The organism is Gemmatimonadota bacterium, assembly GCA_016719105.1.
In the GTDB taxonomy this organism is placed as follows: domain Bacteria; phylum Gemmatimonadota; class Gemmatimonadetes; order Gemmatimonadales; family Gemmatimonadaceae; genus SCN-70-22.
On record JADKAQ010000023.1, the window covers coordinates 57,672 to 150,782 of the forward strand.

At 69.5% G+C, this 93,111-nt stretch carries 78 protein-coding genes, 1 tRNA gene and 2 pseudogenes; 30 read left to right on the forward strand and 51 right to left on the reverse strand.

The window, feature by feature from the left end; genetic code table 11:
* Window positions 1–27: 27 nt before the first annotated feature.
* Both IPN47_20710 and IPN47_20715 read right to left on the reverse strand, forming a co-directional pair.
* Complete coding sequence (locus tag IPN47_20710) at window positions 28–483, reverse strand: hypothetical protein (protein ID MBK9410419.1); 456 nt, start codon at window positions 481–483, stop codon at window positions 28–30.
* 240 nt (window positions 484–723) lie between these two features.
* Complete coding sequence (locus IPN47_20715; protein MBK9410420.1) at window positions 724–1,644, reverse strand: MBL fold metallo-hydrolase; 921 nt, start codon at window positions 1,642–1,644, stop codon at window positions 724–726.
* Window positions 1,645–1,972: 328 nt separating this feature from the next.
* Here IPN47_20715 and IPN47_20720 point away from each other — a divergent pair, with 328 nt between their 5' ends.
* Window positions 1,973–2,251, forward strand: a complete 279-nt coding sequence (locus tag IPN47_20720; protein MBK9410421.1) for an oxidative damage protection protein — start codon at window positions 1,973–1,975, stop codon at window positions 2,249–2,251.
* Here IPN47_20720 and IPN47_20725 read toward each other — a convergent pair.
* Window positions 2,241–2,414 (reverse strand): hypothetical protein, encoded by a 174-nt coding sequence (locus IPN47_20725; GenBank protein MBK9410422.1) that lies wholly within the window; start codon window positions 2,412–2,414, stop codon window positions 2,241–2,243. The two genes, IPN47_20720 and IPN47_20725, sit on opposite strands and share 11 nt — an antisense overlap.
* Window positions 2,415–2,570: 156 nt before the next feature.
* On the opposite strand from IPN47_20725, the gene IPN47_20730 reads away from it, so the two are divergent.
* The 3 genes from IPN47_20730 (at window position 2,571) to IPN47_20740 (ending at window position 5,877) form a co-directional block, all read left to right on the forward strand.
* Complete coding sequence (locus tag IPN47_20730; GenBank protein MBK9410423.1) at window positions 2,571–4,214, forward strand: hypothetical protein; 1,644 nt, start codon at window positions 2,571–2,573, stop codon at window positions 4,212–4,214.
* Window positions 4,215–4,716: 502 nt separating this feature from the next.
* Window positions 4,717–5,313, forward strand: a complete 597-nt coding sequence (locus tag IPN47_20735; GenBank protein MBK9410424.1) for a DNA mismatch repair protein MutT — start codon at window positions 4,717–4,719, stop codon at window positions 5,311–5,313.
* A 237-nt stretch (window positions 5,314–5,550) separates the two neighbouring features.
* Entirely contained in the window at window positions 5,551–5,877 is a 327-nt protein-coding gene (locus tag IPN47_20740; protein MBK9410425.1) for a hypothetical protein, read from the forward strand.
* Between the two features lie 90 nt (window positions 5,878–5,967).
* Here the strand turns inward: IPN47_20740 and IPN47_20745 are convergent, their stop codons facing one another.
* The 5 genes from IPN47_20745 to IPN47_20765 all read right to left on the reverse strand — a co-directional run bounded on the left by IPN47_20745 (window position 5,968) and on the right by IPN47_20765 (window position 9,741).
* On the reverse strand, window positions 5,968–6,252 hold the full coding sequence (locus IPN47_20745) for a hypothetical protein (protein ID MBK9410426.1): 285 nt from the start codon (window positions 6,250–6,252) through the stop codon (window positions 5,968–5,970).
* A 201-nt stretch (window positions 6,253–6,453) separates the two neighbouring features.
* Window positions 6,454–6,660, reverse strand: coding sequence for a cold-shock protein (locus IPN47_20750; GenBank protein ID MBK9410427.1), 207 nt, complete (start codon window positions 6,658–6,660; stop codon window positions 6,454–6,456).
* A 784-nt stretch (window positions 6,661–7,444) separates the two neighbouring features.
* Window positions 7,445–8,428, reverse strand: a complete 984-nt coding sequence (locus IPN47_20755; protein ID MBK9410428.1) for an HD domain-containing protein — start codon at window positions 8,426–8,428, stop codon at window positions 7,445–7,447.
* A gap of 20 nt (window positions 8,429–8,448) precedes the next feature.
* Window positions 8,449–8,673, reverse strand: coding sequence for a hypothetical protein (locus IPN47_20760; protein ID MBK9410429.1), 225 nt, complete (start codon window positions 8,671–8,673; stop codon window positions 8,449–8,451).
* A 9-nt stretch (window positions 8,674–8,682) separates the two neighbouring features.
* On the reverse strand, window positions 8,683–9,741 hold the full coding sequence (locus IPN47_20765; protein MBK9410430.1) for an SPFH/Band 7/PHB domain protein: 1,059 nt from the start codon (window positions 9,739–9,741) through the stop codon (window positions 8,683–8,685).
* Between the two features lie 322 nt (window positions 9,742–10,063).
* Between IPN47_20765 and IPN47_20770 the strand changes: the two genes are divergently transcribed.
* Window positions 10,064–10,234: a hypothetical protein gene (locus IPN47_20770; protein ID MBK9410431.1), complete on the forward strand. Its 171-nt coding sequence runs from the start codon at window positions 10,064–10,066 to the stop codon at window positions 10,232–10,234.
* Between the two features lie 70 nt (window positions 10,235–10,304).
* Here IPN47_20770 and IPN47_20775 read toward each other — a convergent pair whose 3' ends face one another.
* The 11 genes from IPN47_20775 to IPN47_20825 form a co-directional block, all read right to left on the reverse strand.
* On the reverse strand, window positions 10,305–11,420 hold the full coding sequence (locus tag IPN47_20775) for a PD40 domain-containing protein (GenBank protein ID MBK9410432.1): 1,116 nt from the start codon (window positions 11,418–11,420) through the stop codon (window positions 10,305–10,307).
* Window positions 11,421–11,489: 69 nt separating this feature from the next.
* Window positions 11,490–13,073, reverse strand: coding sequence for a S41 family peptidase (locus IPN47_20780; protein ID MBK9410433.1), 1,584 nt, complete (start codon window positions 13,071–13,073; stop codon window positions 11,490–11,492).
* A 231-nt stretch (window positions 13,074–13,304) separates the two neighbouring features.
* On the reverse strand, window positions 13,305–14,186 hold the full coding sequence (locus tag IPN47_20785; GenBank protein ID MBK9410434.1) for a replication initiator protein A: 882 nt from the start codon (window positions 14,184–14,186) through the stop codon (window positions 13,305–13,307).
* 24 nt (window positions 14,187–14,210) lie between these two features.
* Window positions 14,211–14,951, reverse strand: a complete 741-nt coding sequence (locus IPN47_20790) for an SDR family oxidoreductase (protein ID MBK9410435.1) — start codon at window positions 14,949–14,951, stop codon at window positions 14,211–14,213.
* Window positions 14,948–15,388 (reverse strand): hypothetical protein, encoded by a 441-nt coding sequence (locus IPN47_20795; protein ID MBK9410436.1) that lies wholly within the window; start codon window positions 15,386–15,388, stop codon window positions 14,948–14,950. Before IPN47_20795 ends, IPN47_20790 begins: the two co-directional genes overlap by 4 nt.
* A gap of 308 nt (window positions 15,389–15,696) precedes the next feature.
* Complete coding sequence (locus IPN47_20800; GenBank protein ID MBK9410437.1) at window positions 15,697–16,125, reverse strand: response regulator; 429 nt, start codon at window positions 16,123–16,125, stop codon at window positions 15,697–15,699.
* Window positions 16,126–16,233: 108 nt separating this feature from the next.
* Entirely contained in the window at window positions 16,234–17,730 is a 1,497-nt protein-coding gene (locus tag IPN47_20805; protein ID MBK9410438.1) for a PAS domain-containing protein, read from the reverse strand.
* A gap of 93 nt (window positions 17,731–17,823) precedes the next feature.
* The gene (locus IPN47_20810) at window positions 17,824–18,660 is read right to left on the reverse strand and encodes a hypothetical protein (protein ID MBK9410439.1); all 837 of its coding nucleotides are present in this window, start codon (window positions 18,658–18,660) and stop codon (window positions 17,824–17,826) included.
* Between the two features lie 218 nt (window positions 18,661–18,878).
* Entirely contained in the window at window positions 18,879–19,973 is a 1,095-nt protein-coding gene (locus tag IPN47_20815) for a response regulator (protein MBK9410440.1), read from the reverse strand.
* Window positions 19,970–23,581, reverse strand: coding sequence for a GAF domain-containing protein (locus tag IPN47_20820; GenBank protein ID MBK9410441.1), 3,612 nt, complete (start codon window positions 23,579–23,581; stop codon window positions 19,970–19,972). The genes IPN47_20815 and IPN47_20820 overlap by 4 nt, the downstream gene beginning before the upstream one ends.
* 174 nt (window positions 23,582–23,755) lie before the next feature.
* Entirely contained in the window at window positions 23,756–24,604 is an 849-nt protein-coding gene (locus IPN47_20825; protein MBK9410442.1) for a zinc ribbon domain-containing protein, read from the reverse strand.
* Between the two features lie 182 nt (window positions 24,605–24,786).
* Between IPN47_20825 and glnA the strand changes: the two genes are divergently transcribed.
* From glnA to IPN47_20850, 5 genes are all read left to right on the forward strand, one after another.
* Window positions 24,787–26,130: a type I glutamate--ammonia ligase gene (gene glnA / locus IPN47_20830; protein MBK9410443.1), complete on the forward strand. Its 1,344-nt coding sequence runs from the start codon at window positions 24,787–24,789 to the stop codon at window positions 26,128–26,130.
* Between the two features lie 168 nt (window positions 26,131–26,298).
* On the forward strand, window positions 26,299–26,505 hold the full coding sequence (locus tag IPN47_20835; protein MBK9410444.1) for a DUF2892 domain-containing protein: 207 nt from the start codon (window positions 26,299–26,301) through the stop codon (window positions 26,503–26,505).
* Entirely contained in the window at window positions 26,502–27,134 is a 633-nt protein-coding gene (locus IPN47_20840; protein MBK9410445.1) for an RNA polymerase sigma factor, read from the forward strand. Before IPN47_20835 ends, IPN47_20840 begins: the two co-directional genes overlap by 4 nt.
* Window positions 27,121–27,387 carry a zf-HC2 domain-containing protein gene (locus IPN47_20845; protein MBK9410446.1) on the forward strand — a complete coding sequence of 89 codons (267 nt, stop codon included), beginning with the start codon at window positions 27,121–27,123 and terminating at the stop codon, window positions 27,385–27,387. Before IPN47_20840 ends, IPN47_20845 begins: the two co-directional genes overlap by 14 nt.
* A 305-nt stretch (window positions 27,388–27,692) precedes the next feature.
* Window positions 27,693–27,899, forward strand: a complete 207-nt coding sequence (locus tag IPN47_20850; GenBank protein MBK9410447.1) for a DUF2892 domain-containing protein — start codon at window positions 27,693–27,695, stop codon at window positions 27,897–27,899.
* Window positions 27,900–27,971: 72 nt separating this feature from the next.
* On the opposite strand, the gene IPN47_20855 is transcribed toward IPN47_20850, so the two are convergent.
* The 3 genes from IPN47_20855 to IPN47_20865 all read right to left on the reverse strand — a co-directional run bounded on the left by IPN47_20855 (window position 27,972) and on the right by IPN47_20865 (window position 32,061).
* Window positions 27,972–29,699, reverse strand: a complete 1,728-nt coding sequence (locus IPN47_20855) for a hypothetical protein (protein ID MBK9410448.1) — start codon at window positions 29,697–29,699, stop codon at window positions 27,972–27,974.
* 1 nt (window position 29,700) lies between these two features.
* A complete protein-coding gene (locus IPN47_20860; GenBank protein MBK9410449.1) occupies window positions 29,701–30,498 on the reverse strand; it encodes an ATP-binding cassette domain-containing protein in 798 nt (265 codons plus the stop codon).
* A 93-nt stretch (window positions 30,499–30,591) separates the two neighbouring features.
* Window positions 30,592–32,061, reverse strand: a complete 1,470-nt coding sequence (locus IPN47_20865) for a L,D-transpeptidase family protein (protein ID MBK9410450.1) — start codon at window positions 32,059–32,061, stop codon at window positions 30,592–30,594.
* A gap of 79 nt (window positions 32,062–32,140) precedes the next feature.
* Between IPN47_20865 and IPN47_20870 the strand changes: the two genes are divergently transcribed.
* The gene (locus tag IPN47_20870) at window positions 32,141–33,121 is read left to right on the forward strand and encodes a threonine/serine dehydratase (GenBank protein MBK9410451.1); all 981 of its coding nucleotides are present in this window, start codon (window positions 32,141–32,143) and stop codon (window positions 33,119–33,121) included.
* 135 nt (window positions 33,122–33,256) lie between these two features.
* Here the strand turns inward: IPN47_20870 and IPN47_20875 are convergent, their stop codons facing one another.
* The 3 genes from IPN47_20875 to IPN47_20885 all read right to left on the reverse strand — a co-directional run bounded on the left by IPN47_20875 (window position 33,257) and on the right by IPN47_20885 (window position 40,150).
* A complete protein-coding gene (locus IPN47_20875) occupies window positions 33,257–35,788 on the reverse strand; it encodes a hypothetical protein (GenBank protein ID MBK9410452.1) in 2,532 nt (843 codons plus the stop codon).
* Between the two features lie 427 nt (window positions 35,789–36,215).
* Complete coding sequence (locus tag IPN47_20880) at window positions 36,216–38,435, reverse strand: glutamine synthetase III (GenBank protein ID MBK9410453.1); 2,220 nt, start codon at window positions 38,433–38,435, stop codon at window positions 36,216–36,218.
* Between the two features lie 230 nt (window positions 38,436–38,665).
* On the reverse strand, window positions 38,666–40,150 hold the full coding sequence (locus tag IPN47_20885) for a response regulator (GenBank protein MBK9410454.1): 1,485 nt from the start codon (window positions 40,148–40,150) through the stop codon (window positions 38,666–38,668).
* Between the two features lie 176 nt (window positions 40,151–40,326).
* On the opposite strand from IPN47_20885, the gene IPN47_20890 reads away from it, so the two are divergent.
* The 5 genes from IPN47_20890 (at window position 40,327) to IPN47_20910 (ending at window position 45,775) form a co-directional block, all read left to right on the forward strand.
* Window positions 40,327–41,343 (forward strand): hypothetical protein, encoded by a 1,017-nt coding sequence (locus IPN47_20890; protein MBK9410455.1) that lies wholly within the window; start codon window positions 40,327–40,329, stop codon window positions 41,341–41,343.
* A gap of 242 nt (window positions 41,344–41,585) precedes the next feature.
* A complete protein-coding gene (locus IPN47_20895) occupies window positions 41,586–42,929 on the forward strand; it encodes an amidohydrolase family protein (GenBank protein ID MBK9410456.1) in 1,344 nt (447 codons plus the stop codon).
* Window positions 42,930–42,948: 19 nt separating this feature from the next.
* On the forward strand, window positions 42,949–43,716 hold the full coding sequence (locus tag IPN47_20900) for a (Fe-S)-binding protein (protein ID MBK9410457.1): 768 nt from the start codon (window positions 42,949–42,951) through the stop codon (window positions 43,714–43,716).
* Window positions 43,713–45,140 carry a lactate utilization protein gene (locus IPN47_20905; GenBank protein ID MBK9410458.1) on the forward strand — a complete coding sequence of 476 codons (1,428 nt, stop codon included), beginning with the start codon at window positions 43,713–43,715 and terminating at the stop codon, window positions 45,138–45,140. Before IPN47_20900 ends, IPN47_20905 begins: the two co-directional genes overlap by 4 nt.
* Window positions 45,137–45,775, forward strand: coding sequence for an LUD domain-containing protein (locus IPN47_20910; protein ID MBK9410459.1), 639 nt, complete (start codon window positions 45,137–45,139; stop codon window positions 45,773–45,775). The genes IPN47_20905 and IPN47_20910 overlap by 4 nt, the downstream gene beginning before the upstream one ends.
* 113 nt (window positions 45,776–45,888) lie before the next feature.
* Here IPN47_20910 and IPN47_20915 read toward each other — a convergent pair whose 3' ends face one another.
* On the reverse strand, window positions 45,889–46,878 hold the full coding sequence (locus tag IPN47_20915; protein ID MBK9410460.1) for a threonine/serine dehydratase: 990 nt from the start codon (window positions 46,876–46,878) through the stop codon (window positions 45,889–45,891).
* A gap of 406 nt (window positions 46,879–47,284) precedes the next feature.
* Here IPN47_20915 and IPN47_20920 point away from each other — a divergent pair.
* Window positions 47,285–47,356, forward strand: a tRNA-Cys gene (locus IPN47_20920).
* Window positions 47,357–47,517: 161 nt separating this feature from the next.
* On the forward strand, window positions 47,518–48,582 hold the full coding sequence (locus IPN47_20925; GenBank protein ID MBK9410461.1) for a patatin-like phospholipase family protein: 1,065 nt from the start codon (window positions 47,518–47,520) through the stop codon (window positions 48,580–48,582).
* An 81-nt stretch (window positions 48,583–48,663) separates the two neighbouring features.
* Here IPN47_20925 and IPN47_20930 read toward each other — a convergent pair whose 3' ends face one another.
* The 3 genes from IPN47_20930 to IPN47_20940 all read right to left on the reverse strand — a co-directional run bounded on the left by IPN47_20930 (window position 48,664) and on the right by IPN47_20940 (window position 52,564).
* Entirely contained in the window at window positions 48,664–49,884 is a 1,221-nt protein-coding gene (locus IPN47_20930; protein MBK9410462.1) for a M20/M25/M40 family metallo-hydrolase, read from the reverse strand.
* 182 nt (window positions 49,885–50,066) lie between these two features.
* Complete coding sequence (locus tag IPN47_20935; GenBank protein ID MBK9410463.1) at window positions 50,067–50,465, reverse strand: hypothetical protein; 399 nt, start codon at window positions 50,463–50,465, stop codon at window positions 50,067–50,069.
* A 140-nt stretch (window positions 50,466–50,605) separates the two neighbouring features.
* The gene (locus tag IPN47_20940) at window positions 50,606–52,564 is read right to left on the reverse strand and encodes a hypothetical protein (GenBank protein MBK9410464.1); all 1,959 of its coding nucleotides are present in this window, start codon (window positions 52,562–52,564) and stop codon (window positions 50,606–50,608) included.
* Between the two features lie 410 nt (window positions 52,565–52,974).
* Here IPN47_20940 and IPN47_20945 point away from each other — a divergent pair, with 410 nt between their 5' ends.
* The gene (locus tag IPN47_20945; protein ID MBK9410465.1) at window positions 52,975–55,791 is read left to right on the forward strand and encodes a CHAT domain-containing protein; all 2,817 of its coding nucleotides are present in this window, start codon (window positions 52,975–52,977) and stop codon (window positions 55,789–55,791) included.
* Here IPN47_20945 and IPN47_20950 read toward each other — a convergent pair.
* The 5 genes from IPN47_20950 to IPN47_20970 all read right to left on the reverse strand — a co-directional run bounded on the left by IPN47_20950 (window position 55,760) and on the right by IPN47_20970 (window position 59,044).
* Complete coding sequence (locus IPN47_20950; protein ID MBK9410466.1) at window positions 55,760–56,503, reverse strand: hypothetical protein; 744 nt, start codon at window positions 56,501–56,503, stop codon at window positions 55,760–55,762. The genes IPN47_20945 and IPN47_20950 overlap by 32 nt on opposite strands.
* The gene (locus IPN47_20955) at window positions 56,500–57,039 is read right to left on the reverse strand and encodes a sigma-70 family RNA polymerase sigma factor (GenBank protein MBK9410467.1); all 540 of its coding nucleotides are present in this window, start codon (window positions 57,037–57,039) and stop codon (window positions 56,500–56,502) included. The genes IPN47_20950 and IPN47_20955 overlap by 4 nt, the downstream gene beginning before the upstream one ends.
* A 78-nt stretch (window positions 57,040–57,117) precedes the next feature.
* Window positions 57,118–57,915, reverse strand: coding sequence for a class I SAM-dependent methyltransferase (locus tag IPN47_20960; GenBank protein MBK9410468.1), 798 nt, complete (start codon window positions 57,913–57,915; stop codon window positions 57,118–57,120).
* A 5-nt stretch (window positions 57,916–57,920) separates the two neighbouring features.
* Complete coding sequence (locus IPN47_20965; protein ID MBK9410469.1) at window positions 57,921–58,463, reverse strand: DinB family protein; 543 nt, start codon at window positions 58,461–58,463, stop codon at window positions 57,921–57,923.
* Window positions 58,460–59,044, reverse strand: coding sequence for a TetR/AcrR family transcriptional regulator (locus tag IPN47_20970; GenBank protein MBK9410470.1), 585 nt, complete (start codon window positions 59,042–59,044; stop codon window positions 58,460–58,462). Before IPN47_20970 ends, IPN47_20965 begins: the two co-directional genes overlap by 4 nt.
* A gap of 9 nt (window positions 59,045–59,053) precedes the next feature.
* Here IPN47_20970 and IPN47_20975 point away from each other — a divergent pair, with 9 nt between their 5' ends.
* On the forward strand, window positions 59,054–59,506 hold the full coding sequence (locus tag IPN47_20975; protein MBK9410471.1) for a hypothetical protein: 453 nt from the start codon (window positions 59,054–59,056) through the stop codon (window positions 59,504–59,506).
* Window positions 59,507–59,630: 124 nt separating this feature from the next.
* Here IPN47_20975 and IPN47_20980 read toward each other — a convergent pair whose 3' ends face one another.
* Complete coding sequence (locus IPN47_20980) at window positions 59,631–60,125, reverse strand: DUF1572 family protein (protein ID MBK9410472.1); 495 nt, start codon at window positions 60,123–60,125, stop codon at window positions 59,631–59,633.
* 314 nt (window positions 60,126–60,439) lie between these two features.
* Window positions 60,440–61,204: pseudogene (locus IPN47_20985) on the reverse strand (DUF1080 domain-containing protein).
* Window positions 61,205–61,409: 205 nt separating this feature from the next.
* On the opposite strand from IPN47_20985, the gene IPN47_20990 reads away from it, so the two are divergent.
* Window positions 61,410–62,660, forward strand: a complete 1,251-nt coding sequence (locus IPN47_20990; protein ID MBK9410473.1) for an aminotransferase class V-fold PLP-dependent enzyme — start codon at window positions 61,410–61,412, stop codon at window positions 62,658–62,660.
* 68 nt (window positions 62,661–62,728) lie between these two features.
* The gene (locus IPN47_20995) at window positions 62,729–63,649 is read left to right on the forward strand and encodes a branched-chain amino acid transaminase (GenBank protein MBK9410474.1); all 921 of its coding nucleotides are present in this window, start codon (window positions 62,729–62,731) and stop codon (window positions 63,647–63,649) included.
* A 15-nt stretch (window positions 63,650–63,664) separates the two neighbouring features.
* Here the strand turns inward: IPN47_20995 and IPN47_21000 are convergent, their stop codons facing one another.
* A complete protein-coding gene (locus IPN47_21000) occupies window positions 63,665–64,153 on the reverse strand; it encodes a vitamin K epoxide reductase family protein (protein ID MBK9410475.1) in 489 nt (162 codons plus the stop codon).
* A 148-nt stretch (window positions 64,154–64,301) separates the two neighbouring features.
* Between IPN47_21000 and IPN47_21005 the strand changes: the two genes are divergently transcribed.
* The 4 genes from IPN47_21005 to IPN47_21020 all read left to right on the forward strand — a co-directional run bounded on the left by IPN47_21005 (window position 64,302) and on the right by IPN47_21020 (window position 70,112).
* Window positions 64,302–64,787, forward strand: coding sequence for a hypothetical protein (locus IPN47_21005; protein ID MBK9410476.1), 486 nt, complete (start codon window positions 64,302–64,304; stop codon window positions 64,785–64,787).
* A gap of 220 nt (window positions 64,788–65,007) precedes the next feature.
* Window positions 65,008–66,978 carry a response regulator gene (locus IPN47_21010; GenBank protein MBK9410477.1) on the forward strand — a complete coding sequence of 657 codons (1,971 nt, stop codon included), beginning with the start codon at window positions 65,008–65,010 and terminating at the stop codon, window positions 66,976–66,978.
* A 111-nt stretch (window positions 66,979–67,089) separates the two neighbouring features.
* Window positions 67,090–67,437, forward strand: coding sequence for a PadR family transcriptional regulator (locus IPN47_21015; protein ID MBK9410478.1), 348 nt, complete (start codon window positions 67,090–67,092; stop codon window positions 67,435–67,437).
* Window positions 67,437–70,112: an ABC transporter permease gene (locus IPN47_21020; GenBank protein MBK9410479.1), complete on the forward strand. Its 2,676-nt coding sequence runs from the start codon at window positions 67,437–67,439 to the stop codon at window positions 70,110–70,112. The genes IPN47_21015 and IPN47_21020 overlap by 1 nt, the downstream gene beginning before the upstream one ends.
* Before the next feature lie 105 nt (window positions 70,113–70,217).
* On the opposite strand, the gene IPN47_21025 is transcribed toward IPN47_21020, so the two are convergent.
* The 5 genes from IPN47_21025 to IPN47_21045 form a co-directional block, all read right to left on the reverse strand.
* Window positions 70,218–71,198 (reverse strand): calcium/sodium antiporter, encoded by a 981-nt coding sequence (locus tag IPN47_21025; GenBank protein ID MBK9410480.1) that lies wholly within the window; start codon window positions 71,196–71,198, stop codon window positions 70,218–70,220.
* 114 nt (window positions 71,199–71,312) lie between these two features.
* Complete coding sequence (locus tag IPN47_21030) at window positions 71,313–73,568, reverse strand: S9 family peptidase (protein MBK9410481.1); 2,256 nt, start codon at window positions 73,566–73,568, stop codon at window positions 71,313–71,315.
* 201 nt (window positions 73,569–73,769) lie between these two features.
* On the reverse strand, window positions 73,770–74,345 hold the full coding sequence (locus IPN47_21035) for a hypothetical protein (GenBank protein MBK9410482.1): 576 nt from the start codon (window positions 74,343–74,345) through the stop codon (window positions 73,770–73,772).
* A 316-nt stretch (window positions 74,346–74,661) separates the two neighbouring features.
* Entirely contained in the window at window positions 74,662–76,035 is a 1,374-nt protein-coding gene (locus IPN47_21040; protein MBK9410483.1) for a hypothetical protein, read from the reverse strand.
* Between the two features lie 22 nt (window positions 76,036–76,057).
* Entirely contained in the window at window positions 76,058–79,138 is a 3,081-nt protein-coding gene (locus IPN47_21045) for a SusC/RagA family TonB-linked outer membrane protein (GenBank protein MBK9410484.1), read from the reverse strand.
* Between the two features lie 434 nt (window positions 79,139–79,572).
* Here IPN47_21045 and IPN47_21050 point away from each other — a divergent pair, with 434 nt between their 5' ends.
* The 3 genes from IPN47_21050 (at window position 79,573) to IPN47_21060 (ending at window position 84,701) form a co-directional block, all read left to right on the forward strand.
* Window positions 79,573–79,941 (forward strand): hypothetical protein, encoded by a 369-nt coding sequence (locus tag IPN47_21050; protein ID MBK9410485.1) that lies wholly within the window; start codon window positions 79,573–79,575, stop codon window positions 79,939–79,941.
* A gap of 205 nt (window positions 79,942–80,146) precedes the next feature.
* Complete coding sequence (locus tag IPN47_21055; GenBank protein ID MBK9410486.1) at window positions 80,147–81,736, forward strand: amidohydrolase family protein; 1,590 nt, start codon at window positions 80,147–80,149, stop codon at window positions 81,734–81,736.
* Between the two features lies 1 nt (window position 81,737).
* Window positions 81,738–84,701: a PD40 domain-containing protein gene (locus IPN47_21060; GenBank protein MBK9410487.1), complete on the forward strand. Its 2,964-nt coding sequence runs from the start codon at window positions 81,738–81,740 to the stop codon at window positions 84,699–84,701.
* 19 nt (window positions 84,702–84,720) lie between these two features.
* On the opposite strand, the gene IPN47_21065 is transcribed toward IPN47_21060, so the two are convergent.
* Window positions 84,721–85,755 carry a galactose mutarotase gene (locus IPN47_21065; GenBank protein ID MBK9410488.1) on the reverse strand — a complete coding sequence of 345 codons (1,035 nt, stop codon included), beginning with the start codon at window positions 85,753–85,755 and terminating at the stop codon, window positions 84,721–84,723.
* A gap of 274 nt (window positions 85,756–86,029) precedes the next feature.
* Between IPN47_21065 and IPN47_21070 the strand changes: the two genes are divergently transcribed.
* On the forward strand, window positions 86,030–86,647 hold the full coding sequence (locus IPN47_21070; GenBank protein MBK9410489.1) for a class I SAM-dependent methyltransferase: 618 nt from the start codon (window positions 86,030–86,032) through the stop codon (window positions 86,645–86,647).
* 94 nt (window positions 86,648–86,741) lie between these two features.
* Here IPN47_21070 and IPN47_21075 read toward each other — a convergent pair whose 3' ends face one another.
* The 8 genes and pseudogenes from IPN47_21075 to IPN47_21110 form a co-directional block, all read right to left on the reverse strand.
* Window positions 86,742–87,482 (reverse strand): tetratricopeptide repeat protein, encoded by a 741-nt coding sequence (locus IPN47_21075; protein MBK9410490.1) that lies wholly within the window; start codon window positions 87,480–87,482, stop codon window positions 86,742–86,744.
* Window positions 87,483–87,634: 152 nt separating this feature from the next.
* A complete protein-coding gene (locus IPN47_21080) occupies window positions 87,635–87,847 on the reverse strand; it encodes a hypothetical protein (GenBank protein ID MBK9410491.1) in 213 nt (70 codons plus the stop codon).
* Between the two features lie 30 nt (window positions 87,848–87,877).
* Complete coding sequence (locus tag IPN47_21085; protein ID MBK9410492.1) at window positions 87,878–88,675, reverse strand: glycosyltransferase; 798 nt, start codon at window positions 88,673–88,675, stop codon at window positions 87,878–87,880.
* 137 nt (window positions 88,676–88,812) lie between these two features.
* Window positions 88,813–89,475, reverse strand: a complete 663-nt coding sequence (locus tag IPN47_21090) for an HAD hydrolase family protein (GenBank protein ID MBK9410493.1) — start codon at window positions 89,473–89,475, stop codon at window positions 88,813–88,815.
* The gene (locus IPN47_21095) at window positions 89,450–89,947 is read right to left on the reverse strand and encodes a family 1 glycosylhydrolase (GenBank protein MBK9410494.1); all 498 of its coding nucleotides are present in this window, start codon (window positions 89,945–89,947) and stop codon (window positions 89,450–89,452) included. The genes IPN47_21090 and IPN47_21095 overlap by 26 nt, the downstream gene beginning before the upstream one ends.
* Window positions 89,948–90,120: 173 nt before the next feature.
* A pseudogene (locus IPN47_21100) lies at window positions 90,121–90,954 on the reverse strand (family 1 glycosylhydrolase).
* Between the two features lie 177 nt (window positions 90,955–91,131).
* On the reverse strand, window positions 91,132–91,710 hold the full coding sequence (locus IPN47_21105; GenBank protein ID MBK9410495.1) for a hypothetical protein: 579 nt from the start codon (window positions 91,708–91,710) through the stop codon (window positions 91,132–91,134).
* The gene (locus IPN47_21110; GenBank protein ID MBK9410496.1) at window positions 91,683–92,081 is read right to left on the reverse strand and encodes an amino acid permease; all 399 of its coding nucleotides are present in this window, start codon (window positions 92,079–92,081) and stop codon (window positions 91,683–91,685) included. The genes IPN47_21105 and IPN47_21110 overlap by 28 nt, the downstream gene beginning before the upstream one ends.
* Window positions 92,082–93,111 lie beyond the last annotated feature (1,030 nt).

Genomic DNA, 93,111 nt, shown 5'->3' on the forward strand with positions numbered 1-93,111 from the left:
GCGACGGGGTGGGGCGCCACGGAGCGCCTAACGCGGCGGGATGACGATCTCGCCGGGCAGGTCCACTTCCGCGAGAGCTACGTCGCGCGGCACGAGCCGGAATCGTACGCGCCATGTCCCGCCCGGCAGCGTACCTCCACCGGGGGCCAGCGCGCGGACGCGCATCGTGTTCCCGGGCGCGACGCGCCCCCACTCCGCTCCGAGCGGATCGAGCGACCCGTCGGACGCACGGACATAGAGTGCGGCGCCCGGCGCGGGCGCGTGCTCCAGCCTGACCTCGATGCGGTCGACGTCGAACGGCGCGCCCGGGATCTGGATCGACGCATCAACCACCGAGTCGCTGCGGCGAACGGCCGCGGTGCCAGCGCGCAGGTGTGCCGGCGCAGTGACCGTGAGGGAAATGCTCGCCGAATTCGAGCGCAGCCCCTGCCCCCAGGCAAGGCGCGGCAGGATGAGGGCGAGGGCGAGTGTCCCCAACGCCACGAGCCACCACCGGCGTCCCCCTTCCCACTGCGCGGCGCGCGGCGCTCCTCGACCGCGCGGCCTCACGCGAGGCGGGACGCGACGAGCGCGACCGCCTCCCCCGTGACCAGGGCCCCCGGCGCCCGGTGTTCCGCTCCACGACGAGTGTCTGTCCATGGTCCCGAGTCTCGGCTCCGATGGGGGAGGAACTTGACTCGTGACAGCCGTCACGTCGAGCGATGAGACCGCCGGCAACCCCGCTCAGGCGCGGCGCGTTTCTCCGTGCGCGAGATGCCAGTACGCGCGCTCGAGCAGCGCTGCCGCCGCCCAGGCGGCGCGCGCACGCCGTGGCGGTTCGTCCATCGGTTCGTCGGTCAGCTTGAAGGTCCCCCAGTGCATGGGGACCATCGCCGTGCGATTCGCGCTCTCGTGTGGTGCGCAGAGGTCGAGGTAGGCCTGCACCCCTTCCTCCGCGTTCATGTGGACGTCCTGCATGAACCATCGGGGGTCGTACGCCCCGATGGGCAGCAGGGCCACGTCGAAGGGGCCGTGGCGTTCGCCGATGCGCGTGAACTCCGGGTGATAGGCCGAATCCCCGCCGAAGTACACGCGTCGCGATGGGCCGAGGATGCTCCACGAGCACCAGAGCGTGGCGCCCCGGTCGCGAATGCCCCTGGCGCTGAAGTGGCGCGCCGGCGCGCAGGCGATGCGCATGGCGCCTAACGATGCCTCGTCCCACCAGTCCATCTCATGCACGCGCGCCGCCCCGCGCGCGCCGAGGAACCGGGCCACGCCTAACGGGACGAACCAGGCGGCGTCGGGATAGCGACGCGCCAGGCGACGCACGGTGCGGTCGTCGAGGTGATCGTAGTGATTGTGCGAGATGAGGACCGCATCGATGGGCGGGAGCGCCTCGAACGGTACCCCGGGGGGCACCCAGCGCCGTGGGCCGAGGATAGGGAGGGGCGATGCCCGATCGCTCCACATCGGATCGGTGAGGAGGTTCACCCCATCCAGCTGCACGAGGAAGCTCGCGTGCCCGACCCAGGTCACCGCCACCTGCGGTGACACGACGCGCGCCGGGTGCGCGGGGAGTGCGCGCGGGAAGACCTCCGGCGACGGATCGCGCGGGCGTGGGCGCGTCAGTCGCTCCCACACCATCCAGCGCAACAGGTCGCGCATGCTTCGCGCCCCGTCGCCCCCGGGCCACGGATTGCGAAATCCGCCGCCGGGGCGGTGATGCCTGGGAAGCGACATGAAGCGGTGGCGGGGATGGACAGGGGGACGTCTCGCCGGCGCACGCGCCGCGCCGTCGCTGAATCCTCGCACCGTGCTGGCGCCGCCTCAACTCCCGCCCCGCACGAGGCACGAACCCGCGACCGCTCCTGCGTTGGTTGGCGGGGGTCCCGTCGCTCCTTACATTCCGCGGTCCCACCGGCGGATCTCCCCTTCCGGAGCCGCGCGCCCGCGCCGCGCCGTCGTGGGTGACGCGATCCCCACCGAGGTTGCCATGCCCGACATCTCCTGCTCCCGCTGTGGCCAGACCCGCGCCGGCTTCGAACGCGCGCCCTTTCCCGGCGCCATCGGCACCCGCATCGTGGCCGAGGTCTGCCAGGCTTGCTGGGGTGATTGGCTCAAGCAGCAGACGATGCTGATCAATCACTACGGGCTCAACGTGATGGACCCGCAGGCCCGCAGCTTCCTCACCAAGAACATGCAGGCCTTCCTCTTCAAGGCCGGGGATGGCGAGGACGTCGACACGACCAAGAAGGGCACGATCACGTGGTGAGCGGGCGCCACGTCGTCGCTGGCGCCTTGCTGCTGACGGCGTGCGGCGGCGGGCTTTCCCCCGCGCCGACCCCTGCGCCAGTGGCCACGCCGGCGCCAGTCGCCGCGCCGGCGCCAGTGGCCACGCCGGCGCCAGTCGCCGCGCCGGCGCCAGTCAGCGCCACGGTCCCTGACCGTCCCCCCGCGACCGTCCCCCCGCTCAGGGGGCGCCGCCCCCCACCGCCGCGCCATCGGGACTCGCCGAGCTCTCCCCGCCGCAGCGCCCGGCGGCCGAGCAGAGCGATCTGGCCTGGGCCGATTCAGTCCTGCTCACCCTGCCGGTGCGTGACAAGGTCGCGCAACTGGTCTGGCCATGGATCCTCGGCGACTACGTCGCGACGTCGAGCGCGGAGTGGACGCGCGTGGCGAAGCTGGTGACCGAGCAGCATGTCGGCGGCATCATCATTTCGGTCGGGTCACCGACCGACGTGGCGGTAAAGCTCAACGCGCTGCAGCGCCTGAGTGCGCTCCCGCTCCTCGCGAGTGCCGATCTCGAGACCGGCGCCGGCTTCCGATTCCGCGGCGGCTACTTCCTTCCGAATGCCATCGACCTCGGGGGGGCGACGAGCTTTCCGTGGCAGATGGCGCTCGGGGCCATTGGCGACACCACCCTCGCCTACGAGTACGGACGCATCACCGCGGAGGAATCGCGGGCGTTAGGCGTCCACATCGCGTACGGCCCGGTGCTCGACGTCAACAACAACCCGGCCAACCCGGTCATCGGGGCGCGCTCGTTCTCCGAGGACCCGGCGCTCACCGCGCGCCTCGGGATCGCCGTGACGCGCGGCATTCAGGACCATGGGATGCTGGCCACCGGGAAGCACTTTCCCGGGCATGGTGACACCGAGACCAACTCGCACCTCGCCCTCGCCACGGTCACCGCCACGCGCGCGCGACTCGATTCCGTCGAACTGGTGCCGTTCAAGGCGGTGATCGGTGCGGGAATCGGCGGCATCATGACGTTTCACGGCTTCCTGCCGGCGCTCGACTCGGCCCAGGTGCCGGCCACCCTGTCGCCGGCGGTGATGACGTCGCTGCTGCGCGACCAACTGCGCTTCGACGGCCTCCTGATCTCCGACGCGATGGACATGGCCGGCGTGGTGCAACGGTTTGGTGCCGACGAGGCCGCGAAACGCGCCATCGCCGCGGGCAATGACATCCTGCTCATGCCGGCCGACATCCCGGGAACGATCGACGCCGTTCTCGCCGGGATCACCGAGGGACGCTACGACGAGAGCCGCATCGACGCCTCCGCGCGTCGCGTCCTCGCGCTCAAGCATCGCTTCGACCTGCACACGACGCGCGTTGTGGATGTCGAACGCGTGCGCAGCGTCGTGGGGAGCGATGCGAACATCGCCGTCGCGAATACGATTGCCTCGCGTGCCTTCGTGCTGGCGAGGGACTCGTCGTCGCTCGTCCCATTCGCGCGAGACGGACGCCGGCCGCGCGTCCTGTCGGTGTCGTATGCGCGGCGCTCGGATCTTGGCGCCGGCGTCGCATTCAATGCCCAACTTCGCGGTGGCGTGCGCTCGCTGAGTACCGCGTTCGTGAACGCCGATGACGCGGCGCCGAATTACGCGCCCTTGCTCGCCGAGGCGGCGAAAGCGGATGTCGTGGTGGTCGGTTCGTACGTGAACATCACCTCGGAGACGGCGACGGCGACTGCTCCGCGCGCCTTCGTCGAATTCGTCGAGGCACTGCAGAAGCGCCGGGCCAAGGTGATCGTCGTGTCCTACGGCACGCCGTACCTCTTGATGCAGGTGCCGACGGTCGGGACGTATGCGATTGCGTGGGGCGGGAGTCCGGCCTCGCAGCGCGCGGCCGCGCGTGCACTCCTCGGGACGCAACCGATCACCGCGCGACTGCCGATCTCGATTCCGCCCTTGCTGCCGTTTGGCGCCGGCGAGCGTCGTGTCAGGCCGTAACGTGCGTCGCGGCCTCACGTGAGGCGTTGATCGAGGTGGTGCGGTGTTGGCGAACTGTCGCGATGCGTCGCGTATCGTCGCCTACGCCTCGCGTTTGCATGGTCTTCGCATTGCTCCCACGTTCAGATCGCGCGCGTGACATGTGTACTGCCCGCGTGTATCCAATGGCGATGGCGCGCAATGGCGCAATGGCGCGCAATGGCGCGATGTGATGCGCGATGATCGCGCGAGTTGATGCGCGCGAATGTCGAGCGCATGGAGCATGTGTGGCGGTGTTGCACGTGCGTTGACGTCGCGACGGAGTGCCCCTACAATGACCGGAGGCGGCGATCACACGATGGTGTGATCGCCCCTTGACTTTAGTATCGTACCGGCACTAATTCGGCCGGTCATGCGCGACCGGGCACCTTCCCCTCCTCCTCCGTCATCGCGCGCGTCGGGTCGACGCTCTCCGCACTCCATCGACGTCGCCCTCTTCACGCCGCGCGGGCCGCAGCTTGCCGTGTTGTGCGTGCGTGCAGCGGATCCTCGCGCGCGCGAGCGGTGGCAACTCCCCGCCGACTGGGTTCTCGGCGAGGAGACGCTGGATGCGGCTGCGCGGCGCGTGGCGCGCGACGCCGTTGGCGCTGACCCGACCTGGATCGAACAGGTGGGGGCCTTTGCCGATGGGCTCCGCCATCCCGCCGACGCCGAGCTGTCGGTCGCGTTTGCTGCAGTGGTCCCGGCCGAGGCGGTGGAGCGCACCAGCGGGGAGGCGGCGTGGTTCAGTGTCAGCGAGCCGCCCTCCCTCCCGGCACGACATCGCGCCATGCTGGACGCCGCGCTCGAGGCGTTACGTACGCGCGTGGACCACGCGCCGATCGCCTTTCGGCTCCTCCCGGCCCAGTTCACGCTGACCGAGCTCCAGGCGATGTACGAACTCCTGCTGGGGCGACGACTGCACAAGGCGTCCTTCCGCCGCGCATTGCAGGCGACATCCCTCGTCGAGCCCCTGGACGAGTGGCGCAGCGAAGGGAGGGGACGTCCCGCGCAATTCTACCGTTTCGCCGCACGAAAGCGCCGCGCCGCCCAGCGCGCCGTGCGCTTCGACCTGCTCTAGGCTGCGGGCCAGATCGGGCGTCGGGGGTCAGCCCCACCGATCCCACCGACCTCACCGAGTGCACCGCAGCTTCGCGCTGATCCGGTCGATACTAGCAGCGGACGGCCGCAGCGTGCGTACGCCAAGGCGACTCGACGATGCGGTGGATTCCTGACGGCCCGTTACGGGATCGGGACTTGACCGTCCTCCGTATTAGTTGCAAAGTGTCAATTACACACCCCGCGCGGGAGGTTGTCCGTGCTCGCCTATCTGGAAGCTCTGTGCGCCGCACTGAAAGCCCGGAACGTGCTCACCATAGGTGAGCTGCTCCGGCATCCGCTGGCCTCCGCACTTCCGGCGCAGGTCGTGGACGAGGCCCAACGGATTGCTGCGACGCCGCTGGGAACCGAGCACATCGCGCCGTTGCACACCTTCCGGCTGTACCACCAGACCGCCCACCTGCTGGGAGCCTGCACCGACCCGGCGTCGCGTCGCCGCCCCCAGGCTACCGCGACGACTCGGCAACCGGGTGAGCTCACGCGGCAGATCGAGCTCGAGCTCCCTTTCCGCGCTGCGGTCGCCTAGTCACGGCACACCGAGACGAAGACGGGCCCCCGCGATGTCGCGGGGGCCCGTGCGCTTTTGTCCCGACCGCTGTGCGCGGTGGCGACGCGACTAGAACTTCGCCGTTCCGTCGCCGCGCAGTCGAAGCAGCGCCTTGGCGATGGCCACGTTGTCCTGCGCGATTCGAAAGAGCTCGCCAAAGACGCTCTGAGGGCTTCGCCCCTCCGCGCGGGCGATGACGGGTGGCTCGTGTCCGTCCCGACGCGTAGGGTCGGTGCGACGTTCCACGGTGACGTGGGCGCGATGAGTCTCCGTGTCCTGCAGCGACTCCTCTTCCACGTGGACGTAGCCGCCCCCGGGGAGTTCGCGCTGGTAGACGATCTTGGATTCGGTCATGCGTCGACGCTGCCTCCACGACGGCGGCCTTACGAACGATCGGAGAGATCGCTCCATAGATGAGGGACGATCAATCGAGACGTCACGTCACCTCGCCGCAAACTTGGCGCCGCTTGGCGCGAATCGCTGAGACGTGGATCGCAAACAAAAGGGGCCCCGAGGCGCAAGCGCGCCCCGGGGCCCGGTGTTCCGCGTTCGAACTCAGGCCTTCAGGACGTCGGCTGCCTGCGGCCCCTTCTGCCCCTGGACGATCTCGAACTCGACCTTGTCTCCCTCCGCAAGGGACTTGAAGCCGGGCTGGTTGATCGCGCTGAAGTGAACGAACACGTCAGGACCGCCCTCGCGCGAAATGAAGCCGAAGCCCTTCGCGTCATTGAACCACTTCACTGTGCCAGTAATGCGTGCCATGGAACCGTTCCTCTTCCCCTGCGGGGCAAAACTGTGGAGCTGACCGGCAGGAACAACGCCCTCGCGTTCACTCCTCCCGATCGGGATGCGGGAGCTGGCGCCCGTGCCAAACCCTCCGCGAAAAAAACTCGCGCATTCGGCGACGACCGAATGCGCGAGCGCCTACGATCGAACCGCGAATGAGAATCCCGACTAAGCTGCTCCCGCAATATAGCGGGCCGTGCGTCCGCACGCAGTACATGTCAATGTCACATGTGAACGCGGGGGCGGGGGAAAGTGGTCGGGCGACCGTTCAATCGAGCCACTGCACGACGGACAACTCAGGGGTTCGCCGGTACGATCGCTCGCAATGAGATGCAGCGCCTGCGCCGGATTGTAGGTCGCCGGCCGTGGCTTTCTCATGAGACCTCCTAGACAGGAACGATTCACGCGCGGTGTCGGCAAAGCCGCGCTACTGAGGAAGGTAACCGGCAAAGGCCGCAAATCCAAATATGGCAGCGATTTGCATGGCCATACCGCGTCGACTTCCTCAGAAACAACCTCGCGGCAACCCGACTGGACGACCACACCCAGCTCACACGGTGCCCCACAGAGGCACCCATCGACCGGTTAGCGGTTCGTCGTAGAACGCGCGCGGGCTCGCAAGTGTTGTACGGGAAAGCAGGAATTCGGTTCCACCTAATCTCCTCCCAGACACGGCCAACTGACGACCCTGCTTTCTGGAGTCACGCTTCGGTTGTCAGGCGAACGAGAAGGCCTGGGGGGCTTCGAGGAGGAGGGAGCCCTATTCCCAGGCGTGGGGGCGGCGCCAGATCCGTCGACCGACGCGCCACGGACGTCGATCGCTCACCTCTCCGCCACCAAAGTGCTCGTCCTCTGCCAGCGATTCGGCCATGTCGTTCGCCTTCGCGGAGCTTTCGTCGGCCCAATGGAGCAACTCTGCCTCAACCGTCATCGGCGGAACGGGGCTCCCGAACTCGAGCGATCCGTGATGCGAGAGAATCATGTGCTGCAGTTCGAGACGCTGCGAATCCGATAGCAGGCTGCGGGGAACGTCCTGTAGTCGCTCGTGCAACATCATCGTTCCCAGCACGACATGACCGATGAGGGAACCGGACGTCGTGTGCGCGAAGCCCGTAGGCGACAGGGCGTAGGCCTGCACCTTTCCGATGTCGTGCAGCAGCGCGCCGACGACGACGAGGTCGGCGTTGGCCTTCATGACGCGCGCGGCGTTTCGGGCGATGGTGGCGACCTCGGTGACATGCAGGAGGAGCCCGCCCACGGCCGCGTGATGACCCGCGACGGACGCGGGTGACTTCTCGAAGTCCACGCGAAAGGCGTCGTCGGCGAAGAACAGATCGACGGCCCGCCGCAGTGCATGCGACTTGAGCTCACCTCGCGCGCGATCGATCCAGTCCCACAGCGTGTCGGTGGCGACGGTGATGCGCGGGAGAAAGTGCTCGGGACGCACGAGGGCATCCGGGAGGACGCGCAGGGGCGCCGTGAGGCGAAGCTGCCGCTTGCCATGAAACGCGGCCACCTCGCCGATGACCTGGACGACCCTCCCCTTCTCCGCGCCGGCGGCCCAGTCGAGCTGGGCCGTCCACAACGGTGCCGTTCCCAGTCGACCCGTGGCGTTGCCTAACGTCAGGAGCAGGAACGGGTCGCCGTTGGCGAGCCGCTTCTCCTCGCGTTCGAGCACGAGGAACTCGTGCTGAACCCGATCGCCGACGATGGCGCGGGCTATGTCGAATGTTGCGGATGCCATACCAACGTGACGCGTGAGGATCAGCCCAGGAAGACGACGTCGCCGTCGGCGTCGAGTCCCAATTCCGACTCGAGGCCGCACACGCCGCAAACGCGGCGCACGACCCACGCGGCCTGCAGTTCCTTCATGTGGGAATCGGGGGCAGGCTTGACCGCAAGCTTCTTGAAATTCCGCTCCTGGCAGTGCTCACAGGCCAGCGCACGGGCGATGAACTCGGCACGCTCGCGCGAGATGATCTGGTCCAAGACGCGTACTCAGGTGCCGGATGGATCGATGGGGCCACTGCCGAGGGCACGTGGCGCGGCACTCGAGGTGCCAGGCTTCCGGCTCCCCTCGCCGGCGTCGCCGCCCTGCGCGCGCAGCATCTCGCGCAGGCCGCCTAACGCACCGAGCATCCCGGTCGCCTCGGCGGGGAGGAAGATCGTGGTCCCCTTGCCCTGCGAGATGGCCGGGAGCGCATCGAGGTACTTCTGCCCCAGCAGGTAGGTCGAGGCCTGGCCCTCGGGGAGCGATGCAGAGATGAGGCGAATGGCCTCGGCTTCGGCGTTGGCCATCGCGAGGCGCGCATCGGCGAGCCCTTGGGCGCGCAGCACCGAGGCGTCACGTTCACCCTCCGCGCGAAGCACCTGCGATTCGCGCACCCCTTCGGCTTCGAGGATCGCCGCGCGCTTGGTTGCCTCGGCGTTGGTGACGGCCGCGCGCCGTTCGCGCTCGGCGCGCATCTGGAGTTCCATCGATTGCTGGATGTCGCGCGGCGGCTCGATCGACTGGAGCTCGACGCGGGTGACATCGACGCCCCATCCGATCGACGCGTCTTCGATGACTTCGCGCATGCGCTTGTTGATGACGTCGCGTGACGTAAGCGTGGCGTCGAGCTCCATTTCGCCAACGATGTTTCGCAGCGTCGTCTTGGTAAGCGTCTCGAGTGCGTACGGGAGATTCTGCACCGAGTACGTGGCCTTCTGCGGATCGGCGACGCGATAGTAGATCACCGCGTCGATATCGATCGTCACGTTGTCCTTCGTGATGACCGGCTGGCTGGGGAAGTTGAGCACCTGCTCGCGCAGGTCGATTCGCGTGGTCGACCCGACGGTGATCTTCTTGAGCCCGCCGACGTCGCTCTCGAGGTATCGAACGTCGAGCGATTTGGGGCGCTCGATGACCGGGATGAGGATGTTCAGCCCGGAGCGGGCCACGCGATGGAAGCGCCCGAGCCGCTCGATGACCATGACCTCGGCTTGGCCGATGATCTTCACCGACTTGAAGAGGAGCCAGGCGGCCGCGGCGGCGATAATCAGGGGGAGAAACTGCATTGCTGTCGCTCCAGGGCGTCGATAGGCGTGCGGGGGTCGTTGGATGTTAGAGGGGCGGGGGAGGAGAGTCGAGGGGCGCGAGTCCCGCACCCGGTCTTGGCTGAGGTGCCGACTCCGGCGAGGGAAGGGAGGGGGGACGGGCGAGGCGATAGATGCGCATGGGGTATCTCGGTCCCGGGACTTCGGAGAACGGGACAAAGCCAAGGCATCGCAACATGCGGTCGGAGGCGGTGTTCGGGACGTCGGTCACGCCGGCCAATTCGGCGACCTCCAGCGACTCGAAGGCGTACGACACGAGCGCCGCGCAGCCGATCGGCATCGGATGCGACGCGTCGTCCGGGGTGGCCTCGCCTGCCGCGGGACGCTCGGCCACCCAGAGTCCCATGCCTTGTGGCGCAAGGGCGAGGAGGTCCTCGACGACCTGCGCGGCTTCGGCCTGCAGAATCTCTCGGTGGGGAGCGTGGGGAGCATGCCCGGAACGGGAACGGGGTGACGGCGCATCAACGATGCACCGTCACCCCGCCTGTCGCCAGCCTGTGCGGCTGCGCGCCGCTAGGGTTGGGCTACCAGGTCCAGTCGGCGACGAACAGGTTGGTCTCGGTAGGGAGCTTCGAGTGCCGGTTCGACGCCCACAGGAGCTTCTTGCCATCGGGCGAGAACATCGGGAAGCCGTCGAAGACCGGCGTGAAGGTGACCTGCTCGACCTGGTCGCGCCCCGCCTTGCTGGCCGAGGCATCGACGAGGTAGAGGTCGAAGTTCCCGCTGCGTGGCGCGACGTGATTCGTGGCGAAGATGATCTTCTTGCCGTCGGGGGTCCACGACGGGCCGAAGTTCGCGCCGCCTAACGCGGTAATCTGGCGCTGGTCGCTCCCGTCGGCGTTCATCGTGTAGAGCTCGACGCGGCTCGGACGGATCATCTTGCGCGCCAGGAGGGCGCGGTAGTCGGCGAGCTGCGCGGAATCGGCCGGGTGATGGGCGCGGTACACGATCTTCTTCCCGTCCGGAGACCACCACGGGCCGCCATCGTAGCCGGGGGTGGTCGTGAGGCGGCGCACGTCGGTCCCGTCGACGTTCATCGTGTAGATGTCGAGATCGCCGTCCTTGAGCGACGTGAAGACGATGCGCTTGCCGTCAGGGGAGAGGACGCCCTCGGCCGTGTACGCGTTGTAGTTGGTGAGGCGCTTGAGTCCCGTGCCGTCGCGATTGACCGTGTAGATGTCGAACTGGTCGAGCGGCCACACGTAGCCGGCCGACGGATCGGGCTTGGGCGGACACGTCGAGTCGTGCGCGTGCGAGCTGCCGAAGAACAGGCGCTTGCCGTCGGGGAGGAACCAGCCGCAGGTGACCTTTCCGAGCCCGTTCGAGACGCGACGGACGTCGGACCCATCGGCGCGCATGACGAACTGCTGGTCGCAGGTGCGTCCGTCACGCGTCGACTGGAAGGTGATCCACTCGCCGTCGCGGCTGAAGTACGCTTCGGCGTTCTCGCCCCCGTCGGTGAGCTGGTGGAGGTTCGAGAGGTGCTTCTCGCCAGCGGCGGCAGGGACGGTGGTCGTCGGTGCTGGGGTACGGGCGGTGGCCGGCTGGCCGGGCGTCCCGTTCGTGATGCTGGTGCCCCGGGAGCAAGCAATCGCCGCCACGAGGGTCGTGGCGGCGAGAAGAGTCTGGAGGGATTTCATGCGAGGCGAATGTATGGACGGGCAGGCCAAGCGTCGACAGCCATTGCCTGACGACGCTCGGCGCCGACCCTACTTGCGTGAGAACTGAGGCGCGAGGGCGAAGAGGTCCTTCTGGCTCTGCCCCCGCTTGAGGATCTCCAGCGCCTTCTGCAGCTGGACGTCGTCATCGAGCGAGCGACGGCGCGCGGTGGAATCGCCGAAGGCGAGGCGGGCGACGCGCTGTTCGAGCATGCGATCGATCTGCGCCTGCGCGCCGTCGAAGAGCTTGCGATCCAGGGTGACGCCCTTCTTGGCAAGGCGCGTGTAGAGCTCATCGCGCCAGGTGGGTGCGACGGCGAAGTTGGGATTCCCCTTCACCTGGTCCTTGAGCTCCATCGCGTAGTCGTAGGTCGCGACGTAGATGTCCTGCGACTTGGGAGCCGTGGCCTTGAGGAAGGCCAGTTCGGCGCTCGTGAAGGTGTCGGGACGCACGATCACGTCCGGGGTGATGGCACCGCCACCGTAGACCACGCGACCAGCGTCGGACTTGTACGTCGGACGCGCCTTGCGCGCGGAGTCGCTCTCCATCGAGTCGGGGTGCACCTCGACGAACTGGCCATCGGGGAGCAGCTTGCGCTCCTTCTGGATGGTACGGCCGCTCGGGGTGAACCACTTGCCGGTGGTGATCTTGAGGGCGTAGCCGCCATCCAGATTGAACAGGGTCTGCACGAGCCCCTTTCCAAACGACGTGGTGCCGAGAATGAGGGCGCGATCGTGGTCCTGCAGCGCGCCGGCGACGATTTCCGACGCCGAGGCGGTGTACTGGTCGGTGAGGATCACCATGGGGACGTCGGGCGCGATGGGCTTCTCGCGCGCCGTGTACGTCTGGTTCTCCTGGTTGCGTCCTCGCACCGAGGCCAGCTCCGTCCCCTGCGGGAGGAAGAGGTTGGAGATGGCGAGCGACTGATCGAGGAAGCCGCCGCCGTTGCCGCGCAGGTCGAGCACGAGCGCCTTGGCGCCGTCCTGCGTCACCAGCTTGCGCACCGCCGCGGCCACTTCCTGCGTGGAGGTCTCGTTGAAGCCCTGCAGCGGGATGTAGCCGATCTTGTCGAAGGTGATGGCGTACGGCACGGCCGGAATGCGAATCACGGCGCGCGTGAAGAGCGACTTGATCGGTTCGTTGACGCTGGGGCGTGCGAAGGAGACCGACACCTTGGAACCGGGGACGCCGCGCAGCGAGTCGGCGACGCGCGCCGAGGACCAGCCTCGCGTGGTGATCGTGTCGATGGCGATGAAGACGTCGCCTTCGCGCACGCCAGCGGCTTCGGCGGGGGTGTGCGGGAAGACCTTGGAGACGACCACGCCCTTGCCGGGCTGCTCCTCGATCTGCATCCCGAGCCCGCCGTAACGTCCTGCGGTGGTGGTGTTGAACTGGGTGAGCTGCCGGGGCGAGAAGAGCTCCGAGTACGGATCCTGGAGCTGCGTGACGAGCCCGCGCGCCGCCTTCTCGTAGAGCATGGCAGTGTCGACCGAGTCGACGTAGCGGCTCTCGACCAGATCGAGGACCTGTCCGAAGAGACGGCCGCCGTCGAGCGTCGCGCGCTCCTGCACCACAAACGCTCCAGCCACGAGCGGGACGAGCACAGCGCCGGCGATGGCGAGCTTCCGATTCATGAGAAGACGGGAAAATGCGAACGAAGACGAGAAGACGAGAACACGAGCGAACGGCTCTCTCTATCTACCAACAACTGGCCCGGTTGGGTTCCTGCCGGGGACGTTCACACCCCGTTCCCGCGCGGAACGCGTCAGGGGCGGATCCACGAACGGCTCCGAGGACCCTCTACGGACGGGTCCAACCTATACGCGTCACTGGTCCCGCTCGCTCGACCTGCGATGAGGGGCACCTCAGCTGGGACGAACCGCGAGGACGTAGTCCACGAACCACTGCTTCCGGATCTGGTGGACCTTGGCGTCGCGCACGATGCCGGCGGTCTGCAGCATCTCGTGCGCCGGCTGGAGCACGCGCTGCAGGTGCGACGGATAACGTTGTACGAGCGGCACCTGTTCTGCCAGCGCCTCGAGCTCGATGCGCCAGGTGACGGTGTCGTCGGCACGCGCGACCTCGAGCAGGCGGTAGAGGCGGCGTGCGACGGGCGATGAGAGCCCTTGATAGAGTTGCGGCGAGACGGTGGTGGTGTGCCCACCGCCGATGTTGGCGCGCAGCAGGGGCGAGAGGGTGACGCGGGCGTCGCCGGGTTCCGAGGCGGTGAAGGTCGGGAAGAGGGCGAGCTGCTCGCGATCGGCGGTGCGCCGCCGGTCGATGGAGACGGCCGACAGGACGGAGAACCGTCCCTCGAGCGCGGCGCCGGTTGTCGCGCTCCAGTAGGCACCATAGGACTCGAGTGAGGTGCGTTCGAGTCGGTTGAGGGCGGCGCGGAGCTGCTCGTAGGTCCGGCCGTCGGCCCGGCGACCGATGGAGCGCAGGAAGGCGTGCAGCGTGAACGAGACCGCGCCGTCGGCGGGGGAGCCGGCGTCCATGTATCGGCGGCAGATCTCGACGTAGACGTCCTGATCGAAGGTGCCGGGGAGGCGGTCGCCGGGGGCGGGGAGGACGCGCCAGCGTCCGCCGGCGGGCGGCGTGTACAGAATGGTCGTCTCTTCGGCCGAGTCGCTGAGGCGAAAGAGGGGGAGCGCCTCGAGCGCGCGATCGAGGAAGATGGCGCGACCAGGGGGGCGTCGCGGATGCGACGGGCGCGGGTTGTGGTGGAAGGCGGGGTCCCCTGGCACGGCGATCCTAACGAGTGGCGGTGGTCATCCGAGCTGGACGAGTTGCCCGGAGACCGGGCCGCTCACGGGAGAGCAGAGAAAGGTCACCCATTCGGCCACCGTCTCCCGCTCGACGTATGTGGCGGTCGCACCCATGGCGGCCACGTTGGTGTCGGTGCGAATGGCGGTGGGGGCGAGGGCGTTGGCGCGCACGCCGTTCGGGCGTTCCTCGGCGGCGACGGCGTGCATGAGGGCGACCACGCCGGCCTTGGCGGCGGCGTAAGCGGCGATTCCCTCGCCGGTACCGCCTGGCATGACGGCGGCGGAGGCGAAGTAGACGATGCTCCCGCGCGCGGTGCGCAGGGCAGGGAGAAAGGCGCGCGTGGTGGCGTAGGCGGTGGCCAGGTTGATCGCCAGCATCCGGTCCCAGCCCTCGGGGATGCTCTCCCTCACGGGGCCGAGCGCGGCGAAGCCTCCGGCCAGGCAGACCAGGGCGTCCGCGCCGGCGGGGTGACGCGCGGCGACCTGCGCGGCCACCGCACCTAACGAGGCATGGTCGGTGAGGTCGCAGGGCCACGCCGTGGCGTCGATCCCCGCGTCGCGCAGCTCGGCCGCACGGGCCCCGGCCTCGGTGCCGTCGCGATCGAGGAGGGCGAGCGTGGCGCCGCGTTCGCCGAGGGCCCGCGCCACGGCCTCGCCGACCTGCCCACGGCGCGCGACCCCCGTGAGGATGGCCAGGCGGCCATCCCACCGGTCGTCGCGTCGCGCGGGGCGCGGCGGGGTCACCGGGCCTCCACCCTGCCTAACGCAGTGCGCACCGCCTCGCGCAGGGCGACGATCGACTCCTCGCGCGCGAGCGACGAATCGTCGCGCAGGTGCAACTCCACGCCGTCGGCGACCGGGACTCGCCGCCAGCTGACGATGGGGTCGGCGTCATGGCGCACCGCCTGGTGGACGCCGGCCATGAGGACGGTGGCCAGCGATTGTGCCACACGGCGCTCGAGGGCATCGCCGGTGACCTCGCGCATGTCCTTGCGGATGGTGTCGAGCGACATCCCCTCGCGCTGGCGCATCTTGATGGCCAGCAGCTGCAAGAAGTGGCGGTAGTTGTACGTGGCCGACGTCCCGAGCCCCTCGGGGCGATCCATCAGCTTGTTGGCCACGTAGAACCGCACCGCGCGCGCCGACGGTGCCGCGCGCGCGGAGGCATTGGTGGGACGCACGCCAGCTGCATCGACGAGTGATGCGACGTGCGATGCAAGGCCGCGTGCATTCCACGGGGCATGACGCGCGTGAGCGCGCAGTAACGCGACAGGAGACTCCGCCATGGCCGAAGATTACCCCGCGTCCGGGCGTCGGCGCCAGCACGACGACACTTGTTGCCTGCGATCACGAGTGCGCTGGTGACGCACGTCCAGGGAGCGGATCGCGTCCCTTGGCGCCTCTACGACGAAGGCTCGCGCCGAGAGGGCGCGAGCCGTGGGGTGCAATGCGTGCGGAGGCGCCGACGTGCCGCGGGCGGGACGTCAGGTCAAGCGGTGCCGTTGGTCGTCTCGTCCGCGGCGGCGACGGCTGCGTGCGGGAAGAGCGACGACGGGACGCCGTGTTTGGCGGCGACCGAGGCGATGGTCTCGAGGCCCACCGGCTTTTCCAGGAAGTACGTCGCGCCGAGTCGCTTGGAGGCGAGGCGGTTGTCCTGGTCGGGGAAGGCAGTGAGGGCGATGACGACCGCTTCGGGGGAGAGCAGTCCGGCGGCGGCCATGACCTGCAGGCCGCCGTCGCGTTTTCCGCCGAGGCGGATGTCGCTGAGGATCAGCTGGTACGGCTCGGCCGCGAGCGCCTTCTTGGCCTCGTCGAGCGTCGCCACCCGTGTCACACGCGTCCCGTCGACCTCGAAGAGTTCGGCGAGCGTGTCGCGAATGGAGAGCTCATCTTCGACGATCAGGACGTTGCAGGACATTCGAGAGAAGACGAGAGGACGAAAGGGCGGGCTGGCGAGCGGCGCGCTCGCCTTCGGTTAACTGCGGTCGATGGGTGAGGGTTCCGGTCTGGCCCCTCCTTCGACGAGCTAGGCGACCACGCCGGGGAGCGTGATCGTCACCGTCGTGCCGTGCTCCGGGGTCGAGTCCAAGCTAATCTCGCCGTCGTGCTCCTCGACGATGCGCTGGCAGAGGGCGAGTCCGATGCCGGTGCCACCCGGCTTGTTGGAATAGAAGATCTCGAAGACCCGGGCGAGGACGTCGGCGGGGACGGCGGGGCCGGCGTTGGTGAGGCGGAAGCGCCAGGCGCCGTTCGCGACCAGCGACGACTGCATGACCAGGTCGCTTCCCTCTGGCGCATGATCGACCGCGTTGACCAGCACGTTCAGGAAGACCTGGGCGAGCTGTTCCGGGTCGATGCGGCAGGCGACGGCGGGGGCGGGGCGTACGCGGGTGAGCGAGAGCGCCCGCGATTCCAGAAGACCGCGCTGCCCGTCCAGGAGATCGTCCCAGACGGCGTCGGGGTCGCCGGGGGTGAGGACGATGGGCTTGGGGCGTCCGTACTCAAGCAGCGAGGTGACCATCCGGTTGAGGCGTTCGACCTCGCGGAGGATGCGTCCCACGTTCTTCTCGACGACGGGGTCGTCCTTGGCGCGAAAGCGCAGGAGCTGGGCGGCCGACGAGATGCCGAAGAGCGGGTTCCGCAGCTCGTGAGCGACGCCGGTGGCGACTTCCCCGATGGCCTCCAGGCGACGCTTGTGTCCGACGCGCTGCACGAGGCGGGCGCGTTCGATGGCGACCGCGGTCTGCGCGGCGAGGGTGGCGAGGACGCGCTGGGCCTCCTCGATCTCGTGGCGCGTGGGCTCGCCCTCGATCCAGACGGTCATGGCCCCGATGGTACGTTCCCCGCCGGCCATGGGGGCAGCGAGTTCGACGCCGCCGTGGGTGGCGTGCGCGACCACGTCGACCTTCTCGATTGCGGCGTGCGCGAGCGGCGTGAGGCGGAGATCGAGTGCCGGGCCGGTCTCCTCGTACCCCACGCCGTAGCTGCGCTCCAACGCGCCGTCGTGCTCGCGGACCAGGAGGACGGCGAAGGCTTCACCCCTCACGGCGCGCCGCAGTTGATGGCCGACCTCGTAGAACACGCGATCGAGGTCGATGGTGCGTGAGAGGGCGAGTCCGGTGTCGATCAGCGCTTCACGGGACCGATGACTGGGGGTGATGTCGACGGTGGAAAAGACATAGCCGGTCACTCGGTGGCCGACGTCGCGCAGCGGCGTGATCTGCATGAGGAAGACCCGCTCTTCCTCAGGCGAGCTGCACGGAAACTCCCAACTCACACGTGGCGCCTTGCCGGTTCGCAGGAGCTCCATCGCCTGCTGCAATTGGTCGCGATAGGACGCATCGGCGATCGAGCTCCAGAGCGACTGCCCGCAGACGGAGGCTTCGGTGGCGAGTGCAGGGGCGCCGTTATCTCGAGCGAACTGGGACCACGAGCGATTGGCACTCGTGATGCGCCCCTCCAGATCGATGGTGTAGACGGTGAGAGGGAGGGCGTCGAGGACCTGGCGTGCGAAGTCCGGCATGCGATCGATTCGTGTGCTGGGGACAGACGACCCGCGGGGCGCATCGAGGATCGACGCGCCCCGCGGGGACTGGGCTACCGATGGGAACGGCGACTAGCGCTTCTTGGCGCCCTTCTTGGCCACCTTCTTCGGCGCAGACTTCTTGGCGGGCGCCGCCTTCTTGGGTGCCGCCTTCTTGGCCGGCGCCGGCAACTTGGGCGCCGCCTTCTTCACGCTGACCGCCTTCTTGGCGCCCCCCTTCTTGGCGGCGGCCTTGGCGGGGGCGGCCTTCTTGGCCGGTGCCGCCTTCTTCACAACCTTGGTGGCCCTGGCCGGGGCGGCTTTCTTGGCCGGAGCGGCCTTCTTTGGCGGCGTCGCTGCCTTGGCGGGGGCCTTGGCTGCGCTCTTCGCCGGCGCCTTGGCGGGAGCCTTTGCCGGGGCCTTGGCCGGTGCTGCCGCCTTTGCCGGCGCTGGCGCCTTTGCGGGCGCCGCCGCCTTGGCGGGCTTCGCCGGAGCTGGGGCCGCAGCGGGGGCAGCCGGTGCGGCCTTCTTGCGGCTCGCGGCGGCGGGGGCCTCAGCCTTGGCTGGTTCCGGGGCCGGCGGTGGCGGCTCGGCGGCGACCGGGGGCGGGGCCGGGGGCTTGGGCTTCGGCGGGCGGCCGCGACGTGCCGGCGCCCCGAAGACGACCTCCTCCTCCTCCTCGACCTCTACCTCGTCCTCGGCGTCGTCATCGGCGACGATTTCCGTGTCCTCCTCGTCCTCCAGCGCGGCCTCTTCGGGCTCATCCCACAGCCCGCCGTCGCGAGACGACCCGCCGCCCCAGCCATCATCATCATCATCGTCATCATCAAACGACGACGAGCCACCGTATCCGATATCGTCCTCGTCGTCGTCCGAAAACTTCAGCGTCTCGTCCCACGCCTCGCCACGCGGCATGAATGCCTCCTGCATGTAGTGATCGACGGTCCATGTACCTGCTGCGGAGCCGAGCGCGCGTCCCGAGCACACCGGCGCGCCGCGGCCACGGAGCGACCGCCTGCGATCGCTCTTCTGGGGAACTTCCTTTTACAATCGAGGGCTTTCCCCGTCAAGCGGGAAAACAGCGCCCCGCCGACGTGCCCAGCGCACGTTCGCGTCGCCTCGACCGCACGTGGCGACGATTCGCGCGCTCAATCCGCGGTGAGCCCCAGCACCCGACGCTCGCTGACCACCGTCTGCAACGCGGCATAGACCGTGGGGTCGAGCAACCCGCCCGCATGCGCCGCGAGATAGTCGACCGTGTCCTCGAGCGACATGGCGGGGCGGTAGGCCCGCCGCGAAGTCAGGGCGATGAAGGCGTCGGCGCAACAGAGGATGCGCCCACCTAACGAAATCTGCTCGCCCATCACGCCCCGGGGATATCCGGTGCCATCCCAATGCTCGTGGTGGTCGCGCACATACTCCAGCGCCTCCCGCAACTGGATGAGGGGCGACAGGATTTCCAGCCCGATGCGCACGTGGTCCTTCACGTGTTCGTACTCCTCGGGACTGAGCGCGCCCGGCTTGTTCTGCACCGATTCACGCAGCGCGATCTTCCCCACGTCGTGCAGACGCGCGGCGATGGCAACTTGTTCCACCTGCACCTCACCCAGCTGCATGGCCTCGGCGATGGCCCGGCTGAGCGCCGTCACGCGCAACGAGGTCCCGGACAGGAACGGGTCCTTGGCTTCGTGCATCGCCACGAGATGGGCGATCGAATCCACCACGGAGGCCACGACCGCCGACCGTTCGCGCTCCAGATCCGTGGTGCGTCGGGAGACCTCGCTCGCGATCAGTCGTTCGACGTTGCGTTGTTCCACGGCCAGATCGCGCCGATTGGCGACGCGTTCGATCGCGGCCAGGAGGTCCTGCAGGTCGACCGGTTTGGTGAGGTATTCCATCGCCCCCACGGCGATGGACTCCGTGGCGGTGGGGACATCGTTGACCGCGCTCAGCATGATGACGGCGAGGTCGGGGTGGAGCGCGCGCGCCTGCGGCACCAGATCGAGCCCCGACATCCCGGGCATCCGGATGTCGCAGAGCATGAGGGAGTAGTGCCCCTGCCGGAGCAGTTCGAGCGCTGCCTGGCCGGCGTCGGCCATTTCGGCGTCGAAGCCGCGCGAGCGCAGGAACTTGGAGAGCGCGAGGCGAATCGTCTCCTCGTCGTCGACGACGAGGATCCGCTTGGTCTCCGGGCCGCCGATCACCCGGTTACTCAGTGCGCCGCCGCGGGCGGAATCAGTCATGACGAGAGGGAGGAGGGAGCGGGCGCCCCCGATGCCGGGAGATAGATGCGGAAGAGGGAGCCCGACCCGAGTTGGCTCTCCACGGAAATGCTCCCGCCGTGTGCTTGCACGATACCATAGGACACACTGAGGCCAAGGCCCGTCCCTTGTCCAGCCGGCTTGGTGGTGAAGAAGGGTTCAAAGATGCGCTGCCGGGTTTCTTCTGCCATACCCGAACCAGTATCGGCGATTGTCAGGAGAACCCCCTGATCCAGCGGTTCGGTCCGGATGCCGAGCTGCTTGATGCTCGATCGCTGCATGGCGTACTCCGCGTTGACGATCAGGTTCAGCAGCACCTGCTGCAGCCGTTGATCGTCTCCGCGGACACGCGGGAGCCCGGGCGCCAGGTCCACCTGCACCTCCACATCGGCGCTGCGTAACGAGTAGTTGCGGAGGCGTAGGGTCAGCTCGATGATCTCGTTGAGGTCGATGGGCGATCGGGTCGGCCCCGGCTTGCGCGAGAAGATCAGGAGGTCGCGAATGACCCCGACGGCGCGGTCGGCCTCGCGCTTGATGAGCCGCACCGATTCCCGCTGCTCGTCGGTGATCTTCTCCTCCAGGAGCAGCTGGGCAAAGGCCGAGATGCCGGCGAGCGGGTTGTTGAGTTCGTGGGCCACGCCGGCCACCAGTTCGCCTAACGCGGCGAGTTTCTCGCTCTGCCGCAGCTGCTCCTCGATGCGCCGCTCGTCGGTGAGGTTGCGGACGTTCATCACCTGCCCCACCGGGGCCCCGGCATCGTCGCGGATGTAGCTCAGCATGACCGACGCCGGAAACTCCGACCCGTCGCGCCGCCGGTGCACGTGCTCGGCCATCCACACGCTCGACGTCGACAGGTTGCCGTTCCCCAACCGGCGCGCGGGGACGGCCGACGCCACGAGGGTGTCGAAAGTGATCGCGCCGATCTCCTCGCCGCTGTAGCCGTACTCGCGCCCCGCCGCCGCGTTGGCGTACCACACGCGACGGTCGAGACCGAGGATGAACACTGGCTGATCCATCGTGGCCAGCGCGGTGGCGAGCATGCGCTCGCGCTCGCGCCGCTTCCGCTCCTCCTCGCCGAGCAACAGCACGTCGGCCGCCAGCGCCACGTGCGCCGCCAGCCGCCCCAGCGACTCGCCCTGCTCACGCCGCACCCGCGCCCCCGCGACCGGGACGCTCCACAGCACGCCGAGGAGCTGGTCCTTGGCGATGAGCGGGACGACCGACGCCCCGGCCGGCACCACGTCGCGCTCCTGAATAGACGCGAGCACGTCGAGGGGAGGGGTGAGCACGGCGCCACGCGTCCCGACGAGGCGCGCCGCACTCTCGCGCCCCGGGATGACGCGATCCTGCAGTGGGGCGAGTGTCCCGATGGCGCTGACGTAGGTGATGGTCTCGCCGCTGTCCCCCATGAGACCCAACGCCTTGCCGGTCGACGGGACGACCGAGTCGACCGCGGCGAGAATCAGCCGCCCCGACTCCTGCGCCGAGTTGGAGAACAGGGCGGCGCGCGCGATGGAAGCGGCCGCCTCGGCGACCGATCGGGCCTGCCGTTCTGCCTCGAAGAGGCGCGCATTCTCGATCGCGGCGCCAGCCTGCCGGGCGATGAGCGACAGGACCGCGGCGTCGTCGTCGTCGAAGACTCTCGCCTCATCGCCCTGCACCACGAGGACACCGAGAATCTCCTCGCCGTGCAGGATGGGGACCGCGATCTCCGCGTGCACCGGTGGGCGTCCCGAACGGCCGGCGACCGGATCGGACCACGGCCGCGCGGGGGCGTCGCTCATGTGCGTCCCGCCATCGCGCAGCGCGAGCGAGGCACCACAATCGCCCACCGGCACGCTGGGGAGCGCCGAAGCCCCCGTGCTGACCCCGTCGACGACGATGAGTTGCGGGAGGAACTGCGTGTGTTCGGCGTTGGCGAGCAGGAGGGCGAAGACCGAGATGCGCGGGATGGACGAGAGCGCAGCGCGATGGACTTCGCCATACACCTCCCCCAGCTCGGTACGCGAAATGGCCTGCTGCACCTGGGCGACCGCGGCGAGTCGCGTGGCGCGGCGCTCGAGGTCTTCCAGCAGGTCGGCGTTTCGCAGCGCGATGGCAACGTGCGTCGCGAAGTCGGTCAGCAGTTCGTACTCGGCTTCGTCCGCATGACGCGGGTTGAGCCAGCGCATCACGAGGAGCCCGCGCACGACGCCGTCGGCCACCAAGGGGAGAAAGGCGATCGACTTCACCCCTGCCGCGCGCAGTCCGGCGAGCGGCTCCGACAGCTCCTCGTCTTTCAGGTTCTGCAGGTCGGGGAGGATCACGTTCTCGGCGTTCTCCACCGCCCATCCGGGACGCCCCACCCAGAGCTTGGGGGCGATCGACGCGACCTGTTCGGTTCCGAGTCCGCGGGCATGCTGGACCGCGGCAGTGCGCCGCTCGACGTCGATCGAGTAGACGGTGAAGCCGTCGGCGCCCAACAGCTCGGTGGCCACGCGTTCGATTCCGTCAAAGACGCTCTCCGACGACACTGCCGAGGCGAGGGTGCGTCCCGTGGCGGCGAGGATCTCGGCGTGACGGGTGGTGCGCGCCGCGGCGCGATACAGCCGCGCGTTTTCCACGGCCACCGCGGCGTGCGAGGCGAGGGCCTGCAACAGCTCTTCCTCGTGCTCGTTGAAGTCGCGGCGCGGGTTGCCGTAGACGAGCACCGTACCGATGGCCCGGTCGCCCACCAGGAGCGGGGCGGCGACCGCATTGGGGGCGACGTCGTTCAACAGCTCGTCCGACTGTTCCCAGCGGGGAAAGAGGCGCAGGTCGGCGGTGCGCACCGGGCGGCGCCGGCGGAGCGCCTCGCCGCTGAAGACGCCCTCGGTTGGGAGGACTCCGGCAAAGCGTCCGATCGCGTGTCCGGCAGCTCCCACGATGCGCAGCGACTCGCCGTCGACCATCGTCACCGTGGCGCCGGCCCCTTGCAGCAGGTCGGCGGCGTGTTCGGCGATGAGGGTGAAGACGCGCTCCACCTCGAGCGATTGGTTGAGGTGGCGGACGATGTCGGTGAGGGCCCGGGCCTCGCGCGCGCTGCGCCGCTCTCGCTCGAGGAGTCGTGCATTGCGAACGGCCGGTGACCCCAGCTCGGCGACGCGCTGCAGGATGACGGCATCGTCATCGCTGAAGTCGCCCCGCCCGCTGTTGACCGCCAGGAGGACGCCGAATGCCACGCCGCCGGCGATGAGTGGGGCCGACGCCACCTGCCGAATCCCCAACTCGGCGTGGAACGGGGTGTTGATGGCCGCGTCGTCCGTGACGTCGTTGACGACGATGACGCGCGCCTCCTGAAGGGTGCGAAGCGCGAGCGACTCGTCGACCCGGTTGCGTTCCCCGCGAATGGGGGAAAGGCACCCCGCCGCGGCGTCGACACGGAAGTAGCCGTCTTCCAGCGACGAGACCAGACACCCCTCGGCGCTCAGCAGCGTCACGATGCTCTCGGCGAGGATCGAAGCGGCCTCGTCGCTACTCTCCGCAGCTGCCGCCAGGCGGCTCGCGACCGCCAGCAGAGCGGCGGCGTCCTGCGATGGAACGCGGGACTCAGCGCGGAGAGAGTGCGTCACGAGAGTGCGTCACCGACGTGGCGAACGGGGAATGGAACGGCGGGCGCCGCGACCGGTGCGGCGCCCAAGTGAGTCGCGAGCGAACTCCCGTCGAGCGGCTCGACGATGTTTCCCGTGACCTCGTGCGAAATGACGCCTGCGTCGTGCCGGCGTTTCAGGCGGTGGCGCCGGGCGCTACTTGAGGGTTCTGGCTTCCCCGATCGCGGCGTCGATATCGCCCTTGTGGCGCGTGTACTCCTCGACAGCCTTGGCCTGTTCGGTCTTTTCCACCGCCAGCAGCTTCTTGTACATCTTGGCGCGCGTGGCGCTGTCGTTCTTCAGTTCGGCGACGCGAGCGCTGAGAATGAGTCCGAGGAGGTGGTCCGGGTTGTTGGCGAGGATCGCCTCGGCCTCTTTCTGCGCCGTGGCGAGATCGCCGGCCATCTCGGCCATGCGCCCGTGGTCGTACTTGAGATCGTCGTCGAGCGTGCCGAGCAGTTCGTACGCCTGCGACGCCATGGTGGCGAAGAACGAGGCGCTGTCGCCCTTGCCTTCGGAGGCCAGGCGCATGACGCGGTCGTAGAGGCGATCGGCGCGCTCGCGCGGCGACATGGACGAGATGTCGGGGGCGCGGACCCCGGCGCCGCCACCGCCGGCGAAGGGGGCGCCACCACCAGCACCTCCGTCCAAGGGGACGTTGACGCTGGCATCGGCGCTCGGCGCCGCGTCACGCTGCTGGACGGCGACGACGATGACCAGGGCGAGGACGGCGACGATTCCAACGGCCCACGGGAGGATGCTGCGCGATGGTGCGCCGGAAGCGTGCGTGGCGCCGCCGGTCGCCGCGGCCGCGCGCGGAGCGCCGCTGGCAGCGCCTGCCGCGGCGCCGCAATCATGACAGAAGCGGGCGCCCGGGGTCAACGGTGCGTGGCAGTTGGCGCACGAGACGCCCTGAAGGGCGGCGCCGCATTCGGCGCAGAACTTTCCGCGGGAGCTGGTGCCGCACGAGGGGCAGGTCGTCCCAGCATTCGAGGCTTTCGACATGCGGGGAAGATAGGGGGCGGGCGAGCTCCGACGGGAGAGCAGGCGCGCCGGTCCGTCGCTCTGCCCCGCGATGTCGTCGCGAGGCCCCCGGGCCAACTTCCCTGATCTGCTCCGTTGAGCGCGTCGGGGGGACTCCGTAACCTTCGCACTTCGCTTTCCGCCTCACTTCGTCACGCCCCGCCATGCGCAACGCTCTCGTCGGTGCCACCGCCCAGGACATCCTGAAGCTCGCCGCGGAGCACGATGTGCGATTCCTGCGGCTGCAGTTCACCGACATCCTGGGGATCAACAAGAACGTCGAGATTCCACGGTCGCAATTCGAGAAGGCGCTGGCCGGCGACATCCTGTTCGACGGCTCGTCGATCGAGGGGTTCGTGCGCATCGAGGAGTCGGACATGCTCCTCGTCCCCGACCTCTCGACCTTTCTCGTCTTTCCGTGGGGTGAGACGGACAGCAAGGTCGCGCGCCTCATCTGCGACATCCACATGCCCGACGGGACCCCGTTTGCCGGCGACCCGCGCGCGGTGCTCAAGCGACAGATCGCGCGTGCTGCGGAACGCGGCTACGCGATGAACGCGGGGATGGAAGCGGAGTTCTTCATGTTCAAGCCGGGGCAGGAGGGACAGCCGGCCACCGTGACGCATGACGTGGGGAGCTACTTCGACATGGCGCCCGCCGACCTCGGCGAGGATGCACGCCGCGCGATCGTCTCGACGCTCGAACAGATGGGGTTCGAAGTGGAAGCCGCGCACCACGAGGTGGCGCATGGGCAGCACGAGATCGACTTCCGGTACGCCGACGCGCTGACGACGGCCGACAACATTGCCACGTTCCGCTTCGTGGTGAAGTACGTCGCCGGGCGCTTCGGACTCACGGCGTCGTTCATGCCCAAGCCGATCTTCGGGCAGAACGGGAGCGGGATGCACACGCACCAGTCGCTCTTTTCCGCGGGGAAGAACGCGTTCTTCGCGGCCGACGCCAAGTGGCAGTTGAGCGACGTGGCGCTGCACTACATCGGCGGGCTGCTCAAGCACGCGCGCGGCTTCTGCGCCATCACCAACCCGCTGGTGAATTCGTACAAGCGCCTGGTGCCGGGCTATGAGGCGCCGGTGAACGTGGCCTGGTCGATGCGAAACCGCTCGCCGCTCATCCGCGTCCCGGAGCGGCGTGGCACGGGGACGCGCGTCGAGGTGCGCATGCCCGATCCGTCGGCCAATCCCTACCTCGCGCTCGCGGTGATGTTGGCGGCAGGGCTGGATGGCGTCGCGACCAACGCCGATTTCCGCGAGCCGGTGGATACGAACATCTTCGAGATGTCGTACCGCGAGAAGCGCCGGCTGCGCATCGACGACCTGCCGCACGACCTCAACGAGGCGTGCGACGAGCTGGAACAGGACGACGTGATCCTCGATGCGTTAGGCGAACACGTGGCCAAGCACTTCCTCCACGCCAAGCGCGAGGAATGGCGCGAGTACATCACGCAGGTGCACCACTGGGAGCTCGAGCGGTACCTGCTCAAGTACTGAAGGCGGCACGACCCATTGGTGAGTGGGTCGGGGAATCGAGGACGCGCGGGATGGGGATTCCCTGAACTTCCGCGCGACGTGAATCCTTCCGAGGGGAGGGCGGCTCTCTTGGGTCATGCGATGCCGCTCGGCATCCACCGTCGATTCCGTTCACCTGCAGGGTGCCCCATGTCAGCTGCCACCTTCTTCGCCCGCAACGAAGGCACCGTCGACCGCGCGTTGCGTGTCGCCCTCGGCCTCGCCCTTCTCTTCGTCGCCTTCACCGGGCGCGGTGTGTGGGGCTACCTCGGCATCGTGCCGCTGTTGACGGGGCTCATGGGGAGCTGCCCGCTGTACTCGATCCTTGGCGTGAGCACCTGCCCCGTGAAGCGGTGACCGACGCCGGGACGCACGGCGCGTTGCCGCGCGACAGGCTGGCCGCCGCGCCCGGTGACGACCCATCGGGACCCAACGCCACGCGCGACGACGAGCAGCTGTTGCGCCTGACGGCGGCTGGCGATGACCGCGCCTTCGCCGCCTTCGTCGACCGTCATCAGGCCGGGATCTGGCGGCGAGCCCTGGCGCTCACCGGTCAGGGGGCGGACGCCGAGGACCTGATGCAGGAGACCTTCCTGGCGGCGTGGCGCGGCGCGGCCGGGTTCCGTGGCGGTGGTGCACGAGCGTGGCTCCTGACCATCGCGGCACATGCCTGGCAGCGACTCGGTCGCCGAGCGGCGCCGCTGATCGTCCACGACGACCCCGAGTCGCTCGAGCAGTTGGCGTTGCGTGCCGGGTGGGGGCGCGACGAGGGCGAGGACGAGCGCGCCGCCACCGTGCAGGAGGCCTTCGCGCGCCTCGCGGAAGACGATCGTCGCCTGCTGGTGCTGCGCGACATCGAGGAAATGACCGGCGAGGAGGTGGCGACCCTGCTGGGGCTGTCGCTCGCGGCGATGAAGAGCCGGCTCCACCGGGCACGATTGCGCCTGGCGGTAGCCTACGAGGAGGTGCGACGTGGATCCGCTTGATACCGTGGTGGCCGGGCTGTCGTGCCGCGAGGTACTGCATCGGCTGAATGACTTCCTCGATGGCGACCTGTCGCCGTCCGACGTGGGCCGGGTGACCGCACACCTGGCGGGGTGCCATACCTGCGAGCAGTTCGGCGGACGCGTGGGACAGGTGATCGCCAGCCTGCGCGCCACCATGAGCTTTGCGGCTGACGAAGTCCCCGCGGCGGCGGCCGACCGGTTGCGGGCGCGCCTGGCGATGGAACGCCGCTGACCGTGCCTGCGGGCGCCCGACGGCAGCGCCCGGCGATGACGAGAGATGAGACGACCAGTTCCACTCCTTTCCTGAGAGACCGACCCATGAAACGACTTCACCTGGTAGTGATCGCCGCCCTCGCCCTCACGGCGACGGTGGCCGAGGGCCAGCAGCGCGTCGCCAGTGCGGTGCAGCCGGTGGCCGCGCCCGTCGTGGTGCTGCCCCGCGACGCCAGCCGCGCGTCGGCGATGCCTGAGGCGGCGCTGGCCGCCTTGAAGGATGCCCCGGCCGGCGGCTTCGCGAGCAGTGGCTTTGCCCAGTTCATGTCCTCGCCCACGGGGCGCGTGTTACGCGTCGTGGCCGGTGTCGGGATGATTGCCGGCGGCATCTCGATGGACAGCAATGGCGGGACGGTGCTCGCGGCGGTTGGGGCGGTTCCGCTGTCCGCGGGACTCTTCGACATCTGCTGGCTGAGCCCGATCTTCGGCGGTCCGCTCAAGGGGAAGGACATCCGCGCCGCCAAGTCGTAGCGCGCAACGCCGTCGAGTGGGTCCCGGCAGGCGCGCGGCTTCGAGCCGCGCGCCTGTCGTGCGTCTGGCCCGTCAGCGGCTGCCGGCCGCGGCGCCGGCGATGGCGGCCAGCGCCACGCTCGCGACGAGGAGCCAGCCCGACGCGCTGTGCAGCTGACGAAGAGCGCCGGTCGCACGATCGCGCGGTCGCCCTTCGACGCCGCGCACCCACCACACCGACGCCAGCAGCGCGCACGCCGCCGCGACGGCGCTCCAGTACACGACGATCCACGCCATCGTCCCCGCCGCGCCGCCGAATCCGCGGCCAGCAGTCCACGTGTAGGGCGGGAGGCTGGCGAAGCGCGCCAGCGCCGGAAGCGCGAGCGTACGCTCCATCGCGACGGCGACGACCCAGCCGATGATGAGCAGGACGTGCCCCGCCACCTTGTGCTGCACCACGGCATGCACGAGCAGCGAGAGGAGGGTAAGCTGGGCCAGGAACGGATAGACCAACCCGCCGATCCAGGCCAGCGCCAGCGCCAGCGACATCCCCTGGGCGTCACGCACGAAGCCGACGAGCAGCGCGACCAGCAGCAGCGGCGCGACCAGCACCGCCTGCGCCGCCAGGATTCCCCAGATCTTCCCGGCCACGAGCGCCCCGGTCCCTGCCGGGACGACGTCGCGCATGGCATCCGCGCGCACATCCCGCTCGCGCCAGACCAACTCGCCGGCGTAGATGGTGGCCACGAGGATGAGGAAGGGACGCGAGTGCTCCTGCACGGCCGCGAGGATCATCCCGGCATCGGGGTGCGCCCCGCCGGCGCGCCAGGCGTTGGCCAGCGCGTTGAGCGCGCCTAACGCGGCCAGCGTCCGAAAGCCGCGCTCCCGCAGCGTCCAGCGCAGCGTCCACCCGGCTTCGCACCGAAGGATGCGCCAGCGCGTGGCGTGGCGCGCTGGACGAGTGAGGGCGGCGGCGGGCGCGACACTCGCACGGGCCGAGGCGTCCGCGGCGCGCGGCGCGGTGGAGGCCGTGACCTCGAAGCGGAAGCCGCGCGCCAGCCACGCCAGCGCCCCCACGCCAACGGCCAGCCAGAGCGCGCGATTGGCCAGCAACCATCCGCCTAACGGCATGGCACGTCCGGCGCGCTCGGCATCACCCCACCCCGAGGTGACCGCCTCGAGCGCTGCGTTGCCAAAGGGATCGACCAGCGCCCCCCAAGGGGCGCCGTCACGCACGAGCGAGATCCCGGTGCTCCACAACGCCACGAGTCCAACGCCCAGGAGCAGGATAGCCATGAAGCTCCGCCGCATCGCCCCCGCGGCAAAGAAGCACGCGCTCACGAGCAGCACGTTGGGGAGGACGAGCATCAACAGCGGCCGCAGGTACGACGAGAGAGCAAAGGGGTGCAGCACCGCGCGGTCGACCCACGGCATGAGCGTCCCGGCGACGAGTCCCACGGGGATGGCCGCGTACACCACGAACATCGCGGCGAGCGCCCCGGCCCAGCGCCCCAGCAGGTAGTCGCGCCGCGTGAGGCGGGTGGTGAAGAGCAGTTCCTGCTGTCGCGTGGCCACGTCGCGCATCACGGCGGTGGCAGTGATCATCGTCGTGATGACCTGCCCGAACGCGGTCACACCGGCCATCGCCTGCGCCAGCGCCCACGGCGCGTTCTTGGGGAGCGTGCCACGCCCGGTCACCAGCTCCACCGCCCCGGACGAGGTGTAGCCGAACGTCAGGAGGAAGAAGACGGCGAGGTAGACCCAGGTGAGGAACTCGCGCTGCTGCAGCTGGGCCTCGAAGCGTGCGACCTCGCGCCACATCTCAGCCCCCTTCGGCGCGCGCGCCGACGCGCGCGAAGTAGGCGTCCTCGAGCGACGGCTCAGCCTCGAGGCACTGCGCGTCCGGTCGGGCGTCGGCCACCAGGTGAGCCACACGGCGCGCTCCGCGACGTCGCACGGCGATGACCAACCCCGTCCGTCGCAGCGCGGCGAGGTCGTCGTCAGATGCAACGACGCGATGCCAGAGCCGTCCGCGCAACGCCCCGACGAGCGTCTCGGGGGCCCCCTGCGCCACCACGCGCCCCTGGTCGATGATGGCCAGCGCGGGGCAGAGGGCGTGCACGTCCTCCACCAGGTGCGTCGACAGCAGCACGACCGCGCGATCGCCGCAGGCGGCCAGCACATCGTAGAGCCGATGCCGCTCGGCCGGATCGAGGCCGGCCGTCGGTTCGTCGAGGACGAGGAGGCGCGGGTCGCCGCAGAGGGCGATCGCCACGCCCAGTCGCTGGCGCATGCCGCCCGAGAGCGCCCCAGTGACCAGGTCGCGCGCCTCCCACAGGTTCACGCGTCGCAGCAGCGACTCCACCACGGCGCGTCGTTCCGGTGGGTCGCCGTAGCCCTTGAGCGTCGCGAAGTGTGCGAGCGTGTCCTGCACCGGCACGTTGGCGTGAAACCCGAACTCCTGCGGGAGGTAGCCGAGCGAGGCCCGGACGGCACCGGGGTTGGCGAGCACGTCGACGCCGTCGAGCGTGACCTGGCCGGCGTCGGGGCGCTGCAAGGTCACGACGATCCGCATGAGCGTCGACTTGCCCGCGCCGTTAGGCCCCAGGAGGCCGAACATCCCCGGCGGCACGTCGAGCGAGACGCCGTCGAGGGCCCGAACCCCCGAGGCGTAGGTGCACCGGATGTCGCGCAGCTGGAGGGCCACGGAGGCCTAACGAGGATAGGGATACCCACGGGCCAGGAGCGCCAGCAGCCGGCGATCGTGCCCGTAGATGTCGCGGAAAAAGCGGATCTCGCCACTGCGCTCGGCCACGGCGGTTCCGTAGAGGACAAACACCGGGATGCGCTCAGTGAGCGTGACGTCGAGCGGGGTCGAGCGGGACATGGCCGAATCGAGTCGAGCGGCCGTCCACTCGGGGCGATCGCGCAGTACCCACTGCGCCAACAGTACCGGCTCGGAGAGGCGGATGCAGCCGTGGCTCAGGTCGCGACGTTCGAGGTCGAAGACGCTCTGCACCGGCGTGTCGTGCATGTAGACGTTATGCGGATTGGGGAAGATGAACTTCACCCGCCCCAGCGCGTTGTCCTCGCCCGGGCGCTGCCGCACGTTCACGCTGGACCCGATGGCGTCGATGTTGGCCGACGTGGCCGGGACCTCGCTCCCGTTGCGCAGGAGGACATAGTGGTTGCGCGCCAGGTAGCCGGCCGATTGGCGCGCCTTGGGCCGGATCTCCTTGCGCGCGATGCTGGGCGGGACCTCCCAGTACGGCGAGAAAGCGAGGTATTCGAGCTCCCGGGTGAAGACCGGCGTCTTGTGGTCGAACGCCTTTCCGACCACCACGTCCATGCTGAAGAGATCGGTGGAGTCGCCTCGGAGCACGTTGAAGGCGTGCAACCGAAAGCCGGGGATGTTGACCAGGATCACCCGCCCCGGAAAGGCGTGCGGCAACCAGCGCCACCGCTCCAGCGAGAGCTCGAGCTGTTCGATGCGCGTGGCCATACGCTTCTCGGCCGCGCGCGACGTGCTGTCGCGGGCGAGCTCGCGCTGCTGCGCCAGCTCAGCCTTGAGCAGGCGGTAGTGCAGCAGCGACGGTTCGGCGGCGTTGAAGACGCCGACCGGATCGGTCCCCGCGGCCATCGTGCGCACGGCGCCCGCGAGGTCGTAGTCATCGCGCGCGATGCGGAAGCTCTCGTGCGCGTCGCTCGGCTTCACGCGCCCCCACTGAAGCGTGGCGAGCACGCGCGCGACCGCCACGCTCATCAATGCCTCGAAGGATGCAGCGCGCTGCGGCGACGCGCCCGAATCCGCGAGTGAGCGCGCCAGCGACTCGAGCACCGCGGCGTCGTAATCTGCCGGGTGCAACCCGACCCCTTCGACGAGCGAGAGGTACCGCACCACCGAGAGCGCCGCGTTCGTCGGGCGACCGTCGCGCAACCAGAGCGGACGCCACCCCACGCTGTCGTACACCTGCCGCAGCTCCCCCTGCACATCGTTGAGACGCGACCAGCGGGCGCCGCGGAGTTTTCCGCTTGCGAGTGCCTCACGCACGAGGCCCACGTTCACGTCCTCGTCCTGCGCGCCGAGCGACGGCGCCCGCGCGCCCACGGAGGCGAGGGCGACGAGCAGGGAGACGGCGGCGCGCCGGAGCGCGCCTCGATGCGTGCGGAGGGAAAGGATCACACGTGAACCCTAACCTCGGACGCGGAGGAGTGGCAAAGGGGCGGCGTCCTGCCAGATTCCCCGCATGACGACGATCGACATGGCGGTCCTGCCCGAGCAGATTCGCGCGGCGCGCGAGCGGCTGCACGACCACATCCGCCAGACGCCGTTCGACCTCAGCCTCCCGTTGAGCCAGCGGTTGCAGGGCGAGGTGCGGCTCAAGGGTGAGCACCTGCAGCATACCGGCTCGTTCAAGGCCCGTGGGGCGCTGCACAAGGTGCTCTGCCTAACGCCCGATGCGCGGGCCCGGGGGGTGATCTCGGCGTCGTCGGGCAACCACGGCGCCGGCCTGGCGTGGGCGTGCAAGCTGGCGGGGGTGCCGGCGGTCATCTATGTCCCGGAGCACGCCTCGCCGGCCAAGGTCGCGAACATTCGCAGCCATGGCGCCGAGGTGCGGCACTTCGGCATCGACGGGCTCGATACCGAGGAGCACGCGCGCGCCGCGGCTGCGCGCGAGGGACGCACCTACGTCTCGCCGTACAACGACCTCGAGGTGATGTGCGGGCAGGGGACGATCGGGCTGGAGATGGCGGAGCAAGCGGGCGAGCTGGACGCCGTGATCGTGGCGGTGGGAGGTGGTGGGCTGATTGGCGGAATCGCTGCGGCGCTCAAGGAGATTATGCCGAAGGTGCGGGTGATCGGAGCGCTCCCGGCCAACTCGCCGGTGATGGCCGAGTCGGTGGCCGCTGGGGAGATCGTGGTTCGCGAGTCGCTCCCGACGCTGTCGGACGGGACGGCCGGCGGCATCGAAGCCGGGGCGATCACATTCCCGGTGTGCCGGTCGCTGGTGGATGAGTGGGTGCTGGTGACGGAAGACGAGATTGCCGCCGCGATGCGTCGCTTCGTGGAGGAGCACCACCAGCTGATTGAAGGGGCGGCGGGGGTGGCGCTCGCCGCACTCGAGCGGCGCGCCGCGGCGGGTGGGGCGCGCGGGCTCGGTGGCGAGCGGGTTGGCGTGGTCCTGTGCGGGGCCAACATCAGCACCGACGCGCTGGTTGGGGTGCTGACGCGTCCCTCGTGAGGCACGTCCTCGCGCGACGAATGACCGACGCGCGTGTGCGAGGGAATGGCCGGACGCCCGACGCCCGGTGGTCGAGGACCACCGGGCGTCGGCATAACGAGAGCGGCGAGTTCGGGTGTCGCGTGCAAGCCGGGGCTACGGTTGCACCTGTCCCACTCGCCACGCGGTCGAGACGATCGTGCCGTCCGCGCGCGGCGGTGTGGCACCCCCGCCGGTCCATCCCGTCGCCGCGACGTTCCACGAGACGAGCGTTCCGGGCTGCAGCCCCCAGATGTTCTGCCAGCCGGCGAAGGTGGAGAAGATGGGCATCGTGACATCGAGGTCGGTGGCGCTCCCCAGGTAGCCTGCGGACACCGTGAGTGTCACCTGTCGCGGCGCCGCGCCGCCCTGCGAGAAGGTGGCGAGGTACCGATGGTTGTACTCGGCCTGGCGCACCAGCAGGAGCCGCAGTCGCGCGTACGCGGCACCGCTGGCGACCGAGACGTCGGGCGTGCCTAACGCACTCCCGAGCGTGAGGGTCGGGTCCTGCGGGTCGGCGAGCCATGCGGTGACGCTGCGTGACGCGATGGTCGAACCAGCGGACTGCTCCAGCGCGGTCGCCCCCAGGACGTGCAGGTCGCCGTTGCGCCGATTGAAGGTCGGTACCCGTGGATACGGACGCGTCGCAGCCGTGCCGGCCGGGTCGAACGCCAGTTCGGCGAACGAGTTGGCGAGGGTGAAGTAGCCGGTGGTGAGGGTGACGGGCTCGCCGTTGCCGTTGACCACCGTGACGTTGCGCGACTCCGGTTGCACCGTCTCGGGGCCATCGAAGTTGAGGGTGTCGAGCGCGACGCCGTCGGCGAGGTTGAGCCCGCGCCGCAGGATGAGACCCGACGAGGTGCCGGTCGTGGCGTTGAGGCGCGAGGCGACCAGGTCGAGCGCGCCCGCGGGGACGCCCGTGAGGGTGAAGCTCGTGTTGGGTGCCACGACCGAGGTCAGCGCGCCTCCGAACGAGACGGCGCTACGGAAGGCCGGCGCCACGCCCACGACGGTCCCTGGAATGGACTTGGGGGTGCCGCCCACGTTGCAGCTGGCGCCCAGGGCCGTGAGCTCGGCGGCGGTGCCGTAGGTGAGCGTGAGGTCGAAGTCGTTGGCGGCGTTCTGCGTGACGTAGGCGATGCCGCCGATGGTGGCGACACTGAAGGCGTACGTGTCGTTGGCCAGCGAGCCGAGCGTGCGCCACGCCCCGCCACCGTCCTGCGCTGCGACCCACACCGGGCGTTCGCTCGCGTTGCCGCAGAACTGCCACTGCACGTTGCCGCTGGTGACGGGCTTCTGCGTGAGCGTCCAGTTGAGCTGCGCGGTGGCATCGGGGACGTTGGTTCCCGAGGCGGTGATGAGGAGGGCGTACGATCCGATGGCGGTGGTATCGGGGACGGTGAGCGTGACCACGGCGGTGTCACCCGTGGTGGGCGCAGCGCTCGCGGAGGCACCGCCCGGGACCCCCGCCACGGCCACGCGTACCGTGTCGGTGAAGTTGGAGCGGGCGATGATCACGCGGAACGTCGTGTCGCGTCCCTGCTCGGAGCCCATGCTGCCGGGGACGACCGTGATGGCGATGGCGCCGGCGGGCGCGGCCACCACCGTCAGGCGCAACGTATCGACCTTCTCGGCGCGGTTCGGGGTGTTGCCGCGCACGACGACGGGATAGAGGCCCGGGGCGACGGCACCGCCGATGCTGAGGGTGAGCGCGGTGCTGTCGCCGGTCAGCGTGCTCTGGCCTAACGCGGTGGTGATGCCGGCGGGGAGCGAGTCGATGGTGAGGGTGACGGCGGCGGTGAAGCCGCTATCGCGTGCAAGGCGGACCATCCCCTGTCCGTTCTGTCCCTGGACCACGCTGAGCGAGTCCGGCGTGAGCGAGAGGGCGTAGCTGGCGGCCGCCGCGATGGTGACGGCGATGGTATCGGTCCGCGCGGTGAGGCCGGTGGCCGTCCCGGTGACGAGGGCGCTGAAGGTGGCAGGGGCCGCCGTTGGCGCGACGGCAAAGCGGACGGAGGTCGTGTCGCCCGTGAGCGCGGGGGTGCCGACCGTCGCGGTGACGCCGGCGGGGGCCCCGGTGACGTCGAGCGTTACGGTGCCCGTGAAGCCGCCGGCGCGCATCACCGTGAGGAGCGACGTGGCGGTGTCGCCCTGCGTGATGCGGAGCGTCCGCGGGGTGGCGGCGAGCGAGAAGGCGGGGACCTGCGCGGCGGCGACCGTGATGGTGGCGGTGGCGGTTGCGTCGGTGAGGCCGGTGGCCTTGGCGCGTACGGTGACGGGGTAGTCGCCAGGCGCAACGGTGCCGACCACGGACACGGTGACGGCGCTCGTGGTGGCGGCCGCGGGGATCGTGGCAGGAGCGAAGGCGCCGGTAATGCCGGCCTGTGCGCTTTCGAGGGTGAGGTCGACCGGGCCGGCAAACGGGGCCGTGCGGGCGAGGGTGACGGTGAGCGTTCCGGTCTGTCCCTGGGTGATGGGGAGGCTCGCGGGGGCGACGGTGATGGCGACGCTCCCGGTGGGGGGTGGGGGTGCATTGCCGTCGTCGCCGCACGCGGCCACTGCGAGCGTGGCGAGCACGGCGGGGGTGAGCAGGAGTCGCCGCGACAGCGAGCGCGGCGCCAGCGAGCGGATGCGTGGCGTGACGTACATGGACGGTCCTCCCAAAATGCGGATGGCAGCACGACACCGTGCGGCGGGAGGAATAACGTGCCGGGTGGGCTCGCGTCCTGCGGCGTGGATCACACTAACGAAAAAAAGCCACACTTCCTGACGCTGAGGCTGTTGCGACACGCCCGGGCACGCCACGAAGCGTGATGGTGCGCACGTGCGTTCGTGGCGTCTGTGCCGCAGATGCCTAACGACCTCCACCGCTGGAGCCCGTGGTCGTGGTCGCCTAACGACCGTCGTGCCCGCCGGACGCACGGCCGGGGCCGCCCCCTGGTGGTGCGGCTGCCTAACGGCTGTCGAGACCGCCGCGATGCACACGAGCCCGGCGATGCATGGCATCGCCGGGCTCGTGTGCGCCGTGTGACCCCTGTGGCCGATCGCTGGAGCGCGATCGGCCGTCGCCTGTGGCTCAGACCGGGAAGAGCATCTCCCGGTACTTCGGCAGCGGCCAGAACTCGTCGCCGATGATCAGCTCGAGCGCGTCGCTCGCCGCGCGCACCGCGGCCATGGCGTCGGCCCCCTCGCTGGTGAGCAGCGTGGCGCACGGCGCCAGATCCTCGTGCAACGACTCGGCCTTGTCGATCACCTTGGCCAGTGCCTCACGCTTGGCCTTGAGCTGCTTGGCCAGCGCCCCCACCTCGTTGGCGCGCTCCACCTGCGGGATCTCCTTGATCCCCGCCGCCTTGGCCTGCGCGGCATTCGCCGCCAGCGCGCCCTGGTAGGAGTACGCCGCCGGAAGCACGAGCGTGTCGACCATCTCCTTGAGCGTGTGCAGCTCGATGAGGATGTCCTTCACGTAGCGCTCCATGCGCACATGGTAGCGCGACTCGAGCTCTTCCTTGCTCAGGATCCCCAGCGTGGCGAACAGGTCACGCGAACGCCGCGCCGTCAGCTGTCCCAGCGCCTCGGGGGTGCGGCGCAGGTTGAGCAGGCCGCGCTTGGCCGCTTCGACCACCCAGGCGGCCGAGTAGTTGTTCCCCTCGAACCGCACGTGCTTGGTCTCGCGGAACGTCTTGCGTACCACCTTCATCACCGCATCGTCGATCGACTTGGTGAGCTTCTTCTCCTCCTTGATCTCCGCCGTGATGTCGGCGATGGCCTCGGCCACCGCCGCGTTCACGAGCGTCACCGGGAAGGCGATCGACTGCGACCCGCCCACCGCGCGGAACTCGAACTTGTTCCCCGTGAAGGCGAACGGCGACGTGCGGTTGCGGTCGGTGTTGTCCTTCTCGATCTCGGGGAGCTTGTTCACACCTAACGAGATGAGCTGCTGCTCGGCGCTCTTGGCCGCCACCTTGCCGCTGGCGATCTCCTCGATCACGCGGGTGAGCATGTCGCCCATGAAGACCGAGATGATGGCCGGCGGCGCTTCGTTGGCGCCCAGGCGATGTTCGTTGCCCGACGTCGCAATCCCGGCGCGCAGCAGCCCGGCGTGCTTGTGGACGCCCTTGAGCACCGCCGCCAGGAAGACCAGGAAGCGGATGTTCTGGTGCGGCGTCTTCCCCGGCTTGAGCAGGTTGATCCCGTTCAGCTCGTTCTCCGACGTGATCGCCATCGCCCAGTTGCAGTGCTTCCCCGAGCCGTTGACGCCGGCAAAGGGCTTCTCGTGCACGATGGCCTGCAGCCCGTGGCGCAGCGCCACCCGGCGCAGCACGGACATGACGAGCTGGTTGTGGTCGACCGCGAGGTCGGTCTCTTCATAGAAGGGGGCCATCTCGAACTGGCACGGCGCCACCTCGTTGTGCCGCGTCACGATCGGCACGCCCAGCTTGTACAGCTCGTGCTCCACCTCGGCGATGCATGCCTGGATGCGCTCGGGGATGCCACCGAAGTAGTGGTCCTCGAGCTGCTGCCCACGCGGCGGCGGCGCCCCGATGAGGGTGCGGTTGGACATCACCAGGTCGGGACGCAGCGAGAAGTGCGTGCGGTCGATCAGGAAGTACTCCTGCTCGGGGCCTAACGTGGTGTAGACGCGCTGCACCCCCTTGTCGCCCAGCAGGGCGAGCAGGGCGATCGCCTTCTCGGAGAGGACATCCGACGACCGCAGCAGCGGCGTCATCTCGTCCAGCGCTTCGCCGTTGTAGCCGATGAAGACCGACGGGATGCACAGCGTGCGCACGTTCCCGGACTCGATGATGAAGACCGGCGAGGCCGGGTTCCACGCCGTGTAGCCGCGCGCTTCCCACGTCGCGCGCAGCCCGCCCGACGGGAACGACGAGGCGTCCGGCTCCGACTGGATGAGCTGCGACGCCGAGAACTGCTCGATGACCTGCTGGTTCTCGTCGAAGGTCAGGAAGGCATCGTGCTTCTCGGCCGTGAGCCCGGTCTGCGGCTGGAACCAGTGCGTGAAGTGCGTGGCACCACGCGAGACCGCCCAGTCACGAATGGCCTGAGCCACCGTGGGGGCGATGTCGGCGTCGAGCTTCTTCCCGAGACGGACGGAGGCGCTGAGCTTGGCGAAGACGTCCTTCGGCAGCTTGGAGCGCATCTGCTTCACACCAAAGGTGTTGATGCCGAAGAGCTCCGAGACGCTGGCCTTGTCGCCAGACGGCGAGGGCGCCGACTTGGCGCCGCGAGCCGCAATCGCCTGGAGCGCAGAGCGGCGAGCGCTGTGGTTCGAGCTGGACATGAGGGTCGGTCGGGACGGAGGTGGGACGGCGGAACGACGGGATGTACCGATGGCGGCGATCGGGCGAAATCCGTGCCGGTCGGTAAAGATGTAAGGCCAAACGTGCAAATACTGCACGCTTTGTAACGCAGTGTGCTCGAAATTAAGCGTCTGCCGTGGGCTCAATGCAACTTGTCGTGCGAAAAACGCACGAAAGAACGAGCAGCGGCAACCGGGCGAGCTCCCCCGACCTACATCCCGAAAATCGTGCGGACCCGATCTCCCAACGCTTTGGGAGTAAAGGGTTTAGGCAGGAACGCCGCACCACGCGGCAATCGCACGGCCTCGCCGGCAGCCATCGCCGAAGCACCGGACGAGAAGAGCACGCGCGCGTCGGGACGCGCCGCTACGAGGCAGGCAGCCAACTCCACCCCGCTCAGCCCCGGCATCATCACGTCGGTCACCAGGAGGTCGGCGACCGACGGATCGCGCGAGACCAGCATCAGCGCCTCATCGGCATCGGACGCCTCCGATACGCGATACCCCTCGCGGCGCAGCGTTCGCGCGGCGACACGACGAACCGTCTCCTCGTCATCGACCACCAACACGGAACGTGTCGAGGCGGGCGAGTCGATGCGCTGCGCCGGTCTGCTGGACAGCGTCGGGAGGAGAAGGGAGAAGGTGGTGCCGAGGCCGGGTTGGCTCTCGCAGAGGACGTACCCTCCCATCTGCGTGGTCGAGCCGAAGACGTGCGACAGCCCGAGCCCCTCGCGCCCGCGCGTCGAAAAGAGCGGCTCGAAGCAGCGCTCGCGCGTGATCGCGTCCATCCCGACGCCGGAGTCGCGGACCTCGACGCAGGCGTAGCGCCCGGGGCGCACGACGGCGTGCACCGCCCGACGTGGGGTGAGGTACTCCGCGCCGCTGGTGCAGATGCGAAGCTCACCGCCGGCGGGCATGGCATCGCGTGCGTTGCGCGCGAGATGCAGGATCGAGGCTTCGAGTTGCGACAGGTCGATGATGGACTGCCCGGCGTCGGTGGCGAGGTCGAGCACGACGCGCACCTGATCGCCGACAATCCGATGGAGGGTGGCCTCGAGCGCCGCGATCGCACGCGAGAGGTCGGTGCGCTGCGGAGACGTCGTTCGCGCAGTCGACGACCGCGCGAGCTCCCGCGTGAGGACGGCGGCGCGCTCGGCGGCGCGACGAATGGTGTCGATGTCGCCGCGCGCCACGTCGCGCGGGGCGAGCTCGCCGGCGATCAGCTCCGCGGATCCCGAGATGGCGGTGAGCAGTTCGGAAAATTCATGCGACAGGGCGATGGCGACACGGCCGACGCGCTCCAGCGCCCGCGCATCGCGCAGCGACGCCTCGAGCGCACGCCGTGGCGTGAGGTCCTGCAGCTGCGCCCATCGCCACCCGGGAGGGGCACCGGCGTCCATCGATCGAATGGTGATAGAGACCGCCGTCCGTTCGTCGCCGTCCAGCGCTCCCTCCGTCGACCAGCTCCCCCCGCTCCCCACGGCGCCGTCGAGGACGATCCGCTCGCGGGTGGCCGCATCGACGAGGGCGAGGAACTCCCCCCCGTCGCGGGCGACGCCGCTGCGCTCCAGCAAACGAATCGCACTTCGGTTTCCCCACTGCAGTCGCCACCACTCATCAACGACGAAGACGGCGTCCGCGAGCGATTCGGCGATGGCGCGAAAGGCGGTGTCTGTGGGGTAGGAGGATTCGGGCATCTCTGGGCAAACGCGCGGAGGGGGCGTGGCGCAACACGGTGACCTGCAGCGCCTTCCCGGCGTGACCGCGGGTGCGAGGGGACCGTCCAGCGACGGCCGCGACCGAGGGGCCCGCCCCACACGCCATCATCGCTCGTTAGGACGGAACCGCTCGCCACACCCATTACCTTCCTCCCATGTCGCCGGACGTCTCGCCGGGCGCGCCCTCCGCCTCGTGGGGGCGGCGCATCCTCCTGATCGTGGTCGCGCTGCTGGCGCTGGTCGCCGTCGCCAAACTCACGGCGATGGCGCGCGACTTCCTGGCGGGAACGGGGGGCGGGGTGACCGCGGTGGGACCGAACGACCTGCCACCGATCCCGTCGCTCCCCTCGAGCGCCACGGTGACGCTCCCCGATTCGTTCGCTGGGCGAAGCGGTGCACTGCGATTTCGCGTGCTGAGCGCTGCCGAGGCGCTGGCGGTCCCGGGCTTCGTGGCGACCTACGGGGAACGGGCGCTGCACGCCCCTGCGGTGCACATGACCACGCGCCCCGAGGACTCGTCGGCCTTTGCCCTCATCGTGCTCCGTCCGTTCGGGGCCAAGAAAGGCGACATCCTCAATGGCTATCGCTTGGGGCGCTGGCCGGCCGAGCGGTGGATCATGGCGCGCAACTACTTCAATCCCGACGGCTTCGTCGAGGTCACGCCAGCCAACGTGAACTTGCAGCTGTCGGCACACTTCACGCTGGGCGACTTCCTGACGCACGACCAGCGCACCGTCTGGCCCAAGTACGTCGTGCTCGAGGAGAAGCTCATCGACAAGCTGGAGCTGGTGCTGGCCGACCTGGAGGCGCATGGCATTCCGGCGGGGCAGGTGAAGGTGCTCTCGGGGTTCCGGGCGCCGTACTACAACGACCGTGGGGTGGGGGAGGGGATGGCGCGCGCGAGCCGTCACCAGTTCGGCGATGCCGCCGACCTCGTCGTCGATGACGACGGCAACGGACGCATGGACGACCTCAATCGCGATGGCGTCCTGGATGTGCGCGACACCGCCCCCATCTCGGCCGCGATCGCGCGGGTGGAGAAGGCGCACCCCGAACTGGCGGGAGGGCTGGGGACATACCAGGCGACGGGGCCGAGCGGTCCGTTTGCGCACGTGGATGTGCGCGGCACGAGTGCACGCTGGGAAAGCGGGTGGTGGAAGCGTCGTCGGTGAGGCGAGCGGCGCGGGCAACCGCACGCACCGCACGCGAACCGCACGCGAACCGCACGCGAGCCGCACGCGAGCCGCACGTGAGCAGCATTGGAGCCGCATCGGCGCGAGACCCTGAACCGCGGCACGAGCGGCCGATCGCGGCTGGCGCCGCGCGAGCGGTGCGGTAGGATGTAGCCACGCCAGCGTCGTCCGAGATTCGCCCGCCGTGCGGCTGGCCCTCGCCCCACCCTCCTCACGCACTCATGCCTGCCATCACGCTCGCGCTGCAGCTCCTCGCGATCACGCACGTCACGCTGATCGACCCCGATGTCTCGGCCGTGCGCCGCGACATGACGATCGTGGTGCGTGGGTCGCACGTCGAGGCGGTCGGCGCGAGTGCGACGACCGCCGTGCCTGCCGGGGCGCGAGTGATCGAGGGGCGCGGCAAGTACGTGATTCCCGGGATGTGGGACATGCACGTCCACGCCGACGCCAGCGGTGGGCGCGCGCTGCTGCCGCTGTTCGTCGCCGCCGGCGTCACCGGGGTGCGCGACATGAATGGCTCCCTGTCACGGCTGCGTGGGTGGCAGCGCGAGATCGCGGCCGGGACGCTCGTCGGGCCACGCCTGGTCATCTCCGGTCCGTACATCATCGGGCGCGACCTCCCGCCTGCGCTCGGGATGCCGTACCTGCGCGCGAGCGACGAGGCCAGCGCGACGCGGGGCGTCGACTCGCTGGTGGCGTTAGGCGTGGACTTCGTGAAGGTGCACGGCTTCCTCACGCCGACGGCGTACTTCGCCGCCGCCCGCGCGGCGCGACGCAAGGGCATCACCTTTGCCGGACACGTCACGCTGCCGGTGACGCCGCTCCAGGCATCGGACTCGGGGCAGCGCTCGCTCGAGCATCTCTACGCCTTCCTGAATGAGTGCACGCCCGCCGACTCGGCGGTGATCGCCCGCGGGATCGCGTTGCAGCGCTACGTGATGGGGGAGTGCACGTCGGTGTCGCAGCAAGCGATGTACGCCAGGCTGGCGCGCAACCGCACGTGGGTGACGCCCACGCTCACGGTGCAGCGCATGCTGTCGGAGATGCGCGTCCCGATCGTCCCGGGCGACAGCACCGCGCAGTTCTACGGCGACTCGTTGATGCTGCGGTTGGCGATGGAGATGGAGCTGCCGCCCACGCCGCCCCCGGGCTCGGTGGCCGCGGGTGAGGCGTTGTTCGCGCGGCGCATGGCGCTGGTCGGGGCGCTGCATCGCGCCGGCGTCCCGATCCTCGGCGGAACTGACGCACCGCTGGCGGTCGGCGGCCCGGGTGCGGGGATCGTCGGCGAGCTGGAGCTGCTGGTGCAGTCGGGACTCACCCCCCGTGAGGCGTTGCGCACCGTCACCACCGAACCGGCGCGTTACCTCGCCGCCGATTCGCTCGGCACGGTGGCGCGCGGGAAGGTGGCCGACCTGGTCGTGCTCGATGCCGACCCGCTGGTGCAGGTGACGAACCTGCGCCGCATCCACGCGGTCGTGGCCAACGGTCGTGTGTTCGATGCCGCGGCGCGCGAGGCCCTGTTCCAGGCGGCGCGGCGCGCGGCGCGTCCGGCGGGTCGTTGACGGCACGCGCCCGCCGCTGATGCGAGTCGCCCTCTTCGCGCCCTGCTTCGTCGATCAGCTTGTTCCATCCGCGGCGATCGCCGCGGTGCGCGTGCTCGAACGACTCGGCGTGGAGGTCGCACTGCCCGGTGGCGCGGCGTGTTGCGGGCAACCCCCCGCCAACGCGGGGTTCGCCGCCGCCGGCGAGCCGGCGCTCGATCGATTCGTGCAGACGTTCGCACCGTACGATTACGTCGTCGTCCTGTCCGGCAGCTGCACGGTGCACGTGAAGGGCCACGCCGCGGCGCTCGGTCCCGCGGGAGCCCGCGTGGCGGCGCGCACCATCGAGTTCTGCACCTTCCTGCACGACATCGTTGGCCTTGCGGCGGTGCGTGCGCTCGGCGCCAGCTGTCGCGAGCGGGTCGCGGTGCACGTGGGCTGTCACGCGTTGCGCGGGCTCGACCTCGCGACGCCGAGCGAGCTGCAGCGCCCGGCGGTGGACAAGGTGCGCGCCTTGCTCGAGACCGTCGACGGCCTCTCCTTCGCGACGCTGGGCCGCCGCGATGAGTGTTGCGGCTTTGGCGGGAGCTTCAGCGTGAGTGAGCCCGCGGTCTCCACGCGCATGGGGCGAGATCGGCTGCACGACATGCGCACGCACGGCGCGACGGCGATCGTCTCCACGGACGTCTCGTGCGTGTTGCACCTGCAGGGGATCGATCGTGCGTCGGGCGGTGCGCTCCCCATGTGGCACGTGGCGGAGGTGCTGGCCCGCCGTGGGGCGACCGACGACGCCACGACTGCGCCATGACGCCGACCCACACGGAGCATCGCCGGCTCCCCATTTTCGACGCCAACGGCGCCGTGGACCACGCCGCGGGGGCCGCGCTGTTCAACGCCGACGTCGAGCGCACCGGGTGGCACGACGGCGCGCTCTGGTTCGTGCGCGAGAAGCGCGACCGTGCCGCCGCCACCGTCCCCGAGTGGGAGGCGCTGCGCGACCTCGCGTCGGCCATCAAGACGCACACGCTGTCGCGGCTGGACGAGTATCTCGCGCTGTTCGAGCGGCGGGCCACCGCGCGCGGGATCACGGTGCACTGGGCGCGTGACGCCGCCGAGCATAACGAGATCGTGCACGGGATCCTGGCGGCGCGCGGGGCGCGGCGCATGGTCAAGAGCAAGTCCATGCTGACCGAGGAGTGCGGGCTCAACGACTACCTGGCCGCGCGCGGGATCGAGGTCGTCGACACCGACCTGGGCGAGCGCATCGTGCAGCTGCGGCACGAGCCGCCGAGCCACATCGTGATGCCGGCCATCCACCTGAAGAAGGAGGAGATCGGCGAGACCTTCCACGAGCACCTGGGGACGCCGGCGGGGCTCGCCGATCCCGATGTGCTCACCGCGGCGGCCCGCGTGCACCTGCGCGAGCGCTTCCTGGGGGCGGACGCGGCGCTCACCGGGGTGAACTTCGGGATCGCGGAGACCGGTGGGATCGTCGTGATCACGAATGAAGGGAACGCCGACCTCGGAACGGCGCTGGCGCCGGTGCACATCGCCTCGATGGGGATCGAGAAGCTCGTGCCGCGCGCCGCGGACCTCGGCGTCTTCCTGCGATTGCTGGCACGGAGCGCCACCGGGCAGGCGAGCAGCGTGTACGCCTCGCACATGCACGCACCACGGCCCGGGCAGGCGATGCACGTGGTGCTGGTCGACAACGGGCGCAGCACGCAGTTGGGGCGCGCCGACTTCTGGGGATCGCTCAAGTGCATTCGGTGCGCGGCCTGCATCAACACGTGCCCGGTGTACCGGCGTTCCGGCGGGTACAGCTACGGCTCGACCGTTCCCGGTCCCATCGGGTCGGTGCTCACGCCGGGGCTCGACCTCGCGAAGTACGCCGCGCTCCCGTTTGCCAGCACGCTGTGCGGATCGTGCAGTGCGGTCTGCCCGGTCAAGGTCGACCTCGACGCGCAGCTCTATCGGTGGCGCCAGCAGGTGGTGGCGGCCGGGCACGTATCGCCGGCCAAGGGGTGGTTCATGCGACGACTGGGCGGGATGCTCGCCGATCCCGAGCTGTTGCAACTGGCGGGATCGGCCGCGCGCGTGGCGTTGCGTGTGCTGCCGTCGGCCCTAGCGCGTCGCCTGGCCGGGGGGTGGGGGGCGACGCGGGCACTGCCGGAGGCGCCGCGTGGCAGCTTCCGCGAGTGGCGCCGTGCCAACCGCCCCGGCGAGCCATGAGCGCCCGCGACGACATCCTGCGCGCGGTGCGGGCGGCGCGCGGGGCGACCTTCGCCGGGGGCGAGCCGCCGCCGCTCCCCGCGCTGCCCGCTGCCCCGCGCGTGTGGGGGGAGGCGGCCGTGGGGTTGGTGGAGCAGTTCACGGCGGCGGCGTTGGCGGCCGCGTCGAACGTGGTGCGCATCACGCGCGCGGCACTGCCACAGGTGATCGAGGCGACGGCCGGAGTGACACCGTCAGCTGCATCGGGGCGTGTGGGCGATGATCTGCGCGTGCTGTCGATGGTGGCGGCGATCCCGGGGACGGTCGCACTCCCCGACGACCCGCACGCGCTGGCGCAGCTCGACCTCTTCGTTTGCGAAGGGGTGATCGGCGTGGCGGAGAACGGCGCGATCTGGCTGCCCGCCTCACAGCTCGGGGAGCGCGCGGCACTCGTGCTCGCCACCGAGGTGATCGTCGTTCTGGCGCGCTCCGCGATCGTCCCCACCATGCACGCGGCGTACGCCGCGGTCGACGTGAGTGCCGAGGCGTTCGGCGTCTTCCTCGCCGGGCCGTCGAAAACGGCCGACATCGAGCAGTCGTTGGTGATCGGCGCACACGGCGCCAAGGGGCTCACGGTCTGCCTGGTCGACGACTGAGTCGACGACCGAGCGAACGACCGAGCGATCGACCGAGCGAACGACCGAACCAACGACCGAGCTGACGACTGAGCCAACGACGCCGTCGTCCTGCCGGTGGTGTGCGCGGCGCCTTACAACAGGGCCTTGAGCCGATCCAGGTCGACGTTCCCGCCGCAGACAATCGGGACGACCGTTGCATCTGGCGACAGCCGCAGCCGCTCGGTGAGCAGCGGGACGAGGGCGGCGGCGCCTGCCGCTTCGGGGAGGAGCTTGCAGCGCTCCATCAGCACCTTCATGGCGTCGACGATCTCCTCGTCAGGCACCACGAACCATTCGTCGACAAAGGCCTGGCAGTGCGCGAGGTTGCGCGTCCCGGCAAAGGGGGCGGCGAGCCCATCGGCGATCGTGGTGAGCACCGGCAAACGCTGCGGCGAGCCGGCCGCGAGCGAGCGCGTCATGACGTCGCCGCCCGTGGGTTCGACACCAATCACGCGCACGGATGGGCGCAGCTGCTTGATGGCGGCGGCCACGCCGGAGATGAGGCCACCTCCCCCGCAGGCGACGATGACGACGCCCACGTCGGGGACCTGCGCGAGGATCTCGAGCCCCACCGTCCCCTGGCCGGCGATCACGCGCGGGTCGTCGAACGGATGAATGAGCGTGAGTCCGCGCTCGCGTTGCAGCTCAAGGGCGGTCGCCAGGAGGTCGCCCGACGTCTGGATCACGTCGCCGCCGTAGCCCTTGGTCGCCGCCACCTTGGACGGCACCGCGGTTGCCGGCATGACGATGGTCGCGTGCACGCCGAACTGCGCGGCTCCCCACGCCAGGGCCTGCGCGTGGTTCCCGGCCGACAGCGAGATCACGCCGCGCCCTCGCTCGTCAGGCGTGAGCTGCCGCAGCGTGTTGATCACGCCACGCACCTTGAACGATCCGGTCTTCTGGAAGAGTTCGAGCTTGAGCACCACGCGCGCCCCCGCTCGGCTCCCCAGGTAGGTCGACGTCGAGACCGGGGTGAGGTGCACGTAGGGGGCGATGGCCCCTTGAGCCTCGCGAATGGCGTCGAGCGTGACGAGCGACGCGGCCGGTGGGCCCGAGGCGGGGGATGGGGAGGGGGAGGTCATGCCGCGAATCTACGCGGCGCTACGGCCTGAAGAAGACGTCGGCCGTGATGGTCTTGTCGCTCGTCAGGCGCACGCCCACGCCCACGAGCGCGGCGATGGGAATCAGAGGACCAGGAGGGGGAGGGGGAGCGCGTGGCGTACATCTCGGTCACCTGCCGCAAGAGTCAACGCGCGGAAACGTATGTTGTCAGGTGCCTCGGGCCGAGACACGGGTCGGAGGCAGGGGTCCGAGACACCCGTTCGGGCAATGCGCGGCCTCGCGGCTTTCCGCCCCGACGGGTGGAGCGATGGCAGGGCGCGACCAAGTCGGGGGGCGGGCAACGCGCCGCATCCCATGACCTGACGGGAGCTTGCCGCGTCTTCACCTTGAGGACCGGGAGGCGCCCCCCTAGCTTCTCCCCTCCATGGCGCCGTAGCCAAGTGGTAAGGCAGCGGTCTGCAAAACCGCTATTCGCCGGTTCGATTCCGGCCGGCGCCTCTCTCGTTCTCCGCGCGTCTCGTGGCCTCGCCACGGGACGCGCGCTGGTTTGTGGGCGCCGCCGCGCCTCGTCGCCAATGCGGCCACCATGGCCAGCGGGGCGGTCGAGGCGAGCTGCGTGGTCGAGGTGGAGCCGACCCGGACGTCGCTAGCTTCCCCGCATGTCGCACGCCCTTACCCTCCGCGCAGGTCCCGACGCCCTCCGCCTCGTACGAGAGCGCGGATTGCGGGCGCAGGACATCGACATTCTCCCCGGGGCATCCGGGGGGGCCAAGTGGCTCGCCCTGGCGGGGCTCGATCGCTACTTGTTCGGGACGCTGCTGGCCGAACCGCGGACCCGTCCGCTCCACCTGATCGGATCGTCCATCGGCAGCTGGCGCATGGCCTGCCTCGCGCAGCGCGATCCGGTGGCGGCGCTCGCGCGCGGGCATCATGCCTACATCTACGAACAGCGCTACAGTCCCAAGCCGTCGACGGCCGAGGTGACGCGCGTCCTCAACCGGGCGCTCGACCTCATCCTCGGTCCCACTGGGGTCGACGAGATCCTGACGCATCCCTGGGCGCGCGTGCACATCATCACCGCCGAGGGGCGCGGGCTCGCGGCCAGCGAACGGCGCTTGCTGCTGACGGCGGGGATCGCGCTCGCGGCGGCGGGGAACCTCGTCAGCCGCAAGTCGCTGGCGCTGCAGATGCGGCGGTTCATCTTCCACACGGCTGGCGATGCGACCCCCTTTCGCACCCTGTCCGACCTCCCGACGGAGCACCGGGCGCTGACGCGCGAGAACCTGCGCGCCGCGTTGCTCGCGTCCGGGTCGATCCCGCTCCTGATGGATGCCGTGAAGATTCCCGGCACGCCGCGTGGGGTGCACTGGGACGGCGGCGTGCTCGACTACCATCTGGACCTCGACTTTGGTCCGGGCGAGGGGCTCGTGCTCTACCCGCACTTCTACAGCCACGTCGTCCCGGGGTGGTTCGACAAGTCGCTGACGTGGCGACGCGCTCGCGGCGACAACTTTCGCCGCGCCCTGCTCATCGCCCCGTCCGACGACTTCGTGCGCACGCTCCCGCGCGGCAAGATCCCCGACCGGAAGGACTTCTACGCCATGGACGAGGCGACGCGCCTGCGCACGTGGCAGCGCGTGGTGGACGAGAGCGTCCGCCTGGGCGACGAGCTCGCCGAGTTGCAGGTGACGGGCCGCCTCGCCGGTCGACTCGAGCCGTGGTGACCCAGCGGGCGCCACTCCGCGCGATAGGCGAACGGCGCCGTCAGGCGCCGTTCGACCGTCCGCCTGGAGTCTCCCGGCTGCCTAACGCTTGACCTTCACTCCCGCCAGCTGCCCCAGCGCCCCCAACGTGGTCTGCGCGGCGTTGAGTCCCAGCCGGAAGTCCTTGTCGCTGAAGGTGGCATAGGTGTCGGTCGGCTGGTGCCAGTGCGGGTTCCAGCCGTTGCCGGTGTGCGCCCCGCGCTCGTTCTCCCGCAGCGAGATGGCCGGGATGAGGTCCTGGAACGGCCCGGAGTCGGTGTTGGTCATGTGCGGCCCGACGGTGGCCGGGTAGTCGGTCGCGTACTTCTCGTTGGCGGCGTGGAACAGCCAGGCCAGCTCCGCCGACTGCTTCGCCATCTTCGAGTTGGACTGGAACTCGACGTTGACGTCGGCTTCGGGGCGCTGCTCGGGATTGAGCGTGCCGTCGGCGCGCGGCATCCCGTGGTCCCACAGCATCATGTCGTGCTGGATCATCCCCAGCCACTTGGGCTCGGGGTACTTCCCCGAACCCGCCGGCTCCTCCTTCCCCTGCAGCGCCTGACGCTGGGCGACGTACGCGCGCGCCCCGTTGAGCCCCGTCTCCTCGTTGTTCCAGAGGGCGAAGCGAATCGTGCGCTCGGTGGTGACGCCGGGCATGGAGAAGATGCGCGCCAACTCCATCACGAGTGCGGTCCCCGAGCCGTCGTCGTTGGCGGCCTCGCCCCAGCCGATCCCGTCCATGTGCGCGCCCACGATGTACATCTCGTCGGGACGCGTGCTCCCCACCTTGGTGCAGTAGACGTTTTGTCTCGCCCCCGGCGTGCTCGCCTCGGCGTTGAGCGCCCGCAGGCGCGGGTCGGGCTGCGCGAGCGAATCGGTATTGACCCCCGTGCGCGCCCGGTTGCCGCGCAGGCGTGATCCACCCGCCCCCACCCTCGGCGCCCCTCCCGGTCGCTGCCCCGCTCCCGCCACGGCCGGCCGCGGCTGCGCCGGCGGCGGATTGAATTCGTACGTGAGCCGCTCGGGGCTACAGCCGTAGCTCTTGAGCTGGGCCTCGATCCAATCGAGGGCCTGCCGATTGCGCGCGGTCCCCTGGCGCCGGTCGCCGAACGCCGTGAGTCCCTTGATGGTGGCCTTGTAACGCTCGAGATCGAGCTGGCCGACCAGCGTGGCGATGGGATCGGCGGAGTCGGCCGGGGCGGGCTGCTGCGCGGCGACTGGAGTGCTGGAGGCGGAGGCGACGGCGAGCAGCGCCGACGTGGTGACGAAGCGGGCGAGGCGCATCAGGGGGCGGAGCAGGAGGGAGAGCAAGGACCCGGTCGACTACGAGGGAGAGGGGCAGAGCGCTGACGGCGCAGCGACGTGACGGAAGCTGCGCGCGTGAACGTCGCGGCGTGAGCACCGCGCGCCACACCGCGGCTACCCCGCGGCTACCCCGCGGCTACCGCGCGGCTACCCCGCGCGCGTCACCGTCGCGGAAGCGGCGTGTTGCTCCCGAAGCTCGCGTAGGCCAGCAGGAGCCCAGGGACGATGAAGACCGCGTAGAAGGGATTGCCGCCACTGACCGCCATCGCCCCCGCGCCGAAGGCGACGTAGATGACGGCGATGATGCGAAGCGGGGCGAGCGAGTGCGCCTCGCCCTTCGCGACGCGACTCAGCATCCAGAGTGCCGTCGCCCCGAAGGCCAGCATGCAGACGCCGCCGAAGACCCACCCGATCCCCAAGCCGAGCACGAGGTCGGCGGGCGCGTTCGTCTCGGCAAGGCGCCCACGCATGACCGGCCAGCCCAGGACCGAGTGCGCGCCGCTGCTCGCGGTGATGACGATGGCGGCGACGAAGCCGGCGATGATGCGAAGCTTGGTCATGCAGAGGGCACGGGAGGTGGGAGGGGGCGCGCGCGGTGGTGGGGGCCGACGCCAGCGCCGGCACTACGCTACCGCACAACACGGCGAGAGCAAGTCCCCCGCTCGCGCCGTGCCGCGCCCGCCGTCCCGCGGGCCGGTGCCTAACGCACGTTCAGCGTCATCACCACCTGCCGCGTGATCCCGCCGCTCGTCCCCCGCAGAATCAGGACGTGCGGCCCGGGCGTGATATTCGGGCTGGCGTAAACGTCGACCTGCACGCCGTTCCCGGTGGTGCTCGCCGGGGAGAAGTTGACGGCGTAGTTCCCCGGATTGTCGGTGATGGCCGTGAGCGAGACGGCGCCGGTAAAGCCGCCACTGCGCACGATATCGAGCGCGAGAGGGGTGAACACCCCCCGCGTGATCACGAGGTCGCTCGGCGTTGGAGCGAGTGCGAAGTCGGGGGTGGTGGCGGCGACGACATTCACCGTCGCCACGGCGGTGGGCGGCGAGGCGCCCAGGGCGACCGAGACCACCACCGGCCAGTTGCCAACCAATCCCCCCAGTACCTGCAGCGTGGCGGTGTCGCCCGTCGTGAAGTTGGGGGTGATCCACGCCCTGCCCCCCGGTGGGAACGTGGCCACGCGCAACTCGACGCGCGTCCCCACCGCCACGCCGGTCCTCGTCAGGCGCACGGGAATCGCGACCAGGCCGCCCGAGGCGATCGTGACCGTGGGGGTGAGAAGCTGGATCGCGATGCTGCTCGTGGGGGGGGCCGGCACCACCAGCGTGAGCGGCGCGGTTCGCGTGAGCGAGCCCGCGGTGCCGCGCACGGTGAGCGGATAGCTCCCCGGCGACGCGGAGGCGCCGACGGCCAGCGTCACGGTGCTCGTGGAGCCCGTGGCGCTCGCCGGATTGGCTGCGGCCGTCACCCCGGCGGGGAGTCCCACGACGTCGAGCGTCACGGCACCGGGATTCCCCGTTCGTTGCAGGGTGACGGTGGCCTGTCCGCTCGCCCCCGGCGCCACGCTGAGCGAGGCGGGCGCCACCGACATCGAGAAGTCGGCGGGGGTCGCGACGGTGAGCGTGACGGTGGCCTGCCTGACGAGTGCCCCGGCGGTCCCGGTCACCACGATGGGGTAGCTCCCGTCTGGCGTCGACGCGCTGGTCCCGACCGTCAGCTGTGCGGTCGTCCCCGTGACGCTGCTCGGGGTGAAGGTGGCCGTCGCCCCTGCGGGCAGTCCCGACGCGGCGAGTGCAATGTTCCCGAGCCCGGGCGCCGAGCGCGTGAGGGTGAGGTCGAACGAGCTGCTTCCGCCAGGCGCAACCGTCGCAGCGGCCGGCGTGGCCAGCATGCTGAAGTCTGGCGGAACCGGCGCCGCCACCACGTTCAGCACCCAGTTGACCGTGTCGGCGCTCTCGCCGGAGGTGGCCAGGGTGCGCACCAGGTAGCGCCCGGTCGTCGCGTTGGCAGGGACATCGAGCCGCAATAGCGTGCTGGAGGCCGACGTGGTCGAGGGCGTGAAGACGACCCCTGTGCCGGCGGGGACGGTTGCCGCATCGACCGAGAAGGTCACCCCACCAACAAACCCCGTGGCGCGCGTGAGCCCGATCGCGACGTCGCTCCCGCTCCCCACGGTCACGCTCTGCGAGTTGGGGCTCAGGAGCCGAAACGGACGTAGCACTTCGCCGGTGACCGGCGTGCGGCCGACGGCGGCTGCGCTTCCGCCAATTCCGGTGGCCACGACGTCGAAGGTGAAGAGGCCGGGGGCCGCCTTGGGGGTGGCCCCCAGCGTCAGCGTCGAGGTGCCGTTGCCGGTGACCGTCGGGGGATTGAAGTCGGCGAGTACACCGGATGGGAGCGCCCCACCGAGGGAGAGCGCCGCCCCCGCGGGGCCCCCGGCGACGGTGATCGCGATCGTTGCCGTCACGACGGCGCCCGGGAGCACGTCGATCCGGGCGGGCGTGGCCGCCACCGTCACACTCGGCGCGACCGTGATCTGCTGCTCCGTTTTCGCGTCACAGCCACCTGGGGAGAAGATGCAGAAAAGGAAGCAGCCGTTCGACGACAGTGCGATGACGGCGATGGCGGCGCTGCGCGCCACGCGACGAACGAGGGACATGCGAAATGCTCCTGACGGCGACTGGGATATGGCGGGCGTGCCGGCGCCTCGCCGAGGCTCCACCTTCGCTACACGTCGCAAAGGCGGCGGGCGTCTCACTCGTCCGGTGCCGGCGTCACGACTCCGGGGCATCCGGATCGAAGGACTGCGGCGCGCTCGAACGTCTGCGCGACCAGGACTGGCGGCCCCATCGGAGCAGCGGTTGTGTCGACGGGCGACCGCGGTAGCTTGGCCGGATGCAGTGGCGAAACCGGTGGCTCGCGCTGGGTGCGGCGGGGGCGGCGATTCTGGTGTGCGTGGCGGGTCCGGCGTTCGCAGGGACGCAGGATCGCGAGCGGATCGTGTTCCCCGGCCGGACTCCCGGTGCGCCCGTGTCGCTGCGCGCCACGCCTGCGCGCACTGCGCCTACCATGCTCGCGCCGCCCGCCACCGCGCGGCTCGTTGCGGCCGAGGCGCTGCACGCCGCCGAGCGAGGGACGCTCGTGGCGTGGGCCGACGCGTGGCGCACCCGGCTCGTGCGGACCCCGGGCGACCGACTGGCCGTCTTTGCCGTCGCGACCGCCGAGCGGCTCGCCTACGACTTCCGAGGGGCGGACGCGCGCCTCGCGCGCCTCGCCACGGCGGGTGCCGCCGGCGTGGCCGACGAGATCACCCGTCAGGCGCAACTCGCCCGCGCGGCGATGGACGCGGTCCAGGGACGGCACGCAGCGACTGCCCCGCGCCTGCAGGTCATCGAGGGCGGTGCACTGGCGGCGGGGGATACGGCGGGGGCGCTCGACGCCCTCCTCCTCCGCAGCGCCGTGGCCCTGCGACTCGAAGGGGCCACGCCGGCGCAGCTCCTCATGGCACGCGGCGACTCGTTAGGGTGGGACCGCGATCCCGCACTGGCCGCTGCTTCCCGCTGTCGCTGGGCGGCCATTCGCTCGCGCCAGGGGAGGCGCGACGAGGCACGCCGCCTGGCGCGCACGGGGGCGGCGCTCGCGGCCGATGCAGGGCTCCGTCGGCAGGCGGCCGGGTGCCTCTTCATCCTGGCGACCGAGTTCGCGCGCAGCGGCCTCACCGACTCGCTGCGCGCGACGCTCGTCCCAGCCATGGACGCGCAGCGGGCCGCAGGTGACCTGGCCGGACTCGCCGCCTCGAGCCAGTGGGCCGGCTACTACGCCATCACACTCGGCCACTTCAGCGCGGCGCAGCGCTACCTGGCCGACGCATGGGCGCTCGCGGCGCGCGCGCAGGTGGCCGACGTGGCGGCGTGGACCGCACTCAATCGCGCGGCGCTGGCGCTGTCGTTCCACGATGCGGCGGCCACGCGGCAGTGGATGCACCGGGCCGACACGCTCATGCGCCGCCTGGACGACCCGACCGGACGACTGGAGGTCGCGCGCCTCCTGGCCCGTCACGCCGAAGCGGTTGGCGACAGCGCCGCCGCGCGCCTGCGCCTGCAGGAGGCGCAGCGCCTGGCCGACCGTGTGGGCGAGCCCCAGTTGCGGCTGTCGGTGGTGGCGGCGCGACGCGTCCTTGCCATGCGCGGGGGGGAGCTGGACGAGGCCGCGGCGCTGATGCGCGAGGAGCGGGCGCTCATCGAGCGTCATGGCCTGGACGGATGGCGCGTGTCGTTAGGTGCAGCCGAGGGCGAGCTGGCACTGCGCCGCGGCGACTCGCGCGAGGCGCGCCGCCTCCTGACGCGCGCGCTCGACGGGCTGCACGCGAGCCAGCATCATTTTCGCTTCTACACGGAAGTGCAGCTCGCGCTATCGCACGCGCTCGATGGTGACGGGCGCGCCGCGGCGCGTGTGGCGCTCGAGGCGGGGGAGAGCATGGATCGCTGGCGCGCCTCGCTGGGCGACAGCACGCTCCGGCAGTACACGGTACAGGCACAACGCAGCAGTGGGTGGTTCCACTCCATGCTCGCCGCCCGGCTGGTCGCCCTTGGCGAGACCGAGGTGGCCTTCCTGCTCGCCGAGCGCCGACGGGCCCGCGAGCTGCAAGATCGCCTGCTGCTGGCCTCGGCCTGGGGGGGCGATGGTGGCGTGCCGAGGGTCGCCCCCGTCGTGACCGCCACGCCCTCGCTGGCCGCCATGCGGCGCGCCCTCCCCGACGCGCGGACGGCGATCGTCACCCTGGATCTCGGCGAGGGCGGGGCCCCCGGGCTCGCCTTCGTCCTCACTGCCGACTCGCTGACGGCGCACGTGTTGCCGTCGCACGACGTCGTCGCCCCCACGTTGCGGCGCCTCGTGGCGCAGCTCGAGCGGGGGGGCGCCGCCGATGCCGACGCGCGACGACTGGGCGACTGGCTCCTCGTGCCGCTCCTGCCGCGCCTGGCGCGCGCCAGGGTGGAGCGACTCGTGTTCGTCCCCGAGGGGGTGCTGCACCGCCTCCCGTTCGACGTGTTGCAGCTCCCGGACGGCCGGCCGCTGCTCGCACACTACGAGAGTGCCGTCGTCCCGTCGGTGGCGGTGCTGGCGCAGTGGCGCGACGCGGGCGATGGCGCAGGACGCGTCGGTGGCGCACCGCGGGTGGTGGCGGTGGCCGATCCCGCGCGCGGCGCCAGCGGCTGGCGCGCGCTGGAGCTCTTCTCGTCCTCCGCCACGGCGGCGTCGCTTCCCCCATTGCCGGGGGCCCGCGACGAGGCCCGCCGGGTGCAACGTGCCTTTCCCGGGGCGACCGTACTGCAGGGGATGGGGGCGCGCGAGCGCTTGGTCCGGGCACAGCTGGCAGGGGCCGATGTGGTGCACTTTGCCACCCACGCGGCGGTCGATGAATGGTCCGGCGCCCGCGCGACGCTCGTGCTTGCGCCTGGCGACAGCGCCGCCGGCGATGACGGCGCGCTCGACGCCGGCGAGATCGCCATGCTGCGCCTGCGGGCCGCGCTCGTCGTGCTGTCGGCCTGTCGCACCGTCGGCGGTGAAGTGGTGGCGGGAGAAGGGGTGCGCGGCCTCACTGGGGCCTTCCTGCAGGCCGGGGCCCGACGCGTGGTCGCCACCGCGTGGCGCGTGGACGATCGTGCGGTGGCGCCACTCATGGGCGACCTCTACGACGCCCTCGCCCGCGGAGAAGCTGTGGGCGGGGCCCTGCGCTCGGCGCGGCTGCGGGCGTGGCAGCGCGGCGATGGCGCGAGCGTGTGGGGGGCCTTCACGCTGGTAGGCGACCCGACCGGTGCCGTGGCACCTGCCGGTCTGCGTCCCGCCCGTGGAGTCAGCGGGCGTCCGTCAGCTGCACGCGAGTGAGCGGCGACCGCCGTTCGTTGCCGTCCCCGCGCTGCGCGGTCACCATCCAGTCGAAGGACCCCGCACCGGCAAGCGCCGTGCGTTCGGCCGCGGTGGGGACGAGCAGCGTGTCGCTGGTGGCCCGCGAGAACAGGACGCTGCCCAACGTGTCGAGCGCTTCGACGACGTAGCGCCCCGCCCCCGGCATCGCGCGCCAGGTGAAGCCGTCGAACGACTGTGACGCACGCGCGGTGGGGGCGACGACCGTGACCTCGCTGGCGTCGCCGCGCACGACCGGCGCCTCCCCCTCACCACCCGCGGCACGCGTGCGACGCCAGGCCTCGCCGCCGAGTCCCGCTGCCAGCACCAGCGCCGCGGCCATGGCCCATCGGCGCGTGGCGACGCGCGGAAGGCGTGCGACCGTGGGTGAGCGCGCGACGGGGGCGCGGAGGTCGTCGCGTGCGTCGCCTGCCGCTCCGACGGGCGACGGGCCGCGCGCCGACGCCTCGTGGGCTTCGGCCACGACGATGGCGCGCAGCAGGTCAAACTCCGCGGTGCAAGACTGACAGGTGAGGACGTGATCGAACGTCGCGAGATCCGGCCCATCGCGCCCGGGACCACGCGCCAGCTGTTCGAGCGTCTCGGGCGCAGGACAGCCGCGCCGCCCTTCGGCGGCGTCACCGCGCGCAGCCGCGTGTGCGCGGTACGCCTCCCGCAGTTGCTCGATCGTCATCGCTCCTCCGGCCAACGGTAGCCTGCACGCACGAGGCGCTCGCGCAGGTCGTCCATCCCACGGTACAACAGGTTCCGCACTTTTCCGTCGGGCCACCCCAGCATCGCCACCATCTCCTCGCGACCGTACCCCGCCAGGTGCATGCGTACGACGACACGCCGCGATTCGACCATCGACGCCAGTGCCCGGTCGATCGCCGCCCCGAGCTCCGCGGCCAGCACGGCCGCATCGGCGCTCCCCGCCGTCACCGCCCCCGCCTCCTCCAGCGGCGCGGCGCGCTCCACATGCCGGCGCCGTTGCCGCAGGAGGTCGATCGCGGCCGCCATCGCCGTCCGGTATACGTAGGACGTCGGCAACCGCTCGATCTCCTCACTCTCGGGGTGCGCGCGCCAGATCCGGATGCGGACCTCCTGCACGAGCGCATCGATCTCGTCGGCCCCAAGAGCGTGCCGCCCCCCCACGGCGCGCACCATTCGCCCCAGCCTGGCCAGGAGGGCGTCGAGCATCGGGGTGGCGTCGAGCCGCGGGGGGAGCATCCCTCGATCGTACGACGCGTCTTCCCGGCTCGCCAGCGGCGGCGCGCTACGCTGTTCAGCGGCGGCGCGGCACGCCGATCAGCGGCGGCGCGGCACGCCGATGAGGTACGTCACCGGGATGGGGCCGTTCTTCGTGCGCTCGCCGATCTCCCAGTCGTAGCCTTCGTGCCCGTCGACCGCCGAGACCAGGGCGCGCAGCTCATCCACCTCGTACGTCCGCAGGCACGAGACGATGCCGTCCCACAGCACCATGAGCGGGACCACCGGCACGAGATACGTGAAGAGCAGATTGGTCCACCGGAACGGCTCCACGCGTGGCATCATGACCAGCGTCGCGATGGGGGAGAGCAGGGTGACGGCGATGCACAACGCGTTGCGCTTGGTGGCCTCGAAGACCGCGATCGGCTCGCCGCGAGCCACCGCATCGCGCAGCACCGTGCGCGCGGCGTCGGGGGCAAAGTGGTGGAAGGCGGTGAACATCGTGCGGAATCCGCTTAACGTGCCGGGAACACACGTCGCATCGACGGAGCCGTGATGCATCGTGATTGGCCGCACCCCCGCCTCCCTGTCCGCATCGCCCGTCGCAGCGTGGGCGGCGCCGAGGTTGGGGTAACGATCGGTCAGGAGGATGGGGACGGTGACGCCCTCGCGCGCCAAGGCCGCGCGCAGTCGCTTCCACGGCCCGCCGCCACCGCTGCACAGGTCGACGATCCGCGCTGACTCACTCCGGCGCACGGCGTCGGCGAGGACGGGGACGATCGCGCCGTATGGATCGGCGGCATCGAGCATCGCCTGCAGGTAGCCCGTCAGCGCGTTGCGAATCGGGGCGGGGATCCACGGCAGATCCTCCAGTTCGACCAGATGCAGTCGTCCCATCTCCCTCACCTCACCGCGGCGGCGACGCGCGCCATCTGCCGAGCATGGCGCTCGGTATGACGCACCACCACCAGCGCCGCGTCGCCCAAGTTGAGGCGCAACCAACGCGCATACGGTGAGACCAGGTGCACACGCCTCCACTCGACGCCGTCGGCGCGGGTGATGACAGACTGGAGCGTGGCGAGGGAGGAGAGCATCTCGTCGAGGACGTGGTGGCGCGGTGCAACCTCAGGGACGATCGCGGCCGGCGCTGCGGTGCGGCGACTGCTCTCCATCGCGCGCACGAGTAGCCAACCGCCCCACGTCGCGCGCCACTTGCCGCGCCCCGGCGCCGGAACGGCGGTGTCGAGCGCCCGCTCCATCAGCGGGAGATAGTCGGCGTTGGCCAGGCAAAGATGCTCGAGGATCTCGTCGATGCTCCACCCCCCGGCGGGAGGACGAACGACGCGATGCCGCGCCGGGAGTGGTCGGACGAGTGCGTCGATGTGCTGGGCGACCCGCTGGGTGGACGAGAGCAGGTCGGCCGCGAGACGTTCCTGCTCGATCATCCCGCCCTCCCATGGGACCACTGCGCGATCACGCGCTCGGCGACCGCATCGATGGGGTACTCGCCGGGATCGAGGGCGAAGTGCTGGCAGAGCCCGTCGATCTGGGCAAAGAGCGCGCGGGCATCGAGTTGAGGGGCGGGAGAGCCCAGGTCGGCGAGATAGCCCTCCAGCGTGCCGGTGATCGCCTCTCCCCATTCGGCGAGCGCGGGTCCCAGCGACGCGATCACCGCGGGTTGGGTGCGCGCGGCGTAGCCCAGCCGCCAGAAGTCGAGGTGCGATCGCACGATCCCTACCGCCGCCCGTACGAGGGCGCCAAGCCGCTCGTGCGCCCCCACCGACTCGGCCATCGCAAAGGAGAGACGGACGTCGGTCATGCTCCGTTCGAAGAGGGCGCGCAGGAGCCCCTCCTTACCCGGGAAGTGAGAATAGAGGAGCCCCGTCGCGATCCCCGCCCTGGCGGCGATCGCCTTGACGGTGGTCCCGGCGAAGCCCCGACGTGCAAAGAGGTGGAGCGCCGCGTCGAGGAGCTTGTCGCGCGTCGCGGCGCGCCGCGACGCGTTCTGGGAGGCGGATCTGGGCATGGCGAGTCGTTGAATGAACGAACGTTCAACGAAAAAGAAGCCAAGATTCGCTCGGATCACAAGCTGCCGGTCGCCGCCGAGGGGGGGTACCGGCTACCTTTCGGCATGTCAAAAGCCAAAGCCGCGGCGCCTGCCGCTCAGCCGACCTCCTTCTCGTTCATTGAAAACGAGCGGACTTACACCTGTGTCCGCGAAGGACTGCGCGGCGTGCAGGACGATCCGTGGTGGTGGTTCAGCGTGTCGAGCGATGACCGGCACCGCTATGCCCCGTTCCGGGCGGAGCCTGGAGACACCGAGGCGTCGGTGCGCCCGCGCGTCGTAGCCTACTATGAGGATCTGCTGGTGCGGCGTGCGGCGCCGGCCGAGCCGCGCTGGCGCGGGCGTGGTCAGGGCAATGGGGCCAAGCCAGCGGTCGTGGCGGCTCCGACGGCGCCTGAGGTCGTGGCCGAAGAGCTCGAGTAACACCGCGAAGTGGCGCGCCCCTGCAAGCGGGACGGAAAGCGGCCGCCAGCGTGATGCTGGCGGCCGCTCTGCGTTGTCGGCGCGGTGCTGCGCCTGCGGGCAGGCGCGCCTGACGCGGCCTTCGCTAGTCGGCTTGGGGCGGGAGCCCCATCGCGCCAACGCCGCGCGAGTCACCGGTGACCAGGCGGCGATGGTAGTCGAGCTGGCCGATGTGATAGGCCAGATGACTCGCCAGATGCAACAACCCGCGACGCACCGGAATGGTGCTCGGGCCGATCTGGATCGTGTCGTCGAGGCGCTCGGCCGGCAGCGCATCGAGCGCCAGCGCCACTTCGGCGGCGGCGAAGTGAATGAGCGTGGCCAGTTCGGCGCGCGAGGTGCCGCGGGTGCTGAACTCGGCGTCGCGGTCGCGCACGTAGCCCGAAGCGCCCAATCCGGCGCCGATGAAGTGGCGAAGGTTGCCGCAGAGGTGCAGCACGAGCGTCCCGCCGGCGTTCGGGGCTCCGGCGGGGAGGGCCCAGATCGAGGCGTCGTCGGGATAGGAGAGGACCTCCGCGCGCAGGGTGGTGAGCTCGCGCGCGAAAATCAGCGAGAAGTCCTTGAGGAGGTTGGCGTTCATGGGCGCTTGTCCACGGTGCGTTCGAGGCCGGCCACCTTGATGGTGACCGATGTGGGCTTGCCAGCCGCGGTGACAAACTCCACCGAGCCGGCCGTCTTGAGGAACTCGAAGCGCGTCGCACTCTGCGGCACGAGTTCGAGCGGGATCACGTGGTTGAACGGATCGATGAAAAGTCGCCCGCCGCGCCGCGTGACAACGGCCACCTTCTCCGTCGCCGTGCCGTAGGTCCCGACGTAGCGCTCGAGCACGGCGGTCGGGACGGCGAGCGCCGGACGCGCCTCGCGCGGGCCGCGTTCGTCGGTGGGAAGATCGGGGAGCGGGCGCACCCAGAAGTTGCGGAAGCGCACCGGGTGGTCGTGATCCTGGAGCGTGAACGGCAACGCGTCGTCGTGCCGGGCGTACGGCTCCGTCTGCAACCAGTTGGTCGGCCCCCACAGCTCCGCGTTGTCCTGCACCAGGACGCCGTTGTGGAAGATGGTCATGCGCGCGGGCGACACGAGCTTGCCAGCGGCGTCGAAGCGGGGGCGACGGAACACCACGTCGTACGACTGCCACTCGCCCGGTGCCCGCGAGGCGTTCACCAGCGGCGGGTGCTGGCCATACAGCGACGCCGCCTGTCCGTCGGCGTAGGTCACGTTCTCGTACGAGTCGAGCACCTGGATCTCGTACAACCCCATGAAGTAGACGCCGCTGTTGCCGCGGTCCTGTCCCTTCCCCACTCCGGGCGACGGCGTGGCCCATTCCACATGGGCTTGGACATCCCCGAAGCGCTGCTTCGAGACGATCGGCCCGGCGCCGGGGACGGTCTGCATGTAGCCCTCGCGCATGACCCACTTGGCGGGCGACCCGTCGCGCGAGGTCCAGCCGTCGAGCGAACGGCCGTCGAAGAGGACGACGGCGTCGCCGGGGGCGGCGCCAACCTGCGCCGCAGGCGTCACCTTGCGCGGGGTCGGGCGCTGCAGGTCGTGCACCTTCCATATGCGCCCGGCGTCCTGCGCCGTCACCGGCGAGGCTGCCGACGAGAGTGCGAGGGCCGTGAGGGCTGCGGCGACGGACGTACGAAGCAGACGGTACGACATGCGTATGGCGCCCACGCTGGAGGGAAACGCGCCGAGGCCCGGGTGACCGGCGCGCGGTTGTGCCTAAGGAAAGGGCGCGCGCGCGTGCGACGCAAGCGGACGTCGGGCGCCCCCGTGTGGGGGGGCGCGCGACGCCCTCTCGCGACCATGACGTCCGCCCTGTTCATTTCGAGGCACGACCCTCCACTTCAGGCCACGGCACCCGATGCAGAAGCGCGACTTCCTCCGCACGCTGGGCGGCGTCACCCTCGGCGCCTTCTTCGCCCCCGGGCAGCTCGCTCGTTATGCACGCCTCTCGGATGCCGCGCTGGCCGAGGACGAGCCGTTCTGGGCGCAGATACGCGCGGGCTTCCGCCTCACGCCGGAGTACATCAACCTGGAGAACGGCTACTTCTGTTTGCAGCCGACGGAGGTGCTCGAGGCGTTCATCTCCCGCGTGCGCGAGATCAACCTCCAGGCGTCGCGCTACATGCGCACGCGCCAGGGCGATGACAAGCTCGCCGTGCGCACGCGCCTCGCGCAGATGGCCGGCTGCTCGCCCGAGGAGCTGATCATCACCCGCAACACCACCGAGTCGCTCGACACGGTGATTGCCGGCTACGACTGGAAGGCAGGGGACGAGGCCGTGATGGCCGAGCAGGACTATGGCGCCATGCTCGACATGTTCAAGCTGCAGGCGCGCCGCTACGGGATCGTCAACCGGGTCGTCTCGCTCCCCAACGATCCACGCACCGACGACGAACTCGTGCAGCTGTACGCCAACGCCATCACCCCGCGCACGCGCCTCCTGATGGTGAGCCACCTGGTGAACATCAGCGGGCAGGTGCTCCCGGTACAGAAGATCGCCGCCATGGCGCATGCGCGTGGCGTCGCGGTCATGGTCGACGGGGCGCACGCCTTCGCCCAGCTCGACTTCCGCATTCCCGACCTGGGCGTGGACTACTACGGGGCGTCGCTGCACAAGTGGCTGGCGACCCCGTTAGGCGCGGGGATCCTCTACGTGAAGCGCGACAAGATCGCCGGATTGTGGCCCATCTACGGCGACAGCGGCCCCGCCGACGATGACATCCGCAAGCTGAACCACACGGGGACGCATCCGGTGCACACCGACCTGGCCATCAACCACGCGATCGACTTCCATCAGGCCATCGGGTCGGCACGCAAGGAGGCGCGGTTGCGCTACCTGCAGCAGTACTGGGTCTCGAAGGTGCACGGCATGCCGAAGATCATCCTCAACACGCCGACCGACCCGGCGCGGTCGTGCGCCATTGCCAACGTGGGCGTTCGCGGCATCGCCCCGGGCGAGCTGATGGACATCCTGATGAAGAAGTACCGCATCTGGACCGTGGCCATCGATGGCGCCGGTGTGCACGGCGTGCGCGTGACGCCGCACCTCTTCACGAGCACCGCCGAGCTGGATGCGTTCGTGAAGGCGCTGGGCGAGCTGGCCGCGTAGGCGCGGCCGATTCGTGCGAGCGTTAGCTTGCCGAGAACTGCGCCACCCACCACCCGCCGCACACCACCATGACCCGCTTCGCCTACTTCGGCAGCCGTATCGTTCCCATCGAGGACGCCAAGGTCAGCGTCATGACCCACGCGCTGAACTACGGCACCGCCGTCTTCGGCGGGATTCGCGGCTACTGGAATGAGGAGGAGGGGCAACTCTACGTCTTCCGTCCGCTCGACCACTTCAAGCGCTTCCTGCAGTCGGCGTCGCTCCTGCGCATGGAGCTGGGTCACACGCCCCAGTCGCTGACCGACATCGTCACCGAGCTGCTGCGCACCGAGGGGTTTCGCGAGAACTGCTACATTCGCCCGCTGGCCTACAAGTCGGCGCTCAACATCAGCGTGCGCCTGCACGAACTCGAGTCGGCCCTCACGATCTTCTCCCTCCCGTTCGGCTCCTACACGGCGAACGAGACCGGGGTGCACGTCGCCTTCTCGGCCTGGCGCCGCGTCGACGACAACGCCATCCCCGCCCGCGGCAAGATCGCGGGCGCTTACGTGAACTCCGCGTTGAGCAGCACCGACGTGCGCTTGGCGGGCTATGACGAGGCGCTCGTGCTCAACGAGGATGGCCACGTGTCGGAGATGAGCGTCGCCAACTTCTTCATCGTGCGCGACGGCGTGGCCATCACCCCGCCGGTGCAGAGCAACGTGCTCGAGGGAATCGTGCGCCGCTCGGTGATCCAGCTGTTGCGCGATGAACTCGGCGTCACCGTCGTCGAGCGCAACATCGACCGCAGCGAGGTCTACCTGGCCGACGAGTGCTTCATGTGCGGGACCGGCGTGCAGATCTGCGCCATCACCAAGGTCGAGCATCGCGCCATCGGCGCGGGGGGCATGGGCGACATCACCGGCCGGCTGCGCGCGCTCTTCTTCGACATCGTGGCGGGGAAGGTCGAGAAGTACCGCGGCTGGTTGGCGCCGGTCTACCCGAAGTAGACCGCTGTCCTTGCGCTACCGGACGCGTTTCCAGTCGAGCCAGACGAGGACCGAGAAGAGTGTGATCGTCACCGCGGAGACGGCACACCACGGGCAGAAGGTCTTCATCAGCAAGAACTCGGCGTACTTGAGTCGCAGCGTGAAGAGGAAGGCGGGATAGACGAGGCCGGCCAGCGCCAGCGTTGGCCAGCGCTCGTCCGCGTTACGGTCCTGCGTCCCCAGGATGGCGACGACGAGGATGAGGGTGTAACCGACCGCGCCGATGAAGGCGACGTCGAGCCCCAGGAACCACCCCCACGACGAGAGCTGCACCTTTTCGCAGCCGTGCTCCGTGCCGCAGCTGAGCGCCCCCATGTAGCCGAGCTTCCAGAGATGGAGGTAGAGCGCCACCCCGGCGTTCAACAGCGCGAGCACCGCGATCGTCTGACGAATTGTCGGTGGCGGCGCGTCGGTGGCGAGGGCGTCGTCGTCGGTCATGAGCAGGGCGTCGGACTCGGGAGCCATTCGGGGAGATGAAAAACGCGTGAACGAAATGTGATGCTTGGCACAGGACTTCCCTATCGTCCTAATGCCTATGTCGATAATCGCTACCCAGCCGCCCCGTTTCCACCGTCACACCCCCCGGAACTTCGTCCGGGGGCTGGTCGGTGTCGTGCTTCTCGTCAGCTCGATCGCCTGTTCGGGCGGGGGCGGATTGTTCGAGCCGTCAGAACGACTGAGCCCAGCGGCGAAGGCAACGCTGGACACGCTGATGCTCGACGAATGGGCGGCTCAGGCCCGATACACCCGGGTGTTGCAGTCGTTCGGCAACGTGTCGCCCTTCACGTCGCTGCGCGGCAGTCGAGCTCGCCGCGCCACGGCGCTCGAGCGCGTGTACCTGCAGATAGCAGAGTTCACCCCTGCGAACCCGTACGGCCCCGCCGTCTCGGGGTCTGCTGCGTCGGCCGTTGTGGTCGGCCCTGCCTACGAATCGCGCGAACAAGCCTGCGAGATCTCGCTCCTGCTGGAGCAGGAGCTGGTCGATCGCTACGACCGACTGCTGGCGCTCGCCCCCCCGCGGGTCGTGGCTGAGGCCGCTCGCGACAATCGCGCCTTGGCGCTCGAGGCCGATCTGCCGGCGGTGCGGCGCTGTCGCTGATGTCGCAGCGCGGCGCGATGCGCCGAGTTCGCCAGTCGCTCTAACCGCGGTAAGCGCCCCAAGCGCCCGGCCCGGCGGCGTGGCGCCTTCTTCCCGGATCCTTGTCGCCGACCCGATCGGCGCGCCGTCGCAGGCGCGTCGTTACGGTGCTAGCGAGGCCAGCCGCAGGGCGCGACCGCGAAAAGGGGGATGTGCCGATTCGCTTTGCACGATCGGCCTGATGTCCGATACTTGTGACATGCCACCGGACGCGCCGCCGCGATCACCCAACGCCTCGGCGTCTGCTGCATCGCGCCCCGATGTAGCGACGTCGACCTCGCGTTCGCCGCGAAACGCCGGGATGGTCACCGCCCTGGCGATCGTCATGACGGCGATCGTGAGCATCGCCGTCGTGTCGGTTGCCATCCGCCACATCCTGCTGGAGGACCTCCGCACCTACCTGCGACGCACGGCCGAATCGACGGCGGCGATCATCGACGACCAGGCGCACGCGCGCCTGCGGGATTCGTCGCAGACCGGTTCACCGGAATATCGAGCGGCGGCGGCGCCGCTGCGCGTCCTCCTGCGCACCAACCCCGACATCCGGTTCGCGTACAGCGGGATCGTGCGCGGCGACACGATGTACTACGTGCTCGACGGCGACACCACCTCGCAGGCGGCGCACATCATGGAGCGCGATACGCCTACTGAGGGTGAGCGAGAGATCGCGCGCACCGGGGTGACGGTGGTCGAGCGCGGGCCAAGCGCGACGGCGTGGGGCTCGGGGATCAGGGCCTACGCACCGATTGCAGGGACGGCCGGGCGCGCCGACTCCGTCCACTCGTATGTCGGGATCACCATGGACGCGTCGCGCTACAATGCATGGCTGCGACGCGTGTACGAGGTGGCGGCGCTCGGCGTGCTCGTGGCGAGCGTCTTGGCGATCCTCGTGGGGCTGCGCACAGCCCGAACCGAGCGTCGCCGCGAGGAGGCGGAACGCATCCTGGGGCGTATGCGCGAGGCGGCCATCGTCGCCGCGGAAGAACGCCTCGCGCTCGAGCAGCGTCTGCAGGGGCGACAGAAGATGGAAGCGCTCGGCACGCTGGCCGGTGGCGTTGCCCATGACTTCAACAACCTGCTCACGATCATCCTCGGGCACGCCGAGCTGCTAGGGGAAGAGACGGCGCCGGGGAGCGATCTCGCCGACTCGGCTCTCGCCATTCGTACCGCCGCCACGCGCGCGCGCGACGTCGTGCGGCGCATCCTGCTCTTCGCGCGCCCCGAGGCGGAGCATCGTCTCCCTGTCGCGCTCGATCCCATCATCGACGAGACGGTGCAGCTGCTGCGATCCACCCTTCCGAGTTCAGTGGAGATCGGGTGGCGTCCTCCCGGTGAACCGGTGATCGCGGTGGCCGATCCGGCGCAGGTGACGCAGGTCCTGATGAATCTCGGGGTGAACGCGAGTCAGGCGATGCGCGACCAGCGCGGGCACATCGTGGTGACGCTCGAACAGACGACGATTCCCGACGCCATCGCCCAGCGCCTGGGGATCGCCGCCGGGCTCTACGCGCGGGTCACCGTGCGCGACGACGGCATGGGGATGAGCGAGGAGGTGCGCCGCCGCATCTTCGAGCCCTTCTTCACCACCAAGTCTCCCGATCAGGGAACGGGGTTGGGGCTTTCGGTGGTGGACGGGGTGGTGCGAGGGCATGGCGGTGCGGTCGAAGTCACGTCGCAGCCCGGCGAAGGGGCCTGCTTCACGATCCTGCTGCCGGCCAGCGCGGGCGCCCGCCTCTCGCCCGATGCCGGCCCGCGCCGGCCGCTCCGTCGCCGCGCGCCTAACGGGGCGCGCCTCCTGCTGCTCGACGACGACGTGCACGTGCTCCGCACGATCACCAAGGTGCTCACGCGTGCCGGCTATGTGGTGGACGCCTTCAGCGACGCCACGCAGGCGCTGGAGATGCTGGGCGCGACGCATGGCGGCTACGAGGTGCTCATCACCGACCGGACGATGCCGACGATGTCGGGGCTGGAGGTGGCGCGCCAGGCGCACGCGCGGTACCCAGCGGTGCCGATCGTCCTGCTGAGTGGTGCGGTGCAGGAGGGGGACCGGGAAAGCGCCGAACTCGCCGCCGTGGTCTCCAAACCGATCGAGGCGGAGGCGCTGGTCGCCGAGATCGAGCGCGTGCTGTCTGTGGCCGCGCCGCACTAGCAGCCATCTCGCAGACGGTCGCCGAAACGTCGCCGGCGCTCGGGCGGCGCTTGACGCCGGCGCGCGCATAGGTAGGTTGTCTGACTATCATAGTCAGACAGTCGACCTATCATGCCGCCACGCCCCTCGCGCAACGACCTGCTCCCCGGTACGCTCGACATGCTCGTGCTGCACACCCTCACGCTGGGGTCGCTGCACGGGTATGCGATCGCGCAGCACATTGCCAAGCTCTCGGATGACGTCCTGCAGGTGGAGCAGGGGTCCTTGTATCCGGCGCTGGAGCGGCTCCAGCGCGCCGGCTGGGCGACGTCCAAGTGGGGGGTGTCGCCCACGGGTCGGCGGGCGCGCTACTACACCATCACCGCCTCCGGCAAGCGGCAGCTTGGGCAGGAGATCGCCGATTTCGACACAGTCCTCCTGGCCATCGCCCGCGTGCTGGGGCGCGCGGAGGCCCCCTGATGTCGTGGCTCGACGGGGTGCGTCATCGTCTGCGCACGCTCGTGCGCCCGCGTGCGTACGAGGAAGAGTTGCAGGAGGAGATGCAGCTGCACGTGGAGCTCGATGCGCAGCAGCAGGGCGACCCGTGGGCGGCGCGGCGGCGCTTCGGGAACCGCACGCGGCACATGGAGGAGGTGCGGCGGCACACCTGGCTTCCGATGGCTGACGCGGTTCGGCAGGACGCCAGCTACGCGCTGCGTTCGATGCGGCGCTCGCCGGCCGTGGCACTCCTCGTCACGATCACGCTGGCCCTCGGCATCGGCGCCAATGCGGCGACCTTCACGCTCATCGACGAGCTGTACCTGCGTGCGCCGCGCGGCGTCCGGTCGCCGGAGACGTTGCGGCGCGTCTGGATTCGGCACTTCCGCACTGGCGGTGGCGTCCCGTTCACCACACCGTCGCTGCACTACCCGCTCTACCAGTCGATTGCCGGCGCCATGGGCGGCTCGTCGAATGTGGCCCTCTTCGCCACCGACTGGGGCATGCGCATGGGGGGAGAGCTGGCGGCACCACGCGTGCGCGTCGTCTACGCGTCGCCGAACTACTTCGACGTGCTCGGCGTGCGCCCGGCCCGTGGCCGACTCTTCACCACCGACGAGGGGACACTGGGTAAGGGCGCCGCGGTCGTCGTGGTCAGCGACGCCTTCTGGCGCGATAAGCTGGGGGCGCGAGCGGACGCCGTGGGGCAGACGGTCCTGATCGGGCGTACCCCGCACAGCGTCGTGGGGGTGCTGGGCCCCGCCTTTCGAGGGCTCAACGTGCAGAGCGCCGACGCGTGGGTTCCGCTGGCGACGTATCCGCAACCGGAGTGGATGCGCGAACCGTGGTGGCAATCGACGAACCAGTATGCGCTGCGCGCCGTCGCACGCGTGCCCGCGTCCTTCGACGAACAGGGCTTCGCGGTGCGCGCGACTTCGGCCGCGCGCACGCTCAACCGTTCGCTGGATGGCCCACGGGCCGACACGCTCATGACCGTGGTTGCGGGGTCGATCATCGCGGCACGTGGTCCCGGGAGCCCTAGCCCGGAACTGCTGATCAGCACGCGCCTGGCGGGCGGCGCTGCTCTCCTGCTGCTCATCGCCTGCGCCAACGCGGTGAACCTGCTGTTGGTGCGGGGCGTATCGCGGCGCCGGGAGATCGCCCTGCGCATGGCACTCGGCGTCTCGCGCCGGCAACTCATGCGCCTCCTCACCGTCGAAGCGTTGCTCCTGACGGCGTTCGCCACTGCCGGCGCCCTGCTCGTCGCGGCCTGGGGCGGGTCGGCGCTGCGCACCTTGCTCCTGCCGGACATCGAGTGGAGTCACCCCGTGCTCGATTCGCGCGTGGCGGCCTTCACCGCGGTGGTAGGGTGCCTGGTCGGCCTCATCGCCGCGGTCGTGCCCGCGCTGCAAGCCAGCCGGGGCGATGTGTCGAGCGCGCTGGCCTACTCGACGCAAGGCGGCGGCGGGCGTCACCGGTCCCGGCTGCGCGGCGGGTTGGTGGTTGTGCAGGCGGCGCTCGCGGTCGTGCTCCTGTGTGGTGCGGCGCTGTTCGTGCGGAGCCTGCGCAACGTGCAGGCGCTGGACATCGGGTTCGACGCAGACCAACTCCTCTTTGCAGGAGTGCGCTTCGCCGATGGCGCCACCCCGCCGGGTGCGACCGTGGCGCCGGCGATGCGTGAGGTGGCGCGGCGGCTGCGGGGGCGCGCGGGCGTGGCGGCGGTGGCTGCAGTGGCGATGGACCCGATGCAAGGGTTCAGCGTGGTGCAGTTCTATACGGGCGGTGATTCGGCCGGCTCGTTCGGCGCCAATGAGCCCACGCTCGGCGTCGTGTCGCCGGAGTTCTTTGCGGCGACCGGACTGCGCATCATCAGCGGCGTCGGCTTCAGCACGGCCGGCCCTGGGGCGGCACCACGCGAGATCGTGATCAACGACGCCATGGCGCGCATCCTCTGGCGGAGCAACTCGCCCCTTGGTGCCTGCATCACCTTCGGGTCGCGCAACGCTCCCTGCTTCACGATTGTCGGCGTCGTCGAGACGGCACGTCGTGACAAGGTGATCGAGGAGGCCATGCCGCAGTACTACGCCTCGCTCGACCAGCCGCCCTTTCCCGACTGGTTAGGCACCCGGTTGGTGGTCCGTGTCGACTCCGACGCGCTCGATGCGGTCCGACGCGACGTGCGCGCCCTCCTGCAGGCCACGTGGCCGACCGGTGAGGCGGAGGTGACGGCGATGCGCGAGCGACTGGAGCCCGAGTATCGGCCGTGGCGCCTGGGTGCGACGCTCTTCACGACCTTCGGGATCGTGGCGCTGCTGGTCGCCGTCGTGGGGATCTATGGCATCGTCTCGTACAGCGTGAGCCAGCGACGCCGCGAGTTCGGCGTGCGCATGGCGCTCGGCGCCGGGACGGGGAACGTGCTGCAGCAGGTGGTGGGGGAGAGCGCACGCACGATTGCCGTGGGTATCGTCTTCGGTGCGATTGCCGTGGTCGCTCTCGGCCCGCAGGTCGCCGAGCTGGTCTACGGCGTCTCACCGCGCGATCCCGCGACGATGATCGGGGTTGGCGGATTGCTTCTGACGGTTGCGACCATCGCTGCCCTCTTCCCCGCTTGGCGCGCCACCCGCGTCGATCCCGTGGAGACGTTGCGCGCCGACTGACCGGCTGTACGAGACGAAGCCGACGGGAAGCCGAGTGTCGCGCACTTGTCTTCCCCTCGTCGCCGCTCCGCGGTGCGACGTGGGGCGCCGGGACCGCGCCGCCGCTCAGCCGAAGCCCGCCAGCTCCGCGAGCAGCATGAGGTAGAGGAGGGCGAAGAGCATCCCTTCCCAGCGCGAGACCCGCTTGTCCTGCGTGAGCAGGTAGAACAGCACCGCACTGGCTGCGTAGAACGGTAGCGGCAGGCGCGACAGGTCGGACGGTACGTCGACCCGCCCTACCAGCGCCGCGATGCCCACGACGCCCAGGGCGTTGAAGATGCACGACCCCAGGATGTTGCCGACCGCCATCTCGGCGCGCCCCGAGCGGGCCGCGGAGACGCTGACGGCCAGCTCCGGGAGGGTCGTGCCGAGCGAGAGGATGGTGAGCGACGCGATGGCGGGCGAGATGCCGACGCGCGCCGACAGCGTGATGAGCGCACTTAACGTGACGTTCGCGCTCGCGAAGATCCCGGCCCCGGCTGCCACGAGCACGAGCAGGTCGCGCACGCGAATGGCGGGCTTCCGCTGCGCATCGTCCCCCCGTGCCTCTGTGAACTCGGCGTCGGCACTCTCGCTTCTTCCCTCGGTTGCCAGGTAGCCCATGTAGGCCACGTAGGCCAGCACCAACACCGCGGCCTCGAGTCGCTCCACGTCGCCATCGAGCATCGCCATGGAGAGCAGCACTGCCGAGCCCACCATGAAGTTGAGGTCGATCGCGATGTACTGCTCACCCAGGCGAATCCCTCGTGGTGAGGTGGCCGCGACGACGCCGAGGATGAAGAGGAGGTTGGCGGTGTTGGCACCCAGCACGTTGCCGGCCACGATCTCCGACGTGCCTTGCCTGACGGCGAGAATGGACGAGACGAGTTCGGGGAGGGAGGTCCCGAGCGCGACAATGAAGACGCCAACGGCAAAGGGCGACATGCCGAGCGCCAGCCCGACGTTCTCGGCCGACGCGGTGAACCACCTGGCCGCCGCGAGCAGCACGGCCAGCGCTCCGACCAGGGCGAGCACCACGAGCGGGGTCGCGGCGGCGTCGAGGTTCATCTCGTCGAGTGGTGAGGGACATGTGACCGGCGCCGAGCGCCGGAAACGAACGGAGGCCCCGCCAGAGCGCGAGGCCTCCCGAACGTACGACCAAACATACGCGACGGTTCCGCGCTACTCCGGGTTCGACGTCGTCGCCGCCTTCGGCGCCGCCGCTGGCTCCTCCAGCGTCTTGAGCACGTCCTGCCACTGGAACTTCCCCTTGCCGAGGATCCAGTGATCCATCCACGCCTTCTCGGCCACCGACTTGAGGAGCTGGTTGCGCGGGTCGGGGATGCCGTGTGTGAAGCCGGGGTACACGAAGTACTCGGTGGGGACGCCGACCTTGCGCAGCCCCATATGCAGCTCGTCGCTCTGCGGGCGCGGGACGCGCGGGTCGCCATCGACGACGTGGATCATCGTCGGTGTCTTCACGTTCTTGATGTAGCGAATGGGCGACTGCTTCCAGTACGCCTCGAAGTCCTCGTACGGCGGCTTGCCGCCGAGGTAGTTGGCGCGCACGTCCTGCATGTCGCTCTGCGCGTACATCGAGATCCAGTTGGCGGTGCCGGCGCCTGACGAGGCCGACTTGAAGCGCGTGGTGTGGGTGATAATCCAGTTGGTCCAGTGCCCGCCGGCGCTCCACCCCAGCACACCCATCTTGTCACCATCCACCATCCCGTCGGCGATGAGCTTGTCGACGCCGGTGATGATGTCCTCGTACCCCTTCTTGAAGTAGTCGTTGACGATCCCCCACTTGTGCGCCTCACCGTAGTTGGTCGAGCCGCGGTAGTTGGGCTTGAGGACCATGTAGCCGTCGCCGGCGTAGGCCTGCGCGCCGTAGCCACCGTTGAAGGTCAGAATGTCCGCCGACTGCGGGCCGCCATGAATGGCGACGATGAGCGGATAGCGCTTCCCTGCCGTGTAGCCGACCGGCTTCACCAGGATGCCGCACGTCTCCTTCTTGTCGACCGACTTCCAGCAGATCTCCTCTTCCTCGCCCAGCTGGAAGTTGGCCACCTGCGGGTTGGCGTTGGTCACCTGCCGCCACGCCCCCTTGTTGGCCAGGTCATCGGCCTTGTCGAGGACGAAGTGGACGGCGGGCGTCTTGGGGTCGCTGTACTGCACGAGGAGCTTCCCGCTCTCGTCGTCCTTCTGCGCGTTGAGCGCGGCGCGATAGCTCGTGACCGGCTTGACGGTGTTGCCGGCGACGTCGAGTGCCATGACCTGGTTGGTCGCCTTCACGCCATCGTTGAAGTAGATCGTCTTCGCATCGTCGGACCACCAGCCGATGGTCACGTCGCCGTCGTAGCTGGCACCGAGCTTCTTCCACGCTCCCTTGGTGGCGGCGAGGTCGCGCACGTAGACCTTGTTGGCGCGGAAGTACACGAAGTCGTCGGACGCCGAGAAGGCGATGGTCTTGCCGTCAGGGGCAAACGAGAGGTTCGATTCGGAGATGCCCCGGTTCTCGGTGAGGCGCTCGAGCGCGCCGGAGTCGAGGTCGAGCAGGTACAGGTCGCCGTGGTTCCCCCCTTCCATCGTGGTGCGTGCGTAGCGGTCGTTGGGGAGGGCGCGCAGGCCGGCCCACTTGCCATCGTTGGAGAGCGAGACCCCTTCCACCGAGAAGGCGTCGCCCGACGTGAGGCGCTTCTCGCTGCCGGTCGCCAGGTCGAGCGCCCACAGGTGGTTGAGCGGGATGTCCTGGTTGCGGATCTTCACGTCGAACTTCTTCTCCATCCGCTCCTTGTTGGCCTTGTCGACCGAGTCGGGGGAGATGAAGTAGAGGCGCTTGCTGTCGGCCGAGAAGCGCCACCACCCCACGGGAGTCGTGTGCTTGGTGAGCGGCCGCGCCTTCGCGGTGTCGATCCCGGCGACCGGGAGCACCCAGACCTGCTGCTCGTCATTCTTGCCGGCGCTGAAGGCGAGCCATTTCCCGTCCTTGGAGAAGGCATACGTGCCCACGCCGTCCTTGGCGTCGGTGATCTTCTGCGCCTCGCCCCCGTTGGGGTACATCATGTAGAGCTGCTGTGTCGGTGCGCCGCCCGCTGCATCGCGGTTGCTGCTGAAGACGAAGAACTTCCCGTCGGCCGACCAGCGCGGGGCGTTCTCGTTCTTGTCCTTCGTGAAGGTGAGCTGCCGCGTGCTGGAGAGCCCTTCGCGCGCGTTGACGACGTAGATGTCGGTATAGCGCTTCGCTTCCTTCCAGTTGGGCACCGAGATCGTGTAGACCATCCAGTTGCCATCGGGGCTGAGGGCGGCGCCCCCCGCCTGTCGCATGAGCTGCTGGTCCATGAACGTCATGGGACGAGGTGCCTGGGCGCTACCAGGCGTCAGCGGCGCGCCTAACGCGAAGGCGGCCAGTGAAACGACGAATGCACGAGCGGTGGGCATCGGGGCGGAACTCCGGACGAGGGTGATGCGCAGGGACCACCCTATTCTACGACCAGAGGGCGCGCGATGCTGGAGCGAATTCGCGACCGGGGGAGATGGCGCACGGGCGACGGGAGGGGGGAAGCGCCTGAGGGGCACTCGGCGACGCTCTCGTCCCGTCTGGCCACGCGGGATGGGTGACCAGCGCCACTCGGCGGGCCGCTATCGCCGCCGCCCACCGCCGCGTCGCGTCCCGCCAATCACGATCGGGTAGCCCACCACCCGCGTGTAGTAGGGGCGATAGCCGAACGACCTGTATCCATAGAAGTGAGAAAAGCCCCACGGGTCGTAGAACGGATAGGGCATCCCGTAGGCGTAGTTCGGGCGCGTGCGTTCGTCGGTCGCCACCTCGAGCGGCGTGACCGTCACCGAGGCGTTCCCCCGCAAGTCCTTGCACTTCCGCTTCTCCTTGATCGCCCTGGCGATGAGCTTTCCGTCCATCCAGAGCTCCATCGCCGCCTTCGACTTGGACTCGAGTTCGACGGCTTCGCGCGCATTGAGCGCGAGCTTCGAGTGCTCGGTCCCCTTCTCGACGCCGTACGCCAGGTCGATCGGCTTGGTGCCGTCGTTGCGGATGACGAAGCGGTCGTCGCACAGGTAGCCGAAGGTGACTTGTGCCGCGTCGGCAATCGGCGTGCGCGCGACCTCGGTGATCTGCGCGCCCAGTGGTGCGGTGAGCCCGGTGCTGCCGACGAGCAAGGCCAGCGGCACCGTTGCCAGTCCAGTCGTGCGTTTCACGAGTCCTCCCGTGTCGGGAGGCCGGTGCACGCCGCGCGGTCGCGCGGCCGCAGGCCGGCCTCTGCATCGGTTCGACACGCGACACCGTGCGGCCCCCTGATCCGCGTCGTTAGGTCACCCGATGGGCCCCACCATGCCTGCATCATCGAGGACCATGTACGTCACCTGCGCACGCCACGTGTGCACGCCGTCAGGTGCACCCACGCGCCCCCTGCGATTGCCTAAATGAAAAATGGGGGTGCCGATGTCGGCACCCCCACGCCACAGCCCTGCGCTCCGCGCCGCGCCAACGGCGCGGCGCGGAGCAGCAGATCGCCTACGCCTTCCGATCAGTACACCCCGTGTACTTCTGGTTGTTCCGCTCGGCCTGCGGCACCGGGAGGGTGACGTCGGGACCGTACGCGGCGTTCTTGCGCGGGTTGATGCCACCCTCGCCCGGGAAGACCTGCGCGGCGGTGAAGCCGTGCTGGCGGATCAGGCGCCGCAGGTCGCCCAGTCGCTGGCCACGCCCGAAGGTCCAGAAGGCGCGCTCGCGGAAGAGGAGCTGCAAGCGTGCGGCCAGCGTCCCTGGATCGGTGAGCGGTGCCAGCCCCGAGATGGTCAGCGTCCCGATGTTGGTCGGGCCGGTGCGCAGGTCGTTGAGGGTGGTGAGCCACGCGGCGTTGCTGGCCGCCAGCTGCGACTCCGCCAGCGCGAGCTGGGCGTCGACGTAGTTGGCCACCGGGACTGGCGAGTTGTACGCCGGGTAGACGCCCTGTCGGTCGTAGGGCGTGACGCCGTCGAAACCGAAGCGCAGCGTCGCCACCTTCGTCGTCGGGACGCGCGGGTCCTGCGCCGAGACGAACGGCATCGCGTTGACGATGCGCCCGCCCTGCGTGTCGGCCGAGTCCTGCACGGTGTAGCGCCGCGCCGAGGTGGCGAGCCCCCAGATCAGGTTATCCTCGATCCCCTGCGAGCCCGGCCAGGTGAGGTTGAAGGTGAATGTGCGGGGAATCCCCGCGACCGCCTGCCCCGCTTCGGCAAACTTGCCGGTGGCCAGCAGCGCGCGCGCGCGCCCGACCTGCGATGAGTACTTCACGCGCAGCGAGAGCGTGTCGGTCGCGCTGCCAACGGCGACCAGGGCGGAGTCGAACGAGGCCAGCGCCGTGTTGAACGCAGCCGGGCCATCGATGGCGGCGTTGATGTCCGGCGTCCCCGTCGACAGATCGGCGAACGGCTGCCCGTTGCAGAAGTCGAGTGCCGACTGCAGCTCGGCGTAGCCCTTGATGAAGAACATCTCGCCGATCTTGCCGCGCGCGGTGGGCTGGAACGTCTGCAGCGCCTTGGCGGCCGAGAAGGCCTGGATGCGGGCGCGATGGATCTGACGGTAGGCGACCGTGACGAGGGAGTTCTCCTCGGTCACGTTGCGCTGGTCGGTCTCGTCGCGCTGGGTGAAGGTGTCGGCCGACTTCCATTCGTCGACGAGGAGCCCGCCGTAGAACCAGGAGCTCTCGTCGAGCGCCGTCATGAGCTTGAAGACACGGATGGTGCCGACGCGCAGCCCCTCGGCGCCATCAGCCGAGTTGAGGTTGTCGGGGGCGATGATGTCCGGGTCGGTGACGCCGAGCAGGCGATCGCGGGAGCACGCACCCAGCGTGACAACCGCGGCGGCCAGGGCCACTGCCCGATAACGCGTGATGTATCGGATCATTTGAGTAGTCACCTCGCGCGGGTCAGAACGCGACGTTGAGTCGGAGGATGAAGTAGGTCGGCACGGGCATCGCCTGGAAATCGCTCGGGAGCGACGACGTCGAACCGACGTCGGAGTTGCTCTCGGGGTCGATGCCGCTGTAGTCCGTCCAGATCTTCAGGTTGCGGGCGGCGAAGTTGAGGGAGACGTCCTTGGCGCCCCAGGCCCGCGCGGTGAGCGACTTGGGGAGGAGCCAATTGGCCGAGAACTCGCGGAAGCGAAGGAAGTCTGCTTTCTCCATGTAGCCGGCCTGGGTGCGCGACGCGTGCTCGCGCACGGCGACGGCGCGGGCCTGCTGCCACAGCGGCGCGGACTTGTCGTAGGCACCGAAACAGTTGTTGCGGCTGCCGCAGCGAATGCGCTCGGTGCCGTTGAGCAGGTGGTGGCCGCCCTTGTAATCGAAGAGGGCCGTCAGGCGCAGCTGCTTGCGGAAGAGCTCCACGCTGTTGGTGAAGACCGCCTCGTAGCGGGGGATCGAGTAGCCCACGAAGGTCGACGAGTCATCGACGACGATCTCGCTGAGTGTCAGGATGCCGTCGTTATTGGCGTCGGCGTAGCTGCGGATCTGGCGCTGCCAGTAGCCGAAGAGCGGGTAGCCCGGCTGGTTGCGCGTCGTGGTGCCGACCTGCGGAGCCAGCGGGCGCCCCTGCGCGTCGGTGCCCAACGTCTCCAGGTTGTTGTCGTTGGTCGAGCCGTTGATCGAGGTGTTCCAGGTGACGTTGCGCGTGTCGAGCACGAGTGCGTTGACCAGCACCTCGAGTCCGCTGTTGCGCACGGAGCCCAGGTTGGCGCGCTGCGTCGAGAGGCCGGTGCCGAGCGATGGCGGGACGACGGCGCCGATGAGGGCGTCCTTCGTGAGCTTGCGGTAGTACGTGAGCTCGAGCGAGACACGGTCCTGGAAGAGGCGCGAATCGAAGCCTCCCTCGAACTCGGTGGCGCGCTCCGGCTTGAGGACGTCGTTGCCCAGCGAGGTGAAGGTGACCCCCGGCTGATCCTGTAGCGCGACGTTGGTCGTGGTGGGCGAGTAGTAGCGGATGGCGTCGTTGGCCCCCGGCTGCACCCCGGAGGCGCCGTACGCCGACCGCAGGCGGAACTGGCTCAGCCACGACGTCTTGGGGAACCACGCTTCGTCCGACAGGACGTACGAGGCCGAGAACTTCGGGTAGTAGACGCGCTGGAAGTTGGTCCCAAAGGCGCTGTTCTGGTCCGAGCGCACGGCGGCGGTGAGGAAGAGGCGATCGCGGATGGCGACCTGTTCCTCGAGGAAGACGCCGAAGGTCTTGTTCCGGTCGTACGAGGCGTCGGCCAGCTTGGTGGCGCCGCCCGAGATGGTCGACGCGCCCGGCGTGAGGTTCGACGAACCGGCGCCGTTGCGGTCGAAGGTGTTGTTGACCCACTGGACGCCGAGCGACGTGCGCGTGGCGACCGAGGTGAACGGGTTGTACGAGGCGGTGGAGATCGCGTTGGCGGTGATCGTGCGCATGTTCGTGCGGTCGTCCTGCACGAAGCCCAGGCGCGTGGTCCCGACGTCGGCGCAGTTTCCGCGGGCGCAGAACTGCTGGTCGATGCGGCCGATGAAATCGACGCCGGCGTCGGCGCGCACAGCGAGCCAGCTCAGCGGACGATAGTTGACGTTCGACGAGCCGATGTAGCGGTTGATGTACTGCGTGTACACGTCCTGGAAGTGCTCGGCGGGCGTCGAGGCGCGGTAACCGTGCAGGTTGAAGCCCTGCGTGCTGGTGCGCCCGTTTTCGTAGCCGGGGCCGCCGAAGGCGTTGGAGAGGAGGCCCAGTGCGTTGTTGTCGTTCTGCGGCAGGCGGTTGGCCAGCGTGATGTAGCCCGAGGAGAACTGCGCGTCGAGCTTGGGGGAGAGCGCCGCGTCGATGTTGGCGCGGAAGGTCCCGCGCTTGAGCGCGTTGGGCGTGGCCCACTCGTCCTTGATCTTGATGTTGAGCGTATCGAGGCGCTGCTGGTCGAACTCGGGGATCTGGAGCAGCCCCTCCTCGTTTTCGTACTGTCCCGCGACGAAGAAGCGCACCGCCTGCACGCCGCCGGAGACCTGCATCCCGGCGGTCTGGCGGTTCCCCGTGCCGAGCGGTGTGGTGCGGTCGTTCTCGAAGAGGTTGAACTTCGAGAGCGAGTCGGCGACGCAGAAGCCGGTGGAGACCTGCGTGAGCGACGTATTGGTGCAGTTGCGCGTCGTTCCGGCCGGGGCGCGCCCCCACAGCGTGTAGGCGGTGGGCCAGGTGTTGCGATCCTGGATGAGGCCCTGCTCGCCGAAGACGCTGTAGCGCGTCTGGCCGGCGCGGCCACGCTTGGTGGTGATGACGATCACGCCATTGGAGGCGTCGGTGCCGTACAGCGTGGCAGCTGACGGTCCCTTCACGATCTCGATGCTCTCGATCTCGCTCGGGTTGATGTCCTGCGCGCGACTCTGGGCGCCGCCGCCGGTGAAGATGTTCCCGGACAGCGAGCCGTTATCGGAGCGCATGCGCACGCCGTCGATCACGTAGATCGGGTCGTTGGCCAGCGTGATGGAGTTGACGCCGCGAATGCGCACGCGCGCGCCGACGCCGGTGGCGTTCCCCGGCATCACCTGCACGCCGGGCGACTGCGCCACGAGCAGCGAGGCGACGTCGGTCACGGGGGCGGTGGAGGTGCGCTGCGTGACGTCGACCGAGGTGACGGAGTTGCCGAGTTCCACGCGGCGCTGTTCGCCGGTGGCGGTCGTCACGACTTCGGCCAGGCGAATGACGGCCGCCGGCATGTCGAAGTCGACCGTCAAGTTCTGCCCCGACGCGACGGTGATCGACTTCTTCTGTTCCGTGTACCCCACGCGCAGCACGCGCAGGTCGTATGTGCCGGCGGGGACGTTGCGCAGCGTGTAGCGCCCGTCGCCGCCGGTGGAGGTGAAGAGCTGCGTCCCGACGACGATCACGCGGGACTCTGGCAGTGGCTCGCCTGAACCCTGTGCCGCCACCTTGCCGGTGATGGTGCCGCCTTGTGCCAAGGCGACGCCGCTCACCACAGTGACGAGCGCGGACGCGGCGAGGAGAGCGCGCAATGACGCTCGAACCTGACCGAGGACACCCATGGTGGATCTCCAGTGCGATGCGGGAGAAAACCGAACGGCCATTTGGCCACTCTCATTCGCCGCGGGCGCACGCACCGAACCGCCCACGCGGGGAGGGAGAGCGGGGCGAAGTTATGGTGCCGGGGCGCGCCCGGAAAGGACGAGCGTCGCCGATGGAGCCGCGCATGCATCGGTCGAGAATGCCGAGGCGATGCCCGTGTGTCCCAAACGATAAAACGCCGTAAAGATCCACCGGACGATCGTCGGCGCGCACGCGCGGGCACGGCACCTGGTGCGCTCCCCTTGCACGAAGGCGCTCGCGCGCTGCGTTCCGTCGGGTGAAACGCGTACCGTCGTGGTGGGAACGCCGCGTCACGCGCCGGGTACGACGGGGCAACCACACCCGGGGGGCGACGATGTCTTCGATGCTGCTGCACCTGGCGATGAGCGCCGTGATGGCGACCGGGGCACCGGGAGTGCCGATTGCGTATCACGTCGTCCCCGACACCACGCGTGCGGCGGTGCGCGCCGCCATTGGCCGAGCGTACGTCGAGGTCGACAATCGCCATTTCAATGATGCGAACGTCTTCGTGATTCAGGGGCTGCGCTCGGTGCGGCTTGGCACCGTGGGTGGCCTCACCAGCCAGCGCTTCGTGATCCCCAACGACATGGTGGGCGGTGCGCTGCCGGTGCGGTTCGCGGTGCGCCGGCTGGCGACACGTCGCGCGACGCTGAGCGACGAGATCTCCGTGTCCCAGGGCGACACGGTCGGGCTCCTGGTTCCCCCCTTCTGACCCGATCGGTTCTTGCCTGGTGCGCGCCTCGCGGGGCCGGACGGTTGTCCGGCCCCGCGTCGCGTCGGCTGCGTCGCTGACGAGGCACCGCGACCGCGCGCAGTGGTCGGCTGTGCGTGCTGGCAGTAGCTTCGCCGCGACGCCCCCGTGGTCCGGCCGTCCGCCGGCCGCCGTTCCAAGCAGCCTTCCGCCCTCCGACGGCTCCATGTCGCTCTCCGTCTCGCGCCTCGCCTTTGGTACCGCGTTCGTCGTCGCGGTCGCCGTCCCCACGCTCGCCGCGCGGGCCCAGCGCCCCGATCGTGCGGCGCTCCTCATTCGTGGCGGGACCGTCATCGACGGAACGGGGGCCCCCGCGCGCGCGGCCGACGTCGCGATCACCGGCGACACGATCGTCTTCGTGGGCGACGCACGCCGCGCCGGCATCCAGGGGGCGCGCGAGATCGACGCGCGCGGCCTCATCGTCGCGCCGGGGTTCATCGATCCGCACACGCACACCTTTGGCGACCTGCAGAGCACGCGCGTGGAGCGCCGCACCAACGCCGCCTACCTCATGCAGGGGGTGACGACGGTCATCACGGGGAACGACGGCGGCGGTCCGGTCGATGTCGCCGACACCTTCACGCGCTGGGAGAAGAACGGGATCGGGACCAATGCCGCGCTCTTCGTCGGCTTCGGCTCGGTGCGCGGCAAGGTGCTGGGGGCGTCGTCGAGCGCGCCTAACGCCGACCAGCTCTCCCAGATGAAGGCGATGGTGGCCAAGGGGGTGGACGAGGGGGCGCTGGGGCTCAGCACCGGGCTGTACTACGCGCCGCAGAGCTATGCCACCACCGAGGAGGTGATCGCCCTCGCCCGCGAGGCCGGGGTGCGTGGCGGCGTGTACGACTCGCACCTGCGCGACGAGAGCTCGTACACCATCGGGCTGATGGGGGCCATTCGCGAGATCCTGCGCATCGGCAAGGAGGCGGCACTCCCGGTGCACATCGCGCACATCAAGGCGTTAGGCGTGGACGTGTGGGGAGAGAGCGACAGCGTGATCGCGCTGGTGACGCGCGCCCAGCGCGCGGGGCAGAAGGTCACCGCCGACCAGTACCCCTACACCGCGAGCGGGACGGGGGTGGGGGCGGCGCTCCTGCCGCGCTGGGCCGAGGCCGGCGGGCGCGACTCGCTCCGCTCGCGCATCACCAACCCCGAGCAGCGCGACCGCCTGGTGGCCGCCATGCAGGACAACATGCGCCGTCGCGGGGGCGCCGCCTCGCTCCTCATCACCGGTGGGCGCGACCGCGCCCTGGTGGGGAAGACGCTCGAGCAGGTGGCCAAGGCGCGCAACGCCGACCCGATCCTCACCGCACTGGAGATCATCATGGACGGCGACGCCGGGGTCGCGTCGTTCAACATGAACGAGGACGACATCGCCCGCTTCATGCGCGAGCCGTGGGTCTTCACCGGCTCCGACGGCTCCGATGGGCACCCGCGCAAGTACGGCACCTATCCGCGCAAGCTGCACGACTACGTCCTCGGCAAGAAGGTCATCACGCTCGAGCAGATGGTGCAGCGTTCGTCGTTCGAGGTGGCTGGCGCGTTGGGCCTGGGCAAGCGCGGGGCGCTGCGCCAGGGGTGGCAGGCCGACGTGATCGTGATGGACACCGCGAAGGTGGCCGAGCGCGCGACGTACGAGCAGCCCGAGCTGCTGGCCGAGGGGATGCAGTACGTGATCGTCAACGGGGCACTCGCCGTGAGTGAGGGGAAGCTCACTGGGGCAATGGCGGGGCGCGGGGTGCGTCGCACGAAGCGGTAGCGTGAAGACGCGCCGTCAGATGGACTGTCTCGTGCGCCCCCTCCTGCGCCCCCTCCCGCGCGATCCGCGCGCCCTGCGCGACCGCGCGCGCGGCGGCATCGGCGCGTTGGCGATCGCGGGGACGATCGCGGCGGCGATCGCAGGAACGATCGCGGCGTCCGCGCGCGTAGCGACGGCGCAGGCGCCGATCCTCTACTCCCTCTCGTCGCAGCAGAATCCGCGCGGGCTGCACTGGCGGCGCATCGACGCCCCGCACTTCACCGTCATCTACCCCGACTCGCTCGCCCGCGAGGCGCAACGCGCGGTCACCCTGCTCGAACGCGCGTACGAGCCGCTCACCAAGACGCTGGCGCGCAAGCCGGAGCGCATCCCGGTGGTGCTCAACAGTTCGTCGATGACCTCCAATGCCTTCGTGGCGTGGGGGCCGCGGCGCTCGCAGTGGTATGCGCTTCCCAGCACGACGGTGGATGGGATGGGGCCGGTGGAGTGGTACTCGCTCCTCACCGTGCACGAGGGACGACACATCGTGCAGGAGCGCGCGGTGCGCACCGGGATCATCGGCATCCTCGCGCGGCTCTTCGGCGACAACACGACGGCCTTCTTCGGGGGCGCGCTCTACTTCCCCGCCTGGTTCTGGGAAGGCGATGCGGTGGGGATGGAAACGGCGCTCACCGCCGACGGACGCGGGCGACAGCCGAGCTTCACGCAGCGCATTCGCGCCCTGTCGCTCGCCGGTGAACCGTATCGATACCATCAGGCGTGGCAGGGATCGTATCGCACGTACTACCCCGATTGGTACGAACTCGGCTACCTGCTCACGACGCACGTGCGCCGGACCTACGGCGACTCGGCGTGGCGTCGCGTGATCACGCGGGCGGCGCGCAATCCCATCGCGCCGGTGGCGCTGAGCATGGCACTCAAGCGCGAGACCGGGCGCACACTCGTGCAGCTGCACGCCGATGCGGTGCGCGCCGCCGACTCCACCTGGCGCGCGCAGCAGCGCACGGTGGTAGAGACGCCGGCGTCGGTGCTGTCGAGCGCCCGCGCCGACTACTACGAGTTCACGCTCCCACAGTACGCGGGCGATGGGAGCCTGATCGCGCTCTATGGCGACCTGGGCACGACGCGCCGCCTGGTGCGCCTTCGTGACGGTAAGGTCGAGGTGCTGCACCGAACCGTTGGGCTCTTCGGCGACCTGCAGTTCCACGTGCGCGGGAAGACCGTGGTGTGGAGCGAGTACGAGGTGTCGCCGCGCTGGGGTGAGGAGAGCTACCTGGTGATCAAGACGCTCGACCTCGACACGAAGCAGGTGCGACGCCTCACCGATCGCTCGCGCTTGTTCTCCCCGGCACTCTCCCCCGACGGGACGCGCCTCGTGGCCGTCGACTTCGCGCGCACGCGTGAGGCGACGCTCGTGATCCTCGAGGCCGGCAGTGGACGCGAGGTGCAGCGCATCCCGAACGGTTCGGGGCACTTTCTGGTCACCCCCACGTGGGGGGCGGATGGGCGCTCGCTGTTCGTCGTGGCGGTCGATCGCTCGCGCGGCAATGCGTTGGTGCGCCTCCCGCTCGATGGCGCCGCGGCCGACACGATCATCCCGTTCACGCACGACGCCATCTCGCGCCCCGTGGCGCATGGCACGCGCGTGTACTTCGGGAGCCCGCACTCGGGGCTCGACAACATCTACGCGGTCGACCTCACCACGCGCGCCATTGCGCAGGTGACGTCGCGCCCGTTGGGGGCGATGTGGCCCGCGGTGTCGCCTAACGGCGATCGCGTGGCGTTCAGCGACTACTCCATTCGCGGCTACGATCTCGCCGAGATGCCGCTCGACCCGGCGCGCTTCGTTCCGGCGCCGTTCACGGTGACGCACACGACGGCGGCCGCCGAGGACCTCACGCGGCAGGAGCAGGGGGGGAGCCTCCTCGATGCGTTGCCATCGACGGAGTGGCGCTCGCGCCCCTTCGCCGGGTGGTCGCGTCTCTTCGACTTTCACTCGCTGTCCATCGCGCCGGCGAGCGACGGGGTGAACACCTCGCTCTTTGCCGAGTCGCGCAACGTGCTCAACACGGTTGGCGTGATGGTGGGGCCCACGTTCAACGTCAACGAGCGCACGCTGTCGTTGGAGGCGGGGGCGAGCTATGCCGGGCTCCCGGTCATCGTCGACGTGGCGGCGCGCGTGGGCTCGCGCGCGTCGACGTACGCCGACAGCAACGACGTGACGCAGCCCTACTCCTGGAACGAACGCGCCGTGACCACGTCGCTTCGCCTGCCGCTCACGCGCCTCACGGGGCAGGTGCGGCAGTCGCTCTCGGCCGGCCTCACGCTCGGACGCACGCAGATCAGCGACCAGCCCGTGGCGTTCCGCAACGAGAACAACAACGGCGACCTCACGACGCTCACCTACGCGCTCAGCGCGTCGCAGGTGCAGAGCGCGGCCTATCGCGACCTCTTTCCCGTGGGGGCGGTGGTCTCGGCGTACTACCGCCATACCCCGCCGCCGACCGACTACACGTCACACCAGGCGACGCTGAGTGCGGCGCTCTACCTCCCCGGGGCCTGGAAGCATCACGCGCTGGTGCTCGATGCGGCCCGAGAGCTGCAACGTCCCGGGAGCTATCGCTTCTCCTCGCTCGTCCGCTTCCCCCGCGGCTACAGCTCGCGGTTCCACGAGTCGCTCACGCGGGTGGGGGCCACGTACCACCTGCCGCTGCTCTATCCCGACTTGGCGCTCGGCCACTGGCTGTACGCCCGCCGGGTGCAAGGCAACGTGTTCGGCGACGTCGGGCGCGGCACCGACCGCGCCGGCACGCATGGCGTCGACTATCGCTCGGTGGGGAGCGAGCTCACCGTCGAGCTGTCGCCCTTCGGGCTACGGACCAGCGCGTGGATCGGGATGCGCGTGAGCCGGCAGTTGACGACCGGCGGCAAGACGGTGAGCGAGGCGATCATCTCGCTGCGCTGAGCTCGCGCTCCGCGCTCGTTTACGCCACGCCGAATGCGAACACCGTCCGCGAGCGGAAGGCGCGCTCCGGCCGCAGGATGCTGCTCGGGAAGTCGGGGTGGTTGGGCGAGTCGGGAAAGTGCTGCGTTTCCAGGCAGACGCCGGCGTACTGCGGGTAGCGACGACCGCCCTTGCCCGTGATGGAGCCATCGAGCCAGCTCCCGGTGTAGAGCTGTAGCCCCGGTTCCGTCGTGTGCACGTCGAGGGTGCGCCCGGTGAGCGGGTCATGCAGGTGGGCGGCGTGCGCGAGTGCGCTGGTCTGCACCGGGCGGTCGAGCACGAAGTTGTGATCGTAGCCGTTCCCGAGGGCGAGCTGCGGATGCGAGTCGCGGATGCGCGCGCCGGTCGCCGTCGGCGTGCGAAAGTCGAACGGTGTTCCGTCGACGGGGGTCAGCGCGCCGGTGGGAATCAACGTCGCATCGACCGGGGTGTAGCGCGAGGCGCGGAGCTGCAGCACATGTCCCAGGACGTCGTTGCACCTGGCGCCCGCGAGGTTCCAGTAGCTGTGCTGGCAGGGATTGAACGGCGTGGCGCGCGTGGTGGTGGCCGAGTAGTCGACCACGAGGCGGTCGTCGTCGTCGAGGAGGTAGCGCACGGTGAAGTGCACCTCCCCGGGATACCCCTCATCGCCGTCGGCGCTCACCAGCGACAGGCGGACTCCCGCCCCTTCGGCCGACGCGACGGCGCGCGCGGTGAAGAGTCGCTTGTCGAAGCCGACGACGCCTCCATGCAGGTGATTGGGGGCGTTGTTGGTCGCCAGGGAGTACGTCACGCCGTCGAGGATGAAGCGCCCCTGCGCGATGCGATTGCCATACCGGCCGGTGACCGCGCCGAAGTACGGCGAACGCGTGAGGTAGCCGTCGACGTCGTCCACCCCCAGCACCACGTCGTCACGCTCCCCGTCGCGCCCCGCCACCTCGACCGCCGCGATGATCGCGCCTAACGTGAGGACGGTGACGACCGTCCCGCGACGGTTGCTGAGGTCATAGGCATGCACCGGCTCCCCCGACGGCATCCGTCCCCAGCTCCGCCGGGCGACGCGCCCCTCGGCGCGGTATGGCAGTGGCGGCGGCAACACGCTCGCGTCAGGAGAGGTCACGGGAGGCTGGGCAGACGGGAAGGACGCGGTCGATGCGGGGCGTGCGCGGCTCCACCAGTCTCACCGCAAGTCATCGCCGAGACAAGTGAAGCGCAGGACCCCCTGCGCTCCCCCCACCCTTCCCGCCATACTGCAGTCACTCGTTCCCAGCGTTCGCTGGGAGATGCTTCCCGTCTACCGCTCGCCAGACATGTCGATCGTCCGCCCCGCCACGCACTACGACCGCGAGTACTTCAACAAGTGGTACCGGCACCCCAAGCACCGTGTGAAGTCGCCGCTCGACATCGAACGGCAGCTGCGCTTCATCGTGGCGGCCACCGAGTATCTCTTCGAACGCCCGGTGCGGAAGGTGCTCGACGTTGGGGCCGGGGAGGGGAACTGGTCGGTCGCCCTCAAGAAGATCCGCCCCGGGGCGCGCTACTACGGCGTTGACGCCAGCGAGTACGCGGTCGAGCGCTTCGGCAAGAAGCGGAACATCCGGTTAGGCACCTTCGGCACCGTCGGGACCCTCGGCCTCCCCGATGATTTCGACCTCGTCCTGAGTTGCGGGGTGCTGAACTACGTGGCGCCCCGGGAGCTGGCGACGGGCCTCAAGGCGCTCGCCGAACTGTGCCCGGGGGCGGGCTACTTCGAGGTCTTCTCCAGCGCCGATGATGCGACGGGCGACTTCAAGCGTGAGGAGGCGCGCACCCCTGCCTTCTGGCGTTCGCTCTTCCGGAAGAACGGCTGGAGCGCGCTCGGGATGCACCTGTATCTGCCAACCCCCATCGAGGGGGTGGCCGCGGCGTTGGAGCGGGCGAGGGCGTGACGTCCCTGAGGTAGGGAAGCCTGTCCCGGCGAACGCGGGGACGAGTGACGGCATGATGTCTCGGCCGCGCGGTGTGTCGGTGTGCGCCTGCCGCCTATCGCGCGTCCCCTCGTACCGCCGGCAGCAGCAACTCTAGCACCCACGCATTCCCCGGTTGCAGATCCAGCGCCTTGGCGTAGGCCAGCTTGGCCTCCTCGAGGCGCCCCTGCTTCACGTACACCTGCCCCAGCCAGCCGTACGCCTCGGCGTGCCCCCACCACGGGGCGGGCGACGCGGGGGCATCCTTGTCAAAGAGGGCCAGCGCCCGCTTGAGGCTCACCTCCGCCTTCTCCGCGCTTCCGCCAAACAGCTTGGGGCGAAAGAGGTCCGAGACCCCCTTGAGCATCCAGACGCGCGGGTTCTCCGGCCCGGCGGCGACCGCCTCGTCGAGGAGGCGAAGCGACTTTGCGCCCATCCGGAGGCCAGCCATCGCCCCGCCCAGGCTGATGAGCTGCCCGACCACCGCCGACTGCAGTGCCGCGGTCTCGGGCCAGCGCAGCGCGGCCGCCGAGCGGGCCAGCGTCTGCTCCGCATCCTCGAACATGGTCCGCGCGACCTTGGCATCGCGTCCGGAGGTGGCCAGGTAGCTCGCCTTGCGATACAGGACGAAGCCCCGGTAATGCAGCAGGACCGCATCGTTAGGCTTCCGCGACAGCCCGGCCTCCACGAAGGCGAGCGCGCGATCGAAGTCGGCGGGGCGGCTCGTCACCAGCGCCCGGTCGATAAGCGTGCGGAGCGAGTCGCCGGCGACCGGCGCCAACCCCGCATGGGCGGGGTAGGCGAGCGTCCGACGCACTCATCGCCGGCGACGAACCTCGACGCATGATCGGTCACGCGCCACGAGCGCATCGAGCGTGCATGCCGCGCGCATCAGGCGCGCCGCAAACGTCGAACGAGTACCGCGAGCGCGCGGCCGCCATGAAATGGCGCGACATGCCAGCGACCGCGTCACACCGTGGCAAGACGTTGCCGCACCCAGCGCACCGCTCGTGTACGACGCGTATCCCACACATCGTCGCGATACTCGGCAATGCGCGACTCGGCGTGTTTCAGTACGCGCTTCACGTCGTCGGTCGTGAACTGGTGAAAAGGCATGAACGGGAAGGGATGCTCGCGGACGCGATCGCGGAACGCGGCGATCGCCGGATACTCGGCACTCAAGCGCGGCGCCGGGCGCAGTGCGCGAGCGCATCAGATCGCGCTTGGGGAATCGGCGCCGAAAGCGTACGCGAGATAGCGCGATTCGACGAGGTCCCAGAACGCACGCGTGTCTTCGCGCTCGTCGATCGCATCGTACTCCAGCGCCGTGCACAGCAGCCCCCAGAGCACGTGATCCTCGCGCCCCGACATGTTGCGCGTGGGCGATTCGGGGGCCTTCTCCCAGTGCCGCAGGTAGGCGCCGTTCATCGCGTAGGCGGTGGGAAAGCCGCTGCGCCACATGCGCAGGTTGAACTCCGTCCACTCCCCCCAGAACTCCCGCCGCGGGTTGAATCCGCCAATGTCCAGGAACAGGCGCCGATAGCCGGCGACGAGCATGCCCTGCACCGGCATGAAGCGCAGGCCGTTCAGGTCGATGCGCGGCGTGGAGCGCCGCGGCTTGAAGCGCCGATCCGAATCCTCCACGAGCGACTGTACGCCGAGAATCCCCACCGGTTGACTTTGCAGCTGCTCTTCGAGCACGCCGAGCAGGTCCCCGTGGACCGTGAGGTCGTCGTCGATGAACGCCAGCAACGGCGTCTTGCAGTGATTCAGTTGTTGGGTGCGCCCACTGCCGATCGTTGGCTTCTGCGTGTTGAAATGGACGTTGACCTCGAGCCTCGCCGGCGCGCCGAAGCCGCCGCACGACGTCCTGCGGCCGTTCGCGCGTATCCCAGTTGTAGACGACGTCGATGACGGTGCCTGCGCGGGAGGCGCGACTCGCCTAGCGATTCGAGCAGTTGGACGAGGTACGGCTCGCGCCGCGGGATGGTGAGGATGCTGAATGTCCAACGTGGACGGTTGGGAACCAGCGCCATCAAGCCTCCTGAATGCCGGTGAGCTGACGCAACACGTCGCGCCAACCAGCGATTCCCGGGGGGGCTTACACCACCCGGGGGTGCGCGCAGATAGCGTGACAGGTTCCATCATCACGGCGAATCACGAAGCGCCGATCGGCCGCCAACAGAGCGACACATCGTTGTCGCCGTCGCCCACCGCGCCACGAGCTTGCGCGGCCGCCCGAGCAGGGCCAGTGCGCTAAGCACGCGCGCACGCCGCGTCCTTGTCGCCGCTCCCCCGTCATCGCAAGCCAGGCGCCACCCGACGCCACGGTACGCCCTCGAAGCGCGGAGTGCGTCGACAAGCGGCGTGAGTGCGCATCGCCGATGCACGAGGTACGGACGCACCAGAGCGAGCACCGCCGGTCCAGCGCCGGCGCGAGTTCGCCCTGGTCCCTCGAATTGACGCCAACGTCGCGCGCAACTTCCTGCACTTCGCCCCCTGAGATCAGCGGCAGGGGCGCCCAGGAACGACACGCACCATGCGCGGCCGTCGATGTCCTCGCGCGTCCCCAGTGGGCGGAGCGCGTCATGCCAGGGCAGGGCGATCACCGCGCCATTCTCGGCCACGACCGGACCCTCGAGTCCGAGGTCACGCTGGTTGCGCGAGAGTTCCAGGATCGTTCGACTCGATGCCAGCACACAGCGCACGAGCGTCGACATGGCAGACAACTCGCCGGTCGCGACGGCGTACCGGCCATGCTCGTCGAGAAGCGTTCCGTCGACATCAGAGAACAGGAGAATCGAGCGCATCACTTGCCCTACCCGCGATGGGTGGCCGGATTGCGGGGCATCGCAATCGCCCGCTCCGCGCGGCGACGCACACCTCGCGATACCAGTGCGCCGAGCGCTTCCACGTCCGACGCTGGGTTTCGAAGTCGACGTGGACGAGACCAAACCGCGGACGGTAGCCAGAGGCCCACTCGAAATTGTCGTAGAGCGACCACGCATGATAGCTGCGCACGTTTGGCTCCGGCCTGCATGGCCTCGTGAACGGCCCAATGTGCGCATGGTGATAGTTGATGCGCGCGTCATCGTGCACGATTCCATCGGCACCCGGTGCCTCGTCAAATGCGCATCCACTCTCACACACCTCGATCGGCACGTCTCCGTACTCTCGCGTGATGGACAGCAGCACATCATGCAACGCACGCGGCCAGATTTCCCATCCCATCGCGGTGCGTTTCCCCTCGCTGCGCCCAAACGCATTCTCGATGCGCTTCACCCCGTGCGTAGCGGTGCTGAAGTCGGCATGGGCCCCCGTCGAGCGTTCGTCGGACAGGATGTCGAAGAGGAAATAGGGAGGTCCGGTAGATGATCCCGCCGCCGCTCACCACCAACCGATAGTACGTGTTGACCCCGATGAAATCGAGCGGCGTTTGCATGCGCGACTTGTCCTCAGGGCGCATCCCCAGCGCCTGTAGTGGCATGCTCGCGAGAAACGGAGCGGGATAGCGGCCGTTCATCAACGGGCCGACGAACAGGTGGTTGAAGACAGCATCGGCGTAGTCGGTGGCGTCGCGATCGTCCCTGGGAGTTGGTGGCGGGCTCGCAGGGTGCCATCGCGAAGACGGGACCCACCTGAGCCTCGGGTCGTACCGCCTGGCTGCACGGAACCCCGGCGTGCGCCATGGTGATGACGTGAACGGCGCGGAGGAAGTCGGGAAGGCTCTGTCGTCCGGGCGCATATCGCCCGAGGAGATAACCGCGCGAGGAGAAGATGAAGGGTTCGTTGAAGAGCGACCAGTGTTGCACGCGATCCCCGAGGGCATTCACGACGATCGCCGAGTATTCCGCAAAGCGCGACGCGGTGTCGCGTTCGGCCCATCCGCCGGCGTCCTCCAACGTCTGGGGCAGATCCCAGTGATACAGCGTCGGGAACGGCCGAATCCCGGCCTCGAGGAGTCCGTCGACGAGGCGCGAATAGAAGTCCAGCCCGCTACGGTTTGGGCGTCCTCGCCCGTGGCTGGATTCGGGGCCACGCGATCGAGAAACGATAGCTGCCCACGCCGAGTTCGCGGATCAGGGCGAGATCGTCCTGCCATCGGCGATAGTGCTCGCAGGCCACGGACGCGTCCTCTCCACGCTCCATTGCGCCGGGCGCGCTCAGCAAAGTTTCTCCCAGATGGAGCGTCCGCGCCATCCGCGTCGAGGGCTCCCCTCGATCTGATAGGCGGATGGCGACACCCCAGAGGAAACCCGGCGGGAATCGGGCGGCCAGGACGTGCGCATCGGAAACAGTCACCGATGCAAGTTAGCAGGGCGTGGAGTCGGAGTAACCCTTGTTGGCGAAACCCCTAAAGGATCACACGAACGCCGCCCAACGCCTCGATGCGGTGCGGAAAGCGGTCACTTGGCGTCCTGATGAACATGGTCTGGGCACCCGCAGCCGTCGAGACAGACGCTCGATCAACTCCGGGCCAAACGCCCGCGCACGGCGAGAAAGTCGATCCGCAGCGACGGATAGAGCCGATCGATCAGTCGAAGTTGCTCGGCCAGCCCCGGAGGGATCTCGTTGCTTGCATCGTAAACGTGGACGACCGTTAGGCGACTCGTCTGCTCGTTTCGAGCACGTAGAGCGCCGCCCGGTTGAGCACGTCGATGGCGTCCCCTTGGGGAAGCACACCACGCCGCGATCCCTGATGCGGCGCAGTCGTTGCCCACGCGCCCGCGCAGCCCCGCATTGAGCTGAAAGAGGTGTGCCACGAACCGCTGGCTGGTGCTGAGCAGCAGGCGGAGTATCGTCACGCGCAGGAACATCAACGTGACGGCACCGAGGGCAATCAGGAAGTACAGCAGGAAGATCTGCAGGTTGAGCGGCTCGAGCAGCACATTGCCGATCAGCGCCACCAGTACTGCCGCGAGTGCCACCAGCACGGCGCCCACGCTCGCCCGCGTGGCACGTGGCAGCTCGGCGCGCTCCTGCTTGAGCAGCAGGTTGCCGATGGCAAACAGCGCCATCACGCACAGGGAAGGGATAAGGTGCATGCCACCCCGGCGAGGAGTTGTACACGCCCTTGCGTCACCGCGAGGATGGAGACGCACAGCGCCAGGAAGCCAAGGATGATCCAATGACTGGTGACGCGCAGCCGGTTCTCCCGCAGCAGGACCTGAGGCAGGACCGAGTCCAGGCTCATGCGGCGCGCCAGCCCGGTGACACCGACGAAACTGGTGAGCACCGCACCCGAGAGCACCAGCACGGCATCGACGCTCACGAGCCAGCCCAACCACTCGCCTGCGCTGCGCGCCCCCATCTGCGCCAACAGGTCGCCCGGAACGGCCTGAATCGCCGCCAGCGGCAACAAGCCAAGCGACAGAATGCTGTGACCAACGGATTGAACACAGTGACCGCCCGCCACATGTTGTGAAGCGTCTGCGGAAAGACGCCGGGCTGCTGTTCCTCGATGAAGTTGGCAGATGACTCGAAGCCGCTGATGCCGAGCATCGCCGCCGCCAACCCGAAGAAGAGCGCCCGCCCCACCCCCCCGGCGGAGGCACGCGCAAGTTGGCAAACAACAGTGCCGGGTCACGCAACACGGCCACCAGGCCGGCCACCACCAACAGTGTGAGGACCGTCAGGTGAAAGACGAAGATGACGAGCGCCACGGACGCCGACTCACCGATGCCCCACAGGGTGAGCATCGCGAAGGCCGCCAGCAGTGCCACCGTGGCTCCACCCACTGGGAGCGCCGTGACCATGTATGCGCGCCGCGTAGCGCGAGGCTTCGCCAGCCGAGATCACCGCAGTGGCGACATACGACAGTAGCGTCAGGCACGCCGCCACCGCCGCGATGCGCTTGCTCGTCGTGTTGAGCAGGACTGGACGACCCGCCATTGAGCGGTAGGGCACTTCCCACTTCCGCATACACGCCGCGAAAGAGGTAGAGCACGCCGCTGACCATGAGCAGGACCAGGGGGGCCAATGCGCCAGCCTGCGCCGCGCAGAGCGCGGAGACGTACAGCACACTGGACGGGATGTCGTTGCCGCAGAGCGCCGCCGCCTTCCAGGGACCGAGTTGAGGCGCATGCGGCGGTGCCGGCGCGCCAAGGGGGGCCGCCTCGAGGTCGACGATACGCCGCGCCTCACCCCAACCAGCAAAGGCGAACGACTCGGCTTCTTCACCGAGCGAGTGGGCGCCGACAATGTGTTGACTGCTTTCGGTCGACCGTGGGCCGGATGTCTGCATGAGTTGGTCGGTGCGGGCAGACTCGCCCCTCATTGCTCCGAGCGTTTCGTCGGCGTCCTCGCGTCGTGCGCGGACGAAATCGCGTCGGGAATCGCGACGGGCGCCTCGGGGATGGTCGGCGCTTCGAACTGGAGCGGCGGCGTATGCAGAGATGATGCCGGGGATCATCGTATTGATGATCGTGAAGACGACCATGGCGCCA

Coding starts and splice junctions, on each gene's coding strand:
- glnA (MBK9410443.1), top strand. CDS start 24,787: ATGCGCAACGCTCTCGTCGGTGCCACCGCCCAGGACATCCTGAAGCTC.
- IPN47_20755 (MBK9410428.1), bottom strand. CDS start 8,428: ATGGCATCCGCAACATTCGACATAGCCCGCGCCATCGTCGGCGATCGG.
- IPN47_20895 (MBK9410456.1), top strand. CDS start 41,586: ATGCCTGCCATCACGCTCGCGCTGCAGCTCCTCGCGATCACGCACGTC.
- IPN47_20825 (MBK9410442.1), bottom strand. CDS start 24,604: ATGTCGAAAGCCTCGAATGCTGGGACGACCTGCCCCTCGTGCGGCACC.
- IPN47_21030 (MBK9410481.1), bottom strand. CDS start 73,568: ATGCCCACCGCTCGTGCATTCGTCGTTTCACTGGCCGCCTTCGCGTTA.
- IPN47_21025 (MBK9410480.1), bottom strand. CDS start 71,198: ATGAACCTCGACGCCGCCGCGACCCCGCTCGTGGTGCTCGCCCTGGTC.
- IPN47_21070 (MBK9410489.1), top strand. CDS start 86,030: ATGTCGATCGTCCGCCCCGCCACGCACTACGACCGCGAGTACTTCAAC.
- IPN47_20905 (MBK9410458.1), top strand. CDS start 43,713: ATGACGCCGACCCACACGGAGCATCGCCGGCTCCCCATTTTCGACGCC.
- IPN47_20810 (MBK9410439.1), bottom strand. CDS start 18,660: ATGCAGGAGGCATTCATGCCGCGTGGCGAGGCGTGGGACGAGACGCTG.
- IPN47_20955 (MBK9410467.1), bottom strand. CDS start 57,039: ATGCTCCCCCCGCGGCTCGACGCCACCCCGATGCTCGACGCCCTCCTG.
- IPN47_20750 (MBK9410427.1), bottom strand. CDS start 6,660: ATGGCACGCATTACTGGCACAGTGAAGTGGTTCAATGACGCGAAGGGC.
- IPN47_21065 (MBK9410488.1), bottom strand. CDS start 85,755: ATGCCGTCGGGGGAGCCGGTGCATGCCTATGACCTCAGCAACCGTCGC.
- IPN47_20855 (MBK9410448.1), bottom strand. CDS start 29,699: ATGTGGCGCGAGGTCGCACGCTTCGAGGCCCAGCTGCAGCAGCGCGAG.
- IPN47_21015 (MBK9410478.1), top strand. CDS start 67,090: ATGCCGCCACGCCCCTCGCGCAACGACCTGCTCCCCGGTACGCTCGAC.
- IPN47_20780 (MBK9410433.1), bottom strand. CDS start 13,073: ATGAATCGGAAGCTCGCCATCGCCGGCGCTGTGCTCGTCCCGCTCGTG.
- IPN47_20850 (MBK9410447.1), top strand. CDS start 27,693: ATGTCCTCGCCCACGGGGCGCGTGTTACGCGTCGTGGCCGGTGTCGGG.
- IPN47_20980 (MBK9410472.1), bottom strand. CDS start 60,125: ATGAACGCCAACCTCCTCAAGGACTTCTCGCTGATTTTCGCGCGCGAG.
- IPN47_20950 (MBK9410466.1), bottom strand. CDS start 56,503: ATGACGATCGAGCAACTGCGGGAGGCGTACCGCGCACACGCGGCTGCG.
- IPN47_21000 (MBK9410475.1), bottom strand. CDS start 64,153: ATGGCTCCCGAGTCCGACGCCCTGCTCATGACCGACGACGACGCCCTC.
- IPN47_20720 (MBK9410421.1), top strand. CDS start 1,973: ATGCCCGACATCTCCTGCTCCCGCTGTGGCCAGACCCGCGCCGGCTTC.
- IPN47_20715 (MBK9410420.1), bottom strand. CDS start 1,644: ATGCGCGACCTGTTGCGCTGGATGGTGTGGGAGCGACTGACGCGCCCA.
- IPN47_20940 (MBK9410464.1), bottom strand. CDS start 52,564: ATGTCCCTCGTTCGTCGCGTGGCGCGCAGCGCCGCCATCGCCGTCATC.
- IPN47_20995 (MBK9410474.1), top strand. CDS start 62,729: ATGACCCGCTTCGCCTACTTCGGCAGCCGTATCGTTCCCATCGAGGAC.
- IPN47_20990 (MBK9410473.1), top strand. CDS start 61,410: ATGCAGAAGCGCGACTTCCTCCGCACGCTGGGCGGCGTCACCCTCGGC.
- IPN47_20775 (MBK9410432.1), bottom strand. CDS start 11,420: ATGAAATCCCTCCAGACTCTTCTCGCCGCCACGACCCTCGTGGCGGCG.
- IPN47_20880 (MBK9410453.1), bottom strand. CDS start 38,435: ATGTCCAGCTCGAACCACAGCGCTCGCCGCTCTGCGCTCCAGGCGATT.
- IPN47_20970 (MBK9410470.1), bottom strand. CDS start 59,044: ATGCCCAGATCCGCCTCCCAGAACGCGTCGCGGCGCGCCGCGACGCGC.
- IPN47_20800 (MBK9410437.1), bottom strand. CDS start 16,125: ATGTCCTGCAACGTCCTGATCGTCGAAGATGAGCTCTCCATTCGCGAC.
- IPN47_21090 (MBK9410493.1), bottom strand. CDS start 89,475: ATGCGCTCGATTCTCCTGTTCTCTGATGTCGACGGAACGCTTCTCGAC.
- IPN47_21105 (MBK9410495.1), bottom strand. CDS start 91,710: ATGCACCTTATCCCTTCCCTGTGCGTGATGGCGCTGTTTGCCATCGGC.
- IPN47_20890 (MBK9410455.1), top strand. CDS start 40,327: ATGTCGCCGGACGTCTCGCCGGGCGCGCCCTCCGCCTCGTGGGGGCGG.
- IPN47_20915 (MBK9410460.1), bottom strand. CDS start 46,878: ATGACCTCCCCCTCCCCATCCCCCGCCTCGGGCCCACCGGCCGCGTCG.
- IPN47_21055 (MBK9410486.1), top strand. CDS start 80,147: ATGTCGCTCTCCGTCTCGCGCCTCGCCTTTGGTACCGCGTTCGTCGTC.
- IPN47_20770 (MBK9410431.1), top strand. CDS start 10,064: ATGCGACGCGTCGTCCGGGGTGGCCTCGCCTGCCGCGGGACGCTCGGC.
- IPN47_20860 (MBK9410449.1), bottom strand. CDS start 30,498: ATGTTCGGCCTCCTGGGGCCTAACGGCGCGGGCAAGTCGACGCTCATG.
- IPN47_21050 (MBK9410485.1), top strand. CDS start 79,573: ATGCTGCTGCACCTGGCGATGAGCGCCGTGATGGCGACCGGGGCACCG.
- IPN47_20910 (MBK9410459.1), top strand. CDS start 45,137: ATGAGCGCCCGCGACGACATCCTGCGCGCGGTGCGGGCGGCGCGCGGG.
- IPN47_20835 (MBK9410444.1), top strand. CDS start 26,299: ATGTCAGCTGCCACCTTCTTCGCCCGCAACGAAGGCACCGTCGACCGC.
- IPN47_20900 (MBK9410457.1), top strand. CDS start 42,949: ATGCGAGTCGCCCTCTTCGCGCCCTGCTTCGTCGATCAGCTTGTTCCA.
- IPN47_20965 (MBK9410469.1), bottom strand. CDS start 58,463: ATGATCGAGCAGGAACGTCTCGCGGCCGACCTGCTCTCGTCCACCCAG.
- IPN47_20765 (MBK9410430.1), bottom strand. CDS start 9,741: ATGCAGTTTCTCCCCCTGATTATCGCCGCCGCGGCCGCCTGGCTCCTC.
- IPN47_20870 (MBK9410451.1), top strand. CDS start 32,141: ATGGCGGTCCTGCCCGAGCAGATTCGCGCGGCGCGCGAGCGGCTGCAC.
- IPN47_21010 (MBK9410477.1), top strand. CDS start 65,008: ATGTCCGATACTTGTGACATGCCACCGGACGCGCCGCCGCGATCACCC.
- IPN47_20885 (MBK9410454.1), bottom strand. CDS start 40,150: ATGCCCGAATCCTCCTACCCCACAGACACCGCCTTTCGCGCCATCGCC.
- IPN47_20945 (MBK9410465.1), top strand. CDS start 52,975: ATGCTCGCGCCGCCCGCCACCGCGCGGCTCGTTGCGGCCGAGGCGCTG.
- IPN47_20805 (MBK9410438.1), bottom strand. CDS start 17,730: ATGCCGGACTTCGCACGCCAGGTCCTCGACGCCCTCCCTCTCACCGTC.
- IPN47_20745 (MBK9410426.1), bottom strand. CDS start 6,252: ATGACCGAATCCAAGATCGTCTACCAGCGCGAACTCCCCGGGGGCGGC.
- IPN47_20875 (MBK9410452.1), bottom strand. CDS start 35,788: ATGTACGTCACGCCACGCATCCGCTCGCTGGCGCCGCGCTCGCTGTCG.
- IPN47_20935 (MBK9410463.1), bottom strand. CDS start 50,465: ATGACCAAGCTTCGCATCATCGCCGGCTTCGTCGCCGCCATCGTCATC.
- IPN47_21040 (MBK9410483.1), bottom strand. CDS start 76,035: ATGATCCGATACATCACGCGTTATCGGGCAGTGGCCCTGGCCGCCGCG.
- IPN47_20925 (MBK9410461.1), top strand. CDS start 47,518: ATGTCGCACGCCCTTACCCTCCGCGCAGGTCCCGACGCCCTCCGCCTC.
- IPN47_20930 (MBK9410462.1), bottom strand. CDS start 49,884: ATGCGCCTCGCCCGCTTCGTCACCACGTCGGCGCTGCTCGCCGTCGCC.
- IPN47_20815 (MBK9410440.1), bottom strand. CDS start 19,973: ATGACTGATTCCGCCCGCGGCGGCGCACTGAGTAACCGGGTGATCGGC.
- IPN47_21020 (MBK9410479.1), top strand. CDS start 67,437: ATGTCGTGGCTCGACGGGGTGCGTCATCGTCTGCGCACGCTCGTGCGC.
- IPN47_20960 (MBK9410468.1), bottom strand. CDS start 57,915: ATGGGACGACTGCATCTGGTCGAACTGGAGGATCTGCCGTGGATCCCC.